Here is an 89,003-nt window from a genome sequence, read left to right on the forward strand (position 1 = left end):
CGTTGGCACGATAGGTCGACTCAGTCCAGGCGCCCGAATCCGCATAATCGAAGAACATTTTCGGGACGCGGCGCTGGGCGAGCCGCTTCAGATCGGCGATTTCAACGATGTTGGACATTACTCTTGCCCCTTGTGGTAAGTTTTCTTGACCAATCGCATGAAGGATCGCGCGACCGAAATCAAGTGCGAAGCTACAAAACACCGACATCAATTGGTCGTCAATTGAAGGGAGCGGCAATTCTGCTTATGCTATTTGCTTCATGGTATGCGTTCGCAGTGCAGCAAGGATTTCGAGATGAGCAAGGATGGCAAGGGTTCCAAAACCGGTTTCATCGGCAAAAGCTCAAGTGCTGCCGGTGGCTGGGGCGCTCTGAAAAGCTGCGGCAAGCAGTTGCTTGCCAGCGGCGCGCCTCTGACGGGCGCCCGTGCCTTGCTCAAGGCCAACCAGCCCGATGGTTTCGACTGCCCCGGTTGTGCATGGGGCGATCCGGAACATGGCTCATCCTTCGAATTCTGCGAAAACGGCGTCAAGGCGGTGGCATGGGAGGCGACCGACCGGCGCACCACACCCGCCTTTTTCCGCGAGCATACGGTTTCGCAATTGCGCAACTGGACCGATTACGATCTGGAAAACACTGGTCGTCTGACGCATCCGCTACGCTACAATGCGGCGACTGACAAATATGAGGCCGTCGAATGGGATGCTGCGCTCGCCCGCATCGGCGAGCTTCTGCGCGCCTTCGACAACCCCAATCGGGTTGAGTTCTATACGTCGGGTCGAGCCTCCAACGAGGCCGCCTTTCTCTATCAGCTTTTCGTGCGGTCCTATGGCACCAATAATTTCCCTGACTGCTCCAATATGTGCCACGAAGCGAGCGGCGTGGCGCTGAAGCAGTCGGTCGGCGTCGGCAAGGGCACGGTGCTGCTGGAAGATTTCGAACAAGCCGATGCGATTTTTGTCGTCGGGCAAAACCCCGGCACCAATCATCCGCGTATGCTGGGCGATCTTCGCCGCGCTGCCGAACGCGGCGCGCGCATCGTTGTGTTCAATCCGATCCGCGAGCGCGGGCTGGAGCGTTTTGCCGATCCGCAAAACAAGCTTGAAATGCTGCATGGCGGCAGCGAAGCGATAGCCAGCGATTATTTCCAGCCACGTCTGGGCGGCGATCTGGCGGCGTTTCGCGGCATGGCGAAGGCAGTGTTCGCAGCCGATGACGCGGCGCTCGCCGCAGGTGAGCCGTCCATTCTCGACCGGGAATTTCTGAGCGCCCATACCGCCGAGCTCGAAGCCTATCGCACTGCCGTGGATGCGACGACGTGGGAGGAGATCGAGGATCAGTCCGGTCTGTTGCGGCAATCGCTGGAGCGGGCGGCAGAGATTTATATGCAGGCGGAAAAGGTCATCTGCACCTGGGCCATGGGCGTGACCCAGCATCGCCATTCGGTGATCACCATCCGCGAGATCACCAATTTCATGCTGTTGCGCGGCAATATTGGCAGGCCCGGCGCTGGCCTTTGCCCGGTGCGCGGCCATTCCAATGTGCAGGGCGACCGCACGGTCGGCATCAACGAAAATCCGCCGCAGGCATTTCTCGATGCGCTGGAAAAGGAATTCGGTTTCGATGTGCCGCGTGAGCCGGGCCATAACGTCATCGGCGCCATTGGCGCCATGCTGGACGGAACGGCACAGGCCTTTATCGGGCTTGGCGGCAATTTTGCCCGCGCGACGCCAGACAGCCCGATCATCGCGAAAGCACTGTCGAGCCAGCGTCTGACCGTGCATATCGCAACCAAGCTCAATCATTCGCATCTGGTGCCGGGGCAGGAATCCTTCATTCTGCCGTGTCTCGGACGCACCGAAATCGACCTGAATTCCAAGGGCGTGGCGCAGATCGTCACGGTTGAGGATTCCATGAGCATGGTGCACGGATCGGGCGGCATCAATTCGCCAGCCTCGCCGCATTTGCGTTCGGAAGTGGCGATCATTGCGGGCATGGCCAATGCGACGCTCGGTCCAAAGCCCGTCAACTGGCTGGAAATGGCTGATGATTACGACCTGATCCGCGACCGCATTGCGCGGGTGCTGCCAGATTTCTACGATTTTAACAAGCGTGTGCGTGTGCCGCGCGGTTTCCATCTGCGCAATACGGCGCGTGAACTGGAATGGAATACGACGAACGGCAAGGCCACGTTCTGGACCGGCGCGCTGCCGGAGGCCATCGAGCATCAGCAGGCGCGGGGCAAGCCGGGCCGCTATGTGTTGCAGACCTTCCGCAGCCATGACCAGTACAACACGACCATCTACGGCATGGATGACCGTTATCGCGGTGTCTATGGCGAGCGGCAAGTCGTGTTCATGAACCCGCTCGACATGGCGGATATCGGTGTCGAGGCGGGTGACCGCGCCGATATTGTCGGTGAATTCATCGATGGTCTGGAACGGGTCGCGCGCGATTTCCGTTTCGTGCCCTATGATATTCCGCGCGGCTGCATCGCTGGCTATTATCCGGAAATGAATGTGCTGGTGCCGCTTGGCAGCTCCGGCGACGAGAGTTTCACGCCGACCTCGAAATCGGTGATCGTTTCGTTCCGACCGGTACAGCCCGTCGCCGCTTGATGGATGAAACTGCTGCCGACTATATGGCGCTGGTCGAAAGGCTCGTTGCCACGTCCGAAAATCTTTCACCATTTGGCGCGGGCGTCATCGCCGCACTGGCGCTGGGCGTTGCCGCCGACAGCCGGACTTTTGCCCGGGTGCTGGGGATCGAGCATGCTTTGGTGCTGCGTGAGGTGAATCTGCTGGGCGCAGACGGCGGTTATATCCGGATTACGCAACGAGACCCGCGAACCCAGCGCACACGCTACGAACTCAGCCCTGTTGGTCGGCAGCTGGTTGATAAAATCTAGAACCAATCCGCTTCCAATTTAAACAGTTCCTTTGGTTGCGTCCTACCGTACGCGCTCTTGTTGCATCCAAGCGCTGGCAAAATAGCCAGCGGGAATGGGCGCTTGCGTATTTCATAAAAACATCACTTGCTATTGGTTCTATATAGGTTCTATTATGTCGGATATGAATAGAACCACCTTAATCACATCCATCGAAGAGCGCGGCCTGCACGATCCGCAGCGGACGGGGCCGCTTTATCGCAATCTGGCGCGTATTCTCGGTGAACTGATTGAAGAGGGGAAACTGGCCCCCGCTGTCGGTCTGCCGCCGGAGCGCGACCTAGCCGAGGAGCTTGGGCTGGGGCGCATCACGGTGCGCAATGCCTATAAGGAATTGCTGGCGCAGGGTGCGGTTGAATCAAGGCGCGGCAGCGGTACATTTGTTGCGGAGCGCCCCGCGCGCATCAGCCAGCATTTGTGGCGGCTGACATCGTTTTCGGAAGACATGCTGTCGCGTGGCAAGGAGCCGGGCGCGCGCGTGGTGACGAACCGCCTCGACAAGCCGTCGCCGGATGAAGCCTTTCGGCTCGGCGTCGGCGTGGATACGTCCATTGTGCGGCTCGACCGCCTGCGTCTTGCCGATGGCGTGCCGATGGCTTTTGAACGCGCCGTGGTGCCGCGCCATTATCTGGATACGGATCGTGTCGATGAAGCGTCGCTTTATGGCGCGCTGGCGCGGCGCGGTTACAAGCCGGTGCGCGCCTTGCAGCGGTTGACCGCCGTGACTCTTGATCCCGGCACCGCGCGCCTTCTCGGCGTGCATCGTGGCGCTCCGGCGCTTTTGATTGAACGCATCTCGCATCTCGATGACGACCGTATCGTCGAATACACCCGCTCGCATTATCGCGCCGACGCCTATGACTTCGTCGCCGAACTGAAAATTGGAGAATGACCATGGTAAGCCAACCATCCCTGATGTTGCAGGAAACCGAGCAATCGCCTGCGGTGGTTGCAACGCTTCTGGAAAAGGAAGCCGCCACGCTGGCCGAGATCGCAAAGATTTTCGCGAAGAATGAACCGGCAGTCATCACCACGGCGGCGCGCGGTTCTTCCGATCATGCGGCGACATTCTTCAAATATCTGATGGAAATCACCACGGGTATTCCGGTCGCCTCCATCGGGCCTTCGGTTGCTTCGGTCTATGGCTCGAAGCTGAAGCTTGCGCGCGGCGTGCATTTTACCGTTTCACAGTCTGGTGCCAGCCCCGACATCGTGGCAGCACAGGCCGCAGCCAAAAAGGGCGGCGCAACGACGATTGCCGTGGTCAATGTGGTGGACAGCCCCCTCGGCAAAGAGGCGGATCTCGTGCTTGCGCTGAATGCCGGTGAGGAAAAGAGCGTTGCGGCCACAAAGTCCTTCATTGCCGCAGTGGCTGCCCTGTCGGGCGTGGTCGCGGCTGCAAGCGGCGATGCCGATCTGCGCGCCGGTTTAGAGCGTCTGCCGGAAGCGCTTGCCGCAACCCGCCCCGATGGGCGCGAAGCTGTCGAAAACCTTCTTTTCAATGCGCGCTCGCTTTACACGGGCGGTCGCGGCACGGCCTATGCCATCGCGCTGGAAGCCGCCCTGAAGGCCAAGGAAACCGCCAATATTCATGCGGAAGCCTTTTCGCTGGCCGAACTGATGCATGGCCCGATGCGACTGGTGGAGGAAGGTTTTCCGATTATCTCCTTCCTGCCGCGCGACGAGGCTTTCGACACCAATATTGCGGCCTTGAAGCGGTTGCATTCCTTCGGCGCCAGCATCGTGACCTTGTCCGATGCCGAAACGCCGGGCTTCCGTCTGCCATCGGCCAGCACGGGCAGCCCGCATCTTGATCCGCTGGTTTCGCTCATCAATTACTATCGCGTCATTGAAGCGGTGACGCGCCGCAAGGGTTTTGATCCCGACAAGCCGCGCAATCTCAACAAGGTGACGGTGACGGTATGACAAAAAAATCAGCAATAGCCGGTGCGCGGATTTTCGACGGCGAGCGGTTTCACGATCAGTCTGCCCTTGTTTTCAGCGACGGCAAGGTCGAGGCCATTGTACCGGAGGCGGCACTTGGCGAGGCCCATCAGGTCGAGCGCGTGAAGGGTGGCGTCATTGCGCCGGGTTTTATCGATGCGCAGGTCAATGGCGGCGGCGGGCGGATGCTCAACGATCAGCCGACGCCGGAAACCATGTTCGTGATTGCCGAAGGGCATCGCAAATATGGCACCACCAGCCTGCTGCCGACGCTCATTACCGATACGACTGTCGTGCGTGACCGCGCCATTGAGGCGGCCGTTGAAGCGGTGAAAGCCGACAAGGGTGTCGCAGGCCTGCATCTTGAGGGGCCGCATCTGGCGCCTGCACGCAAGGGCGCGCATCTGGCCGAGTTGATGCGTCCGGTCGATGACGCCGATATCGCTCTTTATATCCATACGGTCGAACAGATCGGTACATTATTGGTGACCATGGCCGCCGAACAGGTGACGCCGGAACAGGTGCGCCGTTTGAGCGATGCCGGTGTGGTGGTCAGCATTGGCCACAGTGACACGACGGCGGAAGAAGCTTTCAAGCGTTTCGATGCCGGTGCGCGCAGCGTTACCCATCTCTTCAACGCGATGAGCCAGATCGGCCATCGCGCGCCGGGTCTTGCCGGGGCGGCGCTCGACCATCCGGAGATCTGGTGCGGGATCGTTGCCGATGGCCACCATGTCGATCCGATGGCGCTGCGTCTGGCGCTGCGCGCCAAGCGCGGCGACGCGCATCTGTTCTTCGTCACCGACGCTATGGCACTGGTCGGCTCCGATGCGGAGAGCTTTGAGATCAACGGTCGCGCCGTGCGGCGCGTACCGGGCGGCATCTGCTCCAAGCTGATCCTGTCCGATGGCACCATTGCCGGTTCCGACCTCGACATGGCCTCGGCGGTTCGGTTCGGCGTGGCGGAACTGGAATTGACGCTAGCCGAAGCCCTGCGCATGGCAAGCCTTTATCCGGCCCGTTATTTGCGGCTCGCTGATCGCGGATTGCTGCGCCCCGGCACGCGCATGGATGCGGTGCATCTTGATGACGGGTTGTTTGCCAAGACAACCTGGCGCTCCGGCGTGAAACAGGCAGCCGGGTGAGGGGCAGACCGATGACAGCTATTACCGACCGTTATTTCAACGATCTGATTGCCCGTCTGGCGAGCCTGCGTGACCGCCTGGCCGAACCGATGGAAAAGGCCGCCGACCTGATTGCCACCGCCGCGCGCGCCGACCGTCGGGTCTATGTGTTTGGCACCGGCCATTCTCACATGATGGCGGAAGAGCTGCATTATCGCGCCGGCGGTCTGGCGATCACCGTGCCGATCCTTTGCGGTGCGATCATGCTGCAGGATGGGGCCGTAGCCAGCTCGCATTTCGAGCGTATCGAAGGCGCGGTGCTGCCGATCCTCGACCGCTACGGCATTCAGGAAGGCGATGTGCTGATCGTCGTGTCCAATTCCGGCGTCAATGCCGCGCCCATCGAAGCGGCGCGCTATGCCCGCGAGAAGGGCGCTGCGGTGATCGCAGTCACTTCGGTGACTTATTCCAGCGCGATTGCCAAAGGACGCACGCAGTTGCTTTCGCTGGCCGATGTCGTTCTCGACAATGATGCGCCTGCGGGCGATGCCGTGTTGGAAGTGGAGGGCAGCGCTCTGAAAGTCGGGCCGGTTTCAACGGCACTGGGCGTTACGATCCTGAATGCGATCTTTGCCGATGTTGCGTCCCGCCTCGTGGATGACGGCAGTGCGCCGATCTATCTCAGCGCCAATATGCCGGGGGCAAGCGACGTGAACCGGGAACTTGTCGCGCGGTACAGGGACCGCAATCCGCATCTTTGATCAAATAAGAGCAATCTTTCCTCCAAAGTTGCTTGATAGCGCAATCCGGTCAGTGCATTACGCATTCTGGCATGGCGGAGACCGCATCGTGAACTAGTTTCAAGGCGCGCGCTTTGGCCTGCGCCTTCGAAAACTGAGGAAGTCCGATGCATAATTTTGTCCTGACCGTCACCTGCAAGTCCACCCGCGGCATCGTTGCCGCAATTTCGGGTTACCTTGCGGCTAAGGGTTGCAACATCATTGATAGCGCCCAGTTCGACGATCTCGATACGGGTCGTTTCTTCATGCGCGTCAGCTTCATTTCGGAAGAAGGCGTGGCGCTCGAAACCCTTAGCGAAGGCTTCCAGCCGGTTGCGGCACCATTCGAAATGGATTTCGATTTCCACGACAACGCCAAGCGTACCAAGACGCTTCTGATGGTCTCGCGTTTCGGCCATTGCCTCAACGATCTGCTCTATCGCTGGAAGATTGGCGCACTGCCGATCGATATTGTTGGCGTGGTGTCGAACCATTTCGATTATCAGAAGGTGGTGGTGAACCACGATATTCCCTTCCATCATGTGGCCGTCACCAAGACCAACAAGCCGGAAGCCGAACAGCGCCTGATGGATATTGTCAACGATACCGGCACGGAACTGGTCGTGCTGGCGCGTTACATGCAGGTTCTGTCCGACCAGCTTTGCAAGCAGATGTCTGGCAAGATCATCAATATCCACCACTCGTTCCTGCCATCTTTCAAGGGGGCGAACCCCTACAAGCAGGCCTATGAGCGTGGCGTAAAGCTGATCGGCGCGACGGCGCATTACGTCACCGCCGATCTCGACGAAGGCCCGATCATCGAGCAGGACGTGGCGCGCATTACGCACGCGCAGAGCGCTGCCGATTACGTCTCCATCGGTCGCGATGTCGAGGCGCAGGTACTGGCCCGCGCAGTCCACGCGCATATCCACCACCGTTCATTCCTCAACGGTAATCGCACGGTCGTCTTCCCGGCGAGCCCGGGGTCGTTCGCTTCCGAGCGTATGGGGTGATATTGCCGCTCTGGCGCCCTGCAAATCGCGTCTTTTTGCGCTTCCGATACTCACGTGCTTCAGTACGTTGCGCGCCGGTTCTCAAAAGCCACGATTTTCGGCTCGCCATAACGACAATCTCGCTAGTCGCCAATACAAATCCAATAAAGAACCCCGCTTTTGCGGGGTTTCTTTTTATCAATATTTGTGAGTGAGTTCTTGGAGTGGATTTTAAGAAAAAATAATCTAAGATCTAAAATGTAAATAAATATTAGAGGGTTTTATGAAAAAGTATTCTTTATTTTTCTTTGCATTGTCGACTTTTATCGCGTCAGGATATGCTTATGCCGGACAACAGGCTTTAGTACAGATGGCATCACCTTCGATAAGCAACACATCACAACAGGTGTATCGGGTTTCTCAGGCGGTGCCGAAGAAACGGCGCTTCGTTTCAGATCGCAAGCAAGTGCAGCATTCTTCGACGCTATATTCGTCTCTTGATGCATGCAAGAACAGCGGGTGCCCTGAATCTCATTGCCTCCAGACATGCCATGGGTGGCAGTGTGCAAGTGAGTAGAGAGCCTTCGGCAGTGGCGAGAGTTGCTTGGAATGAACGTATTATAACGGGCGGTCTCTCTCATGTGAAAAAGCAAGCGATGGTGTCAAACCAATCCGCAGCTTGATCCCGGTCCGAAAATACGTAGGACTACAACACAAAAAACCCCGCCGAAGCGGGGTTTTCTTTTGAGCTTATTTCAAGATCAGTCGATGTCGAAGGAAACGCCCTGTGCCAGCGGGAGTGCCTTCGAATAATTGATGGTGTTGGTTGCGCGGCGCATATAGCCCTTCCACGCATCCGAACCGGACTCACGACCGCCGCCGGTTTCTTTTTCGCCGCCGAATGCACCGCCGATTTCGGCGCCCGAAGTGCCGATATTGACGTTGGCGATACCGCAATCCGAACCTTCAGCCGAGAGGAAGTGCTCAGCTTCCTGCAGGTTTAGCGTGAAGATCGAGGACGACAGGCCGGCGCCAACTTCGTTATGGCTCGCCAGAACGTCGTCGAAGTCGGAATATTTCATCACATAAAGGATCGGAGCGAAGGTTTCTTCGAGAACCGGGCCTTCCTGTTTCGGCATTTCGACGATGGCCGGACGCACATAGTAAGCGTTTTCATGGCCGGTATCGACGCGCTCGCCGCCCTGAACCTTACCGCCATGGGCGGAAGCTTCCTTGAGGGCCTTCTGCATGTTGTCGAAGGCAACCTTGTCGATCAGCGGACCGACCAGAGCGGTGGTTTCAAGCGGCGAACCGACGGAAACGCTGGCATAGGCTTTCTGCAGACGTGGGACGAGGGCGTCATAAACGCTTTCATGAACGAACAGGCGACGCAGCGTGGTGCAGCGCTGGCCTGCGGTGCCCATGGCGCCGAAGGCAATTGCGCGCAGCGCCATGTCGAGATCGGCCGACGGGCAGACGATACCGGCATTGTTGCCGCCGAGTTCGAGGATCGCGCGAGCGAAACGCTTGGCAAGACGCGGACCGACTTCGCGGCCCATGCGGGTCGAGCCAGTGGCCGAGAGAACCGGAACCTTCGGGCTGTCCACGAGTACTTCGCCGATTTCGCGGTCGCCGAGCAGGACCTGCGAGAGGCCTTCCGGCGCATCGCCGAAACGCTTCAGGGCGCGCTGGAAGATCGCGTCGCAGGCGAGAGCGGTGAGGAGGGTCTTCTCAGACGGCTTCCAGACAACCGAGTTGCCGCAAACGATGGCGAGAGCCGCGTTCCACGACCAGACGGCCACAGGGAAGTTGAAGGCGGAGATGACGCCGACAACACCGAGCGGATGCCAGGTTTCCATCATGCGATGGCCAGCGCGTTCGGTTGCAATCGTCAAGCCGTAGAGCTGGCGCGACAGACCGACAGCGAAATCGCAGATGTCGATCATTTCCTGCACTTCGCCGAGGCCTTCCGAAGTGATCTTGCCAGCTTCGATCGAAACGAGGCGGCCCAGATCTTCCTTGGAAGCGCGCAGTTCTTCGCCGAGCAGGCGGATCAGTTCGCCGCGCTTCGGCGCCGGAACGTTGCGCCAGACGCGAAAGGCTTCATCGCCCTTGTCGATGATCTTGGCGGCGTCGTCCTTGCTGTGGGTCTTGACCGATGCGATTTGCTCGCCCGTGACCGGGCTGAAACCGGCAAGGTTGCCTGCGGTGTAAACGGCAGCGTCAACACCGAGCTTGGCGAGAAGCTCTGCGGCTTCCTTCTTCACGTCGACTTTTCTGACAGCGGTGTTCATAGCTTTCCTCTCTATGTCTTAACTTTATTCTGCCGCTTCAAGGCCGCCGAGGCGGGCCTGTACGGCTTCGATGGATTCGCGTTCGATGCGGGCATAATGCTCGAATTCGTTGAGAACCTTGGCGCCAAGGTCTTCTTCAAAACGCTTCTGGTTCGGGCTTTCCACGAATTCCTGCGTGTCGTCATCGCCCAGATTGGACTGGAATATACCGGCTGCACTGACCGGCAGGAAGTCTTCATAGGTCAGCGGGTCGAACTGCACCGCGCCAGCGGCGACGAGAAGCTCGATATCGGTGTTCGGCTTGAAACTTGCAAGCTTCGCGGCATCTTTGACCGAATAGGCGAAGTAGCCGAGACCCGCTTCGCGAATGCCAGCCCAGGTGTCCGGAAAAGCCGCAAAGGTGTCGCTCAGCGCCTTGACGTAAGCGCTTGCATTGGAGCCATCCGGGGCCGGACGGGCAATGGCGCGTGTGTCGTTGAGAAGCTTGTCGTAAAGGCCACGACCTTTGGGCGTCAGTGCAATGCCGCGCTGTTCGATTTCACCGAAACGGGCAGTGTGCGAACCGGCGGTCCACTGACCGTCGCTGCCGATGAAGGAGACTTCTTCTTCCAGAGCCTTGAACGAGGTCTGGCGCAGAAGGATCGGGCAGTTGCGAGTCGGCGGACCTTCGACGACAGCCTTCGGATTGATGCCGCGTTCCGGCATCTGGTCCTGCACGGCGTCGATGTCGAGCGTGCGCGGCGTCAGATGGTTGATGTGCGGACCCTTGAACGACACAACGTCGGCAATCAGGCGATGCGCATCATGCAGGCGATGGTAAAGCTCGGCGGAAACATTGGCGTGGTCGTGCCAGCGGAAGGTTTCCAGCACTTCAGCCACGAAAGCCTTGGCGTCGGCATCGTCGAGGCCGCCATTGGCTTCAGCCTTCTCGACCAGAGCAACGGCGCCTGCGGTGAAGATGTTGCGCTTGGCAAGAACGTCTTCAGACTCTGCGCGCAGCTGCTCGTCGGCAATAAGGTCGAGACGCAGAAGCGACGTGAAGACGCGGAACGGATTGTGTTTCAGCGCGGCGTCGTCGATCGGACGGAAAGCGGTGGAATGCACGGGAACGCCAGCCGCACTCAGATCGTAATAGCCGACAGGGAACATGCCCATCACCGCGAAGACGCGGCGCATCATGGAAAGTTCGGCGGCGGTGCCGAGACGGATGGCGCCATGGCGCTCTTCGGAAATACGCTCCAGCGAGTCAGTTTCCGTCAGGCGTTCATGCAGATGCCTGTCGTCGGCCAGAACCCTGGCGTTCACATCCGCGACGAGTTCCATCAGCGTGCCGTAGGCAGGCACTTCTTCCCTGTACATGCCGGACATCGCAGCTGAAAAAGCGGAACGAATGGCGTCTGGCGATACGAATTTCTGCGCGTTCATGGCGTATGCTTCCGTGGAACCTAAACTGTCTTTGTAGGGGTCATATTCAGCAATGCGAAAACATGACGGGATTATGATGAAAATGTATCATATCAGCCGTTTTCCGGTTATGATCGCGCTGAAAGCAACTATGTTAATGCGAGATTGGAATGAAGCTAAGCAGGAGACTGATTCCGGACATCGCCACTTTGCAAGCCTTTGAATGTGCTGCGCGCCATGGCAGTTTCACCCAGGCAGCCAATGAACTCAATCTCACCCAGAGCGCCGTCAGCCGCCAGATCAAGGATCTGGAAAGCCAGCTCGGCGTGCTTTTGTTCGAGCGTATCCGCCAGCGCATTCTCCTGTCCGATGCCGGGCGCAAGTTTCTGCCGGAAGTGCGGCGTCTTCTCAACCAGACCGAAGATACGATGTTGCGCGCGATGGCTTCAGCGCAGTCCACGTCTTCGTTCAGCGTCGCGACCTTGCCGACATTCGGCTCGCGCTGGCTGATGCCGCGTATTCCGGATTTTGTCGAGAAGCACCCGGGGATTGCTATCAATGTCGCGTCACGTTCCGGCGTGTTCGATTTCGAGGAAGAGCCGCACGATCTTGCCATCCATTACGGCCAACCAGTCTGGGCGCATGCGACCTGCAGCTTTTTGTGCAGCGAGGTGATTGTGCCGGTTGCAAGCCCGCGCCTGCTGGAAACCCGCCATCCTTCCGCGCCGGAAGAACTTGAAAGCGAACCGCTTCTGCATCTGGCGACGCGACCGAAAATGTGGGCGCAATGGTTTGAAAGCTGCGGTGTCGAGGGGCAGTCGGCCTATCGGGGGCATCGTTTCGACCAGTTCTCGATGGTGATTGGCGCGGCTTTGGCCGGTCTCGGCTTTGCGCTTCTGCCGCTTTACCTGATCGAGCAGGAATTGCGCGATGGCGAGCTGGTGCTGCTTTTCGAGAAGCCCATGCGGACCGAGAATGACTATTATCTCGTCGTGCCGGAAGGAAAACTGGAAAATCCGCTGACGCAGATATTCTGCCAGTGGATTGCCGGCCAAGTCGGCAATACGGACTATTCGGCACTGGTTCATTCCAAACCGGAATGAATTGTTGCGCAATTAGCGCTGTCCAACCGGCTTTCGCGGCGTGAAATAGATGCAGTCCGGCACGCGATGTGCCTTCCACGATACGAAATGGTTGTTGCTCTCAATGTTGAACGATCCGCGCTCTCATGGTCTTTGGGAAAAGACCGCTCCGGCTGCTCCGAAGACGACCTCGCTGCAAGGCGATCTGACGGCGGATGTGGTGATTGTGGGCGGCGGTTTCTCCGGTCTTTCCACGGCCTTGCATCTGGCGGAAAAGGGCGTCAAGGCGATCGTCCTTGAAGGCATCGAGATCGGCTATGGCGGTTCAGGCCGCAATGTCGGTCTGGTCAATGCGGGCATGTGGGTGATGCCCGATGATCTGCCGGGCGTTCTCGGCGAAAAATACGGTGCGCGCCTGCTCGATGTTCTAGGCAATGGCCCGAAGCTGGTTTTCGAAATAATCGAGAAAAACAAGATTGCCTGCGAAGTCGAAAAGCAGGGCACGCTTCATTGCGCTGTGGGCGCGAAGGGTCTCAAGGAACTGGAAGACCGCTGTGAGCAATGGGCGCGCCGTGGCGCCAATGTGAAGTTGCTGGACGCGAAGGAAACGGAAGCCAAGGTCGGCACCAGGGCCTATGCAGGTTCGCTGCTTGATCTGCGCGCCGGAACAATCCAGCCGCTGGCCTATGTGCGCGGTCTGGCCCATGCGGCCGTTGCTGCAGGCGCACAGATTTTCACGGGCAGCCCGGTGGTCGGCGCAAGCGAGCAGAACGGCAAGTGGACGGTCAAGACCGCCAAGGGTTCGGTCACGGCGGATTGGGTGGTCGTCGCCACCAATGCCTATACCAACGCGCCATGGGCCGAAGTCCGAGCCGAACTGGTGCATCTGCCCTATTTCAATTTCGCGACCACGCCGCTCTCGGACAATCTGAAGAGGACCATTCTGCCGGAACGTCAGGGCGCATGGGATACGAAAGAAGTTCTGTCGTCCTTCCGTTTCGATCAACAGGGTCGTCTGGTTTTTGGCAGCGTCGGCGCGCTGCGCAATACGGGCGCTGCCGTGCACAAGGCATGGGCGAAGAAGTCGCTCAAGCGCCTGTTCCCGCAGATCGGCAATGTCGAGTTCGAGGCGGAATGGTATGGCAAGATCGGCATGACCAATGACAGCCTGCCAAAGTTCCATCGTCTGGCGCGCAATGTGGTGGGTTTCTCCGGCTATAATGGTCGCGGCATCGTCCCGGGCACCGTGTTCGGCAAGATATTGTCGCAGCTCGTTTCGGGCGAAATCACCGAAGACGATCTGCCGCTGCCGGTCAGCGATCCGAAGGCGCAGAATTTCCGGGGTGTTCGCGAAGCCTATTACGAGGCGGGCGCACAGATCGCGCATGTCGCAGAAATGGTCATCTGATTTTTTTGCCCCTCTGCGGCTTGTCATAAAACCGCAGCGCAAATCCTCTATTGCGGTGCGCATCGCCTTCATGTCGAAGGGATGCGGATCGCTGATAGGCAAAAATATTCAATGCCTTATAAGCCTTCCGATGGACGTGATTCCGCCGGAAGGCTTTTTGTTTTCCGCAGACCAGATCGCAGGATGTTTGACAGGTGCACCATGAATGGAAATGATCGTGCCTATCGCCATAACAGCATCTGCGCGCTATCAGTTCGCACGCGGCAGGGCTGCGCTGGCATTGCCGGCCATGCTGGCGAGCATTACACCGAAATCCGAGGAGCAAATCCCATGAACAAGATGCTGAAGCGGGCCGTTGCCGTACCTGCGCTTCTTGCTCTATCCATCGCTGTGGCACAGGCCGACACGCTGACGCTTTATACCTCGCAGCCCGAAGCGGATGCGACCAAGACCGTCGAGGCTTTCCGCAAGGCCAATCCGGAAACGGAAGTGCAGATTTTCCGCTCCGGCACCAGTGAACTCCTCACCAAGCTTGCCGCCGAATTCGCCGCCGGTGCGCCGCAGCCCGACGTGCTTTTGATCGCCGATGCCGTGACCATGGAAGGCCTGAAGAAGGACAAGCGCCTGCTCGCCTATCCGGAAGCCAAGGTCGATGGTTTTGCCGCCGACTCCTATGACGCCGACAAGACCTATTTCGGTTCCAAGCTGATTACCACCGGCATTGCCTATAACACCGGCGCTGCGCAGAAGCCGGAACATTGGGCCGATCTCGCCAAGGCCGAGTATAAGGGGCAGGTGGTGATGCCGAGCCCGCTTTATTCGGGGGCTGCGGCCTATCTCCTCAGCGGCTTTGCGCTCAACAAGGATCTGGGCTGGGATTATTTCAAGGGCCTCAAGGCCAATGAACTGGCAAGCGTGAAGGGCAACGGCGCGGTACTGAAGTCGGTTGCCAGCGGTGAAAAGCCTTATGGCATCCTCGTCGATTTCATGGCGCTCAATGCCAAGGCCAAGGGCTCGCCGGTCGAGTTCGTGTTCCCGTCGGAAGGCGTGCCAGCCGTGACCGAGCCGGTCGCCATCATGGCCACTGCCAAGAATGTCGATGGCGCCAAGAAGTTCGTTGACTTCATCCTCTCCGACGACGGCCAGAAGCTGGCGCTGGAGCAGGGCTATCTGCCTGCCAAGGAAGGCGTTGGCCGTCCTGCCTGGCTGCCGGAAGGCACCAAGATCAACATCATGTCTATCGACACCCAGAAGGTTCTCGATCAGACTGATGCCGACAAGAAGCAGTTCTCCGAGCTGTTTGGCGGATAAGGCATTTCGATGCGTATCATAAAAGACCTTCAGGGCCGCGATGCGGCCCTGATTGTTGGCGTAACGCTGATCGTGGCGGTTCTGTCGCTTCTGCCGATGGGCCGACTGCTGGTGGAACTTGTTGCGCCGCAGGGGCAGTTTTCGACTTCCGTTCTGGTGGAGACACTGGGCAGCCAGTCGACATGGGTTGCAACCTGGCATTCCCTGCAAATCGGCATTGGCGGCGCGGTGCTGGCGCTTGCCTTTGGCATTGCTGCTGCCTTGCTGGTCGGTCTCACCAATATGCGCGGGCGCAATGTCTTCGTGCTTTTCTATGTGACGCCGCTTCTGATCGCGCCGCAGGTGACGGCGCTGGCCTGGCTGCAGCTTTTTGGGCCATCGAGCCAGTTTCTCAAACTCCTCGGCATGGCGCCGCCGCTTGGCAGCCGCAATCCGCTCTATTCCGTCTGGGGCATTATCTTTCTGCTCGGCGTGCAATATGGGCCGCTGGTTTTCCTCATTGTGCGGGCGGGTCTGCGCAAGCTGCCGCGTGAACTGGTCGAGGCCGGTTTGAGCGCAGGTGCCGGCAAATGGACCGTGCTGCGCACCATCATATTGCCGCTGATGACGCCATCGATCATCGGCGCTGCCGTTCTGGCCTTTGTCTCCTGTGTCGGCAATTTCGGCATTCCGGCCTTTCTTGGCATTCCGTCGAATTATCTCGTCCTGCCGACGCTTATTTATCAACGCCTTGCCGGTGGCGGGCCATCGGTTCTGTCGAGCGTTGCTGTGCTGTCGGTGCTGATTGGGCTGATCGCCATGGCGGGCATCGCGGCGCAGGACTATGCGTCACGCAGGCGCGATTTCCGCATCGTCTCCACATCGCTGCCCGCAGCGCCCTTTGCGCTCGGACGCTGGCGACTTCTGGCGGAAGTGGCGGCATGGCTGATGATCGTCATCGTGCTGCTGCTGCCGCTGATCGGACTGACGCTTTCGGCGCTGGTCCCGGCCTATGGCGTACCGTTGACTTTTGCCACCGCGACATTTGAAAATTTCCGCTTTGTGCTCATGGAACATGGTGGGGCTGCGCGCGCCTTTGGCAACAGCATTCTGCTGTCGCTGATCGCAGCACTCTTTGCGGTTCTGATCGCCGTACCGCTCGCTTATATGCTGGCATGGCGCAAGCGGCGCTGGACCCCGGTGCTCAATTTCGCAGCCGAACTGCCCTACGCTCTCCCGGGCGTCGTGCTGGCCATTGCCTGCCTGTTGATGTTCCTGAAGCCGCTGCCTGTGATCGGCGTCAGCCTCTACAACACGCTATGGATCATCCTTTTTGCCTATCTCGCGCGGTTCTTCGTGCTGGCGCTGCGGCCAACGGTTGCCGGTCTGCACCAGATCGACCGTGCGATGGAGGAAGCGGCACGGGTTGCGGGCGCAGGGCTTTTCTATCGACTGCGCACGATTATATTTCCTCTTGTCGCACCGGCGACGCTTGCAGGCGGCGTGCTCATCTTCATGACCGCGTTTTGCGAGCTGACGGTTTCGGCGCTTCTCTGGGCGTCGGGGTCGGAAACGCTGGGTGTGGTGATGTTTTCTTTCGAACAGGCGGGTGATTCCGCCTATGCGGCTGCCATATCCATTCTGGCCGTTGCGGTGACATTCATGCTGATGCTTGCAACAAATCTGTTTGCGCGGCGTCTTCCAAACGGAGTCCTGCCATGGCGCGACTGAAGATCGACCAGGTATCCAAGACGTTCAACGGGTTTCAGGCCCTGTCCGGCGTGACGCTGGATGTGAATGACGGCGAGTTCGTTGCCATTCTCGGGCCTTCCGGCTGCGGCAAGACAACATTGCTGCGCATGATTGCGGGCTTCGAAGAAGTGGACGGCGGCGAAATCCATATTGGTGACAGCTGCGTTTCCCATGCAGACGGCAATGTGCCCCCGGAAAAGCGGCAGGTCGGCATCGTCTTCCAGAATTATGCGCTCTGGCCGCATATGACCGTGGCGGAAAATGTCGGTTACAGTCTGCGCGTGGCCAAGGTCGGCAAGGCCGAGCGTGAACGCCGGGTGAGGCAAGCACTGGCGCTGGTCGATCTCGACGGGTTCGGTGATCGCCGCCCCGCCAATCTTTCCGGCGGGCAACGCCAGCGCGTGGCGCTCGCCCGCTGTCTGGTGGCAGCACCGTCGCTGGTACTGTTCGATGAGCCGCTCGCCAATCTCGACGTGCATCTGCGCACTTCGATGGAAGACGAGTTTGCCGCTTTCCATAAGCGCACCGGCACGACGATCATCTACATCACCCACGATCAGGCGGAAGCCATGGCGCTGGCCGACCGCATCGCGGTGCTCGATCACGGCAAGCTGCAGCAGTTCGATACGCCGCGAAAACTCTATGAAGAACCCGCCAGTGAAATGGTGGCCTCCTTCATTGCGCATGGCATGGTTCTGCCTGCCGAAGTGGTGTCCTTTGCGCAAGCGGGCCATTGCGAAGCGCTGGTGCTTGGCAGCCGCGCGCAGGTGCGGTGTTCAGGCATCGAAATGCCGCGCGCCAATGCGCAGCTTTGCGTGCGTGCGGCCGATCTGAAGCTTACCGAGACCGGCGGCATTCCGGTCCGCGTGAAGCGTTCTGTCTATCGCGGCGGCGGCTCGCGCCTTGAGGCCGAAGTCATCGCCAAGCCAGAGATTTCCTTGCATTTCGAAGTGCGTGATCCCGTCCGGCTGGAAGAGGGCGACGAGGTGCGCATCGCCATTTGCGGCGGCTGGATCATCCCCACCGAGGACATGCCGGTGAGAAAAGCCTCAACCGGCTTTCCGATCGGCAACAAGATCTAACTTAACTCCAACAGACTGATCGTGAGCTTGGCTCAGCCCTAGCCACAGCCCAGCCCCTCATCCTGAGGGGCTCCTTGAGTTTTGCGAAAGGAGCCGTCTCGAAGGAGAGGGGCGGTTTCTGTGTTTTCCCTCGCCCTTCGACCCTTCGACAAGCTCAGGGTGAGGGCGAGGGGGAAGCTGAGGGGTGAGGGCGGGCGGAGGCTCAGCGCGAGAGCGAGCCAACGCCCGGTAGACTGCCTTATTTCTTCTTCATCGCTTCCAGTAGCGCTGCGCCAAAACCGCCGGTCGAAGGCTGTTCCTGTTTGCGTTGCGGCGCGAAGTTCTTGGCAGGCCTTGGATCGCGTTGCGCGTTGTTGCGCGGTGCAGGCGCTTCGCCGCCATCCTTGCGCATGGAAAGGCCGATGCGCTTGCGCGGCACATCCACTTCCACCACGCGCACCTTCACCACATCGCCCGCTTTCACCACTTCATGCGGGTCCTTGATGAAACGGTCGGCCAGTTGCGAGACATGGACGAGGCCGTCCTGATGCACGCCGATATCCACGAAGGCACCGAAGGCGGCCACGTTTGTCACGGTGCCTTCCAGCATCATACCGGGCTTCAGGTCCTTGATATCGTCAATACCGTCGGCAAAGGTCGCGGTCTTGAACTCCGGTCGCGGATCGCGGCCCGGCTTGTCCAGCTCGGCAATGATATCGCGCACGGTCGGCAGGCCGAAACGTTCATCCACGAAAACACGAGGATCGAGGCTTTTCAGCGCCACGCTGTCGCCCATCAGCGAGCGCACATCGCGACCGCAGGCGGCGACGATCTTCTTCGCCACCCCATAGGCTTCCGGGTGAACCGATGAAGCGTCGAGCGGCTCGGTGCCGTTCGGAATGCGCAGGAAGCCCGCGCATTGCTCGAAAGTACGGTTGCCGAGGCGGGCGACTTTGAGCAGTTCCTTGCGGTTCTTGAACGCGCCTGCGGCATCGCGATGCGCCACAATGGCCTCCGCAATCGATGCGCCAAGTCCCGAAACGCGGGCAAGCAACGAGGCGGAAGCTGTGTTGAGATCAACACCAACTGCATTCACCGCGTCTTCCACCACGGCGTCGAGCGCACGGGCGAGGCGTATCTGATCGACGTCATGCTGGTACTGGCCGACGCCGATGGATTTCGGCTCGATCTTGACGAGTTCCGCCAGCGGGTCTTGCAGGCGGCGTGCGATGGAAACCGCACCGCGCAGGGACACGTCCAACTGCGGGAATTCGGAGGCGGCAGCTTCAGACGCCGAATAGACCGATGCACCCGCTTCCGACACGATGACTTTGAGCGGCTTTGGAGCTGGCATGTCCGACAGCATGTCCACCACGAGACGTTCCGTCTCGCGGCTGCCGGTGCCGTTGCCAATCGCGATCAGTTCGATCTTGTGTTTGCGGACGAGGCTTGCCAGTTCCGCCTGCGTGCCGCGCACATCGTTTTTGGGCGGGAAGGGGTAGACCGTGGTGGTGTCGAGCAGCTTGCCCGTGCCATCGACCACCGCCACCTTCACGCCGGTGCGGATGCCCGGATCGAGACCCATGGTGGCGCGGGAGCCTGCGGGCGCGGCCAGCAACAGGTCTTTCAGATTGCGGGCGAAAACATTGATCGCTTCTTCTTCGGCGCGCTCGCGCAGGTCGCGCATCAGGTCGAGCGAGAGCGACAGCGAAAGCTTCACGCGCCATGCCCAGCCTGCCACTTCCATCAGCCAGCGGTCGCCCGGAAGCGTGCCGCCAATCGCATAGGCGGCGGCGATCTTGCGCTCGACCGGTTTCACGGCTGAGGTGTCGTCGGCATCGATTTCAATGTCGAGCGACAGGAAATCCTCGTTGCGTCCGCGCAGCATGGCGAGCGCACGGTGACCGGCGACGGTGGCCCAGCGTTCGAAATGGTCGAAATAATCGGAGAACTTCGCACCCGCCTCCTGCTTGCCGTCCACGACACGCGAGCGCAAAACAGCGCGATCTTTCAGATAGTTGCGCAAATTGCCGATCAGCTCGGCATTTTCCGCAAAACCTTCGGCGATGATATCGCGTGCGCCATCGAGCGCGGCTTTCACATCAGCAACGTCGCCGCTGACATAGGACGCGGCAATGTCGGCGGGCACAAGGCTGCGGTCTGCGAGGATCGCCTCGGCCAGAGGGCCAAGCCCGCGCTCACGGGCGATTTCCGCACGGGTGCGGCGCTTCGGCTTATAGGGCAGATAAAGATCTTCCAACTCAGCCTTGGTCTGGACATTGGCAATCTTCAATTCCAGTTCCGGCGTCAGCTTTTCCTGACCGCGGATCGATTCCAGAATGGAGGCGCGGCGCGCTTCCAGTTCACGCAGATAAGCGAGGCGTTCAGAAAGCTGACGCAGTTGCGTGTCGTCCAGCCCGCCGGTGACTTCCTTGCGGTAGCGCGCCACGAAGGGCACGGTCGCGCCTTCGTCCAGAAGGCCGATGGCGGCCATTGCCTGTTCCGGCTTTGCGTTGATTTCCGCCGCGATAATCGCGGCAATGCGCCTGCTGTCGTCCGCCATATGTATTCCAATCCCAAATATTTGCAGCGAACATAGTCGGATGTCTGTTCGGCGCAATCAAGGCGATATCGATGTTCCACAGGAAAGGCGGCAGTTTGGCCGTTCACGCGCATGTGAACGCTGCGCCTCTTTTTAAATCGAAACTAAGCGATATCTATATCGTGAAATGACGATATGCATCGGATCAGCGAGGTGAGTGCAATGTCGAAAGTTCAATCGATAAAGCAGCAGACAGCCTTGCCAGTGCCCCTGGATGAGATGCTGAAAGCGCTTAGTCATCCGGTGCGTCTCGACATTTTGAGCTGGCTCAAAGAGCCGGAGAAACACTTCTCCGCTCAGCACATGCCATTGGAGATGGGCGTGTGCGCGGGCCAGTTCGAGCGGTGCGGTCTTTCCCAATCCACCGTTTCAGCCCATTTGTCCTTGCTGACAAAAGCGGGGCTGATCACGCCCCACCGCGTCGGCCAATGGACGTTTTATAAGCGCGACGAAGAGGCGATAGCCGCCTTCATCGCAACCCTATCCGATCTTTGACCAACTTTTCCAACTTGCCCACCTTTTCCAACTTGAAGGAAATGCCCATGGCCACCTTGTTCGATCCTGTCACCGTTGGTGATCTGAAGCTTGCCAATCGCGTTGTGATGGCGCCGCTGACGCGCAATCGCTCGCCGCGCGCCGTGCCGAACGATCTCAATGTTACCTATTACGAGCAGCGCGCCAGCGCTGGCCTCATCATCACCGAGGCAACGCCGATCAGCCATCAGGGACAGGGCTATGCCGATGTTCCGGGCCTTTATTCGGCCGAGCAACTGGCCGGCTGGAAGCGGGTAACCGATGCCGTTCACACCGCCGGCGGCAAAATCGTCGTGCAGATGTGGCATGTGGGCCGTATTTCCCACAACACCTTGCAGCCGAATGGCGGCAAGCCGGTTGCGCCGTCCGCGATCACCGCCAAGTCGAAGACCTATCTGGTCCATCCCGATGGCACGGGCGAATTCGCACCGACCTCCGAGCCGCGCGCGCTGGAAAAAAGCGAGATTGCAGACATCGTCGCCACCTATGCCAAGGCTGCGAAGGACGCGATTGACGTTGCCGGTTTCGACGGGGTCGAAATTCATGCGGCCAATGGCTACTTGATCGACCAGTTCCTGCGTTCTGGCAGCAATCACCGCACCGACGAATATGGCGGCTCGATTGAAAACCGCGCGCGCTTCCTGTTCGAAGTGGTCGATGCAATCACCAAGACGGTGGATGCAGGCAAGGTCGGTATCCGCCTTTCGCCGGTTACGCCCGCCAATGACGCATCGGATTCCGATCCGCAGCCGTTGTTTGACTATGTGGTCGACAAGCTTGCGCCTTACGGTCTTGCCTATGTTCATGTCATCGAAGGCGCAACCGGTGGTCCGCGTGACTTCCAGCAGGGCCCGCAGCCGTTCGATTATGCGCGTCTGAAGCAGGTCTATCGTGACGCTGGCGGCGATGCCGCCTGGATGGTCAATAATGGCTATGACCGTGAACTGGCGGAGGAAGAAATCACCAGCGGTCGCGCCGATTTGGTTGCTTTCGGCAAGCCGTTCATTTCCAATCCGGATCTCGTGCGGCGTCTGAAGGAAAATGCGCCGCTCAACGAGCTGGATCAGCAGCATATGTATGGTGGTGGCGCAAAGGGCTATACGGATTATCCGGCTCTCGCCTAATCCTGAGAACGAAAAAGCCCGGTCGCGAGACCGGGCTTTTTCTTTGCACATGCGTGAATAGTTAGAGCCGCGCCCGCGTTGAACGCGGTGTGGCAAGCAATAAGTTTGTTTCGCTGGCCTTGATGCCGGGCACGAGACGGATACGGCGCAGCACCGCATCGAAATCGGCGAGGGTCGCGGCGCCCAGTTCGACCACCAGATCAAAACGACCATTGGTCGTGTGGACGGCGGAAATTTCCGAGAAACCACCAAGGGCCTTGACCACACGGTCGGCGACATGACCTTCGATTTCGATCATCATGATGCCGCGCACCGGCAGGTCCACGGCGTCCGAGCGCAGAATGACCGTATAGCCCAGAATATCGCCGGAGCGTTCCAGCCGTTCCATGCGCGCGCGGATCGTTGCGCGGGAAACGCCAAGATCGATCGCAATGTCGGAAATGCTGCGGCGGCCATTATGGCGCAAAAGCGTAATGAGCTTTTCATCCAGATCGTCCATAGTTTCTCCAATTTGAAAAGCCAATCCGACATTCTGATAAACCAAACCGATAAAATTGCCAATCCGGTTGGTTCACATCGCCAAATAAAAATGATGAATCTTATGACAATAATCAGAAGGAACCTTGTTTTATGCATTGCAAGATTTTGGGACTACCCGTTCAGGAAGGCACTGGCCGCGCAGGCTGCAATATGGGTCCCGATTCCTACCGTGCCGCAGGCATTGCCGATGCCATACGCGAGCTTGGTCACGGTTTTACGGATCTCGGCAATCTGGTTCCAAGCCCGGCTCAGATCAAGCAAGCGTCGCGCGAACATCCAAACCATGCGATCAAGGCGCTGCCAAGCGCTGTTGCCTGGATTGAAGCAATCAGCGAAGCCGCTTTCCGCGAGAGCGAAGAGGGCTTCCCGATTTTCCTTGGCGGCGATCATCTTCTGGCTGCCGGAACGGTTCCGGGCATTGCGCGCCGCGCCGTCGCAAAGGGCCGCAAGCAGTTCGTGCTCTGGCTCGATGCGCATACGGATTTCCACACGCTGGAAACGACGACGAGCGGCAATCTGCATGGAACGCCGGTTGCCTATTACACCGGCCAGAAAGGCTTTGACGGCTTTTTCCCGAAGCTTGAAGCCGCCATCGATCCGCACAATGTCTGCATGATGGGTATTCGAAGCGTCGATCCGGCGGAACGTCTGGCTATCCAGAAGACCAAGGTTTCGGTTTTCGACATGCGCATGATTGACGAGCATGGCGTTGCCGCGCTGCTGCGCCGTTTCCTCGACCGTGTGAAAGCGGAAGACGGCCTGCTGCATGTCAGCCTTGACGTTGATTTCCTTGATCCGTCGGTGGCGCCAGCTGTCGGCACGACGGTGCCGGGCGGCGCGACTTTCCGCGAGGCCCATCTCATCATGGAAATGCTGCATGACAGCGGTCTCGTCACGAGCCTCGATCTGGTTGAATTGAACCCGTTCCTGGATGAGCGCGGCCGCACGGCTACCGTCATGGTGGACCTGATGGCCAGCCTTCTGGGCCGCAGCGTCATGGATCGTCCGACGATCAGCTATTAAGGCGCGTCTTGCCGAATGACGCTCCGATCATTGTATCAATGCGCAATACGCTCCGAAGGCCGTGTCAGCCTTTCGGAGCGTGTTTAAGGAGAATGTGAATGACCCAGCCGAACCTCAACATCGTCCCCTTCGTCAGTGTCGACAACATGATGAAGCTGGTGCTTTCCATCGGCGTCGAGACCTTCCTGAAGGAACTGGCCGCATATGTGGAAGAGGATTTCCGCCGCTGGGAAAATTTCGACAAGACGCCGCGTGTCGCGTCCCACTCCCGCGAAGGCGTGATCGAGCTGATGCCGACGAGCGATGGCACGCTTTATGGCTTCAAATATGTCAACGGCCATCCGAAGAACACGCGTGAAGGTCTTCAGACCGTCACGGCTTTCGGCGTTCTGGCCGATGTGGGCAGCGGCTACCCGATGCTCCTGACCGAGATGACGATCCTGACGGCGCTGCGCACGGCTGCCACGTCAGCGGTTGCCGCCAAATATCTGGCGCCCAAGAATGCCCGCACGATGGCGATCATCGGCAATGGCGCACAGAGCGAATTTCAGGCCATAGCATTCAAGGCGCTGCTCGGCGTGGAGAAGCTTCGCCTTTACGACCTCGACCCGGAAGCGACCGCAAAATGCATGCGCAATCTTGCCCATGCAGGTTTCGACATTGTCGCCTGCAAGTCGGTGGAAGAAGTGGTCGAGGGCGCCGATATCATCACGACGGTCACGGCGGACAAGGCCAATGCCACCATCCTGACCGACAATACGGTTGGCGCTGGCGTGCATATCAATGCGGTGGGCGGCGATTGCCCGGGCAAGACCGAATTGCACGGCGATATTCTCCGCCGCTCCGACATTTTCGTCGAATATCCGCCGCAGACCCGCATCGAAGGTGAAATCCAGCAGCTCCCGGCAGACTATCCGGTCAACGAGTTGTGGGAAGTCATCACCGGCAAGGCGCAGGGCCGCAAGGATGCGCGCCAGATCACGCTGTTTGATTCCGTCGGCTTTGCCACGGAAGATTTTTCGGCTTTGCGTTATGTGCGCGACAAGCTGAAGGATACGGGCCTGTATGAGCAGCTCGACCTTCTTGCCGACCCGGATGAGCCGCGCGATCTGTTCGGCATGCTGCTGCGTCACGAAAAGCAGCTGGAAGCCGAAAAGTCGAAGCCTGCCGCCTGATCAGGCTGATCAATCAGAGCGGACGGCGCGCATGACGCGGGGCGGCGATACGCCCCGCTTGCGTTGCAATGGCCATTTCAAAACTGTCGGCAATGCGCCGCGCGCGATCAATGAAAATGATCGCCGCTTCCGCAGGATAAATCTCGCGTGCGGTTTGCTCGAACAAGGCAAGCCAGCGGTCGAAATGCTCGCCTTTCAGGTTGAGCTTCAGATGCGGCGCCATGGGTCGCCCGTCATAACCGCCGGTTCTCAAGATGACCGACGACCAGAATTGCGCAATCTGCGCGATATGGTGATCCCAGTCATGCACGGCTTCCGCAAAGATTGGCCCGAGCAGCTCGTCCGCCCGCGCGCGTCCATAAAATGTCGCCACCAGTTCCTGAATGGATGCGGGGTCAATCGAGGGATGCGGCTGGTTGATGAGCAGGGTCATGGCGAGGCTTTCCGGGTTGTTCCAGCCGGATATAGGCGCTCGTCACCTGCTAATCCAGCGCAGCTTTGCCGCATACCGGCGCTATTCCTCGAAGCGGCCATCAGTTTCGCGGTCGCGCTCATAACGCTTTTTCAGCGGAAATGGCGGCAACCAGCTTTCGCGGCGGATCGTCCACAATTCGTAGGTCGGCACCAGCTGGTCGGGAGCATCGAGCGAACCCAGATGCACCTCGATTTCATCATCGGAACGGGAAAAGACCGAGGAACCGCAGCGCGGACAAAAATGACGCCCGGCATAATCGCGCGTTTCGCCATCGATCGTGACCGCATCCTGCGGGAACATTGCTGATGCCAGAAAAAGCGCCCCATGATGTTTGCGGCAGTCGAGACAGTGGCAAAGGCCGACCCGATAGGGACGCCCCGTGGCGACAAGCCGGACATCGCCACACAGACAGCCACCAGTAAATTGATCCATGGTTTTCCTCCTCAATTCAACCGGATCATGCTTTTCAGAAGAAATATATGAAGCGGTCAACCAGTAATTCAACCGGCACGGTGCGCGTCTAAATAGGCTTTTTGTGACTCGCTCCGCATGGGCCCGCGATCATCTTTCAGAGCGGCGAATGCCGCAAGGCGGTGGGTGTCTTGATATTGATATGTAACGGTTTTTTTGGCTTTTCCAGAGTGAAATGTCAGCTATGGTGAATCTGGAGGGCATTGGGATTTATCAAATGAAATCAATGTGTTATTTTCTGTTAAATCATTTCCTCTAATTTTTGTTTATCTTTTATGATGTTTTGAAATTCTCTACTGGGAATTTAAGTATTGCCCATCAAAATAAATTCGTTTTTTAATGTCGCGGGGGCTTTATGCAATGAACTGAGGGGTTTCGATGCATTTAGGTATTCGCAGGGTTTCGGCCACCCTGCTGCTTTCCACGACGGCACTGTTCACGGTGGGTGCCGTGCTTTTGCCATCTGGAAATGCGCAGGCCGCATGTTCGTTTTCACCAACGGCCGGTGATGACGTTTTCATCTGCGACAGCGGTACATCCGCATCCGGTCTGACCGATACGAGCGGCAACAACACGCTCCTTCTGCCCACAGGCGGTAGCGGTACGGTCAATGGCAATGTAACCTTCGGTGCCGGAACGGACCGCGTCGAGTTACATTCAGGATCGATTGCTGGAAGCATCGATCAGGGCGATGGCGCGGATGCATTCATTATTTCCGGCGGCTCGGTTGTCGGTAATGTTCAACAGGGCGGTGGCATCGACGATTTTCAGATGACGGGCGGCCAGATTATCTCGCTCAATCAGGGCGACGGGCTCGACACGTTTTTCATGTCCGATGGCCGCATTATCGATGCTTTCGACGATGGCGATTATGCTGTGATGACTGGCGGGCGCATCGGTCGCGTCAACATGAAGCTGGACAACAATTATTTCAACATGTCCGGCGGCACCATCGATCGCAATCTGGTGACCGGTTTCGGCAATGATACGATCATCATCTCCAGCGGCATGATTGGCGGTAGTATCAGTGTCAGCGGTGGCACCGACAGCGTGACCATTACCGGTGGTACGGTTGCCGGTGACATCATGCTGAGCTTCGGCACCGACACGTTCAGCTGGAACGGCGGCGGCATTCTGTATGGAAATGTCGATCTTGGCGCTGATGACGACGTGGCCACGCTGACCAACCTGACCGACGCCAATATGGGGTCGACCAAGTTCATCACCGGTGGCGAAGGCACCGATAGTCTGAGCTTCAGCAATGTCAAAACCGGCGCGGTTTATCGCTTCGGCGGATGGGAAACCATCAATCTCACCAACGATACACGTCTGGTTTTCAATGCTCCGCTGACGCTTGGCGATGCGGGAACCGGAAAGGGCACACTCAACATCGATGCGACCAGCACCATTTATGGTGGTTCGGCCCAGTCGGTTATCAAGCCCTATGCCGCAACGCAGCTGGCCAATGTGTTTAGTGCAGGCCGCATCGACCTGACCAATGGCGGCTCCAGCACGACCGATAGCCTGACCATTCGCGGCAACTATACCGGGCAAAATGGCCTGCTGTTCCTCGACACGGTGCTTGCGGGTGATGCGTCGCCTTCGGACAAGCTGGTGATCGATGGCGGTTCGGCTTCCGGCAATACCGGCATTGTCGTGGAAAATATCGGTGGCGCAGGGGCTTCGACAGTGTCGAATGGCATCATGGTCGTTGAGACGCTGAATGGCGCAACCACCACTGCGGGCGCCTTCACCTTGAATGGCCGTGTCGCGGCTGGCGCCTATGAATATTATCTGTTCAAGGGTGGTGTTTCTGCCGGAACGACAGAAAACTGGTATCTGCGCTCAACGCTGGTGAACGGTAGCCAACCGGCTGCCGTGGGTTCGGAAGCGCCGGAACCAGAGGCTCCGGAAACGGTGGCCGCTCCGCCGCCGTTGGATCAGCCGGCTGCGGTGCTGCCAGTCGATCCGAACGATCCCGACCCGCAGGACAATTCTGCGCCGGTCGCCGGAAACTCAGCCGCGCCGACTGCGCCTCCGGCTCCCCAGGGCGCCGATGTTGCCGACCCGCCAGACAATACCGTTGGTGGTTTGATGCAGCCTCCACTGCCCGGCAACGGCGTCGCGCCGCCGTCAGCAGGGGCGACGCGCGTGGAAGGCGATGTCGTCAATCTCTATCGTGAAGAAGTGCCGGTCTATTCGGCTCTGCCGCCGGTCGCGCATCATCTGGCGCTGTCTACGCTCGGCACATTCCATGAGCGCCGGGGCGAGCAGGACCTGCTCGAGAGCGGTGGCTATCTGCCGTCGAGCTGGGTGCGGGTGTTCGGTCAGGACATCCACATGAAGTGGAGGGGCACCGTTGCGCCGGGAGTCGATGGCAGTCTTCTCGGTATTCAGGCCGGGCAGGACCTGTTCGGACGTGAATCCGACGACGGCCATTTCGACCGTTTCGGCGTCTTCTTCGGTTATGCGCGCGCCTCGGGCGATATTACCGGGCAGGCGCTCGGCTGGAACGATCTTGCCGTCGGCGACCTTGACGTTACCGGCACCAGTTTCGGCGGCTATTGGACCCATATCGGCCCGCAAGGCTGGTATCTCGATGCGGTGGTGATGGGAACATGGTTCGATGGCAGCGCCAGCTCCAACGCGCAGCAGGGCATAGACCTTGACGGCCACGGGGTCACGGCCTCGCTGGAAGGCGGCTATCCGGTGGCACTCGGCGGCAACTGGACGCTGGAACCGCAGGCGCAACTGATCTGGCAGCATCTCTCGCTGGACGATCAGGCTGACCGTTATTCCACGGTGACGTTCGATTCCGACAATGCGTGGACGGGCCGTATCGGCATGCGGTTGCAGGGCGCGGAAGAAACCTCGTTCGGCAAGCTGCGCCCCTATCTTAAGGCCAATCTCTGGCAGAATTTCTCATCGGACCAGACCGTATCCTTCGGCACCGATCCGATTGTCACCGATCTGAAAGGAACGTCACTGGAAGTTGGCGGCGGGATAACGGTCGATATCACGGAAAAGGCCAGCCTTTTTGCAACTGCCGACTACACAACCAATCTCGGAGGAGAGCGAACGCGGATCTGGGAAGGCAATATTGGACTGAATGTAAAATGGTGATTCCAGAGCACATCCCGAAAAGTGTGAAACGGTTTTCGGAGCAGATGTGCGTCTAATGTGGCGGCTGACGGCGTCGCCATTGCATTTTGAAGGAGAGGGAAAACGTCAATGGGCAGACGGGCTTATGACAAACTTGCGAAGATTTGTGCATCTCTGAAGACCTCTGAACAGGAACTGGCTTACGCGCTCGGCATATCGCGCATCGCGCTAAAGGCAATCAATCGTCCAGATACCCCCCTTTATCTGCGTCTGGCGCTTGCTGCACTCCTGTCGGAAATCGACCCGGATAAGGTGCTGAATGCGACGCATTCGCCTCCTGCAATGGAAGTGCCAGTGCATCTTCTGTAACCCCGATAGAAAGTCTCAAGTCATCCCCCAGGGCTGAGGATAGTATCGTGACTAAGTTTTACGTCCTGCTTTTTCTGATAGGTCTTGTGAGTTACCCGCAACTGGCCGCTGCGGCCTGTTCGGGTGCTGCCAGCGCTGCCGATCTGGCAGCGCAAAGGCAACTATCCGCCCTGCGCGCCATGGAGCGCGGGCGTGGCTGCAAGGGTGATGGCGGCGGGGGCTTGTTCAATGCCTGCCGCGATCTGTCGGTGCGCATTGCGGAAGTGCAGCGGCAGATTTCCGCCGGGCTGGCCGCAAGGTCATGTTCCGAACCATCGGCCACGACACAACGCAGCGCGCGACTGGATCGGCCAAAGGTGACACCGGCGGCTGTCACGTCGAATGCGACCGAGAAACCCAAATCCTGGGCCGGCAAAGGCGCACTGACCTATTGCGTGCGCCTTTCGGACGGTTATCTGTTCCCGGCGCCGCACTCTCAATTCGACAAAACGGAAAGCACAACGGAAACGCTGGCTCAATGCCGCTTCATCTGCCAGAACGAGAGCGTCGATCTCTATGTTCTCAATGATGTGAATGGCGAAACGGCGGATATGATTTCCGCGACCAGCGGCAAGTCCTATGCGGAACTGCCGACGGCCTATAATTATCACGAGAGCAGCGATTTCAAAAAATGCGACTGGGCGGGTTATGTCGCCAAGGTCAGCGAACTGCGCGCCAGCAGTCGGTCGGCGAGAGCCATGCGCAATGTCGTGATGCCGATGCCGGACAGCCGGCCGAGCCGCAATGCCGATATGGTCGATACGGTTGCTACGGCAACCTTTGCGCCGCTGACGGACCGAAAGGTGCGGGTGGTCGGACCGGCCTTCATCTTCGATCAGGGCATAGCACCGGAAACTGTCCAGCAATAGCTGCGAGGATTTTTTTGAGCGCTGGGAGGGAAATGCTAATGGTGAAAACACCAGAATATTGAGCTATGTAAAATTAATATAGTTTTTAGCCGTCATCACATGATGGTAAGCGTAGAGTGAATTCTAGGCGGTCAGCTCCCATGGGTGAACACAATATCCTTATTTAATTTTTGGAAAGCAAGATGGCCAAAGCAAAGTCAGCAAGCAATCCATTCGATAATTTTACACCGAGACAACGGGTGGAAGTTGCGCAGAAACGCATCTCTATTCTAATAGACAATATTTTGCATTGGCTTTTACTTCGTGAGAGCAACAATATAGCAATATTCTCGAACACTCTTTCTAAGCAAATACCAAGGTCGAATGCCGCGACTGCGTTTAATGTTCTGACTGACAGCCTTTATAGGTTCGAGATTATAAGGCTTTGCACCTTTTGGGATAAGGCGTCTAAGGATCGCATAAGCATTCCGACCATTGTTGCACTACTCGACAATGCTGAAACTGCAGAAATTGTAGGCGAGAACGCATACCGGTCTGCTTCCGATCCGGGTCATTGGATGGGAGGTAGCAACGACGTTGATCGGGCTATTCAGCGAATGTTGAAAGAAAATGCGTTGAAGCGCGCAGAGACCGAGCGTATTGAGGCTATCTCCAATCTGACGGAAGTTATTAAAGAGGCCGTCGATCTAGCGTCGAACACCAAAATTATTGGCCTCAGATCGTTCCGAGATAATTATCTTGCCCATTCCCTTGTGCCAAATGGTAGCGAAAAAGCGATAGAGGTAGTCCGTTATGGGGATGAAAACGACGTTTTTGAAGATACAAAGCGGCTTGTCCTGAGACTTCACCAAATCGTCAATCTTACCGATTTTATGTTTGAGGACAGTCGTAAAATGGCTCGCCGAAACGCTGAGGAGCTTTGGAACAACTGCACGTTCTCCATCCCAGCGCGATCACGCTAGAAATTAATCAGAACGACAACAAACAGAAGATAAAGAGACGATGGTAGCGGAGGAGGGATTCGAACCCCCGACACAAGGATTATGATTCCTCTGCTCTAACCTACTGAGCTACTCCGCCACGCGTCGCTTTGCAGAAGTTTTGTCGTCGCCGTTTCCGGTGGGACAAAGCCTTGTTCCTGCAAGGAATGGCGGCGGTATATGTGGGGAATGAAACCCTGTCAAGCACTCTTCGCACAGGTTTCGTCTTGTTTTCGATCATTTGCACCGATAAGGAACTGTGCATAAGCAAAGGCATAGTTTCATGGCACCTCGTATTGCGGTTTTGGGTTGCGGCTATTGGGGCGGCAACCACATTCGTACCCTGAAGAGCCTCGGCGCCCTTCAGGCGGTCTCCGACGCCAACCCGGCAAATGCCGAACGATTCGCTTCCGAATTTGGCGTTCCCAATGTTCCGGTCGATGAATTGTTCACCCGTCCCGACGTGGACGGCATCGTTCTGGCCCTGCCTGCACAGTTCCACGCGCAATATGCGACCGAAGCTGTGAAGAACGGCAAGGATGTTCTCGTCGAGAAACCTATTGCGCTCGATGTCCCTTCGGCGGAAGCCGAAGTGGAAGCCGCGCGCGAAAATGGTCGCATCTTCATGGTCGGCCATGTTCTGCGGTTTCATCCGGCCTTCGAAAAGCTCCTCGACATGGTCAAGAGCGGTGAACTCGGCGATATCCGCTATGTTCATTCGCATCGCGTCGGTCTCGGCAAGTTCCACGCGCAGTTCGATGCGCTGTGGGACCTAGCGCCGCACGACCTCTCGATGATTCTCGCCATCACCGGCGAAGAGCCCAGCGCCATTCGCGGCGAAGGCACGGCCATCATCGACCATCTGAACGATTTTGCGCATGTTCACCTCGAGTTCCCGAGCGGCATTCGCGGGCATCTTTTTGCCTCGCGGCTCAATGCCTATCGCGAGCGGCGCCTGAGCGTGACCGGCACCAAGGGCATGGCCGTTTTCGACGACGGCGAGTCGTGGGACCGCAAGCTCGCCTTCTACAAACACGAAGTCTGGCGGGAAAACGACCAGTGGGCTTTCAAGTCGGCAGAGCCGATCTATATACCCGTCGAGGAAGGCATGCCGCTCACCCGCGAGTTGCAGCATTTCCTGCATTGCATCGAAACCCGTGAAACCCCGCGGACTGACGGCAAGGAAGCCATCAGTGTATTGCGGATATTGACCGAAGGTTCGGTGCAGCACACCAGATAAGACGTTCGCGGAAGGAGCTTTACGTTTCGTCAAGCGGTGTTACAGCATTCGCAAAACTTTGAACGCCCCGGCCATGGCAGGACGGCGCGCAAGCGAATAAATAGGTGCCAAGGATTCGCACGTTGGTTCGTGCGAGGCCAACTCTATGGAGCCAACATGCAGTTTATTGATCTTGGGGCGCAGCGCGCACGTATCGAAGACCGTCTCAATGCCGCCATTTCCAAGGTTGTTGCGGAAGGCCGCTATATTCTCGGGCCTGAAGTGGCGGAGTTCGAGAAGAAGCTCGGTGAATATCTGGGCGTTGAACATGTGATCGCCTGCGCCAATGGCACCGACGCCTTGCAGATGCCTCTGATGGCGCGCGGCATCGGTCCCGGCCATGCCGTTTTCGTTCCGTCCTTCACCTTTGCTGCGACCGCGGAAGTTGTGGCGCTGGTCGGAGCAGAGCCTGTTTTCGTCGATGTCGATGCCAACAGCTACAACATGAATGTCGAACAGCTTGAAGCTGCCATTGCCGCTATCCGCAAGGAAGGCCGTCTGGAGCCGAAGGCAATCATTCCGGTCGATCTGTTTGGCCTTGCTGCCGACTATAACCGCATCACCGCGATTGCCGAGCGCGAAGGCCTGTTCATCATCGAAGACGCTGCGCAGTCCATCGGCGGAAAGCGCGACAATGTCATGTGCGGCGCATTTGGCCATGTGGGCGCGACCAGCTTCTACCCGGCCAAGCCGCTCGGTTGCTATGGCGACGGTGGCGCGATGTTCACCAACGATGCCGAGCTTGCGGATACGCTGCGTTCGGTGCTGTTCCACGGCAAGGGCGAAACCCAGTACGACAATGTCCGCATTGGTATCAATTCGCGTCTGGACACGATCCAGGCTGCCGTTCTGCTGGAAAAACTTGCGATTCTCGAAGACGAGATGGAAGCGCGCGATCGTATCGCCAAGCGTTACAACGAAGCGCTGAAGGATGTGGTGAAGGTTCCGGCTCTTCCCGCTGGCAACCGTTCTGCCTGGGCGCAATATTCCATCGAAAGTGAGAACCGCGACGGGTTGAAGGCGCATCTTCAGGCTGAGGGCGTTCCGTCGGTGATCTATTATGTGAAGCCGCTGCATCAGCAGACGGCCTATAAGCATTATCCGGTTGCGCCGGGCGGCCTGCCGGTTTCTGAAGCTCTGCCATCGCGCATTCTGAGCCTGCCGATGCATCCCTATCTGTCGGAAGCCGATCAGGACAAGATCATCGGCGCCATCCGTGGTTTTCACGGTAAGAAGGCCTGATCTGATCAGTTCGTTGAAGAAAAAACCCGGCGAAAGCCGGGTTTTTTTATTTGCCAGTTTTTTCCAGCCGTTTTTCGACGCGTTTGGCGACGAAGCGTGCAATCGCCGGTCCGGCGAAAAGCACCACGAAGAACCGGCTTGTCTGCATGGCGATGATGAAGGGCAGGTCGACATTGGTGGATGCCGCGATAATGGCAACTGTGTCTGCGCCACCGGGGCTTGTCGCGAGGTAAGCGGTGAGGGGATCAAGATCGAGCATATGGCCAAGCGCCATACCGAACAAACCGCAGACGGCGATCAGGATCAGCGTCGAAGCCAGAACGGCGGGAAAAGCCCGCGCCGCATGGGCGATGATTGCGCGTGAGAAGCCAAGCCCGATGCGCCAGCCAATTAGCGTATAGCTGATCGCCAGCAGCCATGGCGGCAGATCGATGGTCATGACGCCGGTATCTTGCAGGATCGCGCCCAGCACCAGCGGCACCAGCATGGCGCCCGTTGGTATGCGCGAGATATGCCCCAGAAAGGCACCGCCAAGGACGAGAAGCAGCGTTGCGCCGAGGCTGGACGGGTTGAGCGGTGGAAACCAGTCTACAGCGGCAGGGGCCGCCATCTCCACGCCCGCGCCAAGGCGCACGACGAGCGATGCCGTGGTCGCAACCAGCACGACGCGGAGATACTGCATGAAGGCGACGAGGCGCGCATCCGCGCCGAAGGATTCCGCCATCAGGGTCATGGCGGTGGCAGCACCCGGTGACGAACCCCACACGGCGGTGGTTCCCGGCAGGACGCGGAACCGCGCCAGCAGATAGCCGATCAGTGTGCTGGCAAACAGCACGAAGAGCATCGAGACCAGGATAATCGGCAGGTGCCTGCCCATATTGGAGAAGAACTCGGGCGTGATGGCGCGGGCAATCAGCAGGCCGACCACCGCCTGCGCAAATGTCGAAAGCTGGCTGTGGACGCGCACGGTACTTTCGCCAGCCGCCATCAGGATGCCGCCGACCATTGCGCCCAGCAGCAGGGCTGCCGGAAGATGCAGAACTTCGCCTGCAAAAATCAGGACAGCCGACACCAACAGAAGCAGGCTCCACTGGAGCAGCTTCGGGATTTTCCTGAAATTGAATTTGTCTGGGGCTGGTTGAAGCCCTGAGGGGGCGGATTTTTGCATTGCGCTTCTTCCCTACATGCGGGTGAGGCGGGATGCAAACCAAGTTTCCATGACTGCGACGGCGTTTGTTGGTAACGGATTGCCGTTCGGTGGGCAGGCTATGCATAGACGAAAAGACGCCGCCCCTCGCAAGAAGGGCGACGCCTGAAAAAGAACAATCGTTTTGCCGTGGATCAGCCGATCATAGCGCGACGCTGATTGGCCGGGCGCTCGACGACTTCGCGTGGCGCCTTGCCGCCGTCGCGCTCTTCCAACGCTTCCGCCTTGGAGAGTTCGATCTCGGCCACGGCCAGTTCTGCCTCGGCTGCTTCCTTCTGCGACATCAGATCGCCGATCGAACCGAACAGGTTGTCACGCCGCTGGCGTGCAGCCTTGGCGAAGGTCGGATAGGCGAAATGATTGATATCGGTGATGCCAGCCTTCTTTTCTTCCGACAGGATCTGAGCGTCGAGTTCCCCCGCCATTCGCTCGAACTCGCCGATCATCAGGTCAAGCTGGCCCAGTTGACGGCGCTTTTCCTTCACCTGGAACAGTTTAAGCCTCACCAGGCTTTCACGTGGCTTCATACGCAATACTCCTTGAACACCAACCAGCTTCCATGTGTTGGGGCGTTCCCCCCGGACTTGAAGCACAATCGTATCGACTTCATTTCAAGTCGATCTGATTGGGCTTTATTAACAGGTGTGAATAAACAAAAAACGTCCGTTCACACCGCGAATCCCCCGCGAATCCAGCCCCTACAGGGGGAAAGCGTCGCGGCCGTTGTCAGAAATCACCGTTTACAACGAAACAAAAAGTTAAGATTTTGCTCGTTTGGTAACCATTCCTTTACCGGCGAGGTTAATCATACGCGTTAGGACTTAAGGCTCGGTAAACCTAATGTGCTTTTTGAGCAACAGGTGAAAGCTAGAGTCGAATGAATCGCTTAGCGAAGATTCTTAAAGCGATGCTTTAGAGTCAAAGAGACGTGAATCTCTTTATGATTCAAATCGCTATAAGAATTTTCTAAACAGGGCATAAATATGCTTGCCAACCAGAATCATATTTTGTTAACCATTTGCTGGCACCTTCATACAGAGGCAACGACGGTTCCGTGTGCCGCCTTGAGGGACATCTGGTCGGCTGCGGAAAGGGGATAAGAGATGCGCGTCCTTTTGATTGAAGACGACAGTGCTATCGCACAGAGCATTGAGCTGATGCTCAAGTCCGAGAGTTTCAATGTCTACACGACCGATCTGGGCGAGGAAGGCATCGATCTCGGCAAGCTTTATGACTACGACATCATCCTGCTGGATTTGAATCTGCCGGATATGTCTGGTTACGAAGTTCTTCGTACATTGCGCCTTTCCAAGGTGAAAACGCCGATCCTGATCCTCTCCGGCATGGCCGGCATTGAGGACAAGGTTCGCGGCCTTGGCTTTGGCGCCGACGATTACATGACCAAGCCTTTCCATAAGGATGAGCTGATCGCGCGTATTCATGCGATTGTTCGCCGCTCGAAGGGCCATGCACAGTCGGTCATCACCACGGGCGACCTGATCGTCAATCTGGACGCAAAGACGGTGGAAGTTTCCGGCCAGCGCGTTCACCTGACGGGTAAGGAATACCAGATGCTCGAGCTTTTGAGCTTGCGCAAGGGTACGACGCTCACCAAGGAAATGTTCCTCAACCACCTTTATGGCGGTATGGACGAGCCGGAACTGAAGATCATCGACGTCTTCATCTGCAAGCTGCGCAAGAAGCTTGATGCGGTTTCCGGTAGCCAGAGCTACATCGAGACCGTCTGGGGCCGCGGCTATGTGCTGCGCGAGCCGGATGCCGAACTGCGCGAAAGCGCCTGATCGGCCCCGGCCTTACGGTCAACGAACAAAAAAGCTCCGCTTCGGCGGAGCTTTTTGCTTTTGGTGCTATTGTATCAGGCTGCCTTATCGCGGCGTTTCGCCAACAGTCGGGCGAGGGCGTTTTTGCGGCTCGGCGCTCATCAGAAGAGCGAATTGCTCGGTGAGATAAGCGCGGTCGAAGGGCTTCAATATATAGCCATCGGCGCCGGAACGCTTGGCGCGCATGATGCGCGTGACGTCGAGCTCATAGAGACAGACGATAATGCGCGGATGCTGGCCGTCGGGCAGGGCGCGCAGGTCGGGAATGACTTCAAGTGCCGTCATATCCGGCAGATCGAAATCGAGAAGAATGATATCCGGCATGCGCGATGCGCAACTGTCGAGCGCTTCATGTCCGGTGGAGACTTCGGCAAATTCTGCAATGGAATCGGTCAGGATACGGCGCGCGACCTTGCGGATGACGGATGAATCGTCAACCAGCAGGCAATAACCGGCCATCGCTTCGTCTCCCATCGACTTTCCCCCAGAGCGGCAACGAAGCTGCCGAAACATCTTACCGCGACACGATATTTGCCTGCTGTCTTGTCAGCAGGAGCGCGGGCGGACCCGCGCGCCTAATACGCTCACTCGGCGGAGAATACGATATCTTCTGCCGTTGCGTGAATGGAAATCGTCATGCCGGCTTCTTCAGCGAGCAGCAGGGTGTAATAAGGCTGGACGGAATGCGCGTCGATCGGCTCTTCCGGGGTGGCGCCGGAATGCAGCTCCAGGAACTTCGGCGGAACACGCAGCATGCGGCCCTTGACCGTGATGACAAAGCGCGGCTCTGTATCGCCGCCTTCCAGACGCACCGCCAGCGAGCCGCCACGCGGGATCGCGCCATTGGCGATCAGAAGCATGTTGAGCAACAGCTTCACCTTGTTCTTCGGCAGAAGCACGCGGGTGCCTTCCCAGGTCAGCTCCGGCTTCTCGTTCTTGAAATATTCGGTGGCGACAGTCTGCGCGTCGCCCGTGTCGATCTGCACGCCTGCCGAACCGGCGGCGCCAAAGGCAATGCGGGCGAACTGGAGACGGGCGGAGGCATTGCGCGCGCTCGACTTGATCAGCGCCATCGCATCTTCGTCTGCGCCGCCTTCTTCCAGCAGTTCAAGACCGTTGTTGATCGCGCCAACCGGCGAGATGATGTCATGACAGATCCGGCTGCACAGAAGCGCACCGAGGTCGAGTGCGGAAAGGGTAACGGGTAGTGGCATGGCGCTTTCTCCGGAACGCGGATGGACCCGGCTCCGCGGCGCTTCGGCCGGACGGTCGCGTCCTGATCGGTTAACGAAACCGCACGTAAACTTGTCGTTTCCCGCGCGGCATGATGGCGGGCGAATCGCCCTGAATGTCGGTTTAACTGGATACACGCCATGCTGGAAAGCCGCAACAAAGCTGTCTTTTTCGAAAGCCGGATCGCCTGTCGTGCGCTAATGTTTTCCGCGTCGGCTTTTCGCCTTTCAAACGCCAATTTCGTTTCATAAAGATTTGGACAACATATTAGCGCGTACAATATGCGCGATTCGACGCGAAAGCCCGGAAGAGGCAGCGTCATGCTTTTAACAGGGCGTCAGACAGAGAAGCGGTAGCCAGAAGGAATTAAAAATGGCCATACCATCCCTGTCGCAAACCAGTTTCCGCAATGCGGCGTATTCTATTGCGTTTCTTGCGGCACTGATTGTCTCCATCCTCGCTCTGCCGCATCAGGCACGGGCGCAGAACACCTACACCGCCGAGGAAATCGTCGATTCCGGTCATCGGTTTTTCGGTTCGGCTTCAGGCGGACTTGCCAGCGCTGTCGAAAAAGCGTTCCAGAGCTTCGGCCTGCCGAACGGCTATGTTCTTGGCGAAGAAGGTTCCGGCGCTTTCATCGGCGGCCTGACCTATGGCGAAGGCACGCTTTATACGAAGAATGCCGGTGACCATAAGACCTACTGGCAGGGGCCTTCCCTTGGCTGGGATTTCGGCGGTCAGGGCTCGCGCGTCATGATGCTCGTCTATAATCTGGACGATATCCAGAACCTCTACGGTCGCTATGCGGGCGTTGCCGGTTCGGCCTACGTGGTCGCAGGCGTCGGGTTCAACGTGCTGAAGCGCCAGAATATCGTGCTCGTACCGATCCGCACCGGCGTCGGCGCAAGGCTCGGCGTGAATATCGGCTATCTGAAGGTTTCAGCTGCCCCGACCTGGAATCCGTTCTAAGTCGTTGTGAATTGCTGGTTGCGCGAAGGCTGTTCTGCACCCGGAATGTTTCGGTGCTAGAAAGCCTTTTGCGCATTCCAGCCCTATGCGCTACCATCGCTTGATGGTTCTGTTTGGCTGCAAAAAGCTCAACTTCGTGTGAAACCTTGATCCAGTCGGCACTTTTCTTCCTGCTTGGCGTTCTTGTGACGGTTTTCGTCCTGATCCTGCTCGGGCCATCGGTCTGGCGGCGCGCTTTCTTTCTGGCGCGACGGCAGGTTCAGGCCGAGTTGCCGATTACGCTTGCGGAAATTCGTGCAGACAAGGACGGTTTGCGCGCCGAATTTGCCGTGGCCATCAGCAAGCTGGAGCAGCAGTTGAAGCGGGAACGCCAGAAGGCTGCCGAACAGGCCGTCGTGCTTGGCCGCCAATATGAAGAGCTGAAGCGCATTCCCTTGCTTGAGGAAGGCCAGTCCGCCATTGAAAAGAAACTGGCTGAACAGGATCAGACGCTGTCGGACGCCAGGTCGTCCCGGCAGGCGGCATCGGAAAAGTCTGAAATCCTGCAAGCCGAGCTGGAACGAATGCAAAGCCATTACACTGCGCTGGAGGGGCTTGCGGATACGCTGCGTATCGAGATAAGCGCTAACGAGGCCGAACGTGGCCGCTTGTCGAGCGAGATGACAGAAATGCGCCGTGACCGTAAGGAAGCAACTGCCCGCTATAACGAGCTTTCAACGCAGCTCACTTCGGCGCAGACGGAATTGAAGAGCGAGAAACGCCGGAATGGCGATTTGCAGCAGAAGCTGGAAAAGCTGATTTCCGAACTATCGGATGCACAGGAAAAGCTGGAACGTTTTTCGCGCGGTGGTGCCGTGGCCCATGCACTGACCGATACGGATCAGGCGGAGATCATGCGCCAGAATGCAGCTCTTCGCGAAGAAATGGCGGAGCTTGCTGCGCGCATGGTCGCTGCAACCGCTGAAAAGGAAGGCCCCGATTCGCCCATTCACGGCATTCTGCAAGCGGCAGAAACAGCGGCAGGCGGTAAGAGCGTGAAGAACGGCAAAGCCGTTTCCAAAAGTCTCGCAAGCCGCATTCAGGAATTGCCCAAAGCCTGATCGATCCCTGATCCGTTATGAATCGGAAACACCGGGCCAGAGCGGCTACGATTAAGACGGAATCGTGGAACCGCACTATCTATTTGTTTTTACGCATTATCCTGCGCATCGAAGCGGGACCAGAAATCAGTCCAGTGGACTGATTTCCCCGCGTAGGCGCTACGCACTTTTGCTGGAAATGCTTCAAATGCGTCTGGCCGGTGTTTCTGTTGTTTGGCGATTCGTATCAGCCGTTGGTAATCACATCCGACCAGTCAGGGTGACGGGTCGCCTGTGCATGCATGAAGCTGCAACGCGGAATGATTTTCCAGCCATTGCGGCGCGCATCAAGAATGGCGTTCTTGGCCAGCGCCTGTGCGGCACCTTTGCCACGCATCGCTTCGGGCACGCGCGTGTGATCGACGGAAATGAGGGACGGCCCCAGCCTGGTGTAGGTCATTTCGGCTTCGCTGCCATCCAGCGACGCCACATAGCGTCCGCCATCGGAACTGTCTTCCTTGCGAATGTCGATATTTCCGCTCATGCCATCCTCCAGTGTGAACGCATACAGTCTTCAACATAGGAATGAATTGCGCAAACAAAAACCGGCCCAGTGGGCCGGTTTTAAATTTATCAGATCCATAGGCTGGATTGGCGCGGATGATCGAACACAAGGGTTCAACCCCGGCCCGATCCATCAGTGCCGATATTGCTGAATTCTGGTCGTCCTGAGACCGGCGAGACCATGCTCGTCGATTGAGGATTGCCAGCCAAGGAACTCCTCCACCGTCAATGTATAACGCTGGCATGCCTCCTCAAGGCTCAGAAGCCCGCCGCGAACAGCAGCGACAACTTCGGCCTTGCGGCGGATGACCCAGCGCCTTGTATTGGCGGGGGGAAGGTCCGCAATGGTCAGCGGGCTGCCATCGGGACCAATTACATACTTTATACGCGGTCTTACCAGATCGGTCATTGTACTCTCTACACAACACTCAAGGACCTAATCGAGTGTGAGACTAGCGCCACAGCTTTAAAAATTACCTAAACCGCCGGTAACACTCTGGTAACACTTGAAAAAATTTTGACGAAAAATGAGCCGACCGAAGCAATTCGGCCATTTTTCTGCGAATTTCACGGGGAAGTGTGGGGGCCGGGTCGCAATTCGACCAATGTTTATTCTGCGACACCTTGGCAAATTGCCGCAGTTTCGCCTATATAGGCCTTAGAAATCTGAATTTTGAGAAGCAGGGCGCATGCCCGGAAGCTGGAATCAATCATGAGCCTGAACAGCCTCGATCTGCCGGGAAAGCCGGAAGACACGCGCGTTGTCGTCGCCATGTCGGGCGGCGTCGATTCATCTGTTGTGGCCGGGATTCTCAAACGTGAAGGTTATGACGTCGTTGGCGTGACGCTGCAGCTTTATGATCATGGCGCAGCGGTTCATCGCGCCGGCTCCTGTTGTGCAGGACAGGATATCGAAGACGCCCGCCGCGTTTCGGAAAGCCTCGGCATTCCCCACTACGTCCTCGATTACGAAGCGCGCTTCCGCGAAGCCGTGATCGATCCGTTTGCGAATTCCTATGTTAGCGGCGAGACACCGATCCCATGTGTCTCGTGTAACCAGACGGTCAAGTTTGCTGACCTTCTCCAGACCGCGCGCGATCTTGGCGCCGACGCTCTGGCGACCGGGCATTATATTCGCAGCCGTGCAAATGGTGCGCATCGCTCGCTCTATCGTCCCGTCGATACCGACCGCGACCAGAGCTATTTCCTTTTTGCGACCACGCAGGAGCAGATCGACTATCTGCGTTTCCCGCTCGGCCATCTGCCAAAGGCGCAGGTGCGTGAAATCGCCGAGGAAATGGGCCTGACGGTTGCCAAGAAGCAGGATAGCCAGGATATCTGCTTCGTGCCGCAGGGCAAATATTCCGACATTATCTCCAGGTTGAAGCCTGAAGCCGCCAATCCGGGCGATATCGTCCATATAGACGGTCGCACGCTTGGCCGTCACGACGGCATTGTGCATTACACGGTCGGCCAGCGCCGCGGCATCGGCGTGGCCACCGGCGAGGCGCTTTATGTCGTGCATCTCGATGCCGCCAATGCGCGCGTCATCGTTGGTCCGCGTGAGGCGCTGGAAACGCACAAGGTGTTCCTGCGTGATATCAACTGGCTGGGTGATGGCCCGATCAGTGATCTGCCGGAAGGTGGAATGGAAGTTTTCGCCAAGGTTCGGTCCACGCGTCCGCCGCGCCCGGCCGTTCTGCGCCATGCCGATGGAAAGACCTGGGTTGAACTGGTGGACGGCGAAAGCGGTATCGCACCGGGACAGGCTTGCGTGCTTTATTCCGACGAGAGCAATACGGCGCGTGTTTTCGGCGGCGGCTTCATCGGTCGTTCGGAACGCGAACCGCAGGCCGAAGAAATGTTGCGCCGCCTGGTGGCCAGCACGGCGAGCGCTTCGGCAGCCTGAGTTGGTTGCGGAAAGCATCGAGAAACATCAAGGCGGGTGTGAAAGCACCCGCCTCTTTCTTTGCGCGCGAATTATTGAAACCGGCTGAAGCGCGACAGGGCGATGCCGGAAGCGGTGGCGACATTCAGGCTGTCGAATTCCTTCGACATGGGAATGCGGGCCGTCTGCAGACGCGCCAGAAGCCGTTGCGGCAGTCCTTCGCCTTCTGTGCCAAGCAGCAGCGCCTGACGATCATGTCCGGTTGCCTGATAGATGCTGGTTTCCGACGACGGGCTCAGCGCCAGCACGTTGAAGTCTGCATCTTGGAGCGCACCAAGAATCTCATCGATACGCCCGCCATGAAAATAGGGTACTTTCAGCGTTGCGCCGACTGAAACGCGAATGGCCTTGCGATAAAGCGGATCGCAGCAGGTTTCGTCCATCACCACACAATTGGCCTCGAAGGCGGCAGCGTTACGGAAAATGGAGCCGACATTGTCATGATTGGATATGCCGCACAGCACCGTGACCAGTGACCGTTGCGGAAGCGTGGCAAGCAAGTCAGCCAATTCCGGCTGCGGCTTGCGGCGACCGACGGCGAGAATGCCGCGGTGAACGTGAAAGCCCGCGACGGCATCCATGACGGTCTGCGGCACGCAATAGACCGGGGTGCCCGCAGGAATCTGTTTCAGCTGTTCCGTCAGTCCGTCGAGACGATTTTCCAGCACGAGCAACGATTCTGTCTCAAAGCGCGCGGTGGAAGAAAACAGCACATTGATGACGACCTTGCCTTCGGCGATGAAACGCTTCTGGCGTCCGACGAGGTCTTTTTCGCGAATGTCGCGATAGGGGGAAAGACGTTCGTCAGCCGGATCGTCTATTCTTTGGAGACAGCCGTGCAAATGATCTTCTTGTTTCATTGCACGGCTGTAACCTCATGCTTTAGGCGATGGCTAATACCGGCTGTTCCTGCCGGCGCGGTGCCGGACTCATATAGAGACTTGAGAGCGTCGACAACATCAACTCGATATGCGGTGACGAAACCATGTAGTAAATGGTCTGGGCATCGCGTCGGGTCGAAACAAGGTCGAGAGCGCGCAATTTGGCCAGATGCTGCGACAAGGCCGACTGACTGAGGTCAATGGCTTTGGCGAGCGCGCCAACAGACATTTCATTGTGTAGCAGCTTGCATAAAATCAATAGTCGCTTGTTGTTTGCGAGTGCTGAAAGAAAATCTGCTGCCTGTTCTGCATTTTCTGTTAAATCACAAAAAGTATGTTCTTTATTCATCTGCTGTCATACCCCCGTAAGACCGCTGGTAGGTTCAAATGACGGCCCCTTTTTGGAACACGCAGGTCAAATTTAATGGTTGGTATTTGGTTTGAAAAGACCTTGCTTAAATTCGCCCATGTTTAAATCGCGCAAATTTGTCCCAAAAAGAGCATGAATCCGTTTCAGGCGGGCGAGGCGGTCATTTTTAGCAGTTCTGCGCGCACTTCGGCTGCGCTGGCGCAGCTCCGCGAGAAGGGGAGTCGAACGATCTCATTGCCAGCTGCGATGTCGAGACCATCGGGGTCTATCCCCACCACCTTCAACGGCCTAGTCGCTGTGCCGGTCATCTGGCTGATGCGGGCAGCGATGGCATCTTCTCCGTTTTCTTTGACACTATCAAGAATGTCCTGTTCGTTGGGAGCTATACTTTCGGCGGTGGCTGCGGGACAGATCAGGTCCTCGGTTGCGAGGATGAAGGCTTTGCCGAAGCCGCCATTCAGGCTGGCGCCAAGCACATTCATGCGGAAGAACGCGAAGTCGCCAAGATCGACATAAAGCGCGCCTTTTGGATTGTGGTTGAGATAGCGGCGGCGCAGGCGTGGATAATCATCGGCCGTCCGCTCGACCCTTTCGGCGTCGCAATGCAACGTAATGCGCGGATGGGCGAGCGGGTCGCCCTTGCCGGGTTCGCCCAGCAGCAGAGAACAGGCGGGATTGGCGATGAGGCCCGGCGTGTGCGCGGCCAGCCCCGAAACCAGAATGAGCGGCGTGCCGTCCGTGTCGGTCGCGACTGCAACGCGGCTTGCCAGCGGGCGACCTGTTTTCGCATCCAGCACTGCCAGCGCGCCATAGCGCGCCGTGCGCATCAGTGTCTTTGCCAGCTGAATGGCTTCCGGCGTTGTCGGCCTGATGGGAGAATCGATTGGCTCTTTGGTCTGGTTCATCGCGCTGTCATAAACTTGAGTAAGATAATCCGCTATTAGCTGGTTTCTGCACAATGGAACAGGCCTGCGCACTGATATTTGCCCGCAATTTCAGCGATTCCAAAGATGCCGTGCAACCGCTGCGTGACGTTATGCGAAAATTTGCGCAAATAATATTATGATTTGACCGCCTTTAGCGCAATATTCCGCAATATGGCAATTTGAAGAAATTAAAATCTAAAAATATAGGTGATAAACGCATAAGAATGTGAACTGGTTCTAACAATTGCGCTTGCAAAGTGGGGAACCAAGCGTTTCGATAGGCCAGGCTGCGGGCAATGGGGCGCGCGCGGCACACTTTTCCGTGGAGGCGGACAATAAATGAAAATGTACAAAACACTCCTGGCTGCAACCGCGCTGGTGGCTCTTATGAGCGGTGCTGCTTCGGCAAAGACTTTTGTGTATTGCTCTCCGGCATCGCCTGAAGGCTTCGATCCGGCGGCATATACGGGCGGTGACACGTTCGATGCGTCTGCGCATCCGGTTTATAATCGTCTTGCCGAATTCGAGAACGGAACGACCAAGGTTGTGCCGGGTCTCGCTGAAAGCTGGGACGTTTCCAGCGACGGTCTGGAATACACCTTCCATCTGCGCAAGGGCGTGAAGTTCCATTCGAACGACTATTTCACGCCGACCCGCGAGTTCAATGCGGACGATGTGATCTTCTCGTTCGATCGCATGCGCAACAAGGACAATCCATGGCACCAGTATACCGCAGGGATCACCTACGAGTATTTCGACAGCATGGAAATGGGCGCGCTGATCAAGGACATCGTCAAGGTTGACGATTACACTGTCAAGTTCGTGCTGAACCGTCCGGAAGCACCGTTCCTCGCCAATATCTCGATGCCTTTCGCTTCGATCATCTCGAAGGAATACACCGACAAGCTGGCTGCCGATGGCAAGAAGGACGATCTCAATCAGATTCCGGTCGGCACTGGCCCGTTCCAGTTCGTCGCCTACCAGAAGGACGCCGTCGTTCGCTTCAAGGCCAATCCAGACTATTGGGGTGGCAAGCCGAAGATCGACGATCTCGTCTTCGCAATCACGACCGATCCAGCTGTGCGCGCGCAGAAGTTGAAGGCTGGCGAATGCCACCTGATGTCCTATCCGGCTCCGGCTGACATCAAGGGCCTTCAGGCCGATTCCAACCTCAAGGTTGACGAACAGGCTGGCCTGAACGTGGCTTATTTCGCGTATAACACGCTGAAGGCGCCTTACGATAAGCCGGAAGTCCGCAAGGCGCTGAACCAGGCTATCAACAAGCAGGCCATCGTCGATGCCGTGTTCCAGGGTCAGGGCCAGGTTGCCAAGAACCCGATCCCGCCGACAATGTGGGGCTATAACGACAAGGTCGAAGACGACAAGTACGATCCGGAAGCTGCCAAGAAGGCTCTTGAAGCCGCTGGCGTCAAGGATCTCAAGATGAAGCTGTGGGCGATGCCTGTCAGCCGTCCGTACATGCCGAACGCGCGTCGTACCGCCGAACTCATGCAGTCCGATCTGGCCAAGGTTGGCGTCAGCGCCGAAATCGTTTCGATGGAATGGGGCGAATACCTCAAGAAGTCGTCCGACAAGGACCGCGACGGTTCCGTCATCCTCGGCTGGACCGGTGACAATGGCGATCCGGACAACTTCATGGGCACGCTTCTCGGCTGCGCCGGCGTTGGCAACAACAACCGCGCCCAGTGGTGCTACAAGCCGTTCGAAGACCTGATCCAGAAGGCCAAGGTTTCGACCAGCCAGGAAGAACGCACCAAGCTTTACGAAGAAGCGCAGGTGATCTTCAAGGAGCAGGCTCCTTGGAACACCATCGCTCACTCGACGGTCTTCGTGCCGATGTCGGCCAAGGTTACGGGCTTCAAGCAGAGCCCGCTTGGTGACTATCGCTTCGAAGATGTTGATATCTCCGAGTAAAGTCTAACAACACCAGCGGCCGGGTGTGGAGGGTTCCTCCGCACCCGGTCGGAGTTTTTGTATGTTTCGTTTTATATTAAACAAACTCATCTATCTGGTGCCGACCTTCATTGGCATCACGATCGTTGCTTTCGCTTTCGTCCGGGTCTTGCCCGGCGATCCCGTCCTGCTGATGGCAGGCGAGCGCGGCGTCAGCCCGGAACGCCATGCAGAACTGATGGCGCAGCTCGGCTTTGACCGCCCCATCTGGCAGCAATATCTGGATTATGTCTGGAACCTGCTGCACGGCGATTTTGGCCAGTCTCTGGTGACCAAGAAGCCTGTTCTCGTTGAATTTTTCACGCTGTTTCCAGCTACGGTAGAGCTGTCGATCTGCGCGATCATTGTGGCGATCTGCCTTGGCATTCCGGCAGGCGTCATCGCCGCCGTCAAGCGCGGTTCCTGGTTCGATCAGGGCCTCATGGGCATTTCCCTGGTTGGTTACTCGATGCCGATTTTCTGGTGGGCGCTTTTGCTCATCATTTTCTTCTCGGGTATTTTGCAGTGGACGCCGGTTTCAGGGCGCATTTCGCTCCTCTATTTCTTCCCGTCGGTGACGGGTTTCATGCTGATCGACAGCCTGATGTCGGACCAGAAGGGCGCGTTCCTTTCGGCGGTCTCGCATCTCATCCTGCCGACCATCGTGCTGGCGACCATTCCGCTCGCGGTCATTGCGCGCCAGACGCGCTCGGCGATGCTGGAAGTGCTGGGTGAGGACTATGTGCGCACCGCCCGCGCCAAGGGTCTGCCGACGCGCCGCGTCGTGGGCATTCACGCGCTGCGCAACGCCATGATCCCCGTCATCACGACAATCGGCTTGCAGGTCGGTGTGCTGATGGCCGGTGCGATCCTGACGGAGACCATCTTCTCCTGGCCTGGCATCGGAAAATGGATGCTCGATTCCATTTTCCGCCGCGACTATCCGGTCGTGCAGAGCGGTCTGCTGCTGATTGCCGCCATTATCATGGTGGTCAATCTTGTGGTCGATCTGCTGTACGGCCTGATCAATCCGCGTATCCGGCATAAGTGAGGGTATCATGACACACTCAGCTATTCAGCCGGAAGCCGCAAACGACATCGGCAAGATGCGCGCGCTGAAGGATTTCTGGTTCTATTTCAGCGTCAATCGCGGCGCGGTTATCGGCCTCTACGTCTTTATGGCGGTCATTCTCGTGGCCATTCTGGCGCCGGTCATTGCACCGCATAGTCCTGTCGATCAGTTCCGCGACTACATCAAGCTGCCGCCTTTCTGGCAGGAAGGCGGTTCGACCCAGTTCTTGCTTGGAACGGATGAGGTGGGCCGTGATATTCTGTCCCGCCTGATCTATGGCGCGCAATATTCGCTGCTGGTCGGTTTCGTCATCGTCATCATTTCGATGTGCCTCGGCATCACCATCGGCCTCATCACCGGCTATTTCGGTGGCGGCGTCGATACGGTGTTCATGCGCATCATGGACGTGATCCTGGCATTCCCGTCGCTGCTGCTGGCGCTGGTTCTGGTGGCTATTCTGGGACCGGGCCTCATCAATGCCGTGCTTGCGATCACGCTTGTCTTGCTGCCGCATTTTTCTCGTCTCACCCGCGCCGCCGTCATGGCGGAAAAGGAACGCGAATACGTGACCGCGGCCAAGCTTGCCGGAGCAAGCAGGCTGCGCCTGATGTTCAAGACCATCCTGCCGAACTGTCTCGCGCCCCTCGTGGTGCAGGCGACGATGTCGTTTTCCAACGCCATCCTCGACGTGGCGGCATTGGGCTTCCTTGGCATGGGCGCACAGCCGCCAACGCCGGAATGGGGCACCATGCTCGCATCGGCGCGCGAGTTCATCACCAGCGCCTGGTGGATTGTGACCTTCCCGGGTCTGGCAATCCTGATCACTGTTCTCGCCATCAATCTGATCGGCGACGGTCTGCGCGATGCGCTTGACCCGAAACTCAAGAGGAGCTGATCGATGGCTTTGCTTGAAATCAAGAACCTTACGGTTTCGTTCGATACTTCGACCGGTCCTTTCAAGGCGGTCGATGGCATCGATATCACGGTCGACAAGGGCGAAGTTCTGGCCATTGTCGGCGAGTCCGGTTCGGGCAAGTCGGTCGGTATGCTCGCAGTGATGGGCCTTCTGCCCAAGACCGCGACCGTGACGGCGGACAAGATGTCGTTCGACGGCAAGGATTTGCGCACGCTTTCCAGTTCGGAGCGCCGCCAGATCATTGGTCGCGACATTTCGATGATCTTTCAGGAGCCGGTTGCGAGCCTCAATCCGTGCTTCACGGTCGGCTACCAGCTTGAAGAAGCGCTCAGGCAGCATATGGGCATGAACGGTTCGGCGAGCCGTGCTCGCGCGATCGAGCTCCTCGAACTGGTTGGAATCCGCGATGCCTCTGAGCGTCTCGGCAGCTTCCCGCATCAGATGTCGGGCGGCCAGTGCCAGCGTGTTATGATTGCTATCGCGATTGCCTGCAATCCGAAGCTACTGATCGCTGATGAGCCGACCACGGCTCTCGACGTGACGATCCAGAAGCAGATCCTCGATCTGCTGATGCGGCTTCAGGTGGAGCATGGCATGGGCCTGATCATGATTACCCACGATATGGGTGTCGTCGCCGAAACGGCGGATCGTGTCATCGTGCAGTATAAGGGTCACAAGATGGAGGACGCCGACGTGCTGTCGCTGTTTTCCGCACCGAAAAGCCCTTACACGCGCGCGCTTCTGTCGGCTCTGCCGGAAAATGCGACAGGCGACCGTCTGCCGACGGTGTCGGATTTCGCTTTTGACGAGACCAGTGCAGGAGAAGCGCGATGAGCGAGATCGTTCTCGAAGCGCGCGATATCAAGCGCGATTACCACGTCGGCGGCGGCCTGTTCGGCAAGCCGAAGGTGGTTCATGCCGTCAAGGGCGTCAGCTTCAAGCTCGAAAAGGGCAAGACGCTGGCAATCGTTGGCGAATCGGGTTGCGGCAAGTCCACACTGGCGCGCATCCTCACCATGATCGATCCGCAGACTTCCGGCGATCTGACGATCGGCGGCAAGGATGTGAACATCGCTCGTGACGGGCTGACCGCCGAAATGCGCCAGAAGGTGCAGATCGTGTTCCAGAACCCTTACGGTTCGCTCAATCCGCGCCAGAAGATCGGCGACGTGCTGGCCGAACCGCTGCTGCTGAACACGAATATGTCGGCGGAAGAGCGTCGCGCCAAGGCGATGCAGATGTTGTTGAAGGTTGGTCTCGGTCGCGAGCACTTCAACCGCTATCCGCATATGTTCTCGGGCGGCCAGCGCCAGCGTATCGCCATTGCGCGCGCGCTGATGCTCAATCCGAAGCTGCTGATTCTCGACGAGCCGGTTTCTGCGCTCGATCTGTCGGTGCAGGCGCAGGTGCTGAACCTGTTGTCCGACCTGCAGGAAGAGTTCGGTCTCACCTATGTCTTCATCAGCCACGACCTTTCGGTGGTGCGCTATATCGCTGACGAGGTGATGGTGATGTATTTTGGTGAGGTGGTTGAATACGGGTCGCGTGACGACGTGTTCAACAATCCGCAGCACGATTACACGAAGAAGCTGTTTGCCGCGACGCCGCGTGCTGATGTCGATGCCATTCGCGCCCGCGTTGAAGCGCGTGCCGCCGCCAGACAGGCCGCACAGGCTTAACGGGCTACTGCAAATCCTGAAACAAAAACGCCGCCTGTAAAGGGCGGCGTTTTTGTTTGTTCAGCCAGCGCGTTGTTGGTGCCAGGCGAGCGCCCGGACGATATCATCGGCCGCGACCTTTCCGATGATGTTGCCATTCTCGACGATGCCGACATCGCCGCTGCTGTCGGCAACGGCATTCATCAGCTCGCGCACCAGCGTTTCCCGTCGCGCTGTGGCCGCAAAGGGGCGAGGGGCGGCGTTACGGTCGAACGGCGTCATGATATCGCCCGCGCGCAGCACGCCAAGCGGATTCATGTGAGCGACGAAATCGGCGACATACTGGTCGGCGGGTTGCAGCAGGATTTCCTGCGGCGTTCCGCATTGCACGATGCGCCCACCCTCCATAATGGCGATGCGATTGCCGATCTTCATGGCCTCATCAAGATCGTGACTGACGAAGACAATGGTTTTCTTTAAGCGCGACTGGAAGGCCAGAAGCTCGTCCTGCAACCGCGTGCGGATCAGCGGATCAAGCGCCGAGAAGGGTTCGTCCATCAGCAGGATCGGCGCGCCGGTGGCAAAGGCGCGGGCGAGACCGACGCGCTGCTGCATGCCGCCGGATAATTCACCGACCTTTCGCTTGGCCCAGTCCTGAAGCCCGACTAGTTCGAGCTGCTGGCGGGCCTTGGAAGTGCGCTCTTCTTTGCCGATACCGGAGATTTCCAGCCCGAAGGCGACATTCTCCTCGACGGTGCGCCAGGGCAGCAGGCCGAATTGCTGAAAGACCATCGAAACAAGTTCGGTGCGCAGATGGCGCAGCGTGTTGCGATCCGCCTTGCCGACGTCGATGCCCCGGTCGCCATCCCGCACCGTGACGCGGCCGCGCGAAATCGGGTTGAGCCGGTTGATGGCGCGCAGCAGCGTGGACTTGCCGGAACCGGACAGGCCCATCAGAACAAGGATTTCGCCTTCCTCGATATTCAGCGTGCAGTTGTGCACACCCAGAACATGGCCGGTTTCGGCCTGAATCTGGGATCGCGTTGCACCGCGATCAGCAAGCGCCAGCGCATTATCCGTGTTCTTGCCGAAAATGATGCAGACATCTTCAATTGCGATAATGGTCATCCGCGATCTCCTATTTCTCGCGCCCAGCGCGGAAGATGCGGTCGAGCACAATGGCGACCACGACGATGACAAGGCCAGCCTCGAAGCCGAGCGCGGTGTTGACCGAGTTCAGCGCGCGGACGACCGGAACGCCAAGACCATCGGCCCCCACGAGAGCGGCGATAACCACCATCGAAAGCGACAGCATGATCGTCTGGGTCAGGCCCGCCAGAATTTGCGGCATGGCATAGGGCAGCTCAATCTTCCAGAGAAGCTGGGACCGGGAAGCGCCGAAGGCTTCGCCAGCTTCGATCAAGGAGGATGGCGTGGACGAAACGCCGAGATGTGTCAGACGCACCGGCGCGGGCAGAACGAAAATGGCTGTGGCGAGCAGGCCGGGCACCATGCCAATGCCGAAAAAGACGATGGCCGGGATCAGATAGACGAAGGTGGGCAGCGTCTGCATCAGATCGAGCACCGGTCGCATGGCCGCGTAAAGCGTCGGACGATGCGCTGCGGCAATGCCGAGCGGAACGCCGATGGCCATGCAGAGAACACAGGACGAAAGCACAAGCGTCAGCGTTTCCAGCGTGCGGTCCCAGTAACCCTGATTGAGAATGAACAGAAAGCCCAGGATCGTCAGCACGACCACCGAAATGCGGCGCTGGATCAGCCAGGCAATCACTGCGAATATGGCGATCAGCAGCAGCGGGTGCGGCAGTTTCAGGACGAAAAGCAGGGCGTCGATCATGCTTTGCATGACCGCTGCCAGCAGGTCGAAAAAGCCACCCATATTGTTCGTCAGCCAGTCAACGACCGTCTTTGCAGTCGGTCCAACCGGAATTTTATAGTCCGTCAGCCAGTTCAACGATGAAGTCTCCTGCTGCGTGCCTGAGTATCTACAGATGGAAAGGCCGCGGGTTTAACCGCGGCCTGCGAGTGCTTCACATCAAAGGCCGAGGGCCGATTTGACGGCAGGCAGACCATCCTTGCCGTCAACCGTCGTCACGCCTGCGAGCCACTTGTCGAGCGCAGCGGGATTGGCCTTGAGCCAGTCGGTCGCAGCCTTCGAAGGCTCTGCGCCATCGTCCAGAATCTTGCCCATGATCTCGTTTTCGAGGTCGAGGTTGAATTCGAGATTGGTCAGGAACTTGCCGACATTTGGGCATTCCTGCGTGTAGCCTTTGCGCACATTGGTTTCGACCTTGGCGCCGCCGAGGTTCGGACCGAAGAAGTCATCGCCGCCGGTGAGATAAGTGATCTCGAAGCGCTTGTTCATCGGATGCGGTTCCCATGCGAGGAACACAACCGGCTCTTTGCTCTTGATGGCGCGCGCAACCTGCGCAAGCATGCCCTGTTCGGAGGATTCCGCCAGTTCGAACGACTTCAGGCCGAAAGCGTCCTTGTTGATCATGTCAAGGATCAGGCGATTGCCGTCATTGCCCGGCTCGATGCCGTAGATCTTGCCGCCGAGCTTGTCCTTGAAGGTGGCGATATCCTTGAAATCCTTCAGGCCTTCGTCGGCGGCATATTTCGGCACGGCAAGCGTATACTTCGCGCCGGTGAGGTTGGTACGCAGCGTCTCAACGCTCTTGTCATCGAGATAAGGCTTCAGATCAGCGCTCATGGAAGGGTTCCAGTAGCCGAGGAAGACGTCGATGTCCTTCTTGCTCAGCGACGCATAAGTCACCGGCACGGATAGAACCTTGATATCGGTCTTGTAGCCGAGGCCTTTGAGAATTTCGGTCGCAACCGCAGTTGTCGAGGTGATGTCGGTCCAGCCGACATCGGAAAAGCGCACGGTCGAGCAGCTTTCCGGTTCGGCCGCGAAGCTGGCAGCAGGTGCCGCGAGCATTGCCGTTCCCGTGGCAAGCGCAGCAAAGGCAAGCGTATAGGTCAGTTTCATTGTTCTCTCCATTTCCGGGCCGTTTTGACGGTTTGCTTATTTTTCCGGTTCCGGCTTTAGCAAACACCAAAGATTGCGCCGTTCAAGTACCACAGCGGCGAAAATATTCTCGATTGCGACGTCTGTCTCTTTTGTCGTGATGAGAACGAAAAAATATCCCGCACTTTTACCGGAACGGCTCCAAGTTGCGCCATGTTACGGATCGGCCCCCCGGTTTCAACCCTGTCGCGCCAAAATGCCGGATAAAATCAGTTGGATGAGCGATCGCGGTTGTCGAAAAGACGGGCGCACTCTATTTGAAGAGGAACAGCGTTTCTTGCTCGCTGCATTTCGGGAAACGGCGTTTTTTACGACGGCCCGACGCGCGAGCGAGAATAGTTCGAAGCCCCGGAATTGCGGGCCAATGGAAGGATGATTGATAGTGTGGAATGCAGTACGGGCCGTTTTCTCCTTCCTTGGTCGCATGATTGCGGGTTTGGCCCGGCTGATAGCCGTTCCACTGGCCGCTTTATGGCGGGTTTATCTGAAGTTCGGAATATTGTGGAAAGCCGTGATTGGCGTCGTCGTGGTCGGTCTGGCCGCGCTCTATATTTATTTTATCTGGCAGACTCAGGTCTGGACCAATTTCGACCCGGACTATCCGGCAAAGTATAGCTATCAGACGGCGAACACGCCGGGCGAGGAAGTGAACTCGACGCCTGCCGTCGCGCCGGAGCCAGCACCTTCCACCGCGCCCGCGACCGAGAACAGCAATCAGCCATCTGCTGAAACACCGGCGGCAAGCCAGCCGGTTCAGGCGGCGCAGATACCGTCATCGGCCCGCAAGTGCTCGCGTTCGGCGATTGCCGAGGTTGCCGCCGACCTTACCGATTTCAACGTGAACCAGAATGCGTGGATTTCTTCCATGCTGCTCTACAAGACCGGTTTCTTCGGTCTGGACTGGGATCGCACACCGTTCCTCGATAATAAGGCTTCGTTCCAGCGCGGCATCAATGCCGCTGTGCGCCGCACGGCGATTGAACTGGTGGACAATATCGGTCGTCTGCGCGGCACGTCGCAGATTGATGGCGATCTGCAAAAGGCCCGTGGCAATCTGCAGTTTGCGGAGGATTCCTGGTATTTCGGCCTGAGTCCGTTCGGCCCCAAGACCCCGACGCCCAGCTATTATCGCTCGGCGATCAAGGATCTGCGTTCGTTCAACACGCGTCTTGAAAACTGTCAGGCGACCTTTGATGCCCGCGCCGACAATCTAATCCAGTTTGTCGATCGCATCGCCAGCGACCTTGGTTCGACGTCCGCAATTCTCAAGGACCGGGCGGAAAACTATCATAATGGCTGGTTCGACACCCGTGCGGACGACCGTTTCTGGTTCGCCTATGGCCAGCTATACGCCTATTACGGCCTGCTCCGCTCGGCGCATTCCGATTTCCGCGGCGTTTTGGCCGAAAAGCACCTTGATGGCGTGTGGGACGAGATGGAAAAGCAGATGCGCTCGGCGCTCGACATGCAGCCTTTCATCGTTTCCAACGGTAGCCCGGATGCATGGTTTACACCGTCGCATCTGACCACGATGGGCTTCTATATCCTGCGCGTTCGTTCCAATCTGGTCGATGTGAAGCAGGTTCTGGAGCGCTGACGGGCAATGGAACTGCCTCCGATTTTGCGTCAGGCGGTGGATGCCGCGCTTGAGGGCGTGGCATTGGCCGATCTCAAACGCGCCTCCGATCTTCTGTCGCGCCGCTATCGGGCGGAGACCCGGGACGGTCGCCTGCATATTTCCGACGATCTGGCCGCGAAGGCCTATCTGGCGGCGCGTCTGCCCGCGACTTATGCGGCGGTGCGGGCCAGTCTCGACAGCGCTGCGGAAGTCTGCCCGGATTTCGCGCCGCAATCCATGCTTGATGTCGGGGCAGGGCCAGGGACGGCCCTGTGGGCAGCCCGTGGATGCTGGCCGTCGCTTGAAAACGCCACGATGATCGAGGCAAGCCCGGCCATTCGCGCGGTCGGCAGCAGCCTTGCCGGAAACAGTGGCTTTGCATCGCTCAACTGGCGGGCGGGCGATGTGGTGAGGGAAAAGCTCGATTTTCCGCAGGCCGATCTCGTCACCATCGCCTATGTGCTCGATGAACTGGCCCCCGATGACCGTCGCAAGCTGGTTGCGCAGCTTTGGGCGTCCACGCGGCAGATGTTCGTGATTGTCGAGCCGGGAACACCTGCGGGCTGGCAGCGCATTCTCGATGCCCGCAGGGCGCTGATCGAGCTGGGTGCTGTGATTGCCGCGCCCTGTCCGCATCAGCTGGAATGCCCGCTGGTCGCACCGGACTGGTGCCATTTCTCGCGGCGTGTGGCGCGTTCGCGCATTCACCGCATGACCAAGGATGCGGAAGTGCCGTGGGAAGATGAGAAATTCATCTATCTGGCGGCAGTGCGCCAGCCGTCCGAGGCGGTTGAAGCGCGGGTCATTGCGCCGCCGCGGGTCGGTGGCGGCAAGGTTTCAGTGAAGCTCTGCAAGGGTGACGGAACAGCGGAAGAGCGCCTGTTCACCAAGCGCGATGGCGATTTCTTCCGCTGGGCGCGCCGCGCCGATTGGGGCGACGCTTATCTTGAAGAGCCTGCGCGTTAGGAAGCCTGTAGCACCACACGCGGGGCAGGGCGGTTGATGATGAACACCATCGCCGCCGCCGCAAGGCACATGGCGCCAGCCAGAACGAGCGCCGGCGTATAGCTGTCATAGTCGGTGCGGACGAATCCCGCAAAACCGGCAGCCGCTGCCGCGCCGATCTGGTGTCCGGTGAACACCCAGCCAAAGACCAGACCGGCCTTTTCCGGGCCGAAACGTTCGGCGGCGAGCTTTACAGTTGGCGGCACCGTTGCGACCCAGTCCAGACCGTAGAAGACGGCGAACAGCGCCAGTTCATAGACCGAGAAGTCGGTGAAGGTCAGATAGATCAGCGATAGGCCGCGCAGCGCATAGAACCAGAACAGCAGCCAGCGATTGTCGAAACGGTCCGACAGCCAGCCGGACATGATCGTGCCGATCAGGTCGAATGCTCCGATGACGGCAAGGATACCAGCCGCACCGACCGGCGCGATGCCATAGTCGCCGCAAAGCGTGATCCAGTGGGTCTGGATGAGGCCGTTTGTCGAAAAGCCACAGACGAAGAAGGTCAGGAACAACACCCAGAATGTGGCCGTGGACGATGCTTCACGCAGGGTGACGAGTGGCGAGGCGAGCATGGCGCCAAAACTCTTCTTCGGTTCCGGCGCGGGCAGCGGTGCCGTGCGGCCATAGGGCTTGAGGCCGATATCTGCCGGGTGATCGCGCATCAGTGCCAGAACCAGCAGCAGTGCAACGGTCAGAAACCCGATGACGATGGTGAGCGATGTGCGCCAGCCGATGGTCTGGCTGACACTGGCGAGGATCGGCATGAAGACGAGCTGGCCAGTTGCATTGCTGGCCGTCATCAGGCCAACAACGAGGCCACGGCGCTTTTCAAACCAGCGCGCGGCAACGGTCGCGCCCAGCACGAGTGCGGTCATGCCGGTGCCGACGCCGATGACGATGCCCCAAAGGCCCACCATCTGCCATTCCTCAGTCATGAAGATGGAGCCGACGAGGCCGCTGGCGATCAGGATCAGCGCTGCGGTTACAACGCGGCGCAGGCCGAACTGGTTCATGAAAGCGGCGGCGAAAGGACCCATCAGGCCGAACAGAACCAGACGCAGTGCCATGGCGAAGGAGATATTGGCGTTGGTCCAGCCGAACTCGCGCTGGAGCGGTTCGATCAATATACCTGCCGAACCCATGGCGGCAGCCGTTGCCAGCATGGTCAGGAAGGTGATGGCGGCGACAACCCATCCGTAATGGATGTTTCTCTGTTCGAGAACGCGTGCGAGGCGGGCAGATATCATCTTGAGCGCTTTCGGTTAGGACCATTTTTGCAAAAATGGCCACGGATAGGAAGGCGAGCAGCGGCGTTCGTAGCGATCACAGCCCGCTCCGTCATTGTTTCCAGTCAATTTTAAGTAGGGGATCGCGTCCAACGACTTCAGAGTGCCTGAAGCAGCGCCTGCAACTGTTCGACCCCGTCATTTCCAAGTTTGGTCTCGATTTCTTCCTGGGCTTTGTCCCAGAGGGGACCGCCACGGGCGAGAAGGTCCCGGCCCGTATCGGTCAATCTGATATTGGTTTCGCGGTGATCCTGACCGTCGCCGGGCTCGATCAGGCCCATCCGCTGCAGCACCTTGGCATTGCGCCCCATGGTTGAACGATCAAGCTCCGCCATGCGCGCCAGTTCGGTGATCGACAGCGTTCCCGCACGGTCGAGCCGACGCAGCAGACTGAACTGTGCGACATTGATGCCAAGCGGTGCCAGCGCCTCGTCATAGATGGCCGAGGTCTTGCGTGATGCCTGACGCAGAAGGATGCAGAAACAGGAATGTGCCATGATGCGGGTATATACCCGTAATCATCTTTTGACAAGCACTCTCTTGCAGGGAAGGTGATGATCCTGACAGCAGCTGACCGCGATAAGCGGCCTTTTAAACCGCGATATGCGCGGTTTCCTTGACTTCTTCCATGACGGCATAGGTGTGCGATTCCCGCACACCGGGCAGCGAAAGCAGCGCTTCAGAGAGAAAACGACGATAATGGTCCATATCGGAAACGCGGGCTTTGACGAGATAGTCGAAGCCGCCCGCCACCATATGGCATTCCAGAACGTCGGGATTGTTGCGCGTAAAAGTCGCAAAGGTCTCGAAGACTTCCGGCGTCGTGCGGTCGAGTTTGATCTCGATGAACACAAGCATGGCGCGGTCGAGCATCTTGGGCGACAGCCGTGCCGAATAGCCCAGAATGTAGCCTTCGCGCGTCAGGCGCTTGACGCGTTCGGCTGTGGCTGTCTGCGAGAGATTGATGCGATCGGCAAGCTCGGTATTGGTCAGGCGCCCGTTCTCCTGAAGGGCCTGCAGGATATTCCGGTCCATGGCATCAAGGTTCTTCATGCGTGTGTCCCCAAATGGTCGCCTGTTCGTGGCGACTCTTTTCTTCATGCATTCATTCTGAATTAAGTCACGGGAATGAATCTGAAATCGGGGCTGGGCGCAAGACGAAACTTGGTGGAAGGCCGACAAATTTACGGGGGCAGTCGCGGCTTGTGTCAAATACGAACAGGTAAGATCGAATCAATTACTAGTTGCCAAGAATATGCAACCCATGGTAGTGTTTAGCCATACTAAAAATCGTATTACACTTATAAATTTAGTCATTTGGGGGGCGTGGAGCCTCGTTGTGATCAGGCAAGGCACCCCGCTTCCTTGTCTGTATGTCCTCATTAAGGACAGGGAAAAGTCCGGACCTTCCGTGGTGTCCGGACTTTTCTTTTGCCCGCTGCGCAGGTCTAGCAATAATTCTGACAGGTGTATGCCTGACAGAATTATCAGGTATCGCATTGCTGCCGCCGTGGAAAAAGCGGGCTTGAAATTTTCCGGTTGCAAGGGGCGGGGCGGAGCGCTAACACTAGCGCCCATGAACATTTCGCACATTCGCATCAACGGTTGGTGGTGGGCTCGCTAAAAGCGGCCACGCAGGCGTTTGCGCATATGCGTTCAGGAGACAGGGCCGCTGGGATTATCCGGGCGGCCTTTTTGTTTGGCTGCCCGAATGGGACCGAAGCCCGGAAATATTCGAAAAACCAAAGCAATTGGGATTAGCCGACCATGAATGCGAAGATAGCGGATAGCGAGATATTTCAGCACGAAACGGCCGGCGGCATAGTCGTCGAGCGCGTGCGCCATCTCACTGCGTATAAGGGCGCCATCGAAACCTACATCGATGTGCTCAATGAAAGACGCGGTGCAGTGTTCTCGTCCAATTACGAATATCCGGGCCGCTACACGCGATGGGATACGGCAATCGTCGATCCGCCGGTGGTCATCACCTCGCGCCAGCGCACCATGCGCATCGAGGCATTGAACGCCCGCGGCGTGATCCTGCTGCGCCCCATTCTGGAGACCGTGCAGGCCTTGGGCGAAGTGACGGTGGACGCCTCCACCGAGGACCGCATCGAACTGACCATCGCGGAGCCGACAGGCGCATTCACCGAAGAAGAGCGCTCGCGTATGCCTTCGGTATTTACCGTACTGCGCGCCATTGTCGGGCTTTTTTTCTCGGAAGAAGACGCCAATCTCGGCCTCTACGGTGCTTTCGGCTATGATCTGGCGTTCCAGTTCGATCCGATCCAGTACAAGCTGAAGCGCCCCGAAACCCAGCGCGATCTGGTGCTGTTCATTCCCGACGAAATCTTCGTCGCCGACCATTACGCCGCACGCGCTTGGGTGGATCGCTATGAGTTCAGCTGCGGCGGGTCTTCCACGCATGGTCTGGCACGGGCAACGCCTTCCGAGGCGTTCAAGCCATCGGAGCGCACCTTGCCGCGCGGCGATCACAATCCGGGCGAATACGCAAAGCTCGTCGAGCGCGCCAAGGATAGCTTCAAGCGGGGCGACCTGTTCGAAGTGGTGCCGGGCCAGACTTTCTATGAGCGCTGCCACACCGCACCGTCGGAAATCTTCCGCCGCCTGAAGACGATCAATCCGTCGCCCTATTCCTTCTTCATCAACCTTGGAGAAAACGAATATCTGGTCGGCGCATCGCCGGAAATGTTCGTGCGCGTCAATGGTCGCCGCATCGAGACCTGTCCGATTTCGGGCACGATCAAGCGCGGCGAGGACGCGATTTCGGATTCGGAGCAGATCCTGAAACTGCTCAATTCCAAGAAGGATGAATCCGAACTGACCATGTGTTCGGATGTGGATCGCAACGACAAGAGCCGCGTCTGCGAGCCGGGTTCGGTGCGGGTGATCGGTCGCCGCCAGATTGAAATGTATTCGCGCCTGATCCACACGGTCGATCATATCGAAGGTCGCCTGCGCGACGGCATGGACGCCTTTGACGGCTTCCTCAGCCACGCATGGGCTGTGACCGTGACCGGCGCGCCGAAATTGTGGGCGATGCGTTTTCTGGAAGAAAACGAGCGCAGCCCGCGCGCGTGGTACGGTGGCGCCATCGGCATGATGCATTTCAACGGCGACATGAATACCGGCCTGACGCTGCGCACCATTCGCATCAAGGATGGCGTGGCTGAAATCCGCGCCGGTGCGACGCTGCTGTTCGATTCCAACCCGGAAGAGGAAGAAGCCGAAACCGAGCTGAAAGCATCGGCGATGATCGCGGCTGTCCGCGAGGCACAGAAGAGCAATCAGATCGCGGAAGAACGCGTTGCCGCCAAGGTGGGCGAGGGCATCTCGGTCCTGCTGGTGGATCACGAAGATTCCTTCGTGCATACGCTGGCCAACTATTTCCGCCAGACGGGCGCAACCGTTTCGACGGTGCGTTCGCCGGTGGCCGAGGAGATTTTCGACCGCGTCAATCCCGATCTCGTGGTACTGTCGCCCGGACCCGGCTCGCCGCAGGATTTCGACTGCAAGGCAACCATCGACAAGGCCCGCAAGCGCGAACTGCCAATCTTCGGCGTCTGCCTTGGGCTGCAAGCGCTGGCTGAAGCCTATGGCGGCACACTGCGCCAGTTGCGCATTCCGATGCACGGCAAGCCGTCGCGCATTCGCGTGTCGAAGCCGGAACGCATTTTCTCCGGTCTGCCGAAGGAAGTGACCGTTGGACGCTACCACTCGATCTTTGCCGATCCGGAGCGTCTGCCGGACGATTTCCTCGTCACGGCGGAAACCGAAGACGGTGTGATCATGGCTTTCGAGCATAAGAAGGAGCCGGTGGCGGCTGTTCAGTTCCACCCGGAATCGATCATGACGCTCGGCCATAATGCCGGTATGCGCATGATCGAAAATGTGGTCACGCATCTGGCGGGCAAGCATAAGAAGCGTCGCAGCAACTACTGACCAGGCCCGTAATCGTCAGCATACTCAACCGGTCGCAGGCATCCTGTGGCCGGTTTTGTTTTGGGGTGTCGAAGGCGCATTTTCGCTGCTTGCTGTAGCAACTCATTTGCAACTGTAATGCCTTGCATTTGCAGAAGAAAATTAAATGCGATAACTAAAAAAACAGGGGTACGAACTTGGACCAAACTGGGCTATAGAGCGGTCATTAAAATGCTATTGCATAGGACTTGACCGGCTTCGGGAAGTTATCCCGGGTTCGAGTCGATACGCATGAGTGATGGGCCTTGAATTGGCCAATTCCCGATTTTCGGGCCGTAATTAAGACAAATCGAAGGTTCGTCATGGACGCGAGTGCAAGAGTTCGGCGGCTAGCCGCTTGGTCGATTCCGGTTGCTCTGGGAGTGATGGGTCTGAAATATGTGGCCTATCTGCTCACAGGCTCCGTGGCCCTTTATTCGGATGCGCTCGAATCCATCGTCAATGTAATTGCGTCCATGGGCGCGTGGTGGGCGATCAGCGTCAGCTATAAGCCCGCCGACGAAAACCACCCCTTCGGCCATCATAAGGCGGAATATATATCGGCTGTTGTTGAAGGCGTGCTGATCAGTGTCGCGGCGCTGTTGATCTTTCGGGAAGCCTGGTTTGCACTGGAAACGCCACGCCAGCTCGAAGAGCCATGGCTTGGCCTTGGCATCAACGCTGTCGCTGCCGCCATCAACGCTGTTTGGGCGATGCTGCTGATCCGCATCGGGCGCAGCGCGCGCTCCCCGGCGCTGGAAGCCGATGGCAAGCATATCATGACCGACGTTGTCACCTCGGCTGGCGTGCTGGCTGGCTTGGTTGGGGCGGTCGTCACCGGCTGGGCGATACTTGATCCACTGCTCGCCATTGTCGTGGCGCTGAATATTCTGTGGCAGGGCTGGCATGTGATCAATTCGTCGGTGCAGGGCCTGATGGATATTGGCGTCGAGCCTGTCGAAGAAATGCGCATCCGCGATGTCATTTCGGCCAATGCCGCCGGCGCCATCGAAGTGCACGACCTGAAAACCCGTATTGCCGGACGCGTCACCTTCATCGAGTTTCATCTGGTTGTCGCAGCCGACATGAGCGTTGGCGATGCGCATGTGATCTGTGACCGCATTGAGGATGCGCTGAAGCAGCAGATCAGTAGCGCCCGCGTGGTGATCCATGTCGAGCCGGAGGACGAAGCGAAGCTGCCTTTGGGGACAAGTGCTGTGCCGTTCGCCTGATTTAAAAACAGGTATGACTGAGGCAGCTGTCGTAAATCCATCTTGCGTCGGCCAAATCGCGCGTGTAAAAGCTTGACCATGATGACGAAGAACGCAACATCTCTGGAACATTCGGCTGCCGCCACTGGCGCGCGCGTCGATGTTTGCGTTCTAAACTCGCTTCTTACCCTCGGCCTTAGCGGCGATCGCCGGGCTCGTTGAAGGAGCGTCCGGCGGTCGAAAACGGTCCCGCTGGCCTGTGCTCCTTTTCAGAAAACCCTTATAATCGATCATGAATATCCGTGCTTGACGAGCTGTAATGCCGTCCAGAAGCCGGGAGGAAACGAGAAATGAACCAGTCCGTTATCACGCCGCAATCCGCAGCCGAAGCCGACCGTAAAGGCATGCGGGACGCAGCCACCAAATATTCGCCATTCCCGGCGCCGAAGCTCGATGACCGTACCTGGCCATCGAAGCGGATCGAAAAGGCGCCGATCTGGTGTTCGGTCGATTTGCGCGACGGCAATCAGGCGCTGATCGACCCGATGGGCCACGACCGCAAGGAGCGCATGTTCCGTTTGCTGGTCGATATGGGTTTCCCGGAAATCGAGATCGGCTTTCCATCTGCATCGCAGACGGATTTCGACTTCTGCCGGTGGGCGATTGAACAGGGCAATGTTCCGGACGAACTGGATTTGCAGGTCCTGGTGCAGTGCCGCCCGGAACTGATCACCCGCACATTTGAGGCTTTGGAAGGCGCAAAGACGCCGATCATCCATTTCTACAATTCCACCAGTGAATTGCAGCGCCGCGTGGTTTTCGCCAAGGATGTGGGCGGAATCAAGCAGATCGCGACCGATGCCGCCAAGATGATCATGGATATGGCTGCCAAGGCAGGCGGCGGCTATCGCTTCCAGTATTCGCCGGAAAGCTTTACCGGCACGGAACTGGATGTGGCGCTGGAAATCTGCAATGCGGTCATCGAGATCGTGAAGCCGACAGCGGACAACAAGCTGATCGTCAATCTGCCGTCCACGGTGGAAATGAACACGCCGAATGTCTATGCCGACCAGATCGAATGGATGTGCCGCAATCTCGACAATCGCGAAAACCTGATCATTTCCCTGCATCCGCACAATGACCGCGGTACGGGCATCGCTGCGACGGAACTGGGCCTGATGGCCGGTGCCGACCGCGTCGAAGGCACTTTGTTCGGCAATGGCGAGCGCACCGGCAATGTGGACGTGGTGACGCTGGCGCTGAATATGTACACGCAGGGCATCGATCCCGAGCTGGATTGCACCGACATCAATCGGATGAAGGATGTCTATGAATATTCGAACCAGCTGAAGATCGCGGAGCGCCACCCCTATGTCGGCGAGCTGGTCTATACCGCCTTCTCCGGTTCGCATCAGGATGCGATCAACAAGGGCATGAAGGCGCGCAAGTCGGCCAATTCGCCGGTTTGGGAAGTGCCTTATCTGCCGATCGATCCGCAGGATGTGGGCCGCTCCTATGAAGCGATCATCCGCATCAATTCGCAGTCGGGCAAGGGCGGTATCGCCTATATCCTGCAGGCCGATTACGGCTTGAACCTGCCGCGCAATCTGCAGGTCGAGTTCCGCGAAATCATCCAGCAGATCACCGACGACGAAGGCAAGGAATTGCCGTCGAAGCGCATTCATGAAGAGTTCCAGAAGCTCTATGTGACGCAGTCCGATGCCCGCATCAAGTTCGTGGATCACCACACCATTCCCGATCCGGAACAGAAGGGCCGCCGCATTCTCACCGCCGAAATCACCGATAACGGCGTGACGAAGAATATCGAAGGTAAGGGCACCGGTCCGATCGACGGTTTTGTCGACGCGCTGTCCAAATATCTCGGCGTGAAAATGTCGGTTGTGGATTATTCCGAACATTCGCTCCAGCAGGGATCGGACGCATCGGCCATCTCCTATGTCGAAATGGCGCATCCGGGTGGCAAGCTGTTCGGCGCGGGCATCAATGACAATATCGTCAGCGCCTCGCTGGAGGCCATTGTATCGGCGGCTAACCGCGTGATCGGCAAATAGGCCGAACGTCTGTACGAGTTGAAAAGGCGGCCATTGGCCGCCTTTTTCATGTGTAGAGTTCCTGTTCGGAGATCTTGAAAATGCGCTCGCTCACCTCTTCAATGCCGTGCTGTTCCCACAGGCAATACCAGCCGCCGTCCGGTTTGCGGTCGATGTTGAAAATATTGTAGCGGGCAGGGGGCTTGTGGCCGCCATAGTTCTGGCTGGCCGACGGGACACAGATCACCGGTACTTGGCCGTTCGGTCCGTCGATTTCATATTTCGTCGCCAGGTGGGTGTGGCCGTGAATGACCAACTCCGCGCCGTGCTTTCGAATGATCTTCTGAAAACGGCGGATACCGTATAGGCGCTTGTGGGTCGGCGTTGCGCCGTGGATCGGCGGATGGTGGATCATCACAACCCGGAAAAGCCCGCGCGCGCCTGCCTCATCCAGTGCTGCGGCGAGGCGTTTGGCCTGCGCGGAGCGGAAATCACCGCTCGCCATGAAGGGTGCTGTGGCGCGCGCCGACGAGACGCCGATCATCGCGACATCATCGCGCACCCGTATATAGGGAAATTGCGGCCGCTTGCCCTTGTTGTCGATGCCGTCGCCGCGCATCCACGGCTCCCATTTGCGGCAGGACCGGTCGAGTGCGCCGGGCACATAGGCGTCGTGATTGCCGGGCACGACCGAAACATCGTCGGGATTGCCCAGCTTCGACAGCCAGTCGGCGGCGATGTCTATTTCCAGATTGAGAGCCAAATTGACCAGATCGCCGGTGACGGCAATATGATTCGGCGCTTGCGCCAGCATGTCGGCTACAAGTTTATCGAGTACCGTTCCATGCATTGCACCCTTGCGGTTGCGCAGCCAATTGATATAACCAGTGATGCGCTTTGATGCCAATTCGCGATATCTCACACGCGGCAGTGGCGAAAGGTGGATATCGGAGATGTGAGCGAGGCGAAACATAAGGCCCGTTTACTGGATAATTTCTGAAATAGAAACCGTATTTAGCGACTTTTTGTTGATGCGATTGCTGCATTGATAGCTGCATATAATGTTTGCTGGAGAGTCGGAATGCGCTTTCGTCATTTTATATTTCATTCATATTTTCTTTTGCGACGCCCCATGACCCTTGGGGTGCGGGCAATTGTGTATGATGAAAAGAATAACTCGGTTTTTTTAGTGAGACATACTTACGTGCCGGGTTGGCAGTTACCAGGCGGCGGTGTTGATAGTGGGGAGACTTTTCAACAGGCGCTGGAAAAAGAACTGCGGGAAGAAGGTAATATTATCCTGAAAAGTCGCCCGCAACTTCTTGCTCTTTACAAGAATGCCCATGCTTCGCCACGCGATCACGTTGCACTTTATGTATGCCGTTCCTTTGAACAACTTGCGCCCAAAGAGCCGGATAGAGAAATCGCCGAAAGCGGTTTCTTTCCTCTGGATGATCTACCAGAAGGCACCACGGCCTCCACCAAGCGGCGCTTGCAGGAAGCGCTGTATGATCTGGAACCGCTGCCGATGTGGTAATACCACTGGCGCCCAGCGTTATTGTTTGATTCTGAGCGGGGATACTGAGTAATACTTTGGTATAAAGGGCGCGCAGTGCGCGCCCTTTTTAATAGCACTGAATTAAAAGCGGTAGGTAATACCCGTACCGATCAGCCAGGGATTGAGCTTGGCCTTGCCGCTCAATTCCTGCCCGCCGACGGTGACGTCGAATTTCGGTTCGAGGAACAGCTTCTTCACGTCGAAGTTCAGGCCCCAATGTTCGTCGATCATATAATCGACACCAAACTGGAGCGCGCCGCCAAACGTGTTCTTGACCTTCAGATAATCCGCGCTGCCCGCATCCTGATTGTAGAAGATCGTATAGTTGACGCCTGCACCGACATAAGGCTTGAACGCGCCGAAATTGGTGAAGTGGTACTGTAGCGTAAGCGTCGGTGGCAGAATCCACGTTTTGCCAACCTTGCCCAGACTGCTGATCGAGCCTGCGCCATTGATATTGGCATAGGTCGTGCCGAGAATGAGTTCGGCGGCGATATTGTCGGTGAAATAATAGGTGATATCGAGTTCCGGCGTGATCGACTTGGAATAGTCGAGATCGGAACCCGGAACGCCGTTCACATGACCCTTGTTTTCCGCAATCACGCCGAGCGCACGCACGCGAATCTGCCAGGGTGAAAGCGCTTCAGGCACCGCCTGAATTTCAGAGGCCGGCGGGGCGACCACACTATCGGCGGCAAAGGCTGCCGGTGCGGCAAAGGCCAGCGCGGTTGCTGCGAGCAGCCCTTTCGCAAAACGGTTCATCAAATCTCTCCTTGGTCACGGTCTCAGTCTTGGATTTCGTCCTTGGGGGATGCATCCAATCTGAACTGCGTCGCCTCGCGCCCCATTGATCGAGATCAAAGGGGCACGAGAGAATGAGAGAGAGCTGAATTAGGAATCCTGACTGTTGCAGGAAAGGCGCAGTGCGGGTCGGAAGGGTTAGCTCTTTGAAAACCGATCCCGGTCATGCGGGGCGGTAAAGTCTATCTCAGGGCCTGTTGGCACAATGCCGGTCGGGTTGATCGTCTTGTGACTGCGGTAATAATGGCCTTTGATGTGCTCCATATTCACCGTCGAGGCAACGCCCGGCACCTGATAAAGCTCGCGCGTATAGTTCCACAGGTTCGGATAATCGGCGATCCGGCGTAGATTGCACTTGAAATGGCCGACATAGACCGGATCGAAACGCAGCAGCGTCGTGAACAGACGCCAGTCTGCTTCCGTCAGGCTTGAACCCGTCAGGTAGCGCTGGCGGGACAGCCGGTCCTCCAATGTGTCGAGTGCGGCGAACAACTGCTTGAACGCTTCCTCATAAGCATCCTGCGAGGTGGCGAAGCCTGCGCGGTAAACGCCGTTATTGATATTGGGATAGATGAAATCGTTGAGCGCATCGATCTCAGCGGCCAGCGCGTCCGGGTAGAAGTCGAGCGAGGCATCGCCGAATTCATTGAACGCTGTGTTGAGCATACGGATGATTTCTGACGATTCGTTGGAAACAATCGTCTGGCGCTGCTTGTCCCACAGAACCGGCACGGTAACGCGACCGGAATAATTCGGATCGGCGCGGGTGTAGATTTCATAAAGGCGCTTGGAGCCGTACAGATCATCACCGGTGCTGCCGGTGGTGCCGTAAAAGGTCCAGCCTTCTTCCACCATCAGATAGTCCACGACCGAAACTGAAATGACATCTTCAAGCTTCTTCAGCGCGCGGAAGATCAGCGTGCGATGTGCCCATGGGCACGCATAGGAAACATAAAGATGGTAGCGCCCCGGTTCAGCCTTGAAGCCGCCTTCGCCAGTTGGGCCAGCGCTGCCATCGGCGGTTACCCAGTTGCGGAATTGCGATTTCGAGCGCTCGAAGCGGCCTTTTGTGCTTTTGGTGTCGTACCAGACATCCTGCCACTTGCCATCGACCAGAAGTCCCATGTGATTTCTCCTTTTGGAACTCAAAATAGAGCGAAACCGGCGATTTTACAGCACGACAAGTCGTGAACAGTGCGTCACGCTGCCAAAAAGAGAAGCAGAAACTGCCAATTTGAAAAAAATGGTTTTACCGCTGCTCATTTTGGTGTAATGGGGTTTCCAATTTGCGATCATCCAAAGGTTAGGTCGCCCAGGAGACACGTAATGGAAATGCTTTTCATCCGACGATGAAACTCAAACCGCGCTGCGAGCGCGGCGTGCATTCCATTGACCTGACGGTCCCCGAAGTCTCCAATTGTGATCTTAAGCCCATGCAGCAGCTTGAACTGACCTACGCGCAGGAATGCCCGGCGCACGACATTGAAATCGAAGCCATCAATGCCGAAGCTTTCGGACCGGGACGCTTTACCCGCGCCGCGCATTTCATCCGCGAAGGTGGCCCGCATGATCTGAATCTTTCCTTCGTTGCCCTGATGGGCGGCATCGTGGTGGGTTCGGTACGGCTGACGCCGGTCGTGATCGGCAAGACGCCAGCGCTTCTGCTGGGTCCGCTTGCCGTGCGGCCGGAATGGAAGAAGCGGGGCATTGGCGGCACGCTGATGCGTCTATCGCTGGAAGCGGCGACGAAGTCCGGTCACAAGCTGGTTATTCTGGTCGGTGACGAACCTTATTATGGTCCGTTCGGCTTCAAGATGGTGCCTTCTGGCACCATGGTCATGCCAGCGGCGGTCGATCCGCGCCGGATGCTCGCCTGCGAACTCACCCCCGGCGCCGCAAGCGGCGTCAGCGGCATTGTGCGCCACGCCAACCGGGCCTGATTTCAGTTCAGCGAAAACGTTTGCTTTTCCCCTCATCCTGAGAAGCCGTCGAAGACGGCGCATCATCCTGAGATTTTCGAAGGATCGAAGGAGAGGGGAAATCAGCGCGTGCCCTCGCCCTTCGACACGGTGCTTCGCACCTGCTCAGGATGAGGGGGCAACGGGGGTGTCAGACGAGGAACGGTGCGTGAGGACGGATTACCGCCCTTCGCGATACCACATGCCACCGAACACAAGCAGCAGGGCAGCGAGCGCCAGGAAGCCGGAGAATAGTGGCAGACGGTTCACGCTTTTCAGCTGCGTATCGGCGGTTTCGCGCAGGCCGATCCAGTCATTGCCGCTGGCGGTACGATTGGCGGCGACAGCCGTAATCGCTGGCACCCGCACTGCGCTGTCGGCGCTTGCATGAACCCGATAGACCGACCCGCCGGTCGCCTCGGCGAGCGGCTTCAGACGATCCACCGTCGAAATGCTGTCGGCAAATTCCGGCGCATCGACGGGCCCGACATGGGCCAATGTTTCCAGATCGCCATTCCTGATCCGGAAGACACCGATTTCGTCGGTCTGCAACGACCCTTCGAACAGCCCCGGCTTGCTCTGGGCGAGATTGACCGGCAATTCCTTGCCCGAAGGCGTGCTGACGGTCGCGGTGCCGGGATTGTCGCCCATGGTCTGGCGGCGGATGGAAAGCACACGGCCATTGCCTGCTGCGGTGAGCGCTTCTTCTTCCAGCTCCGGCTCCTGCATCAGCCAGTGGGCGATGCGGCGATAGAGCGCCGCATAGGGACCACCGCCCTCAAAACCGCGCGCCCATAGCCAGCCCTGATCGGACAGGAACATGCCGACGCGGCCTTTCCCGACGCGGTTGAGAACGAGAAGCGGCTTGTTGTCGGCACCGCTCATCACCGTTTCACCCTGCGGCGCGGTGATGTCGATGGTGCGGAACCAGCGGCTCCAGCGTGGTGGCTCCTGCTCGCTGCCGTCCAGACCGCGCGTGACGGGATGGCGTTTGCCGAGATCGGTCAGGCGCGGATAGAACGCCTTTTCGGTTACAGTGCCGGTCGGCATGGCGGGCAGGGCGTTATAAAGCGGTGTGCGGGCAATCGACATTTCGCCCGCATATTCCGGCCCGGCAGCGACCAGCAGCGCGCCGCCGTTTTCCACATATTGCGCGATGTAATCGTAATAGAGCAGCGGCAGCACGTCGCGATGCTGGTAGCGGTCCAGAATGATGAGATCGAACTCGTTGACTTTGTCCACGAACAGCTCACGCGTCGGGAAGGCGATCAGCGACAATTCGTTGATCGGCGTGCCGTCCTGCTTTTCCGGCGGGCGCAAAATGGTGAAGTGGACGAGATCGACCGCAGCGTCGGATTTCAGCAGATTGCGCCAGGTGCGCTCGCCATTATGCGGCTCGCCGGAGACGAGCAGCACGCGCAGATTTTCGCGAATGCCGTCAACGGTTGCAACCGCACGGTTGTTGGAGTCGGTCACTTCACCGGGAATTCCAGGCGTAGCGATTTCAACGATATTCACACCAGCGCGGGGCAGGGTGATGGTGACAGGCGTTTCCTGTCCCACCTGCGCTTCTTCCTGCGAAACCGCTTCGCCATTGACGCGGATTTCCACGCGAGCCGGGCTGCCGAGGTCTTTGCCCTCATCAATGACCGTGAACGACATTTCCAGCGGTTTGCCGCTGATGCCATAGCGCGGGGCCTTGTTGAAGCGGATACGACGGTCGAATTCGTCCGGCTTGCCGGTCACCAGCGCATGCAAAGGCGCGTCGAAGCCCAGCGCATTCTTGTTGGCGGGGGTATCGTGCACCTGCCCATCGGTGATCATGATCGCGCCTGCAACACGCGTGGGCGGTACGTCGAGCAGGGCGCGGGCCAGCGGCCCAAAAAGCCGCGTCGCATAACCGTCCTCGTTTTCGCCCGGCTTGCCGGTTTCCACCACGCGCATTTCGAATTGCGGCATGGTGGCAAGCTGATCCTGCACGGCTTTCAGCGCGGCATCGGTATCGGCGCTGCGCTGGCCCAGTTCCTGGCTCTGGCTGCGGTCCACCACCACGGCGACAACGCTTTTCAGCGGCTCGCGTTCTTCATTGATGACAACGGGGTTGAACAGCGCCAGCGCCAGCGCCGCGGCGGCCAGAAGACGGATCAATCCCCCGCGCATGCGCAGGGCGACAGTTGCCAGCACCAGCAGCGCCAGTGGAACCAGAATGCCAATGAGCCACGGCGTGGAAAGGAACGGTTCGAATTCGATGTTCATGCCCGCCTCCTATCGCCGTAGGTTCCTATCTTTACGGGCTGCAACGCTCCCCCCTCATCCTGAGGTGCGGAGCGCAGCGAAGCCTCGAAGGATCGAGGGCAGGCGCGCTGTGCGTTTCCCCTCGCCCTTCGCTCCTTCGACAAGCTCAGGATGATGCGCCGTCTTTGACGGCCTCTCAGGATGAGGGGAAAAGGGAACCTGGATCTGCTGACGGCTTCGCTAAAAAACATCATGCTCTAATTCCCCAGCCGTTCGAGCAGGGCCGGGACATGGACCTGATCGGACTTGTAATTGCCGGTGAGCATATACATCACGATGTTGACGCCGCCGCGAATCGCATAGATGCGCTGCATCGGGTCGTTTGGCACGGTGGGGAGCAGGGGATTGCCCTGATCGTCTACGGCCCATGCGCCCGCCAGATCATTGGCGGTGATCATGATCGGCGTCACGCCGTCGCCGGTTCTGACCGGGCGGTCACGCGGCGAGGCATTGGGTGCGGTCGCTTCCACCCAGAGCGGGCTTCCCTCATAGCGGCCCGGAAAATCCGGCATGATGAAAAAGGATTTCGTCAGGACATGATCATCCGGCACCGGTTCGAGCGGTGGCACATTCATGTCGTCCAGAATGGCGCGCAGGCGCTGGTTGGCGGGTGAGACCGACGGATCGAGGCTCGCGCCCGACTGCAACTGGTCGCGCGTGTCGAACAGGACCGTCCCGCCCTGCTGCATATAGGCATCCACCCTGGCGATGGCTTCCGGGCTCGGCATCGGTGCATTCGGATCAATCGGCCAATAGATCAGCGGATAGAAGGCCAGTTCATCCTTGGATGGATCGACGCCGATCGGGTCGCCCGGTTCCAGCGCGGTCTTGTCGGTCAGTGCAAAGGTCAAACCTTTCAGTCCGGCCTTGCTGATATTGTCGGTCTCGGCGCTGCCGGTGATGATATAGGCAAGATGGGTCTGCGAAACCGAGCCGATGATCGCCTCATCGCCGGGCTTGCTGTCGTCATGAATTTGTGGCGGCTGCGGCGAGGGTGCTTGCGCAAAGGCGCGGTCATGACCGGCAGACAGGACAGCAAGACTGCCTGCGAGGAGCAAAGCAATCCCCGCCGTTTTGGCACGCACCTTCATGCGGCGGCGGAATGCGCCGCGCAGCCAGAGCATCAGCAGTGAATCGAGCGCCAGAAGCATGGCGGCGGCGGCAAAGAACGGGCCTGCCAGCGATATCGACTGATCTGCCGTATAAGAGACAGGCGTGACGCCGACCGACAGCGTCGGCTGCTTGATCGGCTCCAGCTTGGTGTTGCTGTCGGCAAAAATATTAAGTGCTTTCAAACCGTCCTCATTGCCGTAAAAACCGGGCGGCGTGTTGATGCTGACACTGGCTTGCTTATTGCGCTCGACGATCAGCGGCTTGGCTTCCGAGGTCGGCGGCGTCAGCGCACCGGCAGCCGAAAGCAGCTGGAACGGCGGCAGCGAAACGGCATCCTGATTGCCCTGCGCGCCGGTGCGCTGCGACAGAGACACGATGCGGCGGAGCATTTCCACGAAGGAGCCGGAAATCGGCAAACTCGACCAGGTGGCGTCCGGCGCGATATGGAACAGCACGATATTGCCACGCCCGCGCTGCTGGCCTGTCACCAGCGGGGTGCCGTCCTGAAGGATGGCATACGCCTTGTCGTTGAGGTCGAAGGACGGTTCGGCAAGCACCTGTCGGTTGACGTTGACATCTTCGGGGATTGGCAGCCCGGCAAACGGACCCTTTTCCGGAAAGGCGCGCAGCTGTTGCGGTTCAGACCAGGACAAGGTGCCGCCAAGCGCGCGCTCGCCCTTGCGCAGCCGCACCGGCAGCAACGTATCGTTGTCGCTCGCGCCCGCCAGACGCGGACCGGCAAAGCGCACCAGCGTACCGCCTTCTTCCACCCATGCAGAAATCTGCTCGGCGACCGGCTGCGGCAAGGTGCCGATATCGGCCATGATGAGAATGGACGGCTTGGCATCCAGCAATTCCGGCACCGACTGAAGCAGATCGGCGGAACGTGGCTCGATCAGATTGGCGTAGGGCGACAATGCGCGCTTGATATAATGCAGTGGTGACAGAAGCGGCTGCGCGACATCGCCGTCGCCGCTGGCAATCAGGCCGATGGTGCGGCGCTCGGACCCAGCGTCGATCAGATGGGTGGCACCCGCCTGTTCGATACCATCAATGCGGATGAGGCGGAAATCATTGCGCAATTCGACCGGCAGGTTGAAGCGCGCCGTGCCTTCGGCGCTGCCCAGCGCAAAGGACAGCGGTGCTTCGGCGATGCGGCGGCCCTTGTCGTCATAGGCGGCAGCCGTCAAGCTGCGCGGCATGGTCACGCCTTCCGGGCGGATGGCGATGGCTTCGAGGCTGTCGGCCTTGTTGTCGATGCCGGTCAGTGCAAGGGTGCGACCGAGATCGGCACCATACCAAAGGACGCTCGCCAGATGGCCGGTCTTGTCCAGCGCGGCAAAGGTTTCGCTGTCGGCCGCGGTCGCCAGCCCGTCATTCATGAAGGCAAGGCGCACTTTCTGGCCATCAGACAGGGGGGATGCCAGCCGTTCCATCGTCGCCTTGCGGTCAACGGGGATCGGGCGTGGCTGCATGGCCTGCAAACGTTCCGTGGCGCGGGTGCCGTCATAGGGGCCGATTTCCGCATTGGCCGGCTCGGCGGTGCCAAGGATGTAAATCTGCGCGTTGGCGCTTTCCGCGTCGTCGATCAGCTTTTCAGCGGCATTGACGCGATGCTGCCAGTCTTCGGCGGCGGCCCAGCCATTGTCTATCACGATGGCCAGCGGTTCATTGCCGGTCAGCGCGACTGGACGCGGGTTCCAGATCGGCGCTGCCAGCGCCATGATCACGAGTGCGGCGATCAAAAGGCGCAGAAGTGTCATCCACCACGGGCTTTTGGAAGGGACTTCCTCGCGCTTGAAAACCTGCGCCAGAATGCGCAGCGGCGGGAAGGTTTCCTCCTGCGGGCGCGGCGGCGTCATGCGCAGCAGCCACCAGATCACCGGCAGGGCAACCAGACCGGCGAGGATCAGCGGTGAGCCGAAGGCGAGCGGCAGAAAATTCATGCGCCAGCCCCCGTTGCGCTTAATGCATGATGCAGACGCGCAAGGGCTTCCGCCGCCGGACGGTCGGTGCGATGCACAGAATAGCTCCAGCCGAGCCGCTTGCAGAAGCCCGACAAGGTTTCGCGCCGGGCCGTGTAAAGACGGCGATAATCCTCGGCATAGGTTTCGGCGCGACCGGCAACCAGCGTTGCACCCGTCTCGGGATCGCGAAATTCGGTGCGCCCGGAATAGGGAAAGGTTTCTTCTGCAGGGTCGGCGACTTCGACCAGATGCGCACGCACGCCGCGTTTCGCAAGGCGGTCGAGAAGTTCTGTCAGTTCATCGAACGGGTGCAGGAAATCGGAGACAAGAACGACTTCCGAAAAACGGCGGATCTGCGCGATATCCGGCAATACGCTTACAGGCGCTTCATGCATGAGCGCGCCGGCAAGACGTTCTGCGCCGTTGCGGGCGGCAAAAGGCGGGATCAGCGCTGGAAAAGCAATGCGTTCGCCGGAACGCGACAGGATTTCCGCCAGCGCCAGCGTTAGCACTAACGCGCGGGCTTCCTTGGAAACAGGCGACATCTGCGAGCGATAGAGCATGGAGGGCGAGAAATCGCACCACAGCCAAACCGTATGCGCTGATTCCCATTCGCGGTCGCGCACATAGGTATGATCGTCACGGGCGGAACGCCGCCAGTCGATACGCGAAAGCTGCTCGCCCTGCACATAGGGGCGAAATTGCCAGAAGTTCTCACCGGGACCGCGTTTGCGCCGTCCATGCCAGCCATTCATGACGGTATTGACGACACGCTGCGCTTCGACCAGCAGATCGGGGATCGCTGCTGCCCGCGCACTTGCACGGGCCAGCGTATCCTTGCGATCTGCGGTGGAAACTTGCGTGCCGATCACCATCAGACGGCGGCCTTTACCAGATTGGCGATGACATCGCGGATATGCATGCCATCGGCGCGGGCGGCGAAATTGAGCGCCATACGGTGTTGCAGCACCGGCTCGGCGAGCGCCTTCACATCGTCCACCGAAGGGGCGAGGCGGCCATCATAAAGCGCACGGGCGCGGGCGCAGAGCATCAGCGCCTGGCTGGCGCGGGGGCCGGGACCCCAGGCGATATGCTGCTTCGCATGATCGTTGTCGGCATCCGGGCGCGCCGAACGCACCAGTTTCAGGATCGCCTCGACCACGCTTTCCGAAACCGGCATGCGGCGCACCAATGTCTGCATCTGCTTCAATCGTTCCGCATCGAGAATCTCATAAGGCTTTGCCTCAGCGACGCCGGTGGTTTCAAGAAGAATGCGGCGCTCGGCTTCCAGTTCCGGATAGAGAATGTCGATCTGCATCAGGAAGCGGTCGAGCTGGGCTTCCGGCAGGGGATAGGTGCCTTCCTGTTCCAGCGGGTTCTGCGTTGCCAGAACGTGGAACGGCGCGGGCAGATCATAGCGCTGGCCTGCGACCGTGACGTGATATTCCTGCATGGCCTGCAATAGCGCGGACTGGGTGCGCGGGGAGGCGCGGTTGATTTCGTCGGCCATCAGCAGTTGGGCGAAAATCGGCCCCTTGAGATAGCGGAACGAACGGCGCCCGTCGGCGTCCTGCTCCATGACTTCAGACCCGATAATGTCGGATGGCATCAGATCAGGCGTGAACTGGATGCGCTGGCCGGAGAGACCGAGCACCACGCCCAGCGTTTCCACCAGCTTGGTCTTGGCAAGGCCGGGTACGCCGACCAGAAGCGCATGACCGCCAGCCAGAATGGCGACGAGCGTGCGCTCGATCACACTTTCTTGTCCGAAGATGACGGTGCCGACGCCTTCCTTGATGCGCGCAATATCTGCGAGCGCCCGTTCGGCTTCCGCAACAATCTGCTCGGAATTGGCGGTTTCAGGCGTGATGACGACGCTCATGGTGACCTCGCAATGTGTAACCGCTTTGGCGGAAGTGCCTTGGTGTCTTATCTAAAAGTCGCCATTCACGGCCTGACGCTTTTTGATTCAGACACCTATAAATCGCATATAGTGCTGACAAGCCGTCAAACGGTGACTATTTCATGACTTCCATCATATTAAGCACATTCGAACAGGAATAACCGAGTCGGATGACAAAGAGCACCCCTATAGGCAAAGTTGCGCCGCAAAACGCGCTGCAAGGTGCCGGGACGACGGGCGGTCTGGAAGCCCTGATTGCACGCGCGCATGCTGATGCGCAAAGCGGACCGTCAACGAAAGAGCGCGGCATTCCGCCCGTCGAGCGCTGGAATCCCGATTTCTGCGGCGATCTCGACATGGAAATCAAGGCCGATGGCACTTGGTTTTACATGGGCACGCCGATCGGTCGCAAACAGCTGGTGCGGCTGTTCTCCACCGTGCTGCGCAAGGACGCGGACGGCAAGACCTATCTCGTCACGCCGGTGGAAAAGGTCGGCATCAGGGTTGAAGATGCGCCATTCATTGCCGTTGAAATGCAGGTTTCCGGTGAAGACCCGGCACAGACACTGACATTCCGCACCAATGTGGGCGACGTGGTGGAAGTCGATGCCGAGCATCCGTTGCGATTTGTCGTTGAAGAAGCAAGCGGCGGGCTGAAACCTTATGTGCTGATCCGCGGGCGTCTGGAAGCGCTGGTGACGCGCTCGGTCATGTATGATCTGGTCGCGCTTGGCGAGGAAATCGAGATGGACGGTGTGGCCTTGTTTGCCGTGCGATCCGGCGGGGCGATATTCCCGATCATGCCTGCCGATGCGCTGGAGGCTGCCCTAAAATGATGGAGCGCGGCTTGCATTCCCTTTCGGCGTTTTCCGCCGGTGATTTTGCCGAGCGCGTTCGCAGCTGGCAGCCGGATCACAGTGACATTACCGGCGATCACGCGCTGAACCCGGAATTCGAGCAGGCCATGGTCACCGCAAAGATGCGCGATGCGGCGGTGCTGGTGCCGGTGGTGGATCGCGGTCCCGGTGCGACGGTGCTTCTCACCCAGCGCACCGATCGTTTGCGACAACATTCGGGCCAGATCGCCTTTCCGGGCGGCGCCATCGACCCGGAAGACGGCACGGCGGAACATGCAGCGCTGCGCGAAGCCAACGAGGAAATCGGGCTCGCAGCCGAGCGTGCCGAAATCATCGGCAATCTGCCGCGTTATCTGACCGGCAGCGGTTTTTCGATCACGCCGGTTCTGGCTGTGGTCAGAACCCCGTTCGACCTGCATCCGAACCCGGATGAGGTGGCCGATATTTTCGAGGTGCCATTGTCTTTCCTGATGAATCCGGCCAATCACCGGCGCGAAAGCAGGATACTCAACGGCAAGGAACGCTTTTATTACGCCATGCCCTATAACGAGCGATTCATCTGGGGAATTACCGCCGGGATCATTCGCGGACTTTATGAAAGGCTCTACGTTTGAGCGACAGTGTGAACATTGCCGACACGGCGCCCTGGTTGAAGTCGAAGTCTTTGCAGGCGCTGTTCAAGGCCTTGAACCGTGATGGCGGGGAAGCGCGTGTGGTTGGCGGTGCGGTGCGCAACACGCTGCTTGGAACCGCCGTCAGCGACGTCGATCTTGCCACCACGCATGTGCCGCAGGAAACAATCCGGCTGGCCGAGGAAGCGGGGTTCAAACCTGTCCCGACCGGCATCGAGCATGGCACCATCACCGTTGTCGCGCATGGACATGCCTATGAAGTGACGACATTGCGCAAGGATGTCGAGACCGATGGTCGCCATGCCAAGGTTGCCTTCGGGACCGACTGGAAAGCCGATGCCGAGCGGCGCGATTTCACCATCAATGCGCTCTACGCCACCGCTGACGGCACGATCATCGATCATGTCGGCGGACTTGCCGATATCGAAACCCGGACGCTGCGTTTCATCGGCGATGCGGAACAGCGCATCCGCGAGGACTATCTGCGCATCCTGCGTTTTTTCCGCTTCTTTGCCTGGTACGGTTCCGGGCGACCGGAGGCTGACGGTCTGCGCGCCAGCGCAAGGCTGAAGGACGGTATCAGCCAGCTTTCCGCTGAGCGCGTATGGTCGGAATTGAAGAAACTCCTGTCGGCTCCCGATCCGTCGCGCGCCCTTTTGTGGATGCGGCAAGGCGGCGTCTTGAACCTTGTTTTGCCTGAAAGCGAAAAATGGGGCATCGACGCCATACACGGCCTCGTGCGTTCCGAAGGCGATCTTGGCTGGTCCGCTGATCCGCTGCTGCGGCTTGAAAGCATCGTGCCACCGGACGCCGTGCGCATGGAAGAAATGGGCAAGCGCCTCAAAATGTCCAATGCAGAGCGGGCGCGGCTCGAAGCATGGGCGCGGGCCGATGCCGTCAAGCCAGAGCTTTCCGAGCAGGCCTTGAAGAAGGTCGTCTATCGCGGCAGTAAGCAGGCGGTGGTGGACCGGATCAAGCTTGGTTATGCGGCGGCGCGGGCCGATGCGGCAGGCAGCGACGATGCCATGATCCGCGCCGGCGGCTTTTCGCGTTTGCTGGAAACGGCGGAGAAATATGAAGCCCCGGTCTTTCCCGTGACGGGGAGTGATCTTCTGGCGCTCGGCGTGAAAAAAGGCCCCGGTCTCGGACAGGCGCTGCGGTCGCTCGAAACTTTCTGGATCGACTCCGGTTTTAGCCTTGACCGTGCAGCGCTTCTGGAGAAACTTGATCGCGATAAAATGAACAGCTGACCGCTTGTTTGCAAAATTCAGCCGTAGTTTCATCAGTTTATGGCTGGGAATCTTTTCAGCGCCGATATTGAAAGAGCATGAAATGTCCAATCCCGATACATCGATCCAAGATAAGGCAGCCTCTGATCCGAAACAGAAATTCGGCACTGAAGGTCTGGCCGCAATGGACCGCCCGAGCAAGATCACCCGGTTTTTCATGGGGATCGTTTCCTGGGCCGAAGGTCTCAATCTGAAATATGCCAAGCTCGGCAATCCACCGGTCTATGACAATGCGACCTTCCCCTGGGCGGCGGAGATCGAAAAGGAATGGCCAGCCATCCGCAAGGAACTGGACACGATCCTGCTGCGCCAGAGCGAGCTTCCGTCCTTTCAGGATATTTCAACCGACGTGAAGACGATTTCGACCGATAATCGCTGGAAGACCTTCTTCCTGCTCGGTTTCGGCGTGAAATCGGAACAGAACATCAAGACCTGCCCGGAAACCTGGCGCATCGTGAACAAGATTCCGGGCCTGACCACGGCGATGTTCTCGATCTTCGAACCGGGCAAGCATCTGCCGCCGCATCGTGGGCCGTATAATGGCGTGCTGCGCCTGCATCTCGGCCTCATCGTTCCGGAGCCGAACGACAAGCTCGCCATTCGCGTGGACAAGCAGGTCTGCCATTGGCATGAGGGCAAGGTTCTCATTTTCGACGATGCTTACGAGCATGAAGCCTGGAACCACACTGACAAGACCCGCGTGGTGCTGTTTGTCGACTTCGTGAAGCCGCTGAAATTCCCGGCCCGTTTCGTCAACTGGTGCCTGATGAACCTCGCCATCTTCACGCCCTTCATCAAGGAAGGACTGGACAACCACAATGAGTGGGAAAAGAAGTTCTATGCGGAAGCCGAAAAGCTCCGCAACCAGCCAAAAGCCTGATCGGGTTTGACTTTCGCCCCGTGCGATCTTACATGCGGGTCAGAGGGCCGACCGGCCCTTTGACCTATCCACCTCTGAAAGAGGAATTGTTGATGCTGGAGATTGTTGGAAGCCTTTAATCGTTCCGGACAAGGACTGCATGACAGGCGCTGATTGCGTCTGATCGGCAGATGTTCAGGGACGGGAACGGCATTGGCCGTGGATAGCCATACGCTGTCTGCGCGCGCTGGTGCTTGTCATGGTTTCCATCCAGGCATGAACAACAATGAATATCTCACGTATTGAACAGCGCGTGTTACACGTGCTGGCGCAAGGTGGCCATATCCGCCACTTGCGCGAAGACGGACGCGTCTGCAACATAGAATGCTATACCCGTGAGGGTTACCTGCTCGCCGATTGTACAATGGCTGTGTTCCAGCAATTGCGGCGCAAAAGGCTGATCGAATCCCGATCAGGCAGTCCCTATCGCATTTCGCTGAAAGGGCGCGAAAACGTTCGCGCCCAGCTCAATAACCGTTGAGGGAGCGCGTCATGTATCTTCGCAAGGAAAAGCCCGATGATAGTGCTGCAATCCGTCAGCTGACGGATGAGGCGTTCAGCAAGGTTCCTTATAGCAACCAGCGGGAGGGGGAGATCGTCGATGCGCTTCGCGCGGCCTCCGCGCTCACCTTGTCGCTGGTTGCCGTGGACGGGGATGCTGTCCTCGGCCATGTGGCCTTTTCGCCGGTTCTGATCGGAGGCGAGGACAAAAGCTGGTATGCGCTTGGCCCCATCTCGGTTCAGCCCGAAAGGCAAGGCGAGGGGATTGGCGGGGCGCTCGTCCGTGAAGGTCTCGCCTTGTTGCGGGCCGACGGTGCAAAGGGATGTGTTCTGGTGGGCGATCCTGGCTATTACAGACGGTTCGGTTTCAAAGCCGATGCGCGGCTGAAAATGCCGGATGTGCCCGCAGAATATGTGCAATGTCTGGCCTTCGGGCCGGACATGCCGCAAGGCGATATCACCCATCACCCCGCTTTTGGCATATAAGAAAGGGCCGGTTATCCGGCCCTTTCCTTTTGGTTCATGTGCTGGAAATGCTTTAAGGCCATTTCACAACGGGGGGCATAGACGACAGAATGGAGTTCACATTGCCGCCGGTCTTGAGGCCGAAGATCGTACCGCGATCATAGAGCAGGTTGAACTCGACATAGCGGCCACGGCGCACGAGTTGCTCGTCACGGTCAGCCTGCGTCCAGTCCTGATTGAAGTTCTGGCGCACAAGATGCGGATAGACGACGGAAAAACCGCGTCCCACATCCCGCGTATAGGCGAAATCGGCGTCCCAACCGCCTTTCTCATCCGACGAATGCAGCCAGTCATAGAAGATGCCGCCGGTGCCGCGCGGTTCATTGCGATGCGGCAGGAAGAAATACTCGTCGCACCAGTCCTTCACGCGCTGGTAGTCGACGACATTCTTGTGCTTTTCGCAGATGAAGCGGAACGCCTTATGGAAAGCGAGCGTGTCGGCATCTTCCTGCGTGCGCCGGCGGTCGAGAACCGGGGTCAGGTCGGCACCGCCGCCAAACCACTGGCGGCTCGTCACGACCATGCGCGTGTTCATGTGAACGGCTGGCACATGCGGGTTTTGCGGATGCGCGATCAGCGAGATGCCGCTTGCCCAATAACGCGGGTCTTCTTCCGCGCCGGGGATTTGCTTGCGGAATTCCGGCGAGAATTCGCCATAGACGGTGGACACGTGAACGCCGACTTTTTCAAAAACGCGCCCGTGCATGATCGACATGACACCGCCGCCGCCCTTGCCTTCTTCCTTCAGCCAGGGCGTGCGCACGAAGCGGCCGGGCTCACGGTCGGACAGGGGGCCTTGCAGCTCGTCTTCAAGTTGTTCAAAACTTGCGCAGATGCGGTCGCGCAGTTCTTCGAACCAGCGTTGCGCCGCCTGCTTCTTTTCCTCGATATCGTGGGGGATGATCGCAGGAATTTCATCGCGTTGCATTTGTTATTTCCTCTCGGCGCAATCTGCCGGATCGCTGCGTGCAGCCAAGGTTAAATGGCAAGGTGAAATAGACTTTGCTATATCCGTTGGCTTAGCAAGTTCCGTCGGTCTCGCATAGGGCGAAGCGGGACTTCGCTGCCGTCGCAAAATCGCTCTCCCCAAGAAAAGACTCGTCTTTGTAAAATCGCTACCCTATCTTTTGTGGTCAAGGGGCTGGAAGTGTGTGTTTCCAGCCAGCCGGGAGGCAATCGCATGACAGCAGCACCGCCCCGTCCTCCGCTCGAAGGCTTGCGCAAGCAGCTTGAGAAGAGCCGCGCCGAAAAGAACCGGATGCCGCGCGACGGCTTCATCCGCGAAACCTTCACCCTGCCGCGTCAGGCAGCACGCGACAAAGCGCGGGAATGGTTCGACACATTTCCGAAATCCGCATACTGGACCGAGATTGAAAGCTGGTGCGAACGGCCCGACGACGTGATCGAATTCACCATGCGCCGCCTGCCAACTGCAGATTGAAGATCTGAATCAATATCTTCCGCCAAGTGCTTGAAACCGGATTCAGATTTGCTCCCAATAAAAAGGCACCCGATGTTTGATGCATCGGGTGCCTTTGATTTGAATCGTTATACCGTTACGGACCTTATTGCGCAGCGGTTTGCGGTGCTTTTTCCCAGGCATCCCACTTGCCGATGATGCTGTCTGCATAGGCCTTGCCGACGCGGTAAGCATTCGTGGTCGCCAGCGGGAAACCGCCCGACTTCGCGCCCAGGGATTCGATTGCTGTCTGGTCCTTGCCCTGCCGGTCGAAGTTGGATGACGTGCGCAGCACGGCGATGCGGCTGAAATCCAGCTTGCCCGCATCGGCAGCGCGCTTGAGCGCCGTCAGCGTGGCATTGTCTTCCATTTGCGAGGTACAGTAATCCGCCTTGCCGTCGGTCAGGAGCTTGGCCCATGCGCTCACCGCTTCGCCGAGCTTTGCGCCATGCCAGTAGGTATCGGCCGAGGCCGTGTCGCAAATGCTGACTTTCGGCGCGCCGGTGGCGGCTTCCTGCGTGTAATGCTTGCGATATGCCTTCGCATCGTCGCCATCGAGAAGCGCGACATCCTTCGTTGTGGCCAAAGCATAATCGGCAAGCTTGCCGTTCAGTTCGAAGACTTCCGTGCCTGCGCCCCATTTGGCCTTTTCGCCGGGCTTGGCCGTGCCGAGACCGAAGAAATCCGTGCTCCAGCCTTCGGGCGCTTCGCGGATATCGATGCGGTGGCTCAGATTGGCGTCGATGACATATTTCGCCCAATGGGCCGAACCGAGCGTGCCGTGCTGCGGATCGACGCCCGCAATGCCAGCAATCAGGAAATAGGTATGGCTGAGATCGAGCTTGTCGCTGAGCGCCATGGCCGTCGTCGAGCTTGCAGCATTGGCAAAGCCCATGGCCGTCGTCATGTGGCAAAGGCCCTCAGCGGTACAGTCCACTTCCGGATATTCAGGGCTCAAGCCGGGCAGCTTGATCTTCTGCGTGAAGTTTTCACCTTCCAGCCACGGCTTGGCTTCTTCACCGAACATGGTGATGACCATCACCTTCGGCGCAACGCGCTCGACGTCTTTGGCAAAGGCCGGTGCGGTGGCGAGCAGGGAAAGAGTGGAAGCCGCGAGAACGGCGGTGCGTGCAGACAGTTTCATGGAATGAAGCGCGCCTTTCGAACCGGAAACGGGGGACAATGCGTGGCGATCCGGTCAATCCGCGACGCATGTTGAGAGCAATTCGAGTATTGATTCCGCCAAGACGCCTAAGGTCTTGAGCTAGAATCACTTTCACTTCTCATCTGGCGCAGAGCTTCCCCTGCCGTCATGGCGACCGAAACTGCAAGATTGAGGGAGCGGGTGCCGGAAACCATCGGGATCAGCAGGCGCGCATCGGCGCTGTTGTGGACTGCATCCGGCACACCGGACGATTCACGCCCGAACAGGAGAATATCGTTCGCCTGAAAACGGTAGTCGGTATAGGGGATTGCGGCCTTGGTCGAGAGCAGTACGATGCGGCGGCCTGCCTGTTTGCGCCAGTCTTCGAAGTGGTGCCAGTCGGCATGTCGCGTCAGTGCGGCCTGCGCCAGATAATCCATGCCCGATCGCTTCAGCGAGCGGTCGGAAACGTCGAAACCGGCAGGCTCAATCAGGTCCACGGCAAAGCCGAGACATGCGGCCATGCGCAGTATCGTTCCCGTGTTGCCGGGAATGTCGGGCTGGTAGAGGGCGACGCGCAGATCCATATGAAGCGGGTAACGCGAAACGCCCGTCATCGCAAGACTGCATATCGGGCGCGGTTCATGCGTCAACATCTGTATGAGGATGAACTTTAAAGAACCGGTCGGATTGCAAAATATTCATGTTTTGTTCCGAACAAGTATTGGCAATTGCTTAATGTCCGCCTAAAAGGAGCGCCATGTTTAAGTGGTTCGAACATCGGCTCAACGCCTATCCAGATGATGCCCCGCAGGAACCTCCGCGCGGTCTGGTCGCGTTTTGCCTCTATTACACCCGCGGCGCCTGGCCGTGGATCATCGGCATGGCGATCTTCACCACCCTGATCGCCATTATCGAGGTTTCCCTGTTTGCCTTCATGGGCAATATCGTGGATTGGCTTTCTCACCAGTCGCGCGAAACGTTTCTAAGCAATGAAGGCTGGCGGCTGGCATTGATTGCCGGGGTGGTTCTGGTCGGCCTGCCGGGCGTGGTGCTGGTGCATTCGCTGGTGATCCATCAGACGCTGCTCGGCAATTATCCGATGCGCGTGCGCTGGCTGATGCATCGTTACCTGATCCGACAGTCGATGTCGTTTTTTCAGGACGAATTTGCCGGGCGCATTTCAACCAAGCTGATGCAGACCGCTCTTGCCGTGCGCGAGACGGTGATGAAGCTGCTTGACGTTTTGAACTATGTCATCGTCTATTTCGCGGGCACGCTGTTCATCGCAGCCGCCGCCGATCTGCGACTGATGATCCCGTTCGTCGTCTGGCTCGTGGTCTATCTCATGTTGCTGCGCTTCTTCATTCCGCGCCTGCGGGTGGTTTCGGAAGAGCAGGCTGATGCGCGCTCGACGATGACGGGCCGCATTGTCGACAGCTATACCAATATCGCGACCGTGAAGCTGTTCTCGCATTCGAGCCGCGAGGAATCCTATGTGCGCGAAAGCCTCGATGGTTTCCTCGGCACGGTGCATCGCCAGATGCGTCTGGTGACCATGTTCCACTTCACACTCTATGTGTCGAACTGCCTTCTGCTCTTCGCGGTCGGCGTGATCGGCATCGGCCTGTGGATGAACGAAGCCGTGACGGTGGGTGCGGTGGCGGTCAGCATCGGTCTGGTGCTGCGCCTCAACGGCATGTCGCAGTGGATCATGTGGGAAATGTCGGCGCTGTTTGAAAATATCGGCACGGTGGAAGACGGCATCACCACGATTGCGCGCGCGCATGAAGTGGTGGATGTGCCCAATGCTCCGGCCCTGCAGGTGACCAAGGGCGAGCTGGATTTCGACAAGGTCGGCTTCCATTACGGCAAGGGCAAGGGCGTTCTGGAAAACCTGACGCTGAACATCCCCGCCGGACAGAAAGTCGGTCTGGTCGGTCGCTCCGGCGCGGGCAAGTCCACGCTGGTCAATCTGCTGCTGCGCTTCTACGATCTGGAGAAGGGGCGCATCCTGATTGATGGTCAGGACATTTCAAAAGTGTCGCAGGATTCGCTGCGCGCCAATATCGGCATGGTCACGCAGGATACTTCGCTTCTGCACCGCACGGTGCGCGAAAACATTATGTATGGCAGGCCCGACGCCACCGAGGAAATGTTGCAGCAGGCGATCCGGCTTGCGCAGGCAGACCAGTTCGTTCCGCTCCTTACCGATCCGAAGGGACGGCGCGGGCTGGAAGCGCATGTCGGCGAGCGCGGCGTCAAGCTGTCCGGCGGACAGCGTCAGCGTATCGCTATTGCGCGTGTGATGCTCAAGGATGCGCCGATCCTCATTCTCGACGAGGCGACATCCGCGCTCGATTCGGAAGTGGAAGCGGCCATTCAGGACAGCCTCAATACGCTGATGGAAGGCAAGACGGTTATCGCCATCGCGCATCGTCTTTCCACTATCGCCGCGCTTGATCGCCTGATCGTCATGGACAAGGGGCGGATCGTCGAAGACGGCACGCATGAGGAACTTGTTGCGCTCGGCGGCATTTATGCAAGTCTATGGGCGCGTCAATCCGGCGGGTTCCTTGGCTTCGAAGACAATTCCGAGGATGCGCTGGTCAAGTAAGGAAAAACGCTATTGATGAAAGCGGTCTACAGCCTGTTCGAACGTTGGGTTGATCCCTTCCGCGAACCGGACAATCTCAGACCGCCTTCAACCACAATGGCTTTCCTCTGGCATTACGCGCGCCAGGCGAAATGGCCGCTTTTGGCCGCACTTGCCGCTGGCGGTCTTCTGCCGCTGGTGGAAGCGGGGCTGTTTTATTTCACCGGACGTCTGGTCGATATTCTGGATCAGGCTGGCAAAGGCGGCATAGAGCGCAGCTGGTCGGCGTTGATCGAGGCCGCCGGGCCTGAGCTTCTCTTCATGGGGTTCACGGTTCTGGTGATCCGGTTGATCGTCACCGCTGCAACGACCCTGCTGGACGACCAGACCATGTCGCCCGGCTTCTACAACATGATCCGCTGGCAGGCGAATTCCTATGTGCTGCGCCAGTCCTATGCCTTCTTCCAGAATGATTTTGCCGGACGTATCGCCACAAAAGTCTGGCAGGCCGGGCAGGCGGCGGGCGACCTGATCGAAAGTCTCATTCAGGTCGTCTGGTTCATGGCGATCTACAGCGTCACCACGCTTTTTCTGGTCGGGCGGCTCGATTGGCGGCTTGCCGCCGCCGTCATTGTCTGGATCATCGCTTTCGGCTTCATCGCATGGCGCTATCTGCCGCGCATCCGCAAGAATGCCGAAGCCTCCGCCGAAGCGGGGTCGATGATCAACGGGCGGATTGTCGACAGCTATTCCAATATCGAGACCATCAAGCTCAACACGGCGGATGATGACGAGCGCTATCTGCGCGACGGCTTCGAACGCTATCTTGCGGCGATCCTGCCGTTCATGCGGTCGCTGACCGGCGTGCGCCTGTCGCTGACGGCTTTGTCGGGCCTGATGATCGTGACAGTTGCGGCCATCGCCATCGATCTCTGGACGCAAGATGCCATCACGGTTGGTCAGGTGTCGTTCACGCTCGGTCTGGTGCTGCGTCTCAACATGCTGCTTGGACGCCTCATGATGCAGCTCAATGGCATGTTGCGCCAGTTGGGGCTGATCGAAAACTCAATGCGCCTTGTCTCCGCGCCGCTCGGTCTCGAAGACCGGCCCGGCGCAAAACCGCTGGTGGTTCGCGATGCCCGCATCGACGTGCGCGACGTGACCTTCCATTACGGCAAGGGTGCTGGCGTTCTGCAGAACATCAATTTGACTGTGCGGGGCGGCGAGCGTGTGGGGCTGGTCGGCCATTCCGGCGCGGGCAAGACCACGCTCGTCAATCTTATCCTGCGGCTTTACGATGTGGAAAAGGGCACCATCACCGTGGATGGGCAGGACATACGCGATGTCACGCAGAATTCGCTGCGCCGGGCCTTTGCCGTGGTCAGCCAGCAAACCGCACTTTTACATCGTTCCTTGCGCGATAATATCATGCTGGCTCGTGACGATGCCACCGATGAAGAATTGCTAAAGGCGGCCCGGCAGGCGGAAGCGGACGGCTTCATCGCCAAGCTGGAAGATTTTCAGGGCCGCAAGTCCTTCGATGCTTTCGTGGGCGAACGCGGCGTCAAACTATCGGGCGGCCAGCGTCAGCGCATCGCCATTGCCCGCGCCATTCTCAAGGACGCACCGATTCTCATTCTCGATGAGGCGACCTCGGCACTCGATTCGGATGTGGAAGCCTCGATACAGGAGAATCTTAAGCTACTCATGGAAGGCAAGACGGTGATTGCCATTGCACATCGTCTTTCGACCATTGCCGCACTCGACCGTCTGGTGGTCATAGACGCTTGCCGGATCGTCGAGGAAGGCACACATGAGGAATTGATCGCCCAAGGCGGCATCTATGCCGGGCTCTGGGCGCGCCAGTCTGGCGGGTTTCTTGGAGAGAACCACGAAAACTAAAAACTTCCGGTCATCTCCGGTCATCCGGGCAGGTCTTTGGCCCTGACCGCAGCTTTGCTGTGTATCCGTCAAATTAATCAAGCAAATCCGCCTGCGACATCGTGCCGTCATAAGGGGTTGGTGTCTGGACAAGCGTTTTTTACGCGCATAAACCGGATAGTGAGATGGAGGGAATTTCGTCCTGCGAGCACTTGCGGGATAACTTTTGCGCAGGTGCAAAAGCGGACGAGGGGAGAGTTCAATTGAACATGCAGATCAAAAGGGAGTTGGCACGTGAGCGCACACGACACGGCTGAGCCGACACGGCGTGATTTTCTCTATATTGCGACGGGAATGGCCGGTGTGGTCGGTGTTGGCGGACTGGCATGGCCGTTTATCGACCAGATGCGTCCAGACGCTTCGACACTCGCAGCCGCTTCCATCGAAGTCGACGTTTCTTCTCTTGCAGAAGGCGCGTCCCTGACCGTCAAATGGCGCGGCAAGCCGGTATTCATCCGCAACCGTTCCGCCAAGGAAGTGGAAGAAGGCAAGAGCGCGGCTCTCGGTGACCTGAAGGACCCGATCGCCCGCAACGCAAACCTTCCATCGGATGCGCAGGCAACCGACGTTGCCCGTTCGGCAGGCGAAGGCAAGGAAAACTGGCTCATCATGATCGGCGTATGCACGCATCTCGGCTGCGTACCGCTCGGTGAGTCCGGTTCTTTCGGCGGCTGGTTCTGCCCATGCCATGGCTCGACCTATGACACTGCGGGTCGTATCCGCAGCGGCCCGGCACCGGAAAACATGCACATCCCGCAATATGCGTTCACTTCCGATACGGTCATCAGGATCGGCTAAAACAGGTCTTGGGGAGAGAAGAC

The 89,003-nt window shown here is 58.3% G+C and carries 82 protein-coding genes and 1 tRNA gene (1 of these 83 running past the window's edge); 50 read left to right on the forward strand and 33 right to left on the reverse strand.

Annotated features, from left to right (window positions below; all coding sequences use genetic code 11):
* On the reverse strand, positions 1–118 hold the 5' portion of the coding sequence (locus WIX40_RS17185) for an alpha-hydroxy acid oxidase (protein WP_339440824.1). Its footprint begins 1,028 nt before the window's first position; only the first 118 of its 1,146 coding nucleotides appear in the window; the start codon lies at positions 116–118; its stop codon lies beyond the left edge, outside the window.
* A gap of 177 nt (positions 119–295) precedes the next feature.
* Here WIX40_RS17185 and WIX40_RS17190 point away from each other — a divergent pair, with 177 nt between their 5' ends.
* The 7 genes from WIX40_RS17190 (at position 296) to purU (ending at position 7,806) form a co-directional block, all read left to right on the forward strand.
* Complete coding sequence (locus WIX40_RS17190; protein WP_121536654.1) at positions 296–2,617, forward strand: FdhF/YdeP family oxidoreductase; 2,322 nt, start codon at positions 296–298, stop codon at positions 2,615–2,617.
* Positions 2,617–2,907 carry a hypothetical protein gene (locus WIX40_RS17195; protein ID WP_371830892.1) on the forward strand — a complete coding sequence of 97 codons (291 nt, stop codon included), beginning with the start codon at positions 2,617–2,619 and terminating at the stop codon, positions 2,905–2,907. Before WIX40_RS17190 ends, WIX40_RS17195 begins: the two co-directional genes overlap by 1 nt.
* Before the next feature lie 163 nt (positions 2,908–3,070).
* Positions 3,071–3,838 carry a GntR family transcriptional regulator gene (locus WIX40_RS17200; protein ID WP_109370284.1) on the forward strand — a complete coding sequence of 256 codons (768 nt, stop codon included), beginning with the start codon at positions 3,071–3,073 and terminating at the stop codon, positions 3,836–3,838.
* A 2-nt stretch (positions 3,839–3,840) separates the two neighbouring features.
* Positions 3,841–4,872 (forward strand): SIS domain-containing protein, encoded by a 1,032-nt coding sequence (locus WIX40_RS17205; protein ID WP_339440827.1) that lies wholly within the window; start codon positions 3,841–3,843, stop codon positions 4,870–4,872.
* Entirely contained in the window at positions 4,869–6,035 is a 1,167-nt protein-coding gene (nagA, locus tag WIX40_RS17210; protein ID WP_339440829.1) for an N-acetylglucosamine-6-phosphate deacetylase, read from the forward strand. The genes WIX40_RS17205 and nagA overlap by 4 nt, the downstream gene beginning before the upstream one ends.
* Before the next feature lie 11 nt (positions 6,036–6,046).
* A complete protein-coding gene (locus tag WIX40_RS17215; protein ID WP_109369566.1) occupies positions 6,047–6,775 on the forward strand; it encodes an SIS domain-containing protein in 729 nt (242 codons plus the stop codon).
* A gap of 146 nt (positions 6,776–6,921) precedes the next feature.
* The gene (gene purU, locus WIX40_RS17220; protein ID WP_109369565.1) at positions 6,922–7,806 is read left to right on the forward strand and encodes a formyltetrahydrofolate deformylase; all 885 of its coding nucleotides are present in this window, start codon (positions 6,922–6,924) and stop codon (positions 7,804–7,806) included.
* A gap of 740 nt (positions 7,807–8,546) precedes the next feature.
* Here the strand turns inward: purU and amaB are convergent.
* Together amaB and hglS are read right to left on the reverse strand one after the other, a co-directional pair.
* Entirely contained in the window at positions 8,547–10,079 is a 1,533-nt protein-coding gene (gene amaB, locus WIX40_RS17225) for an L-piperidine-6-carboxylate dehydrogenase (protein WP_339440832.1), read from the reverse strand.
* Between the two features lie 24 nt (positions 10,080–10,103).
* A complete protein-coding gene (gene hglS / locus WIX40_RS17230) occupies positions 10,104–11,504 on the reverse strand; it encodes a 2-oxoadipate dioxygenase/decarboxylase HglS (protein WP_109369563.1) in 1,401 nt (466 codons plus the stop codon).
* Between the two features lie 149 nt (positions 11,505–11,653).
* Between hglS and WIX40_RS17235 the strand changes: the two genes are divergently transcribed.
* The 7 genes from WIX40_RS17235 to WIX40_RS17265 all read left to right on the forward strand — a co-directional run bounded on the left by WIX40_RS17235 (position 11,654) and on the right by WIX40_RS17265 (position 18,097).
* A complete protein-coding gene (locus WIX40_RS17235; protein WP_121536588.1) occupies positions 11,654–12,586 on the forward strand; it encodes a BAB2_0329 family transcriptional regulator in 933 nt (310 codons plus the stop codon).
* A gap of 103 nt (positions 12,587–12,689) precedes the next feature.
* The gene (locus WIX40_RS17240; protein WP_109369561.1) at positions 12,690–13,973 is read left to right on the forward strand and encodes an NAD(P)/FAD-dependent oxidoreductase; all 1,284 of its coding nucleotides are present in this window, start codon (positions 12,690–12,692) and stop codon (positions 13,971–13,973) included.
* Positions 13,951–14,178 carry a hypothetical protein gene (locus WIX40_RS17245; RefSeq protein ID WP_140024314.1) on the forward strand — a complete coding sequence of 76 codons (228 nt, stop codon included), beginning with the start codon at positions 13,951–13,953 and terminating at the stop codon, positions 14,176–14,178. The genes WIX40_RS17240 and WIX40_RS17245 overlap by 23 nt, the downstream gene beginning before the upstream one ends.
* Positions 14,179–14,307 (forward strand): hypothetical protein, encoded by a 129-nt coding sequence (locus WIX40_RS17250; protein ID WP_339440833.1) that lies wholly within the window; start codon positions 14,179–14,181, stop codon positions 14,305–14,307. It begins immediately after the preceding gene.
* A complete protein-coding gene (locus tag WIX40_RS17255) occupies positions 14,304–15,284 on the forward strand; it encodes an ABC transporter substrate-binding protein (RefSeq protein WP_171318479.1) in 981 nt (326 codons plus the stop codon). The genes WIX40_RS17250 and WIX40_RS17255 overlap by 4 nt, the downstream gene beginning before the upstream one ends.
* A 9-nt stretch (positions 15,285–15,293) precedes the next feature.
* On the forward strand, positions 15,294–16,994 hold the full coding sequence (locus tag WIX40_RS17260) for an ABC transporter permease (protein ID WP_339440834.1): 1,701 nt from the start codon (positions 15,294–15,296) through the stop codon (positions 16,992–16,994).
* The gene (locus WIX40_RS17265; RefSeq protein WP_339440835.1) at positions 16,982–18,097 is read left to right on the forward strand and encodes an ABC transporter ATP-binding protein; all 1,116 of its coding nucleotides are present in this window, start codon (positions 16,982–16,984) and stop codon (positions 18,095–18,097) included. Before WIX40_RS17260 ends, WIX40_RS17265 begins: the two co-directional genes overlap by 13 nt.
* A gap of 238 nt (positions 18,098–18,335) precedes the next feature.
* Here WIX40_RS17265 and WIX40_RS17270 read toward each other — a convergent pair whose 3' ends face one another.
* The gene (locus WIX40_RS17270) at positions 18,336–20,639 is read right to left on the reverse strand and encodes a Tex family protein (protein ID WP_339440837.1); all 2,304 of its coding nucleotides are present in this window, start codon (positions 20,637–20,639) and stop codon (positions 18,336–18,338) included.
* Positions 20,640–20,840: 201 nt separating this feature from the next.
* Between WIX40_RS17270 and WIX40_RS17275 the strand changes: the two genes are divergently transcribed.
* A complete protein-coding gene (locus WIX40_RS17275) occupies positions 20,841–21,173 on the forward strand; it encodes an ArsR/SmtB family transcription factor (RefSeq protein WP_171318483.1) in 333 nt (110 codons plus the stop codon).
* 47 nt (positions 21,174–21,220) lie between these two features.
* Positions 21,221–22,336: an alkene reductase gene (locus WIX40_RS17280; protein WP_109369555.1), complete on the forward strand. Its 1,116-nt coding sequence runs from the start codon at positions 21,221–21,223 to the stop codon at positions 22,334–22,336.
* A gap of 61 nt (positions 22,337–22,397) precedes the next feature.
* On the opposite strand, the gene WIX40_RS17285 is transcribed toward WIX40_RS17280, so the two are convergent.
* Positions 22,398–22,835, reverse strand: coding sequence for an Lrp/AsnC family transcriptional regulator (locus WIX40_RS17285; RefSeq protein ID WP_109369554.1), 438 nt, complete (start codon positions 22,833–22,835; stop codon positions 22,398–22,400).
* A 131-nt stretch (positions 22,836–22,966) separates the two neighbouring features.
* Here WIX40_RS17285 and rocF point away from each other — a divergent pair, with 131 nt between their 5' ends.
* Both rocF and ocd read left to right on the forward strand, forming a co-directional pair.
* Positions 22,967–23,899 (forward strand): arginase, encoded by a 933-nt coding sequence (gene rocF / locus WIX40_RS17290; protein ID WP_109369553.1) that lies wholly within the window; start codon positions 22,967–22,969, stop codon positions 23,897–23,899.
* Positions 23,900–23,997: 98 nt separating this feature from the next.
* Positions 23,998–25,074, forward strand: a complete 1,077-nt coding sequence (gene ocd / locus WIX40_RS17295; RefSeq protein WP_339440839.1) for an ornithine cyclodeaminase — start codon at positions 23,998–24,000, stop codon at positions 25,072–25,074.
* A gap of 13 nt (positions 25,075–25,087) precedes the next feature.
* On the opposite strand, the gene WIX40_RS17300 is transcribed toward ocd, so the two are convergent.
* Both WIX40_RS17300 and WIX40_RS17305 read right to left on the reverse strand, forming a co-directional pair.
* Positions 25,088–25,507 carry a group III truncated hemoglobin gene (locus WIX40_RS17300; protein ID WP_121536572.1) on the reverse strand — a complete coding sequence of 140 codons (420 nt, stop codon included), beginning with the start codon at positions 25,505–25,507 and terminating at the stop codon, positions 25,088–25,090.
* A gap of 81 nt (positions 25,508–25,588) precedes the next feature.
* A complete protein-coding gene (locus WIX40_RS17305) occupies positions 25,589–25,981 on the reverse strand; it encodes a GFA family protein (protein WP_339440841.1) in 393 nt (130 codons plus the stop codon).
* A 417-nt stretch (positions 25,982–26,398) separates the two neighbouring features.
* Between WIX40_RS17305 and WIX40_RS17310 the strand changes: the two genes are divergently transcribed.
* From WIX40_RS17310 to WIX40_RS17325, 4 genes are all read left to right on the forward strand, one after another.
* Complete coding sequence (locus WIX40_RS17310) at positions 26,399–29,143, forward strand: autotransporter family protein (RefSeq protein WP_339440842.1); 2,745 nt, start codon at positions 26,399–26,401, stop codon at positions 29,141–29,143.
* A gap of 108 nt (positions 29,144–29,251) precedes the next feature.
* Positions 29,252–29,491: a hypothetical protein gene (locus WIX40_RS17315; protein ID WP_109369549.1), complete on the forward strand. Its 240-nt coding sequence runs from the start codon at positions 29,252–29,254 to the stop codon at positions 29,489–29,491.
* 47 nt (positions 29,492–29,538) lie between these two features.
* Complete coding sequence (locus tag WIX40_RS17320; RefSeq protein WP_235858888.1) at positions 29,539–30,399, forward strand: DUF2865 domain-containing protein; 861 nt, start codon at positions 29,539–29,541, stop codon at positions 30,397–30,399.
* Positions 30,400–30,581: 182 nt separating this feature from the next.
* Entirely contained in the window at positions 30,582–31,361 is a 780-nt protein-coding gene (locus tag WIX40_RS17325) for an AbiU2 domain-containing protein (RefSeq protein ID WP_339440843.1), read from the forward strand.
* Positions 31,362–31,402: 41 nt separating this feature from the next.
* Here WIX40_RS17325 and WIX40_RS17330 read toward each other — a convergent pair.
* Positions 31,403–31,479 (reverse strand) — tRNA-Met (locus WIX40_RS17330).
* A gap of 183 nt (positions 31,480–31,662) precedes the next feature.
* On the opposite strand from WIX40_RS17330, the gene WIX40_RS17335 reads away from it, so the two are divergent.
* Together WIX40_RS17335 and WIX40_RS17340 are read left to right on the forward strand one after the other, a co-directional pair.
* Positions 31,663–32,619, forward strand: a complete 957-nt coding sequence (locus WIX40_RS17335) for a Gfo/Idh/MocA family protein (RefSeq protein ID WP_339440845.1) — start codon at positions 31,663–31,665, stop codon at positions 32,617–32,619.
* A 156-nt stretch (positions 32,620–32,775) separates the two neighbouring features.
* A complete protein-coding gene (locus WIX40_RS17340) occupies positions 32,776–33,900 on the forward strand; it encodes a DegT/DnrJ/EryC1/StrS family aminotransferase (RefSeq protein ID WP_109369545.1) in 1,125 nt (374 codons plus the stop codon).
* Positions 33,901–33,946: 46 nt separating this feature from the next.
* On the opposite strand, the gene WIX40_RS17345 is transcribed toward WIX40_RS17340, so the two are convergent.
* Positions 33,947–35,068, reverse strand: coding sequence for an AbrB family protein (locus WIX40_RS17345; protein WP_339440846.1), 1,122 nt, complete (start codon positions 35,066–35,068; stop codon positions 33,947–33,949).
* Between the two features lie 173 nt (positions 35,069–35,241).
* Positions 35,242–35,634 (reverse strand): flagellar export protein FliJ, encoded by a 393-nt coding sequence (locus WIX40_RS17350; RefSeq protein WP_078338800.1) that lies wholly within the window; start codon positions 35,632–35,634, stop codon positions 35,242–35,244.
* Between the two features lie 576 nt (positions 35,635–36,210).
* Between WIX40_RS17350 and ctrA the strand changes: the two genes are divergently transcribed.
* A complete protein-coding gene (gene ctrA / locus WIX40_RS17355) occupies positions 36,211–36,909 on the forward strand; it encodes a response regulator transcription factor CtrA (RefSeq protein ID WP_078338799.1) in 699 nt (232 codons plus the stop codon).
* Positions 36,910–36,993: 84 nt separating this feature from the next.
* Here ctrA and WIX40_RS17360 read toward each other — a convergent pair whose 3' ends face one another.
* Together WIX40_RS17360 and chpT are read right to left on the reverse strand one after the other, a co-directional pair.
* Positions 36,994–37,422, reverse strand: coding sequence for a response regulator (locus WIX40_RS17360; protein WP_171318505.1), 429 nt, complete (start codon positions 37,420–37,422; stop codon positions 36,994–36,996).
* Positions 37,423–37,532: 110 nt separating this feature from the next.
* The gene (chpT, locus tag WIX40_RS17365) at positions 37,533–38,162 is read right to left on the reverse strand and encodes a histidine phosphotransferase ChpT (RefSeq protein ID WP_109369542.1); all 630 of its coding nucleotides are present in this window, start codon (positions 38,160–38,162) and stop codon (positions 37,533–37,535) included.
* A gap of 391 nt (positions 38,163–38,553) precedes the next feature.
* Between chpT and WIX40_RS17370 the strand changes: the two genes are divergently transcribed.
* Both WIX40_RS17370 and WIX40_RS17375 read left to right on the forward strand, forming a co-directional pair.
* Complete coding sequence (locus WIX40_RS17370) at positions 38,554–39,150, forward strand: DUF1134 domain-containing protein (protein ID WP_109369541.1); 597 nt, start codon at positions 38,554–38,556, stop codon at positions 39,148–39,150.
* Between the two features lie 170 nt (positions 39,151–39,320).
* A complete protein-coding gene (locus WIX40_RS17375) occupies positions 39,321–40,250 on the forward strand; it encodes a coiled-coil domain-containing protein (protein ID WP_339441076.1) in 930 nt (309 codons plus the stop codon).
* A gap of 226 nt (positions 40,251–40,476) precedes the next feature.
* Here the strand turns inward: WIX40_RS17375 and WIX40_RS17380 are convergent, their stop codons facing one another.
* Positions 40,477–40,773, reverse strand: a complete 297-nt coding sequence (locus tag WIX40_RS17380; protein ID WP_109369539.1) for a GNAT family N-acetyltransferase — start codon at positions 40,771–40,773, stop codon at positions 40,477–40,479.
* Positions 40,774–40,926: 153 nt separating this feature from the next.
* A complete protein-coding gene (gene sciP / locus WIX40_RS17385) occupies positions 40,927–41,202 on the reverse strand; it encodes a CtrA inhibitor SciP (RefSeq protein WP_010659559.1) in 276 nt (91 codons plus the stop codon).
* Positions 41,203–41,505: 303 nt separating this feature from the next.
* Between sciP and mnmA the strand changes: the two genes are divergently transcribed.
* The gene (gene mnmA, locus WIX40_RS17390; protein ID WP_339440867.1) at positions 41,506–42,702 is read left to right on the forward strand and encodes a tRNA 2-thiouridine(34) synthase MnmA; all 1,197 of its coding nucleotides are present in this window, start codon (positions 41,506–41,508) and stop codon (positions 42,700–42,702) included.
* Between the two features lie 71 nt (positions 42,703–42,773).
* Here mnmA and WIX40_RS17395 read toward each other — a convergent pair whose 3' ends face one another.
* The 3 genes from WIX40_RS17395 to WIX40_RS17405 form a co-directional block, all read right to left on the reverse strand.
* Entirely contained in the window at positions 42,774–43,601 is an 828-nt protein-coding gene (locus WIX40_RS17395) for a TrmH family RNA methyltransferase (protein ID WP_339440868.1), read from the reverse strand.
* Between the two features lie 22 nt (positions 43,602–43,623).
* Entirely contained in the window at positions 43,624–43,971 is a 348-nt protein-coding gene (locus WIX40_RS17400) for an ArsR/SmtB family transcription factor (RefSeq protein ID WP_140024245.1), read from the reverse strand.
* 164 nt (positions 43,972–44,135) lie between these two features.
* Positions 44,136–44,897, reverse strand: coding sequence for a HugZ family pyridoxamine 5'-phosphate oxidase (locus WIX40_RS17405; RefSeq protein WP_109369536.1), 762 nt, complete (start codon positions 44,895–44,897; stop codon positions 44,136–44,138).
* Positions 44,898–45,257: 360 nt separating this feature from the next.
* On the opposite strand from WIX40_RS17405, the gene WIX40_RS17410 reads away from it, so the two are divergent.
* The 5 genes from WIX40_RS17410 (at position 45,258) to WIX40_RS17430 (ending at position 50,538) form a co-directional block, all read left to right on the forward strand.
* Positions 45,258–46,853, forward strand: coding sequence for an ABC transporter substrate-binding protein (locus tag WIX40_RS17410; RefSeq protein WP_109369535.1), 1,596 nt, complete (start codon positions 45,258–45,260; stop codon positions 46,851–46,853).
* A 61-nt stretch (positions 46,854–46,914) separates the two neighbouring features.
* Positions 46,915–47,922 carry an ABC transporter permease subunit gene (locus WIX40_RS17415; RefSeq protein ID WP_109369534.1) on the forward strand — a complete coding sequence of 336 codons (1,008 nt, stop codon included), beginning with the start codon at positions 46,915–46,917 and terminating at the stop codon, positions 47,920–47,922.
* 7 nt (positions 47,923–47,929) lie between these two features.
* A complete protein-coding gene (locus tag WIX40_RS17420) occupies positions 47,930–48,838 on the forward strand; it encodes an ABC transporter permease subunit (protein ID WP_104756074.1) in 909 nt (302 codons plus the stop codon).
* Between the two features lie 3 nt (positions 48,839–48,841).
* Entirely contained in the window at positions 48,842–49,693 is an 852-nt protein-coding gene (locus tag WIX40_RS17425) for an ABC transporter ATP-binding protein (RefSeq protein ID WP_109369533.1), read from the forward strand.
* A complete protein-coding gene (locus WIX40_RS17430; protein ID WP_121536552.1) occupies positions 49,690–50,538 on the forward strand; it encodes a dipeptide ABC transporter ATP-binding protein in 849 nt (282 codons plus the stop codon). Before WIX40_RS17425 ends, WIX40_RS17430 begins: the two co-directional genes overlap by 4 nt.
* Before the next feature lie 60 nt (positions 50,539–50,598).
* Here the strand turns inward: WIX40_RS17430 and choV are convergent, their stop codons facing one another.
* From choV to WIX40_RS17445, 3 genes are all read right to left on the reverse strand, one after another.
* Positions 50,599–51,645 (reverse strand): choline ABC transporter ATP-binding protein, encoded by a 1,047-nt coding sequence (choV, locus tag WIX40_RS17435; RefSeq protein ID WP_171318512.1) that lies wholly within the window; start codon positions 51,643–51,645, stop codon positions 50,599–50,601.
* A gap of 10 nt (positions 51,646–51,655) precedes the next feature.
* Positions 51,656–52,492, reverse strand: a complete 837-nt coding sequence (gene choW, locus WIX40_RS17440; protein WP_109369530.1) for a choline ABC transporter permease subunit — start codon at positions 52,490–52,492, stop codon at positions 51,656–51,658.
* An 81-nt stretch (positions 52,493–52,573) separates the two neighbouring features.
* Positions 52,574–53,542, reverse strand: a complete 969-nt coding sequence (locus tag WIX40_RS17445; protein WP_109369529.1) for a choline ABC transporter substrate-binding protein — start codon at positions 53,540–53,542, stop codon at positions 52,574–52,576.
* A gap of 403 nt (positions 53,543–53,945) precedes the next feature.
* On the opposite strand from WIX40_RS17445, the gene WIX40_RS17450 reads away from it, so the two are divergent.
* Together WIX40_RS17450 and WIX40_RS17455 are read left to right on the forward strand one after the other, a co-directional pair.
* Positions 53,946–55,166 (forward strand): DUF2333 family protein, encoded by a 1,221-nt coding sequence (locus WIX40_RS17450; RefSeq protein WP_109369528.1) that lies wholly within the window; start codon positions 53,946–53,948, stop codon positions 55,164–55,166.
* Between the two features lie 6 nt (positions 55,167–55,172).
* Positions 55,173–56,153, forward strand: coding sequence for a small ribosomal subunit Rsm22 family protein (locus tag WIX40_RS17455; protein WP_339440874.1), 981 nt, complete (start codon positions 55,173–55,175; stop codon positions 56,151–56,153).
* On the opposite strand, the gene WIX40_RS17460 is transcribed toward WIX40_RS17455, so the two are convergent.
* The 3 genes from WIX40_RS17460 to WIX40_RS17470 form a co-directional block, all read right to left on the reverse strand.
* The gene (locus tag WIX40_RS17460; RefSeq protein ID WP_109369526.1) at positions 56,150–57,442 is read right to left on the reverse strand and encodes an MFS transporter; all 1,293 of its coding nucleotides are present in this window, start codon (positions 57,440–57,442) and stop codon (positions 56,150–56,152) included. The genes WIX40_RS17455 and WIX40_RS17460 overlap by 4 nt on opposite strands.
* 137 nt (positions 57,443–57,579) lie before the next feature.
* Entirely contained in the window at positions 57,580–57,978 is a 399-nt protein-coding gene (locus WIX40_RS17465; protein WP_109369525.1) for a MarR family winged helix-turn-helix transcriptional regulator, read from the reverse strand.
* Between the two features lie 94 nt (positions 57,979–58,072).
* Positions 58,073–58,534, reverse strand: coding sequence for an Lrp/AsnC ligand binding domain-containing protein (locus tag WIX40_RS17470; RefSeq protein WP_078338776.1), 462 nt, complete (start codon positions 58,532–58,534; stop codon positions 58,073–58,075).
* A gap of 714 nt (positions 58,535–59,248) precedes the next feature.
* Here WIX40_RS17470 and WIX40_RS17475 point away from each other — a divergent pair.
* From WIX40_RS17475 to leuA, 3 genes are all read left to right on the forward strand, one after another.
* Complete coding sequence (locus WIX40_RS17475) at positions 59,249–61,444, forward strand: anthranilate synthase component I (protein ID WP_339440876.1); 2,196 nt, start codon at positions 59,249–59,251, stop codon at positions 61,442–61,444.
* Between the two features lie 341 nt (positions 61,445–61,785).
* Positions 61,786–62,694 (forward strand): cation diffusion facilitator family transporter, encoded by a 909-nt coding sequence (locus WIX40_RS17480; RefSeq protein WP_339440877.1) that lies wholly within the window; start codon positions 61,786–61,788, stop codon positions 62,692–62,694.
* Between the two features lie 329 nt (positions 62,695–63,023).
* The gene (gene leuA / locus WIX40_RS17485) at positions 63,024–64,745 is read left to right on the forward strand and encodes a 2-isopropylmalate synthase (RefSeq protein WP_171318514.1); all 1,722 of its coding nucleotides are present in this window, start codon (positions 63,024–63,026) and stop codon (positions 64,743–64,745) included.
* 46 nt (positions 64,746–64,791) lie between these two features.
* On the opposite strand, the gene WIX40_RS17490 is transcribed toward leuA, so the two are convergent.
* Positions 64,792–65,697 (reverse strand): metallophosphoesterase family protein, encoded by a 906-nt coding sequence (locus tag WIX40_RS17490; RefSeq protein ID WP_339440879.1) that lies wholly within the window; start codon positions 65,695–65,697, stop codon positions 64,792–64,794.
* Positions 65,698–65,805: 108 nt separating this feature from the next.
* Between WIX40_RS17490 and WIX40_RS17495 the strand changes: the two genes are divergently transcribed.
* Positions 65,806–66,261 carry an NUDIX domain-containing protein gene (locus WIX40_RS17495; protein WP_109369520.1) on the forward strand — a complete coding sequence of 152 codons (456 nt, stop codon included), beginning with the start codon at positions 65,806–65,808 and terminating at the stop codon, positions 66,259–66,261.
* A gap of 102 nt (positions 66,262–66,363) precedes the next feature.
* Here the strand turns inward: WIX40_RS17495 and WIX40_RS17500 are convergent, their stop codons facing one another.
* Both WIX40_RS17500 and WIX40_RS17505 read right to left on the reverse strand, forming a co-directional pair.
* Positions 66,364–67,044 (reverse strand): OmpW/AlkL family protein, encoded by a 681-nt coding sequence (locus WIX40_RS17500; protein WP_109369519.1) that lies wholly within the window; start codon positions 67,042–67,044, stop codon positions 66,364–66,366.
* A gap of 177 nt (positions 67,045–67,221) precedes the next feature.
* Complete coding sequence (locus WIX40_RS17505; protein ID WP_339440880.1) at positions 67,222–68,208, reverse strand: glutathione S-transferase family protein; 987 nt, start codon at positions 68,206–68,208, stop codon at positions 67,222–67,224.
* Between the two features lie 308 nt (positions 68,209–68,516).
* Between WIX40_RS17505 and WIX40_RS17510 the strand changes: the two genes are divergently transcribed.
* Positions 68,517–69,023, forward strand: a complete 507-nt coding sequence (locus WIX40_RS17510) for a GNAT family N-acetyltransferase (RefSeq protein ID WP_109370280.1) — start codon at positions 68,517–68,519, stop codon at positions 69,021–69,023.
* A 198-nt stretch (positions 69,024–69,221) separates the two neighbouring features.
* Here WIX40_RS17510 and WIX40_RS17515 read toward each other — a convergent pair whose 3' ends face one another.
* From WIX40_RS17515 to WIX40_RS17530, 4 genes are all read right to left on the reverse strand, one after another.
* Entirely contained in the window at positions 69,222–71,297 is a 2,076-nt protein-coding gene (locus WIX40_RS17515) for a hypothetical protein (RefSeq protein ID WP_339440881.1), read from the reverse strand.
* 236 nt (positions 71,298–71,533) lie between these two features.
* Positions 71,534–74,395, reverse strand: a complete 2,862-nt coding sequence (locus tag WIX40_RS17520; protein ID WP_339440882.1) for a DUF4159 domain-containing protein — start codon at positions 74,393–74,395, stop codon at positions 71,534–71,536.
* The gene (locus WIX40_RS17525; RefSeq protein WP_339440883.1) at positions 74,392–75,291 is read right to left on the reverse strand and encodes a DUF58 domain-containing protein; all 900 of its coding nucleotides are present in this window, start codon (positions 75,289–75,291) and stop codon (positions 74,392–74,394) included. Before WIX40_RS17525 ends, WIX40_RS17520 begins: the two co-directional genes overlap by 4 nt.
* Complete coding sequence (locus WIX40_RS17530) at positions 75,291–76,298, reverse strand: AAA family ATPase (RefSeq protein WP_339440885.1); 1,008 nt, start codon at positions 76,296–76,298, stop codon at positions 75,291–75,293. The genes WIX40_RS17525 and WIX40_RS17530 overlap by 1 nt, the downstream gene beginning before the upstream one ends.
* Positions 76,299–76,489: 191 nt before the next feature.
* Here WIX40_RS17530 and WIX40_RS17535 point away from each other — a divergent pair, with 191 nt between their 5' ends.
* The 6 genes from WIX40_RS17535 to WIX40_RS17560 all read left to right on the forward strand — a co-directional run bounded on the left by WIX40_RS17535 (position 76,490) and on the right by WIX40_RS17560 (position 81,003).
* Complete coding sequence (locus WIX40_RS17535) at positions 76,490–77,155, forward strand: DUF1285 domain-containing protein (protein WP_339440887.1); 666 nt, start codon at positions 76,490–76,492, stop codon at positions 77,153–77,155.
* Positions 77,155–77,790 (forward strand): CoA pyrophosphatase, encoded by a 636-nt coding sequence (locus WIX40_RS17540; protein WP_339441078.1) that lies wholly within the window; start codon positions 77,155–77,157, stop codon positions 77,788–77,790. The genes WIX40_RS17535 and WIX40_RS17540 overlap by 1 nt, the downstream gene beginning before the upstream one ends.
* Positions 77,787–79,058 (forward strand): CCA tRNA nucleotidyltransferase, encoded by a 1,272-nt coding sequence (locus tag WIX40_RS17545; RefSeq protein ID WP_339440889.1) that lies wholly within the window; start codon positions 77,787–77,789, stop codon positions 79,056–79,058. Before WIX40_RS17540 ends, WIX40_RS17545 begins: the two co-directional genes overlap by 4 nt.
* A gap of 82 nt (positions 79,059–79,140) precedes the next feature.
* Entirely contained in the window at positions 79,141–79,977 is an 837-nt protein-coding gene (gene olsC / locus WIX40_RS17550) for an ornithine lipid ester-linked acyl 2-hydroxylase OlsC (RefSeq protein WP_121536644.1), read from the forward strand.
* Positions 79,978–80,242: 265 nt separating this feature from the next.
* Positions 80,243–80,497, forward strand: coding sequence for a YjhX family toxin (locus WIX40_RS17555; RefSeq protein ID WP_109369511.1), 255 nt, complete (start codon positions 80,243–80,245; stop codon positions 80,495–80,497).
* Between the two features lie 11 nt (positions 80,498–80,508).
* Positions 80,509–81,003: a GNAT family N-acetyltransferase gene (locus WIX40_RS17560; protein WP_109369510.1), complete on the forward strand. Its 495-nt coding sequence runs from the start codon at positions 80,509–80,511 to the stop codon at positions 81,001–81,003.
* A gap of 52 nt (positions 81,004–81,055) precedes the next feature.
* On the opposite strand, the gene hemF is transcribed toward WIX40_RS17560, so the two are convergent.
* Positions 81,056–81,970: an oxygen-dependent coproporphyrinogen oxidase gene (hemF, locus tag WIX40_RS17565; protein ID WP_121536516.1), complete on the reverse strand. Its 915-nt coding sequence runs from the start codon at positions 81,968–81,970 to the stop codon at positions 81,056–81,058.
* Between the two features lie 252 nt (positions 81,971–82,222).
* Here hemF and WIX40_RS17570 point away from each other — a divergent pair, with 252 nt between their 5' ends.
* Entirely contained in the window at positions 82,223–82,483 is a 261-nt protein-coding gene (locus WIX40_RS17570) for a hypothetical protein (protein WP_109369508.1), read from the forward strand.
* Between the two features lie 124 nt (positions 82,484–82,607).
* On the opposite strand, the gene WIX40_RS17575 is transcribed toward WIX40_RS17570, so the two are convergent.
* Together WIX40_RS17575 and WIX40_RS17580 are read right to left on the reverse strand one after the other, a co-directional pair.
* Complete coding sequence (locus WIX40_RS17575; RefSeq protein ID WP_339440891.1) at positions 82,608–83,645, reverse strand: purine-nucleoside phosphorylase; 1,038 nt, start codon at positions 83,643–83,645, stop codon at positions 82,608–82,610.
* Positions 83,646–83,752: 107 nt separating this feature from the next.
* Positions 83,753–84,232, reverse strand: coding sequence for a tRNA (cytidine(34)-2'-O)-methyltransferase (locus WIX40_RS17580; protein WP_109370276.1), 480 nt, complete (start codon positions 84,230–84,232; stop codon positions 83,753–83,755).
* Positions 84,233–84,405: 173 nt separating this feature from the next.
* On the opposite strand from WIX40_RS17580, the gene WIX40_RS17585 reads away from it, so the two are divergent.
* The 3 genes from WIX40_RS17585 (at position 84,406) to petA (ending at position 88,980) form a co-directional block, all read left to right on the forward strand.
* The gene (locus WIX40_RS17585) at positions 84,406–86,262 is read left to right on the forward strand and encodes an ABC transporter ATP-binding protein (protein WP_109369507.1); all 1,857 of its coding nucleotides are present in this window, start codon (positions 84,406–84,408) and stop codon (positions 86,260–86,262) included.
* A gap of 15 nt (positions 86,263–86,277) precedes the next feature.
* Complete coding sequence (locus WIX40_RS17590; RefSeq protein ID WP_339440892.1) at positions 86,278–88,143, forward strand: ABC transporter ATP-binding protein; 1,866 nt, start codon at positions 86,278–86,280, stop codon at positions 88,141–88,143.
* A gap of 273 nt (positions 88,144–88,416) precedes the next feature.
* Positions 88,417–88,980: a ubiquinol-cytochrome c reductase iron-sulfur subunit gene (gene petA, locus WIX40_RS17595; RefSeq protein WP_109369505.1), complete on the forward strand. Its 564-nt coding sequence runs from the start codon at positions 88,417–88,419 to the stop codon at positions 88,978–88,980.
* Positions 88,981–89,003: the final 23 nt, after the last annotated feature.

It is taken from the genome of Ochrobactrum teleogrylli, assembly GCF_037482325.1.
In the GTDB taxonomy this organism is placed as follows: Bacteria; Pseudomonadota; Alphaproteobacteria; order Rhizobiales; family Rhizobiaceae; genus Brucella; species Brucella teleogrylli.

Excerpts from the sequence above, each read along its gene's own strand:
- WIX40_RS17190 (WP_121536654.1), top strand. The coding sequence starts at position 296 with ATGAGCAAGGATGGCAAGGGTTCCAAAACCGGTTTCATCGGCAAAAGC.
- WIX40_RS17195 (WP_371830892.1), top strand. The coding sequence starts at position 2,617 with ATGGATGAAACTGCTGCCGACTATATGGCGCTGGTCGAAAGGCTCGTT.
- WIX40_RS17200 (WP_109370284.1), top strand. The coding sequence starts at position 3,071 with ATGAATAGAACCACCTTAATCACATCCATCGAAGAGCGCGGCCTGCAC.
- WIX40_RS17205 (WP_339440827.1), top strand. The coding sequence starts at position 3,841 with ATGGTAAGCCAACCATCCCTGATGTTGCAGGAAACCGAGCAATCGCCT.
- nagA (WP_339440829.1), top strand. The coding sequence starts at position 4,869 with ATGACAAAAAAATCAGCAATAGCCGGTGCGCGGATTTTCGACGGCGAG.
- WIX40_RS17215 (WP_109369566.1), top strand. The coding sequence starts at position 6,047 with ATGACAGCTATTACCGACCGTTATTTCAACGATCTGATTGCCCGTCTG.
- purU (WP_109369565.1), top strand. The coding sequence starts at position 6,922 with ATGCATAATTTTGTCCTGACCGTCACCTGCAAGTCCACCCGCGGCATC.
- amaB (WP_339440832.1), bottom strand. The coding sequence starts at position 10,079 with ATGAACACCGCTGTCAGAAAAGTCGACGTGAAGAAGGAAGCCGCAGAG.
- hglS (WP_109369563.1), bottom strand. The coding sequence starts at position 11,504 with ATGAACGCGCAGAAATTCGTATCGCCAGACGCCATTCGTTCCGCTTTT.
- WIX40_RS17235 (WP_121536588.1), top strand. The coding sequence starts at position 11,654 with ATGAAGCTAAGCAGGAGACTGATTCCGGACATCGCCACTTTGCAAGCC.
- WIX40_RS17240 (WP_109369561.1), top strand. The coding sequence starts at position 12,690 with ATGTTGAACGATCCGCGCTCTCATGGTCTTTGGGAAAAGACCGCTCCG.
- WIX40_RS17245 (WP_140024314.1), top strand. The coding sequence starts at position 13,951 with ATGTCGCAGAAATGGTCATCTGATTTTTTTGCCCCTCTGCGGCTTGTC.
- WIX40_RS17250 (WP_339440833.1), top strand. The coding sequence starts at position 14,179 with ATGGAAATGATCGTGCCTATCGCCATAACAGCATCTGCGCGCTATCAG.
- WIX40_RS17255 (WP_171318479.1), top strand. The coding sequence starts at position 14,304 with ATGAACAAGATGCTGAAGCGGGCCGTTGCCGTACCTGCGCTTCTTGCT.
- WIX40_RS17260 (WP_339440834.1), top strand. The coding sequence starts at position 15,294 with ATGCGTATCATAAAAGACCTTCAGGGCCGCGATGCGGCCCTGATTGTT.
- WIX40_RS17265 (WP_339440835.1), top strand. The coding sequence starts at position 16,982 with ATGGCGCGACTGAAGATCGACCAGGTATCCAAGACGTTCAACGGGTTT.
- WIX40_RS17270 (WP_339440837.1), bottom strand. The coding sequence starts at position 20,639 with ATGGCGGACGACAGCAGGCGCATTGCCGCGATTATCGCGGCGGAAATC.
- WIX40_RS17275 (WP_171318483.1), top strand. The coding sequence starts at position 20,841 with ATGTCGAAAGTTCAATCGATAAAGCAGCAGACAGCCTTGCCAGTGCCC.
- WIX40_RS17280 (WP_109369555.1), top strand. The coding sequence starts at position 21,221 with ATGGCCACCTTGTTCGATCCTGTCACCGTTGGTGATCTGAAGCTTGCC.
- WIX40_RS17285 (WP_109369554.1), bottom strand. The coding sequence starts at position 22,835 with ATGGACGATCTGGATGAAAAGCTCATTACGCTTTTGCGCCATAATGGC.
- rocF (WP_109369553.1), top strand. The coding sequence starts at position 22,967 with ATGCATTGCAAGATTTTGGGACTACCCGTTCAGGAAGGCACTGGCCGC.
- ocd (WP_339440839.1), top strand. The coding sequence starts at position 23,998 with ATGACCCAGCCGAACCTCAACATCGTCCCCTTCGTCAGTGTCGACAAC.
- WIX40_RS17300 (WP_121536572.1), bottom strand. The coding sequence starts at position 25,507 with ATGACCCTGCTCATCAACCAGCCGCATCCCTCGATTGACCCCGCATCC.
- WIX40_RS17305 (WP_339440841.1), bottom strand. The coding sequence starts at position 25,981 with ATGGATCAATTTACTGGTGGCTGTCTGTGTGGCGATGTCCGGCTTGTC.
- WIX40_RS17310 (WP_339440842.1), top strand. The coding sequence starts at position 26,399 with ATGCATTTAGGTATTCGCAGGGTTTCGGCCACCCTGCTGCTTTCCACG.
- WIX40_RS17315 (WP_109369549.1), top strand. The coding sequence starts at position 29,252 with ATGGGCAGACGGGCTTATGACAAACTTGCGAAGATTTGTGCATCTCTG.
- WIX40_RS17325 (WP_339440843.1), top strand. The coding sequence starts at position 30,582 with ATGGCCAAAGCAAAGTCAGCAAGCAATCCATTCGATAATTTTACACCG.
- WIX40_RS17335 (WP_339440845.1), top strand. The coding sequence starts at position 31,663 with ATGGCACCTCGTATTGCGGTTTTGGGTTGCGGCTATTGGGGCGGCAAC.
- WIX40_RS17340 (WP_109369545.1), top strand. The coding sequence starts at position 32,776 with ATGCAGTTTATTGATCTTGGGGCGCAGCGCGCACGTATCGAAGACCGT.
- WIX40_RS17345 (WP_339440846.1), bottom strand. The coding sequence starts at position 35,068 with ATGCAAAAATCCGCCCCCTCAGGGCTTCAACCAGCCCCAGACAAATTC.
- WIX40_RS17350 (WP_078338800.1), bottom strand. The coding sequence starts at position 35,634 with ATGAAGCCACGTGAAAGCCTGGTGAGGCTTAAACTGTTCCAGGTGAAG.
- ctrA (WP_078338799.1), top strand. The coding sequence starts at position 36,211 with ATGCGCGTCCTTTTGATTGAAGACGACAGTGCTATCGCACAGAGCATT.
- WIX40_RS17360 (WP_171318505.1), bottom strand. The coding sequence starts at position 37,422 with ATGGGAGACGAAGCGATGGCCGGTTATTGCCTGCTGGTTGACGATTCA.
- chpT (WP_109369542.1), bottom strand. The coding sequence starts at position 38,162 with ATGCCACTACCCGTTACCCTTTCCGCACTCGACCTCGGTGCGCTTCTG.
- WIX40_RS17370 (WP_109369541.1), top strand. The coding sequence starts at position 38,554 with ATGGCCATACCATCCCTGTCGCAAACCAGTTTCCGCAATGCGGCGTAT.
- WIX40_RS17380 (WP_109369539.1), bottom strand. The coding sequence starts at position 40,773 with ATGAGCGGAAATATCGACATTCGCAAGGAAGACAGTTCCGATGGCGGA.
- sciP (WP_010659559.1), bottom strand. The coding sequence starts at position 41,202 with ATGACCGATCTGGTAAGACCGCGTATAAAGTATGTAATTGGTCCCGAT.
- mnmA (WP_339440867.1), top strand. The coding sequence starts at position 41,506 with ATGAGCCTGAACAGCCTCGATCTGCCGGGAAAGCCGGAAGACACGCGC.
- WIX40_RS17395 (WP_339440868.1), bottom strand. The coding sequence starts at position 43,601 with ATGAAACAAGAAGATCATTTGCACGGCTGTCTCCAAAGAATAGACGAT.
- WIX40_RS17400 (WP_140024245.1), bottom strand. The coding sequence starts at position 43,971 with ATGAATAAAGAACATACTTTTTGTGATTTAACAGAAAATGCAGAACAG.
- WIX40_RS17405 (WP_109369536.1), bottom strand. The coding sequence starts at position 44,897 with ATGAACCAGACCAAAGAGCCAATCGATTCTCCCATCAGGCCGACAACG.
- WIX40_RS17410 (WP_109369535.1), top strand. The coding sequence starts at position 45,258 with ATGAAAATGTACAAAACACTCCTGGCTGCAACCGCGCTGGTGGCTCTT.
- WIX40_RS17415 (WP_109369534.1), top strand. The coding sequence starts at position 46,915 with ATGTTTCGTTTTATATTAAACAAACTCATCTATCTGGTGCCGACCTTC.
- WIX40_RS17420 (WP_104756074.1), top strand. The coding sequence starts at position 47,930 with ATGACACACTCAGCTATTCAGCCGGAAGCCGCAAACGACATCGGCAAG.
- WIX40_RS17425 (WP_109369533.1), top strand. The coding sequence starts at position 48,842 with ATGGCTTTGCTTGAAATCAAGAACCTTACGGTTTCGTTCGATACTTCG.
- WIX40_RS17430 (WP_121536552.1), top strand. The coding sequence starts at position 49,690 with ATGAGCGAGATCGTTCTCGAAGCGCGCGATATCAAGCGCGATTACCAC.
- choV (WP_171318512.1), bottom strand. The coding sequence starts at position 51,645 with ATGACCATTATCGCAATTGAAGATGTCTGCATCATTTTCGGCAAGAAC.
- WIX40_RS17445 (WP_109369529.1), bottom strand. The coding sequence starts at position 53,542 with ATGGAGAGAACAATGAAACTGACCTATACGCTTGCCTTTGCTGCGCTT.
- WIX40_RS17455 (WP_339440874.1), top strand. The coding sequence starts at position 55,173 with ATGGAACTGCCTCCGATTTTGCGTCAGGCGGTGGATGCCGCGCTTGAG.
- WIX40_RS17460 (WP_109369526.1), bottom strand. The coding sequence starts at position 57,442 with ATGATATCTGCCCGCCTCGCACGCGTTCTCGAACAGAGAAACATCCAT.
- WIX40_RS17465 (WP_109369525.1), bottom strand. The coding sequence starts at position 57,978 with ATGGCACATTCCTGTTTCTGCATCCTTCTGCGTCAGGCATCACGCAAG.
- WIX40_RS17470 (WP_078338776.1), bottom strand. The coding sequence starts at position 58,534 with ATGAAGAACCTTGATGCCATGGACCGGAATATCCTGCAGGCCCTTCAG.
- WIX40_RS17475 (WP_339440876.1), top strand. The coding sequence starts at position 59,249 with ATGAATGCGAAGATAGCGGATAGCGAGATATTTCAGCACGAAACGGCC.
- WIX40_RS17480 (WP_339440877.1), top strand. The coding sequence starts at position 61,786 with ATGGACGCGAGTGCAAGAGTTCGGCGGCTAGCCGCTTGGTCGATTCCG.
- leuA (WP_171318514.1), top strand. The coding sequence starts at position 63,024 with ATGAACCAGTCCGTTATCACGCCGCAATCCGCAGCCGAAGCCGACCGT.
- WIX40_RS17490 (WP_339440879.1), bottom strand. The coding sequence starts at position 65,697 with ATGTTTCGCCTCGCTCACATCTCCGATATCCACCTTTCGCCACTGCCG.
- WIX40_RS17495 (WP_109369520.1), top strand. The coding sequence starts at position 65,806 with ATGCGCTTTCGTCATTTTATATTTCATTCATATTTTCTTTTGCGACGC.
- WIX40_RS17500 (WP_109369519.1), bottom strand. The coding sequence starts at position 67,044 with ATGAACCGTTTTGCGAAAGGGCTGCTCGCAGCAACCGCGCTGGCCTTT.
- WIX40_RS17505 (WP_339440880.1), bottom strand. The coding sequence starts at position 68,208 with ATGGGACTTCTGGTCGATGGCAAGTGGCAGGATGTCTGGTACGACACC.
- WIX40_RS17510 (WP_109370280.1), top strand. The coding sequence starts at position 68,517 with ATGCAGCAGCTTGAACTGACCTACGCGCAGGAATGCCCGGCGCACGAC.
- WIX40_RS17515 (WP_339440881.1), bottom strand. The coding sequence starts at position 71,297 with ATGAACATCGAATTCGAACCGTTCCTTTCCACGCCGTGGCTCATTGGC.
- WIX40_RS17520 (WP_339440882.1), bottom strand. The coding sequence starts at position 74,395 with ATGAATTTTCTGCCGCTCGCCTTCGGCTCACCGCTGATCCTCGCCGGT.
- WIX40_RS17525 (WP_339440883.1), bottom strand. The coding sequence starts at position 75,291 with ATGGTGATCGGCACGCAAGTTTCCACCGCAGATCGCAAGGATACGCTG.
- WIX40_RS17530 (WP_339440885.1), bottom strand. The coding sequence starts at position 76,298 with ATGAGCGTCGTCATCACGCCTGAAACCGCCAATTCCGAGCAGATTGTT.
- WIX40_RS17535 (WP_339440887.1), top strand. The coding sequence starts at position 76,490 with ATGACAAAGAGCACCCCTATAGGCAAAGTTGCGCCGCAAAACGCGCTG.
- WIX40_RS17540 (WP_339441078.1), top strand. The coding sequence starts at position 77,155 with ATGGAGCGCGGCTTGCATTCCCTTTCGGCGTTTTCCGCCGGTGATTTT.
- olsC (WP_121536644.1), top strand. The coding sequence starts at position 79,141 with ATGTCCAATCCCGATACATCGATCCAAGATAAGGCAGCCTCTGATCCG.
- WIX40_RS17555 (WP_109369511.1), top strand. The coding sequence starts at position 80,243 with ATGAATATCTCACGTATTGAACAGCGCGTGTTACACGTGCTGGCGCAA.
- WIX40_RS17560 (WP_109369510.1), top strand. The coding sequence starts at position 80,509 with ATGTATCTTCGCAAGGAAAAGCCCGATGATAGTGCTGCAATCCGTCAG.
- hemF (WP_121536516.1), bottom strand. The coding sequence starts at position 81,970 with ATGCAACGCGATGAAATTCCTGCGATCATCCCCCACGATATCGAGGAA.
- WIX40_RS17570 (WP_109369508.1), top strand. The coding sequence starts at position 82,223 with ATGACAGCAGCACCGCCCCGTCCTCCGCTCGAAGGCTTGCGCAAGCAG.
- WIX40_RS17575 (WP_339440891.1), bottom strand. The coding sequence starts at position 83,645 with ATGAAACTGTCTGCACGCACCGCCGTTCTCGCGGCTTCCACTCTTTCC.
- WIX40_RS17580 (WP_109370276.1), bottom strand. The coding sequence starts at position 84,232 with ATGGATCTGCGCGTCGCCCTCTACCAGCCCGACATTCCCGGCAACACG.
- WIX40_RS17585 (WP_109369507.1), top strand. The coding sequence starts at position 84,406 with ATGTTTAAGTGGTTCGAACATCGGCTCAACGCCTATCCAGATGATGCC.
- WIX40_RS17590 (WP_339440892.1), top strand. The coding sequence starts at position 86,278 with ATGAAAGCGGTCTACAGCCTGTTCGAACGTTGGGTTGATCCCTTCCGC.